Annotated in this window: 118 protein-coding genes, 2 tRNA genes, 1 other RNA gene, 1 pseudogene and 1 other annotated feature (1 of these 123 running past the window's edge); of the genes and pseudogenes, 68 read left to right on the top strand and 54 right to left on the bottom strand. The window is 37.1% G+C overall.

Features of this window, described 5'->3' with window-relative positions:
• Positions 1-233: the beginning of an MFS transporter gene (locus CIL05_RS16550; protein WP_165769149.1), read on the bottom strand. Its footprint begins 1,030 nt before the window's first position; 233 of the gene's 1,263 nt are visible here — the first part of the coding sequence; it begins with the start codon at positions 231-233; the stop codon falls past the left edge of the window.
• A 227-nt stretch (positions 234-460) separates the two neighbouring features.
• Positions 461-1,000 (bottom strand): hypothetical protein, encoded by a 540-nt coding sequence (locus CIL05_RS16545; RefSeq protein WP_095656650.1) that lies wholly within the window; start codon positions 998-1,000, stop codon positions 461-463.
• Positions 1,001-1,224: 224 nt separating this feature from the next.
• Here CIL05_RS16545 and CIL05_RS16540 point away from each other — a divergent pair, with 224 nt between their 5' ends.
• On the top strand, positions 1,225-1,542 hold the full coding sequence (locus tag CIL05_RS16540) for an acyl-CoA thioesterase/BAAT N-terminal domain-containing protein (protein WP_095656649.1): 318 nt from the start codon (positions 1,225-1,227) through the stop codon (positions 1,540-1,542).
• A gap of 44 nt (positions 1,543-1,586) precedes the next feature.
• Positions 1,587-2,486, top strand: a complete 900-nt coding sequence (locus tag CIL05_RS16535) for an acyl-CoA thioester hydrolase/BAAT C-terminal domain-containing protein (protein ID WP_095656648.1) — start codon at positions 1,587-1,589, stop codon at positions 2,484-2,486.
• Positions 2,487-2,585: 99 nt separating this feature from the next.
• Here the strand turns inward: CIL05_RS16535 and CIL05_RS16530 are convergent, their stop codons facing one another.
• The 6 genes from CIL05_RS16530 to dnaX form a co-directional block, all read right to left on the bottom strand.
• Positions 2,586-2,783: a hypothetical protein gene (locus tag CIL05_RS16530; RefSeq protein ID WP_095656647.1), complete on the bottom strand. Its 198-nt coding sequence runs from the start codon at positions 2,781-2,783 to the stop codon at positions 2,586-2,588.
• Positions 2,784-3,009: 226 nt separating this feature from the next.
• Positions 3,010-3,234, bottom strand: coding sequence for a hypothetical protein (locus CIL05_RS16525; protein ID WP_133065305.1), 225 nt, complete (start codon positions 3,232-3,234; stop codon positions 3,010-3,012).
• A 434-nt stretch (positions 3,235-3,668) separates the two neighbouring features.
• Positions 3,669-3,884 carry a YaaL family protein gene (locus CIL05_RS16520; protein WP_095656645.1) on the bottom strand — a complete coding sequence of 72 codons (216 nt, stop codon included), beginning with the start codon at positions 3,882-3,884 and terminating at the stop codon, positions 3,669-3,671.
• Between the two features lie 15 nt (positions 3,885-3,899).
• Positions 3,900-4,496 (bottom strand): recombination mediator RecR, encoded by a 597-nt coding sequence (gene recR, locus CIL05_RS16515; RefSeq protein WP_095656644.1) that lies wholly within the window; start codon positions 4,494-4,496, stop codon positions 3,900-3,902.
• Positions 4,497-4,514: 18 nt separating this feature from the next.
• The gene (locus CIL05_RS16510; protein ID WP_095656643.1) at positions 4,515-4,835 is read right to left on the bottom strand and encodes a YbaB/EbfC family nucleoid-associated protein; all 321 of its coding nucleotides are present in this window, start codon (positions 4,833-4,835) and stop codon (positions 4,515-4,517) included.
• Between the two features lie 76 nt (positions 4,836-4,911).
• Positions 4,912-6,600: a DNA polymerase III subunit gamma/tau gene (gene dnaX, locus CIL05_RS16505; RefSeq protein WP_095656642.1), complete on the bottom strand. Its 1,689-nt coding sequence runs from the start codon at positions 6,598-6,600 to the stop codon at positions 4,912-4,914.
• A gap of 495 nt (positions 6,601-7,095) precedes the next feature.
• On the opposite strand from dnaX, the gene CIL05_RS16500 reads away from it, so the two are divergent.
• The 3 genes from CIL05_RS16500 (at position 7,096) to CIL05_RS16490 (ending at position 8,736) form a co-directional block, all read left to right on the top strand.
• Positions 7,096-7,803 carry a hypothetical protein gene (locus tag CIL05_RS16500; protein WP_095656641.1) on the top strand — a complete coding sequence of 236 codons (708 nt, stop codon included), beginning with the start codon at positions 7,096-7,098 and terminating at the stop codon, positions 7,801-7,803.
• Between the two features lie 511 nt (positions 7,804-8,314).
• Entirely contained in the window at positions 8,315-8,443 is a 129-nt protein-coding gene (locus CIL05_RS22825; RefSeq protein ID WP_276245350.1) for a hypothetical protein, read from the top strand.
• Between the two features lie 65 nt (positions 8,444-8,508).
• Entirely contained in the window at positions 8,509-8,736 is a 228-nt protein-coding gene (locus tag CIL05_RS16490) for a hypothetical protein (protein WP_095656639.1), read from the top strand.
• 41 nt (positions 8,737-8,777) lie between these two features.
• Here the strand turns inward: CIL05_RS16490 and CIL05_RS16485 are convergent, their stop codons facing one another.
• A complete protein-coding gene (locus CIL05_RS16485; protein WP_095656638.1) occupies positions 8,778-9,317 on the bottom strand; it encodes a hypothetical protein in 540 nt (179 codons plus the stop codon).
• Positions 9,318-10,193: 876 nt separating this feature from the next.
• On the opposite strand from CIL05_RS16485, the gene CIL05_RS16480 reads away from it, so the two are divergent.
• Both CIL05_RS16480 and CIL05_RS16475 read left to right on the top strand, forming a co-directional pair.
• The gene (locus CIL05_RS16480; protein ID WP_095656637.1) at positions 10,194-10,418 is read left to right on the top strand and encodes a helix-turn-helix transcriptional regulator; all 225 of its coding nucleotides are present in this window, start codon (positions 10,194-10,196) and stop codon (positions 10,416-10,418) included.
• Positions 10,411-10,638, top strand: a complete 228-nt coding sequence (locus CIL05_RS16475) for a hypothetical protein (protein WP_095656636.1) — start codon at positions 10,411-10,413, stop codon at positions 10,636-10,638. Before CIL05_RS16480 ends, CIL05_RS16475 begins: the two co-directional genes overlap by 8 nt.
• Here CIL05_RS16475 and istB read toward each other — a convergent pair whose 3' ends face one another.
• The 4 genes from istB to tadA form a co-directional block, all read right to left on the bottom strand.
• Positions 10,639-11,409 carry an IS21-like element helper ATPase IstB gene (gene istB, locus CIL05_RS16470; protein ID WP_095656635.1) on the bottom strand — a complete coding sequence of 257 codons (771 nt, stop codon included), beginning with the start codon at positions 11,407-11,409 and terminating at the stop codon, positions 10,639-10,641. It lies immediately after the preceding gene.
• Entirely contained in the window at positions 11,406-12,956 is a 1,551-nt protein-coding gene (istA, locus tag CIL05_RS16465) for an IS21 family transposase (protein WP_095656634.1), read from the bottom strand. Before istA ends, istB begins: the two co-directional genes overlap by 4 nt.
• A gap of 669 nt (positions 12,957-13,625) precedes the next feature.
• An RNA gene (gene ffs / locus CIL05_RS16460) (signal recognition particle sRNA large type) lies at positions 13,626-13,891 on the bottom strand.
• A 49-nt stretch (positions 13,892-13,940) separates the two neighbouring features.
• Positions 13,941-14,399 carry a tRNA adenosine(34) deaminase TadA gene (tadA, locus tag CIL05_RS16455; protein ID WP_095656633.1) on the bottom strand — a complete coding sequence of 153 codons (459 nt, stop codon included), beginning with the start codon at positions 14,397-14,399 and terminating at the stop codon, positions 13,941-13,943.
• A gap of 545 nt (positions 14,400-14,944) precedes the next feature.
• Between tadA and CIL05_RS16450 the strand changes: the two genes are divergently transcribed.
• Both CIL05_RS16450 and CIL05_RS16445 read left to right on the top strand, forming a co-directional pair.
• A complete protein-coding gene (locus tag CIL05_RS16450) occupies positions 14,945-15,478 on the top strand; it encodes a cysteine hydrolase family protein (protein ID WP_095656632.1) in 534 nt (177 codons plus the stop codon).
• A 65-nt stretch (positions 15,479-15,543) separates the two neighbouring features.
• Positions 15,544-16,833 (top strand): glycoside hydrolase family 18 protein, encoded by a 1,290-nt coding sequence (locus CIL05_RS16445; RefSeq protein WP_095656631.1) that lies wholly within the window; start codon positions 15,544-15,546, stop codon positions 16,831-16,833.
• A 59-nt stretch (positions 16,834-16,892) separates the two neighbouring features.
• On the opposite strand, the gene CIL05_RS16440 is transcribed toward CIL05_RS16445, so the two are convergent.
• Positions 16,893-17,408 (bottom strand): type 1 glutamine amidotransferase domain-containing protein, encoded by a 516-nt coding sequence (locus CIL05_RS16440; protein ID WP_095656630.1) that lies wholly within the window; start codon positions 17,406-17,408, stop codon positions 16,893-16,895.
• A 226-nt stretch (positions 17,409-17,634) separates the two neighbouring features.
• On the opposite strand from CIL05_RS16440, the gene hmpA reads away from it, so the two are divergent.
• The gene (gene hmpA / locus CIL05_RS16435; protein WP_095656629.1) at positions 17,635-18,861 is read left to right on the top strand and encodes an NO-inducible flavohemoprotein; all 1,227 of its coding nucleotides are present in this window, start codon (positions 17,635-17,637) and stop codon (positions 18,859-18,861) included.
• A gap of 38 nt (positions 18,862-18,899) precedes the next feature.
• Here hmpA and CIL05_RS16430 read toward each other — a convergent pair whose 3' ends face one another.
• The 4 genes from CIL05_RS16430 to CIL05_RS16415 all read right to left on the bottom strand — a co-directional run bounded on the left by CIL05_RS16430 (position 18,900) and on the right by CIL05_RS16415 (position 22,818).
• Positions 18,900-19,421: a hypothetical protein gene (locus CIL05_RS16430; RefSeq protein WP_095656628.1), complete on the bottom strand. Its 522-nt coding sequence runs from the start codon at positions 19,419-19,421 to the stop codon at positions 18,900-18,902.
• Positions 19,422-19,505: 84 nt separating this feature from the next.
• Entirely contained in the window at positions 19,506-21,239 is a 1,734-nt protein-coding gene (acsA, locus tag CIL05_RS16425) for an acetate--CoA ligase (protein ID WP_439144845.1), read from the bottom strand.
• A gap of 182 nt (positions 21,240-21,421) precedes the next feature.
• Positions 21,422-22,645, bottom strand: coding sequence for a dicarboxylate/amino acid:cation symporter (locus CIL05_RS16420; protein ID WP_095656626.1), 1,224 nt, complete (start codon positions 22,643-22,645; stop codon positions 21,422-21,424).
• A gap of 100 nt (positions 22,646-22,745) precedes the next feature.
• Positions 22,746-22,818, bottom strand: a tRNA-Arg gene (locus CIL05_RS16415).
• A 175-nt stretch (positions 22,819-22,993) separates the two neighbouring features.
• Here CIL05_RS16415 and CIL05_RS16410 point away from each other — a divergent pair.
• Together CIL05_RS16410 and CIL05_RS16405 are read left to right on the top strand one after the other, a co-directional pair.
• Positions 22,994-23,638: a deoxynucleoside kinase gene (locus CIL05_RS16410; protein WP_095656625.1), complete on the top strand. Its 645-nt coding sequence runs from the start codon at positions 22,994-22,996 to the stop codon at positions 23,636-23,638.
• 29 nt (positions 23,639-23,667) lie between these two features.
• The gene (locus tag CIL05_RS16405) at positions 23,668-24,351 is read left to right on the top strand and encodes a deoxynucleoside kinase (protein WP_095656624.1); all 684 of its coding nucleotides are present in this window, start codon (positions 23,668-23,670) and stop codon (positions 24,349-24,351) included.
• Positions 24,352-24,548: 197 nt separating this feature from the next.
• On the opposite strand, the gene CIL05_RS16400 is transcribed toward CIL05_RS16405, so the two are convergent.
• Positions 24,549-24,845, bottom strand: coding sequence for a TIGR04104 family putative zinc finger protein (locus CIL05_RS16400; protein ID WP_095656623.1), 297 nt, complete (start codon positions 24,843-24,845; stop codon positions 24,549-24,551).
• Between the two features lie 14 nt (positions 24,846-24,859).
• Positions 24,860-25,681 (bottom strand): pyrroline-5-carboxylate reductase, encoded by an 822-nt coding sequence (gene proC / locus CIL05_RS16395; RefSeq protein WP_439144844.1) that lies wholly within the window; start codon positions 25,679-25,681, stop codon positions 24,860-24,862.
• A 447-nt stretch (positions 25,682-26,128) separates the two neighbouring features.
• On the opposite strand from proC, the gene CIL05_RS16390 reads away from it, so the two are divergent.
• A complete protein-coding gene (locus CIL05_RS16390) occupies positions 26,129-26,449 on the top strand; it encodes a hypothetical protein (RefSeq protein WP_095656621.1) in 321 nt (106 codons plus the stop codon).
• Between the two features lie 75 nt (positions 26,450-26,524).
• Here the strand turns inward: CIL05_RS16390 and CIL05_RS16385 are convergent.
• From CIL05_RS16385 to guaB, 4 genes are all read right to left on the bottom strand, one after another.
• Positions 26,525-26,617: transfer RNA gene (locus tag CIL05_RS16385), tRNA-Ser, on the bottom strand.
• A gap of 324 nt (positions 26,618-26,941) precedes the next feature.
• On the bottom strand, positions 26,942-28,216 hold the full coding sequence (gene serS / locus CIL05_RS16380) for a serine--tRNA ligase (RefSeq protein WP_095656620.1): 1,275 nt from the start codon (positions 28,214-28,216) through the stop codon (positions 26,942-26,944).
• Positions 28,217-28,269: 53 nt separating this feature from the next.
• Positions 28,270-28,507 (bottom strand) — a binding site (T-box leader).
• A 205-nt stretch (positions 28,508-28,712) separates the two neighbouring features.
• Positions 28,713-30,050, bottom strand: a complete 1,338-nt coding sequence (locus CIL05_RS16375) for a serine hydrolase (RefSeq protein WP_095656619.1) — start codon at positions 30,048-30,050, stop codon at positions 28,713-28,715.
• 276 nt (positions 30,051-30,326) lie between these two features.
• On the bottom strand, positions 30,327-31,799 hold the full coding sequence (guaB, locus tag CIL05_RS16370; protein ID WP_095656618.1) for an IMP dehydrogenase: 1,473 nt from the start codon (positions 31,797-31,799) through the stop codon (positions 30,327-30,329).
• Positions 31,800-32,095: 296 nt separating this feature from the next.
• On the opposite strand from guaB, the gene CIL05_RS16365 reads away from it, so the two are divergent.
• A complete protein-coding gene (locus CIL05_RS16365) occupies positions 32,096-33,052 on the top strand; it encodes a YaaC family protein (RefSeq protein WP_095656617.1) in 957 nt (318 codons plus the stop codon).
• 7 nt (positions 33,053-33,059) lie between these two features.
• Here the strand turns inward: CIL05_RS16365 and CIL05_RS16360 are convergent, their stop codons facing one another.
• From CIL05_RS16360 to dnaA, 8 genes are all read right to left on the bottom strand, one after another.
• The gene (locus CIL05_RS16360) at positions 33,060-34,163 is read right to left on the bottom strand and encodes an HD-GYP domain-containing protein (RefSeq protein ID WP_095656616.1); all 1,104 of its coding nucleotides are present in this window, start codon (positions 34,161-34,163) and stop codon (positions 33,060-33,062) included.
• Positions 34,164-34,238: 75 nt separating this feature from the next.
• Entirely contained in the window at positions 34,239-36,779 is a 2,541-nt protein-coding gene (gyrA, locus tag CIL05_RS16355) for a DNA gyrase subunit A (RefSeq protein ID WP_095656615.1), read from the bottom strand.
• Positions 36,780-36,903: 124 nt separating this feature from the next.
• Positions 36,904-38,829, bottom strand: a complete 1,926-nt coding sequence (gene gyrB / locus CIL05_RS16350; protein WP_095656614.1) for a DNA topoisomerase (ATP-hydrolyzing) subunit B — start codon at positions 38,827-38,829, stop codon at positions 36,904-36,906.
• A 17-nt stretch (positions 38,830-38,846) separates the two neighbouring features.
• Positions 38,847-39,122, bottom strand: a complete 276-nt coding sequence (gene remB, locus CIL05_RS16345) for an extracellular matrix regulator RemB (protein WP_095656613.1) — start codon at positions 39,120-39,122, stop codon at positions 38,847-38,849.
• 16 nt (positions 39,123-39,138) lie between these two features.
• Entirely contained in the window at positions 39,139-40,251 is a 1,113-nt protein-coding gene (recF, locus tag CIL05_RS16340) for a DNA replication/repair protein RecF (protein WP_095656612.1), read from the bottom strand.
• 2 nt (positions 40,252-40,253) lie between these two features.
• Entirely contained in the window at positions 40,254-40,475 is a 222-nt protein-coding gene (yaaA, locus tag CIL05_RS16335; RefSeq protein ID WP_095656611.1) for a S4 domain-containing protein YaaA, read from the bottom strand.
• A 228-nt stretch (positions 40,476-40,703) separates the two neighbouring features.
• Complete coding sequence (dnaN, locus tag CIL05_RS16330; RefSeq protein ID WP_095656610.1) at positions 40,704-41,840, bottom strand: DNA polymerase III subunit beta; 1,137 nt, start codon at positions 41,838-41,840, stop codon at positions 40,704-40,706.
• Between the two features lie 185 nt (positions 41,841-42,025).
• Complete coding sequence (gene dnaA, locus CIL05_RS16325; RefSeq protein WP_095656609.1) at positions 42,026-43,369, bottom strand: chromosomal replication initiator protein DnaA; 1,344 nt, start codon at positions 43,367-43,369, stop codon at positions 42,026-42,028.
• 678 nt (positions 43,370-44,047) lie between these two features.
• On the opposite strand from dnaA, the gene rpmH reads away from it, so the two are divergent.
• The 13 genes from rpmH (at position 44,048) to CIL05_RS16260 (ending at position 56,576) form a co-directional block, all read left to right on the top strand.
• On the top strand, positions 44,048-44,182 hold the full coding sequence (gene rpmH / locus CIL05_RS16320; protein ID WP_019377820.1) for a 50S ribosomal protein L34: 135 nt from the start codon (positions 44,048-44,050) through the stop codon (positions 44,180-44,182).
• Positions 44,183-44,307: 125 nt separating this feature from the next.
• Positions 44,308-44,649 (top strand): ribonuclease P protein component, encoded by a 342-nt coding sequence (gene rnpA / locus CIL05_RS16315; protein ID WP_095656608.1) that lies wholly within the window; start codon positions 44,308-44,310, stop codon positions 44,647-44,649.
• Positions 44,650-44,772: 123 nt separating this feature from the next.
• Positions 44,773-45,543, top strand: a complete 771-nt coding sequence (spoIIIJ, locus tag CIL05_RS16310; RefSeq protein ID WP_095656607.1) for a YidC family membrane integrase SpoIIIJ — start codon at positions 44,773-44,775, stop codon at positions 45,541-45,543.
• A complete protein-coding gene (gene jag / locus CIL05_RS16305; RefSeq protein WP_095656606.1) occupies positions 45,540-46,154 on the top strand; it encodes an RNA-binding cell elongation regulator Jag/EloR in 615 nt (204 codons plus the stop codon). Before spoIIIJ ends, jag begins: the two co-directional genes overlap by 4 nt.
• Before the next feature lie 492 nt (positions 46,155-46,646).
• On the top strand, positions 46,647-48,023 hold the full coding sequence (mnmE, locus tag CIL05_RS16300) for a tRNA uridine-5-carboxymethylaminomethyl(34) synthesis GTPase MnmE (protein WP_095656605.1): 1,377 nt from the start codon (positions 46,647-46,649) through the stop codon (positions 48,021-48,023).
• Between the two features lie 81 nt (positions 48,024-48,104).
• Positions 48,105-49,991, top strand: a complete 1,887-nt coding sequence (gene mnmG / locus CIL05_RS16295; protein WP_095656604.1) for a tRNA uridine-5-carboxymethylaminomethyl(34) synthesis enzyme MnmG — start codon at positions 48,105-48,107, stop codon at positions 49,989-49,991.
• Positions 49,992-50,162: 171 nt separating this feature from the next.
• A complete protein-coding gene (rsmG, locus tag CIL05_RS16290; protein ID WP_095656603.1) occupies positions 50,163-50,879 on the top strand; it encodes a 16S rRNA (guanine(527)-N(7))-methyltransferase RsmG in 717 nt (238 codons plus the stop codon).
• A 317-nt stretch (positions 50,880-51,196) separates the two neighbouring features.
• A complete protein-coding gene (gene noc, locus CIL05_RS16285) occupies positions 51,197-52,060 on the top strand; it encodes a nucleoid occlusion protein (protein ID WP_095656602.1) in 864 nt (287 codons plus the stop codon).
• A 290-nt stretch (positions 52,061-52,350) separates the two neighbouring features.
• Positions 52,351-53,124, top strand: a complete 774-nt coding sequence (locus CIL05_RS16280) for a ParA family protein (protein ID WP_095656601.1) — start codon at positions 52,351-52,353, stop codon at positions 53,122-53,124.
• Positions 53,105-53,941: a ParB/RepB/Spo0J family partition protein gene (locus CIL05_RS16275; RefSeq protein WP_095656600.1), complete on the top strand. Its 837-nt coding sequence runs from the start codon at positions 53,105-53,107 to the stop codon at positions 53,939-53,941. The genes CIL05_RS16280 and CIL05_RS16275 overlap by 20 nt, the downstream gene beginning before the upstream one ends.
• 87 nt (positions 53,942-54,028) lie before the next feature.
• On the top strand, positions 54,029-55,183 hold the full coding sequence (locus CIL05_RS16270; protein ID WP_095656599.1) for an aminotransferase class V-fold PLP-dependent enzyme: 1,155 nt from the start codon (positions 54,029-54,031) through the stop codon (positions 55,181-55,183).
• Between the two features lie 18 nt (positions 55,184-55,201).
• Positions 55,202-55,906, top strand: coding sequence for a DUF554 domain-containing protein (locus tag CIL05_RS16265; RefSeq protein WP_095656598.1), 705 nt, complete (start codon positions 55,202-55,204; stop codon positions 55,904-55,906).
• 37 nt (positions 55,907-55,943) lie between these two features.
• A complete protein-coding gene (locus CIL05_RS16260; RefSeq protein WP_095656597.1) occupies positions 55,944-56,576 on the top strand; it encodes a transporter in 633 nt (210 codons plus the stop codon).
• Between the two features lie 569 nt (positions 56,577-57,145).
• Here the strand turns inward: CIL05_RS16260 and yyaC are convergent.
• On the bottom strand, positions 57,146-57,763 hold the full coding sequence (gene yyaC, locus CIL05_RS16255; RefSeq protein WP_095656596.1) for a spore protease YyaC: 618 nt from the start codon (positions 57,761-57,763) through the stop codon (positions 57,146-57,148).
• An 87-nt stretch (positions 57,764-57,850) separates the two neighbouring features.
• Here yyaC and CIL05_RS16250 point away from each other — a divergent pair, with 87 nt between their 5' ends.
• The 7 genes from CIL05_RS16250 to rpsR all read left to right on the top strand — a co-directional run bounded on the left by CIL05_RS16250 (position 57,851) and on the right by rpsR (position 62,696).
• Positions 57,851-58,870, top strand: a complete 1,020-nt coding sequence (locus tag CIL05_RS16250; protein WP_095656595.1) for a hypothetical protein — start codon at positions 57,851-57,853, stop codon at positions 58,868-58,870.
• 93 nt (positions 58,871-58,963) lie between these two features.
• Positions 58,964-59,866: a mechanosensitive ion channel family protein gene (locus CIL05_RS16245; RefSeq protein ID WP_095656594.1), complete on the top strand. Its 903-nt coding sequence runs from the start codon at positions 58,964-58,966 to the stop codon at positions 59,864-59,866.
• Between the two features lie 37 nt (positions 59,867-59,903).
• Positions 59,904-60,101 (top strand): DUF951 domain-containing protein, encoded by a 198-nt coding sequence (locus CIL05_RS16240; protein ID WP_095656593.1) that lies wholly within the window; start codon positions 59,904-59,906, stop codon positions 60,099-60,101.
• A 219-nt stretch (positions 60,102-60,320) separates the two neighbouring features.
• The gene (ychF, locus tag CIL05_RS16235) at positions 60,321-61,421 is read left to right on the top strand and encodes a redox-regulated ATPase YchF (protein WP_095656592.1); all 1,101 of its coding nucleotides are present in this window, start codon (positions 60,321-60,323) and stop codon (positions 61,419-61,421) included.
• Positions 61,422-61,589: 168 nt separating this feature from the next.
• Positions 61,590-61,880, top strand: a complete 291-nt coding sequence (gene rpsF, locus CIL05_RS16230; protein WP_095656591.1) for a 30S ribosomal protein S6 — start codon at positions 61,590-61,592, stop codon at positions 61,878-61,880.
• Between the two features lie 24 nt (positions 61,881-61,904).
• Positions 61,905-62,444, top strand: a complete 540-nt coding sequence (ssb, locus tag CIL05_RS16225; protein ID WP_095656590.1) for a single-stranded DNA-binding protein — start codon at positions 61,905-61,907, stop codon at positions 62,442-62,444.
• Between the two features lie 21 nt (positions 62,445-62,465).
• Positions 62,466-62,696 carry a 30S ribosomal protein S18 gene (gene rpsR / locus CIL05_RS16220; RefSeq protein WP_095656589.1) on the top strand — a complete coding sequence of 77 codons (231 nt, stop codon included), beginning with the start codon at positions 62,466-62,468 and terminating at the stop codon, positions 62,694-62,696.
• Between the two features lie 278 nt (positions 62,697-62,974).
• Here rpsR and CIL05_RS16215 read toward each other — a convergent pair whose 3' ends face one another.
• The 4 genes from CIL05_RS16215 to CIL05_RS16200 are packed head-to-tail and all read right to left on the bottom strand — an operon-like array spanning position 62,975 to position 65,617.
• Positions 62,975-63,595, bottom strand: coding sequence for an ATP-binding cassette domain-containing protein (locus CIL05_RS16215; protein WP_095656588.1), 621 nt, complete (start codon positions 63,593-63,595; stop codon positions 62,975-62,977).
• A gap of 15 nt (positions 63,596-63,610) precedes the next feature.
• Positions 63,611-64,288 carry a molybdate ABC transporter permease subunit gene (gene modB / locus CIL05_RS16210; protein ID WP_095656587.1) on the bottom strand — a complete coding sequence of 226 codons (678 nt, stop codon included), beginning with the start codon at positions 64,286-64,288 and terminating at the stop codon, positions 63,611-63,613.
• Between the two features lie 18 nt (positions 64,289-64,306).
• A complete protein-coding gene (modA, locus tag CIL05_RS16205; protein WP_095656586.1) occupies positions 64,307-65,074 on the bottom strand; it encodes a molybdate ABC transporter substrate-binding protein in 768 nt (255 codons plus the stop codon).
• A gap of 54 nt (positions 65,075-65,128) precedes the next feature.
• On the bottom strand, positions 65,129-65,617 hold the full coding sequence (locus tag CIL05_RS16200; RefSeq protein ID WP_095656585.1) for a DUF1189 family protein: 489 nt from the start codon (positions 65,615-65,617) through the stop codon (positions 65,129-65,131).
• A 440-nt stretch (positions 65,618-66,057) separates the two neighbouring features.
• On the opposite strand from CIL05_RS16200, the gene CIL05_RS16195 reads away from it, so the two are divergent.
• The 11 genes from CIL05_RS16195 (at position 66,058) to CIL05_RS16145 (ending at position 80,292) form a co-directional block, all read left to right on the top strand.
• Positions 66,058-66,993, top strand: coding sequence for a YybS family protein (locus tag CIL05_RS16195; RefSeq protein ID WP_095656584.1), 936 nt, complete (start codon positions 66,058-66,060; stop codon positions 66,991-66,993).
• Positions 66,994-67,025: 32 nt separating this feature from the next.
• On the top strand, positions 67,026-69,002 hold the full coding sequence (locus CIL05_RS16190) for a DHH family phosphoesterase (RefSeq protein ID WP_095656583.1): 1,977 nt from the start codon (positions 67,026-67,028) through the stop codon (positions 69,000-69,002).
• Positions 68,999-69,445, top strand: a complete 447-nt coding sequence (rplI, locus tag CIL05_RS16185; RefSeq protein ID WP_095656582.1) for a 50S ribosomal protein L9 — start codon at positions 68,999-69,001, stop codon at positions 69,443-69,445. The genes CIL05_RS16190 and rplI overlap by 4 nt, the downstream gene beginning before the upstream one ends.
• A 50-nt stretch (positions 69,446-69,495) precedes the next feature.
• Complete coding sequence (gene dnaB / locus CIL05_RS16180; protein ID WP_095656581.1) at positions 69,496-70,863, top strand: replicative DNA helicase; 1,368 nt, start codon at positions 69,496-69,498, stop codon at positions 70,861-70,863.
• Between the two features lie 351 nt (positions 70,864-71,214).
• Positions 71,215-72,690, top strand: coding sequence for a M23 family metallopeptidase (locus tag CIL05_RS16175; RefSeq protein WP_240510222.1), 1,476 nt, complete (start codon positions 71,215-71,217; stop codon positions 72,688-72,690).
• A 198-nt stretch (positions 72,691-72,888) separates the two neighbouring features.
• Positions 72,889-73,590, top strand: coding sequence for a response regulator YycF (gene yycF, locus CIL05_RS16170; RefSeq protein ID WP_095656707.1), 702 nt, complete (start codon positions 72,889-72,891; stop codon positions 73,588-73,590).
• A 5-nt stretch (positions 73,591-73,595) separates the two neighbouring features.
• Complete coding sequence (gene walK, locus CIL05_RS16165; RefSeq protein ID WP_095656580.1) at positions 73,596-75,416, top strand: cell wall metabolism sensor histidine kinase WalK; 1,821 nt, start codon at positions 73,596-73,598, stop codon at positions 75,414-75,416.
• Positions 75,416-76,726: a YycH family regulatory protein gene (locus tag CIL05_RS16160; protein ID WP_095656579.1), complete on the top strand. Its 1,311-nt coding sequence runs from the start codon at positions 75,416-75,418 to the stop codon at positions 76,724-76,726. Before walK ends, CIL05_RS16160 begins: the two co-directional genes overlap by 1 nt.
• Before the next feature lie 2 nt (positions 76,727-76,728).
• Complete coding sequence (locus CIL05_RS16155) at positions 76,729-77,658, top strand: two-component system regulatory protein YycI (protein ID WP_095656578.1); 930 nt, start codon at positions 76,729-76,731, stop codon at positions 77,656-77,658.
• On the top strand, positions 77,655-78,440 hold the full coding sequence (locus CIL05_RS16150) for an MBL fold metallo-hydrolase (RefSeq protein WP_095656577.1): 786 nt from the start codon (positions 77,655-77,657) through the stop codon (positions 78,438-78,440). The genes CIL05_RS16155 and CIL05_RS16150 overlap by 4 nt, the downstream gene beginning before the upstream one ends.
• A gap of 628 nt (positions 78,441-79,068) precedes the next feature.
• Positions 79,069-80,292, top strand: a complete 1,224-nt coding sequence (locus tag CIL05_RS16145) for a S1C family serine protease (protein ID WP_095656576.1) — start codon at positions 79,069-79,071, stop codon at positions 80,290-80,292.
• A 248-nt stretch (positions 80,293-80,540) separates the two neighbouring features.
• Here the strand turns inward: CIL05_RS16145 and CIL05_RS16140 are convergent, their stop codons facing one another.
• Complete coding sequence (locus CIL05_RS16140; RefSeq protein WP_095656706.1) at positions 80,541-80,921, bottom strand: DoxX family protein; 381 nt, start codon at positions 80,919-80,921, stop codon at positions 80,541-80,543.
• Positions 80,922-81,244: 323 nt separating this feature from the next.
• Between CIL05_RS16140 and CIL05_RS16135 the strand changes: the two genes are divergently transcribed.
• Positions 81,245-82,960, top strand: coding sequence for an ABC transporter ATP-binding protein (locus CIL05_RS16135; protein ID WP_095656575.1), 1,716 nt, complete (start codon positions 81,245-81,247; stop codon positions 82,958-82,960).
• A gap of 78 nt (positions 82,961-83,038) precedes the next feature.
• On the opposite strand, the gene CIL05_RS16130 is transcribed toward CIL05_RS16135, so the two are convergent.
• Positions 83,039-83,860 (bottom strand): formate/nitrite transporter family protein, encoded by an 822-nt coding sequence (locus CIL05_RS16130; RefSeq protein WP_095656574.1) that lies wholly within the window; start codon positions 83,858-83,860, stop codon positions 83,039-83,041.
• Between the two features lie 277 nt (positions 83,861-84,137).
• Here CIL05_RS16130 and CIL05_RS16125 point away from each other — a divergent pair, with 277 nt between their 5' ends.
• Entirely contained in the window at positions 84,138-84,434 is a 297-nt protein-coding gene (locus CIL05_RS16125; RefSeq protein WP_095656573.1) for a 4a-hydroxytetrahydrobiopterin dehydratase, read from the top strand.
• Between the two features lie 118 nt (positions 84,435-84,552).
• Here CIL05_RS16125 and CIL05_RS16120 read toward each other — a convergent pair whose 3' ends face one another.
• Both CIL05_RS16120 and CIL05_RS22305 read right to left on the bottom strand, forming a co-directional pair.
• A complete protein-coding gene (locus CIL05_RS16120) occupies positions 84,553-85,071 on the bottom strand; it encodes a hypothetical protein (protein WP_095656572.1) in 519 nt (172 codons plus the stop codon).
• Positions 85,072-85,103: 32 nt separating this feature from the next.
• On the bottom strand, positions 85,104-85,259 hold the full coding sequence (locus CIL05_RS22305) for a hypothetical protein (RefSeq protein ID WP_165769148.1): 156 nt from the start codon (positions 85,257-85,259) through the stop codon (positions 85,104-85,106).
• Positions 85,260-85,292: 33 nt separating this feature from the next.
• Between CIL05_RS22305 and CIL05_RS16115 the strand changes: the two genes are divergently transcribed.
• Positions 85,293-85,634, top strand: a complete 342-nt coding sequence (locus CIL05_RS16115; protein WP_095656571.1) for a DUF3889 domain-containing protein — start codon at positions 85,293-85,295, stop codon at positions 85,632-85,634.
• 91 nt (positions 85,635-85,725) lie between these two features.
• Here CIL05_RS16115 and CIL05_RS16110 read toward each other — a convergent pair whose 3' ends face one another.
• A complete protein-coding gene (locus CIL05_RS16110) occupies positions 85,726-85,893 on the bottom strand; it encodes an aspartyl-phosphate phosphatase Spo0E family protein (RefSeq protein WP_095656570.1) in 168 nt (55 codons plus the stop codon).
• Positions 85,894-86,319: 426 nt separating this feature from the next.
• Here CIL05_RS16110 and CIL05_RS16105 point away from each other — a divergent pair, with 426 nt between their 5' ends.
• The 8 genes from CIL05_RS16105 to CIL05_RS16070 all read left to right on the top strand — a co-directional run bounded on the left by CIL05_RS16105 (position 86,320) and on the right by CIL05_RS16070 (position 94,044).
• A complete protein-coding gene (locus CIL05_RS16105; RefSeq protein ID WP_095656569.1) occupies positions 86,320-87,213 on the top strand; it encodes a hypothetical protein in 894 nt (297 codons plus the stop codon).
• A gap of 14 nt (positions 87,214-87,227) precedes the next feature.
• Entirely contained in the window at positions 87,228-87,875 is a 648-nt protein-coding gene (locus tag CIL05_RS16100; RefSeq protein ID WP_095656568.1) for a DUF4129 domain-containing protein, read from the top strand.
• A gap of 18 nt (positions 87,876-87,893) precedes the next feature.
• Positions 87,894-89,033, top strand: coding sequence for a DUF4350 domain-containing protein (locus CIL05_RS16095; RefSeq protein ID WP_095656567.1), 1,140 nt, complete (start codon positions 87,894-87,896; stop codon positions 89,031-89,033).
• The gene (locus CIL05_RS16090) at positions 89,030-89,959 is read left to right on the top strand and encodes an AAA family ATPase (protein ID WP_095656566.1); all 930 of its coding nucleotides are present in this window, start codon (positions 89,030-89,032) and stop codon (positions 89,957-89,959) included. The genes CIL05_RS16095 and CIL05_RS16090 overlap by 4 nt, the downstream gene beginning before the upstream one ends.
• Positions 89,910-91,268, top strand: a complete 1,359-nt coding sequence (locus CIL05_RS16085) for a DUF58 domain-containing protein (RefSeq protein ID WP_240510221.1) — start codon at positions 89,910-89,912, stop codon at positions 91,266-91,268. The genes CIL05_RS16090 and CIL05_RS16085 overlap by 50 nt, the downstream gene beginning before the upstream one ends.
• A gap of 28 nt (positions 91,269-91,296) precedes the next feature.
• Complete coding sequence (locus CIL05_RS16080; protein WP_095656565.1) at positions 91,297-92,268, top strand: stage II sporulation protein M; 972 nt, start codon at positions 91,297-91,299, stop codon at positions 92,266-92,268.
• A gap of 12 nt (positions 92,269-92,280) precedes the next feature.
• Positions 92,281-93,072: an RDD family protein gene (locus tag CIL05_RS16075; RefSeq protein WP_095656564.1), complete on the top strand. Its 792-nt coding sequence runs from the start codon at positions 92,281-92,283 to the stop codon at positions 93,070-93,072.
• 180 nt (positions 93,073-93,252) lie between these two features.
• Positions 93,253-94,044, top strand: coding sequence for a helix-turn-helix domain-containing protein (locus CIL05_RS16070; RefSeq protein ID WP_095656563.1), 792 nt, complete (start codon positions 93,253-93,255; stop codon positions 94,042-94,044).
• 65 nt (positions 94,045-94,109) lie between these two features.
• On the opposite strand, the gene CIL05_RS16065 is transcribed toward CIL05_RS16070, so the two are convergent.
• From CIL05_RS16065 to CIL05_RS16055, 4 genes are all read right to left on the bottom strand, one after another.
• Complete coding sequence (locus CIL05_RS16065) at positions 94,110-94,688, bottom strand: histidine phosphatase family protein (RefSeq protein ID WP_095656562.1); 579 nt, start codon at positions 94,686-94,688, stop codon at positions 94,110-94,112.
• 267 nt (positions 94,689-94,955) lie between these two features.
• Positions 94,956-95,105 carry a putative holin-like toxin gene (locus tag CIL05_RS22955; RefSeq protein WP_369126512.1) on the bottom strand — a complete coding sequence of 50 codons (150 nt, stop codon included), beginning with the start codon at positions 95,103-95,105 and terminating at the stop codon, positions 94,956-94,958.
• Positions 95,106-95,377: 272 nt separating this feature from the next.
• Positions 95,378-95,923, bottom strand: coding sequence for a GNAT family N-acetyltransferase (locus CIL05_RS16060; protein ID WP_095656561.1), 546 nt, complete (start codon positions 95,921-95,923; stop codon positions 95,378-95,380).
• A 201-nt stretch (positions 95,924-96,124) separates the two neighbouring features.
• Complete coding sequence (locus tag CIL05_RS16055) at positions 96,125-96,484, bottom strand: Lin0512 family protein (RefSeq protein WP_095656560.1); 360 nt, start codon at positions 96,482-96,484, stop codon at positions 96,125-96,127.
• Between the two features lie 189 nt (positions 96,485-96,673).
• On the opposite strand from CIL05_RS16055, the gene dacB reads away from it, so the two are divergent.
• Positions 96,674-98,194 (top strand): D-alanyl-D-alanine carboxypeptidase/D-alanyl-D-alanine endopeptidase, encoded by a 1,521-nt coding sequence (dacB, locus tag CIL05_RS16050; protein ID WP_095656559.1) that lies wholly within the window; start codon positions 96,674-96,676, stop codon positions 98,192-98,194.
• A gap of 17 nt (positions 98,195-98,211) precedes the next feature.
• On the opposite strand, the gene CIL05_RS16045 is transcribed toward dacB, so the two are convergent.
• A complete protein-coding gene (locus CIL05_RS16045) occupies positions 98,212-98,406 on the bottom strand; it encodes an aspartyl-phosphate phosphatase Spo0E family protein (protein ID WP_095656558.1) in 195 nt (64 codons plus the stop codon).
• 239 nt (positions 98,407-98,645) lie between these two features.
• Here CIL05_RS16045 and CIL05_RS16040 point away from each other — a divergent pair, with 239 nt between their 5' ends.
• Positions 98,646-98,981, top strand: a complete 336-nt coding sequence (locus CIL05_RS16040) for a hypothetical protein (RefSeq protein WP_095656557.1) — start codon at positions 98,646-98,648, stop codon at positions 98,979-98,981.
• Positions 98,982-98,996: 15 nt separating this feature from the next.
• Positions 98,997-99,476: a 23S rRNA (pseudouridine(1915)-N(3))-methyltransferase RlmH gene (rlmH, locus tag CIL05_RS16035; RefSeq protein ID WP_095656556.1), complete on the top strand. Its 480-nt coding sequence runs from the start codon at positions 98,997-98,999 to the stop codon at positions 99,474-99,476.
• Between the two features lie 354 nt (positions 99,477-99,830).
• Here the strand turns inward: rlmH and CIL05_RS16030 are convergent, their stop codons facing one another.
• From CIL05_RS16030 to CIL05_RS16020, 3 genes are all read right to left on the bottom strand, one after another.
• Positions 99,831-100,772 (bottom strand): FAD:protein FMN transferase, encoded by a 942-nt coding sequence (locus tag CIL05_RS16030; RefSeq protein ID WP_095656555.1) that lies wholly within the window; start codon positions 100,770-100,772, stop codon positions 99,831-99,833.
• A gap of 184 nt (positions 100,773-100,956) precedes the next feature.
• On the bottom strand, positions 100,957-102,144 hold the full coding sequence (locus CIL05_RS16025; RefSeq protein ID WP_095656554.1) for an NAD(P)H-dependent oxidoreductase: 1,188 nt from the start codon (positions 102,142-102,144) through the stop codon (positions 100,957-100,959).
• A gap of 24 nt (positions 102,145-102,168) precedes the next feature.
• Positions 102,169-102,777 (bottom strand): NADPH-dependent FMN reductase, encoded by a 609-nt coding sequence (locus CIL05_RS16020; RefSeq protein ID WP_095656553.1) that lies wholly within the window; start codon positions 102,775-102,777, stop codon positions 102,169-102,171.
• A gap of 566 nt (positions 102,778-103,343) precedes the next feature.
• Here CIL05_RS16020 and CIL05_RS16015 point away from each other — a divergent pair.
• The 4 genes from CIL05_RS16015 to CIL05_RS16000 all read left to right on the top strand — a co-directional run bounded on the left by CIL05_RS16015 (position 103,344) and on the right by CIL05_RS16000 (position 106,175).
• A complete protein-coding gene (locus tag CIL05_RS16015; RefSeq protein ID WP_095656552.1) occupies positions 103,344-104,138 on the top strand; it encodes a transporter substrate-binding domain-containing protein in 795 nt (264 codons plus the stop codon).
• A gap of 79 nt (positions 104,139-104,217) precedes the next feature.
• On the top strand, positions 104,218-104,874 hold the full coding sequence (locus tag CIL05_RS16010; RefSeq protein WP_095656551.1) for an amino acid ABC transporter permease: 657 nt from the start codon (positions 104,218-104,220) through the stop codon (positions 104,872-104,874).
• Between the two features lie 2 nt (positions 104,875-104,876).
• Positions 104,877-105,599, top strand: coding sequence for an amino acid ABC transporter ATP-binding protein (locus tag CIL05_RS16005; protein ID WP_095656704.1), 723 nt, complete (start codon positions 104,877-104,879; stop codon positions 105,597-105,599).
• A 174-nt stretch (positions 105,600-105,773) separates the two neighbouring features.
• Complete coding sequence (locus tag CIL05_RS16000; protein ID WP_095656550.1) at positions 105,774-106,175, top strand: cytidine deaminase; 402 nt, start codon at positions 105,774-105,776, stop codon at positions 106,173-106,175.
• 364 nt (positions 106,176-106,539) lie between these two features.
• Here the strand turns inward: CIL05_RS16000 and CIL05_RS15995 are convergent, their stop codons facing one another.
• Positions 106,540-107,262: a MurR/RpiR family transcriptional regulator gene (locus CIL05_RS15995; RefSeq protein ID WP_095656549.1), complete on the bottom strand. Its 723-nt coding sequence runs from the start codon at positions 107,260-107,262 to the stop codon at positions 106,540-106,542.
• Positions 107,263-107,503: 241 nt separating this feature from the next.
• Here CIL05_RS15995 and CIL05_RS15990 point away from each other — a divergent pair, with 241 nt between their 5' ends.
• The 4 genes from CIL05_RS15990 to CIL05_RS15970 all read left to right on the top strand — a co-directional run bounded on the left by CIL05_RS15990 (position 107,504) and on the right by CIL05_RS15970 (position 111,284).
• Positions 107,504-108,835, top strand: coding sequence for a 6-phospho-beta-glucosidase (locus CIL05_RS15990; RefSeq protein WP_095656548.1), 1,332 nt, complete (start codon positions 107,504-107,506; stop codon positions 108,833-108,835).
• Between the two features lie 258 nt (positions 108,836-109,093).
• Positions 109,094-109,378: a hypothetical protein gene (locus CIL05_RS15980; RefSeq protein WP_095656547.1), complete on the top strand. Its 285-nt coding sequence runs from the start codon at positions 109,094-109,096 to the stop codon at positions 109,376-109,378.
• 89 nt (positions 109,379-109,467) lie between these two features.
• On the top strand, positions 109,468-109,848 hold the full coding sequence (locus tag CIL05_RS15975; protein WP_095656546.1) for a VOC family protein: 381 nt from the start codon (positions 109,468-109,470) through the stop codon (positions 109,846-109,848).
• A gap of 212 nt (positions 109,849-110,060) precedes the next feature.
• Positions 110,061-111,284 (top strand): MFS transporter, encoded by a 1,224-nt coding sequence (locus CIL05_RS15970; protein ID WP_095656545.1) that lies wholly within the window; start codon positions 110,061-110,063, stop codon positions 111,282-111,284.
• Between the two features lie 167 nt (positions 111,285-111,451).
• On the opposite strand, the gene CIL05_RS15965 is transcribed toward CIL05_RS15970, so the two are convergent.
• A complete protein-coding gene (locus CIL05_RS15965; protein WP_095656544.1) occupies positions 111,452-112,438 on the bottom strand; it encodes an aldo/keto reductase in 987 nt (328 codons plus the stop codon).
• Positions 112,439-112,626: 188 nt separating this feature from the next.
• On the opposite strand from CIL05_RS15965, the pseudogene CIL05_RS15960 reads away from it, so the two are divergent.
• Positions 112,627-113,731 (top strand): annotated as a pseudogene (locus CIL05_RS15960) (family 1 glycosylhydrolase); the annotation flags it as partial.
• A 91-nt stretch (positions 113,732-113,822) separates the two neighbouring features.
• On the opposite strand, the gene CIL05_RS15955 reads toward CIL05_RS15960, so the two are convergent.
• Positions 113,823-114,134 (bottom strand): hypothetical protein, encoded by a 312-nt coding sequence (locus CIL05_RS15955; protein WP_095656543.1) that lies wholly within the window; start codon positions 114,132-114,134, stop codon positions 113,823-113,825.
• Positions 114,135-114,299: 165 nt separating this feature from the next.
• Positions 114,300-115,217, bottom strand: coding sequence for a GMC oxidoreductase (locus CIL05_RS15950; protein WP_095656542.1), 918 nt, complete (start codon positions 115,215-115,217; stop codon positions 114,300-114,302).
• Between the last annotated feature and the right edge of the window lie 126 nt (positions 115,218-115,343).

The following is a 115,343-nucleotide window of genomic DNA, read 5'->3' as shown; positions in this document are numbered from 1 at the left end:
TGTGTCCACACAAGGATGGATTTGGTTGCCCATTTATCAACAAGTGGTCCAGTGAGGAACTGCAATGCCCAGGGAACCGAAGTTAAAAAGCCTGCAAGTCCCGTATAAAATGCATTTCCAGTTAAATCATATACAATCCACATCGCTGCAATATAGTAAATGCTATCCGCTATATTTGTTAAAATACGTCCTGCAAATAACGCAAAAAATTGTTTATTTTTAAGTAATCTCATCATATCCCTCACATTTTTTAGTGTATTGGTTCATACAACAATGAAAAATGCAGGGGTCTATTCAACAAGTTTATATTAAATAATCCACCACAGCTTTTTTTTCAGTGTTATATGCTGCTTCGTTATTTACTAAAGACACCATCAATTCATCCACTCCTTAAGTTAATTAGTTCTATTTAATCACAATGAGTTAATTAAGAATAGATTAATTTTTATTTTTAGGAAATTCAATATTTAATAATTAATTTTTTGTCTTCTTTATACTCTTCAAATAAGTTATTTATATGTTCATCCACTTCTTGTCCCCATGTTTCAAAATCATCGGATGGCTCCCCAATTATTTCATCGATATATTTCTCAACGTATAATTGCTTTGTATATGTATTATCTTCCCAAATTTCATAGTATTCTTCAGGCGACACATCAAATAAAGATGCTTGTTTTTCATAAAATTCCTGTTCTTCAATAACTTCAAATCTTTCAACTGGATCAGAATTAGGGTACACCAATTGTTTTTTTTCTTCGATTTCTTCCTTAGACACAGTAATCCCACTATCTTCCGCTTCCAAAATTACGATCTCTTGCTTCAAGTAGTTATAAATAGAATTTTCCGGGTCTTCATCTAAAGAATATTGCCAAAGTATTTCCTTAATCTTAATCTCGTCTCCGTTTAAGATTGCCACAACATCTTCTTTTTCATATTCTTGGTCAGTACAGGCTGCTAATAAAATTGTACAAAATAATAATATATTTAATTTCCATCTCATTTGCTGTCACTCCCAAAAATAAGCTTATCTACACTATATGGTTAATTGAATATTTACACAATAGTAAGTTTTGTTTGCGCCCCTACCACCTCATCGTAGTATACACTTCCCATTCCGATCTTTTGCATTAAATTTCACATGAAATATTTAAAGGAAATAATTCATGCATCACGAAATAGTAGTTAAGAAGAGAAAATTTAACTTGGTAGAAAGGCGTGTAAATAATGGACAAAAAACTTCACTTTCATTCAAATCATTCTTTCAGAGATGCTCCAATTGATATTCGAATAAGAAATTTATCTTCATTTAATGAAGTGACTCTTTTTGCTGAAATGCGAGATAACTTTGGATCCCTTTGGAAGTCTAACGCAAAGTTTAAGGCTAACAGTAAAGGAGAAATTGATCTAGCAATCGCAATGCCACTAGCTGGCACATATTCTGACCGGGATAGTACAGGTTTATTTTGGTCGATGTTGCCTGTTTTGGATGATGCTCCGAAAATTAGAACCCCTTTGCAGCCGTTAATAACCAAATTACATTAAAACAAAAGGGAAAAGTAATTGAGGAGGAGAGTATAGTTCGTCTTTTGACAAATCCTGAAGTGGAAAGACTTCCAATTAGAGATGAAGGGTTAGTTGGAACAATGTTTCTTCAAAAGAAATCAAATAAATATCCGACAATTATTGTTTTAGGAGGATCTGAAGAAGGTTTGCGCGAGGGAGATTCTGCTTTATTAGCGTCTCATGGATTTAATACTTTTTCCTTAGCTTATTTTGGAATTGAAAAACTGCCAAGCGAGTTAGTACATATTCCCATTGATTATGTTGAAAAAGCTCTGAATTGGTTAATGAACCAAAGGGACATAGACCCGAACAGAATTGGTGTTATGGGAACATCAAAAGGTGGGGAACTAGCTCTCTTAAGTGCTTCTATGCTTCCAAGCATAAAAGCTGTCGCAGGCTATGTACCAAGCTCTGTTGTTTATCCTGGAATTGGAAAGAGAGGATCAGAACTTTCTTCATGGACTTATCAAGGTGATGAAATCCCCTTTGCAACTGGTAAAGTATCGGAAGCTGAACTACAGCAGGACAAAAGGGAAGCGAAAACAGGGCTTCAGTTTACTTATAAAAATATATATTTACAGATGGCTAAAGGACAGGAAAAAGCTGAAATACCTGTAGAAAAAATTAATGGGCCAATTTTGTTAATATCAGGTGGAGATGATCAATTATGGCCTTCAGAAGAGCTTTCCGACAGAGCTATCCGTCGTTTAAAGAAATACGGACATCGTTTTACTTATGAACATATTACTTTTCCTCTTGCTGGTCATTCAATTGGTTCTCCAAATCTACCAACGACAATGTCAATGGAAGCTCCATTCGGTCAAGGTGTGAAATTACTACTTGGAGGAACGCCAAAGGATAATGCACACGCTCAGACAGATGCGTGGGAGAAAGTGAAAAGATTTTTTAAAGAAAACCTTTAGTTAGTTATCTCAAGTTTCTCAGACAAAGGGACTGAATCACAGTAAATTCAATCCAAGTAAAATTGATGTCAGTCCCAATGGTTTGGTTCCAAACCTGTTTTAAAAACGGTTGTTATCCATATGATTTTTGATATCATGCATAATTTTTTCTTTATATATTCTTTCCGATTCGCTCATGTTTTTCTCCTTCTCTTCAATGGATATCTTTTTCCCCTTTAATTTCGCTAAAAGGTCTACAATGACACCTATTAATAGTATTCCTCCGAATAAAATCAATATAAAACCCCATAAAGGCATACCATGACCCTCCTCAATGTTGAAATTAACTTTCCAGCACTAATTGTCAATGTCACTTGTTATTGTATCAATGTTATCAAATGCCTTTTCTATTAAAATCGCCCGAAAATGAAACACTTTAAAAGAGCCCCCAGCTTCCTACGTTAAATACATCTTATATTATTTATACGATTACAGTTATATATAGTTTCATTATTCCTAAAATTCCATGTGCAGCAGCACCCTTTCATACAATAAATGATAATGTAAACCACAAACCTGCAAATCCAAGATCCAAAAGATATCTTTTATCATTTTTCAGTTGAAAAAATGTTTCAAAACTATCAAGAATCGAACCTATCCCTGCCAATATGAAAATTAATCTTAGATAGATGAAGTCAGAATTAATGATTACACCAAAAATCAGTAAAATCACCATTAATATTGCAATGGATATTCTTATTATAATCATTGGTTTAGTACTTTTGACCTTACTTTCTTGAAAAAATAATCCCACTCAATAACAGCTCCTCATTCATTAAACAATGATATTATTCCTTACCACAAGAATAACAACGCTTATCCCTATCGTTCTCACCGTACATGCGTAGCTCCCTTTTTAACCCATGATAAAATATGTCCTTTAGTACTTTTATCGACAACCTTATCACCTCAAAAAAATTCGCTTTCTCAATACATACCATTTATAAAATATTTCATCATAGATATTCAGTTAATTACTCTGTTATATATGCCAATTTAGAGATCCCTCTTTTTCCAGCAATAATAAAACGACCACCAAATTGAACGATACAAATTGGTGGTCTTCTATAAATGGTCGTCATAGGCAAGATAAAGGAAATTCCCTTATATCCTCTTTTTAACAGTGGTATTTCCTCTAAAAATTCAGATCCGTCTTATCGCACTTAATTTCCGCTGTCTTGCTTCACGCAGCAAAAATAAATACTTCGCTTTCGCTAAAGCTTCTGAATTACTGCCAGCAAAGGTTGGCTCCATGCTTTTCTCCATTAATGATTCGATCTGCTTCCATTCTCTTTCTAATTCAAAAATCGCATCTAACAGTTCTTCATCAACAACACGTTTTATTCGTTTCTTCCCCATGTGCTCACCTAACTTTTACAAATCTCTTCTACCCTCTAATGCTTTTGACAATGTCACTTCGTCTGCATATTCTAAGTCACCGCCAACAGGCAAGCCATGTGCAATTCGTGTTGTTTTAATTCCTGATGGCCTAACGAGACGTGAAATATACATAGCTGTTGCTTCTCCTTCGATGTTTGGGTTTGTTGCAAGGATGATTTCTTCAACTTCTTCATCCTTCAAACGATTTAGCAAATCAGGTACATTAATATCCTCTGGCCCGATGCCATCCATTGGGGAGATTGCACCATGAAGAACATGGTATTTCCCGTGATATTCCTTCATTTTTTCCATTGCAATAACATCTTTTGGATCCTGCACTACACAAATTATTGATGAATCCCTTGATGTATCCTGACATATCGCACATGGATCCTGATCTGTGATATGTCCGCAGATGGAGCAATGCGACAGCTCCCGCTTCGCATTAACCAGTGAATTTGCAAATTCCAGCACATCATCATCTTTCATATTCAAAACAAAAAAAGCCAGTCGGACTGCCGTTTTCGGTCCAATCCCCGGCAATTTTGTAAAACTGTCAATCAGTTTTGATATCGGTTCTGGATAATACATTAGAATTCCTCCTAGAATTTAGAACATTCCAGGCATATTCATCCCTTTCGTGAATTGGCCCATTGTATCATTTGTTTTATCATCAATTTGTTTAATAACGTCATTTGTTGCTGCAAGAATAAGATCCTGAAGCATTTCGATATCATCCGGATCTACTACCTCTTCTTTAATTTGCACATCTGTAATTACCTTTTGCCCATTTGCAACAACAGTAACCATACCGCCGCCTGCAGATGCTTCAAAAGTCATTTCATGCAGCTCATCCTGTGCCTTCATCATTTTCTTTTGCATTTTTTGCATTTGCTTCATCATACCGTTCATATTTCCCATACCTTTCATGGAAAACGCCTCCTTCTAATTTTCATTATTTTTTATCATTTTTTCCAGTGTGCTATACCCGCTACACTTTTCTATTTTAATCATGAATTTCCAGCAGGTCATCTCCAACAAGCTTCCTTGCTTCTTCCACGAATGGATCGGGTTCCTGTTCCTCATGATCTGTTGTTTTTTCTTGGTTTTTTATATAGTCCGCACGTAGTTCCGTCCAATTATTTTCCGGAATTGGTATAATGGTTAAATTTTTCCCCATCACACTTGCCAGTACGGATTCAACTACCTCCCGATTATCGAGAAATAGGGAACAATGGATTTCATATTTAAACGCCACAACCAGTGCCTCTTCTGACGCAGCTGCAGGCTTACTATCCTGAATAGTTGCATGTGCAGGCGCATTTGTACCTTTTAGTTTTGATAAAAAGTTAGCCCATTGTGACTGGACATTTTTCAATGCCTGTTTTTCTGCCTGTCTCAATACATCACGAATTCTTTCATTTGGAACTTTATAGCTGTTTTTTGAACCTCTTGACTGCGGCCTTCTCGCCTCACGCTGTGGTGTGGGCTGGGCACTGACTACCGGGTTTTGTTTTAGCATATTTAGTTCTTTTTCCAATTGTGCCATTTTGCCCGTAAGATTTGCAACTGCCTCGGAGTCCTCTGCTTTGCCTGAATGCTCTTCCTTCAGGTAACGGTTCGTAATTGTTAATATGGCTATCTCAATAAATACTTTCGGGCTGTTCGTCCATTTTATTTCCTGCTGACATTGATTTAACTGCATAATTGCATCTTGGATCCAGTTAATCGATACAGCATCTGTTAATGCGTGAAAGCTCTCATCCACTCTGGCACGTTCCAATAATTCTTCCAGCGATGGTGCACTTTTGAATAGTAATAAGTCGCGCATAAAATAGATTAAGTCATATACAAAACGTCCAGGGTCTTTTCCACCTTGAATTAATTGATCCAGAAGCTGTAATGCATGCAGTACATCTTTTTCATGCATTGCCTTTACTATATCTGTCAGGACGCTTTGCGAAACTCCACCGGTAACAGCTAGTACGTCTTCTAATTCAACACGTTCATCACTATACGAAATTGCCTGATCCAAAGTACTTAAAGCATCGCGCATGCCACCTTCTGCTGCCAGGGCAACTGTTTCCAGTGCTTCCTTTGAAACTGAAACATTTTCTTCCCCAATAATCGTCTGCATACGATCAACAATCGTCTGATTTGATATTGGTTTAAAGTCAAAACGCTGACATCTTGAAAGTATCGTTAATGGAATCTTATGCGGTTCTGTTGTAGCCAAAATAAATACCACATGCTTTGGTGGCTCTTCCAATGTTTTTAATAGTGCATTAAATGCATTAACAGAGATCATATGCACTTCATCAATAATATATACCTTGTAAGGCACAGAACTTGATGCATATTTTACTTTATCACGGATATCACGGATATCATCAACACTTGTATTTGATGCGGCATCAATTTCAATTACATCAGAAATTGAACCATCCTGAATTCCGCGGCATGCCGCACATTCATTACATGGCTCTTTAACAGGTGAACGTTCACAGTTGATTGTTTTCGCAAAAATCTTCGCAGCACTCGTTTTCCCTGTACCACGAGGGCCGGAAAAAAGGTAAGCATGTGAAAATTTCTCCTGAACAATCGCATTCTGCAATGTTCGGGTTATATGTGTTTGTCCAACAACGTCCTGGAATTCCCTAGGGCGCCAGACGCGATATAATGCTTGATAACTCATATTATTTACCCCTCTATGATCTCCTTTTAATTATACCCGATTTTGGGGGTGAATGTGAACCATTTAGTGAAACTCCATGATGATATTATAAAAAATGACATTAATAATTTATGAAATATTATTATTGAGAAATAATTAAAAATTTGTGTCATTAAATCATTTGTAATCTTCCATCACGGATAAATTCTCCAAAGGGTATAAGATTTTCATATAACTGGAAAAGTTGATAGTAATTCTTTAAATTATAGGGTGAAAATTTGTCGAAATAGTGGTTATTTTCCCAATATGCATTTCCTCGTTTTTGTGATACGATTACTTTACAAACTATTAAACTATTTGTATTGGAGGTGTGGATATGGATTAAGATTTTACAAGAAGGAAATCAAAATTTTAAAGATATTTAATAAAGCTACAAAGTAATACCGTTTTAAATGATTGGTAGAATTATCTAAATATTATATAAATGACAAAATAATTATATTAGGAGGTTTGTAAATGGTTAAAAGATTTTTTAGGGTCTTTCTGCTGGCTTTAATATCTATTGGTGTAGCTCCGGTTTTTGTTAATGCTCAGGAAAATATTGACTCACCGAGTGAAGAACTTACTTTAGAAGTAATAGAAAACAGCGCAGATAAGGTAGTAATTGACAGAGCAGACTATGATTCTGATATTGAATTTAATGAAAACGTTAATAAGTATATTAATGATTCAAATATTATGGGGGTTGCTGTAATTGATACAAGAGAATCAATTAGTTTAAAAGATAATGATTTGATAACCCCAAAAGGAATATTGCTGCCATATTTAAGTAATATACGAAACCTTGGACAATCAGCGTTCAGTAGTGAATTACTAAATACAATTTGGGCACAACCAGGAATACCTGCTACTTTAACAAATAGTTATTCTGTAACAACAAATTATTCAAATTCTACAAGTATAAGTTCACTTGTAGTTACAACGTCTCTAGGTTTTAATGTAAGTAAGAGTCACACTGTAACTTATACTGGCGGACCTTATACAGCCCCTAAAACTCATAACGGAAAAAAAGTAGACCATGTAAGAATATATGCAAATCCTGTTAAGGTTAAATATAGATACGATATATATAAACCACGACGGAATAAGTATTATAAAGCAGGAAATGGACAAGCAAATAAACCCGTTGGAGTATTTTATGGCAAAGAATTCCGTTATCAATAGAAGGTGTGAGTAATTGTTTGAAAAAGAAAAAAATCGATTTATTTTTTGTGTAATTACTATTGCCGTTATTTCAGCTGTCTTACCTGAGATTGTTAGATTTTTTATGGATTTTGGAAAAGGAAACTTTATTTTTACGACTGACTATTATATTCGATATATATTATTTTTAGTCAGTGCTCATTTAAGTTTACTATATTTATTCTTAGCTTCACTTATAATTTTTTTACAAAGTAAAAAAAAGTGAAAAGAATCTTTTCCTCTCCACTATTTAGTATTGGAGCAGATGCTAGAATAGGAGGTTTTACGTGGAGCGGCGGGCATGATAGCATTTCTATGCGTGAGCCAATATCCCTTTCATATTGGCGGCTTGGCTCGTAAATCATGCCCATGAGGCTCCATGTCAAACCGACTACGATTCTATCTTTTGGTTATGCTCCCAACATCAAATAGCGAGGAGCCGAATTAATATATATAGGATTTAAAATAATAAAATGAGAGAAGAGGTAAAAAGATGAAAAAATTGCTTTTTGGAGTGTTGTTATCTTTTAGTTTTCTATTTTTTATTTTATCCAACCCAATAGGGGCAGATGCTGCAAGTAAGTCAACTGTTCAGATTCATATGTCAGATGTCAGTCAGTAACTATTTTTAAGGGAGACAAATCGGCAAATACTAATGATATTTATGTACCAAAAGGTGGGAGAATTATGCTAGATGTATTAACTTGGGATGATAGCCTGTTCCAGGTTGGTGCATATTTATACGATGAAAATTTAAATCTTATAACCTCATTAGGCGCAGTAGGAAGTGGAGGTTCGAATTTCAAAAGTGTAAAAGCTCCCAGAAGTGGTTTCTATCATGTATTATTAAAAAGTGGTGATTCTTCTCAAGGAAGATCCCATGCTAAGGCTTCATTATCATATGCATTTCGATAGGAGAAAAGACATTACTAACATAATTGTTAGTAATGTCTTTTCTAATTTATTGACTCTGTTACATTGATTAAAGTTTCTTTATTATATTTTTCATTTATTTTCATACCCAAAATATATTCGAATTTTTCAATTTTAATATATAATTGCATTATTCCGGACATATTTGAAGGGTGTATCACTTCAAAATATACCTTTTTTCCATTATCTAAAGTATAGTTGGTTTCTTCTTCTAGAGGTTTGTTTGGATTAATTGTTATTTGAAAAAGGTCTTTTTGATCTTCCCCAATGAAATGTAACGATAATGTATCATCCTCAGCTATCCTTGCAAATTTTTTATTTACCTTAAATGGCATTTTTTCAGGAAGCTTAACAACTGCATCATATTTGTTTTCAAATTCTTTAACTTTTTTATCAATACCTTTTAGATACCCTTGTACTTCATATACCTCTTCAATGCTCATGGGAATCTTGGAATCAAAATCATGATCATCATCTGTTGCAAAGGTATATTGTTCTAAATTAAAGAATAAAATCAAATAAAATGTAGTAATTAAAATTATATTTTTCATTATTTTTATCATATGACACCTCCCTTTGTATAGTTTGCTTTTTAACTTTATTTTATACAGTATTTTAGTTAAAAAATGAATAGACGGTTACAGCAAAATAAAATTACATAACAAATTAGTCAAAATAAAATCAAAATTACAAAATAAAACATAAAGTTTATTTTATTTATTTTTCAATGCGAAAATAGAATATTTATTTGCCAGCATAAAATAAAATTAAAAAAAGTAATGACCATAGCAACATTACTCATTTCTGGGATAGCAATATGAATTTGTTGTCAGCAATTGCCTTATCTTTTATAAGAAGAGTCATATGGAATTATTAAAAGCCACCACATTTTTTTGGTGGCTTTTTTTATGCATGTAGAACTGTATCAGACCAAAAAAAATTTTAAAAATAAAGGATTGCTAATAAATAGCGATAAAACAACCGAATTCTACGAGAGTAGTTTTCTAAAAAATAAAATCATGTTGTGGACATTTGTTTCTGCAACATGAGTCCAGTTCTTGTTATTTTATTGTTCCACATAGTACGGGCGTTATTGACTTTCGATCTTAAGAATATTTAGTGTATAGCTATGGTATCTGCAATTTCTTTAAACAATCGTATCTGGCTTATAAAGTTTAAAGGTAATTCACAAATCCATGTTAGCACTGCCTTCCTATACATCGGGATAACGATAACCTTTCATTTTTTAATCCTTAAGAGAGGGGTTATACCCGATTTTGGGGGTGAATGTGAACCTTTTAGTGAAACTCCATACAGATATTCAAAAGTATATCTTGGTAATTATCTGAAAACACTTGCAATAAAGATTTAAATATTGTAATATATTTCATACATACTGTAAAAAATACATTACATTTTAACGAATAAGGTGAGCTGCAGTGAAAAAAGGTAATTTAGACAATAAAGTATATTTATTCAGAACCCAAGCAAGATTGTCACAGGAAAAATTGGCAAAGAAAGTGGGTGTTACCAGACAGACAATAAATGCACTTGAACATAATCGTTATAACCCATCATTGGTTCTTGCATTTGAAATTGCATATGTGTTTGATAAGTCCATTGAAGAAATATTTTCTTATTCAAAGGAGGTAAATCATGAATAGCCTTATTTTGATTGTTTTTCTTTTTGCATTTATTTATTGGGTCCATTTTTTATTTACACAAGGAAATGATGAACGTGGCCAAAAAATCAACTACTATACCAGTATCACCGCAGCTACGGGGTTGGTGCTTGGAATAATCATTCTCGACCTATATTCCGAAGTTAATGAAATGAGTTTGGAAAGCTGTGACCGTCAAGTAAAATTGAACACTTTTTGCTAATTAATTTTGGACACTTTTGTTCTCAAAAATGGAAGAACGATGTTTCATACGATAACTGTCATCGTTTCGAAAATGTATGACTTCAGCCCGATGTATTATCCGATCCAATATGGCTGTGGTTAAACCAGGATCTCCTAATAAATCACCCCATTCATTTGGTGCCTTATTTGATGTTAAAATGATGGAGGATTTGTCGTATAGGTCGTTTATCAAATGGAAGAATAAGTTCGCTTCACGGTTATCCATTGCCATAAACATAAGGTCATCAATAATCACTAAATTTGATTCCCTAATACGTTTCATTTTTGTCTGTGATTTCCTTATAATATCCTCCGTTTTTAATGTATGAATTAAATCTCCCATAGAGATAAAAGAAACTTTATACCCTTGATAAATGGCCTCTATCCCTAGCCCCGTTGCCAAGTGTGTTTTCCCCACACCTGGCGGTCCCAAAAGGATAAGACTGTATAATTGATCCAACCATGTAAACTCTTTTAGTTGGCTGATATGCTTCTTGCTTAATGATTGCTGTTCGTTAAGGTTAAACGCATCCAGTGTTTTATAAGAAGGGAATGCAGCCCATTTTAATCTTCTTTCAATCTGTTTTTCATCGCGACGTTTTTGTTCATATTCCGCCAAACGAGTTAGAAACATTTGATATGTCCATTCATCTGACTCAGCTTGTGTAATAAGCGTCGGCAGGTAATCGGCAGATTCCGATAACCTTAATGATCGCAATTGTTGTTGAATATGTTCCAGTGAATGATTCATACGGATGCTCCTTTCAATAATTCCAGATATTCACTTACCTCACGTGTTTGCGGTTTCACATTTATGATGGATTCATTTAAGCCATGCATTATAGGCTTCGGACTTTTTTTGAATTCATCCCGCTGCCCATTATTCAATGGGTGTTGTTGCTTGATGTATTGAACGACATCGCTAAATTCAGTTGCGCTGTATAAATTTCGGTGAATACATTCTTCTAAAGCTTTATTCACAATCGATTGATCAACGGATTTAAATGTGCCTGAAACAAGTTGAAGTTGGTCGCGAATATAACGAGGATACCTTTTACGGATTTCCTCCAGATAGGCGTAAGCCATCTCTACATTTTCAAACTGCTCTGAAACGCTTGTAATATATGCTGGTATTCCTTTGGAGCGATCACGCGTATGCTGGCTATGCTGAATCAATTTACCCTTTTCATGACTAATTTGATGATCCGCAATAATAGCTCCCTCTAAACTTTCCCGTATAATTAAATGGTTATCATCAGTAATTTCAATGTGTACCTCTTTACCCTTCTTATACGTCCCAAGAGGGACGGAATAGCGATTGGATTTGTAGATAATGGTGTTGTCCTTCCGAACCGTTCTTGATATACTTGAATCAATACTTGAAGTAGTAATTCTTGTAGTGACTGGTCTTAAGTGTTGTTTTTCAAGGGCAAACACTTCGACTGGTCTCTTTTTTGTTGTATTATGAACCTTGCCATTACCTGTTCTTTCAAGCCATGATTCACTTTGTTCATTCCATTTGTCTATCGTATGAAAGATACGGTTTTTTGCGAAGTTTTTCTTTACAAATCCAACCACATTTTCTATACGTCCTTTGCTTTCGGGATCTGCTCTTCGGCAAACCAAAAGGTTTAATTCCCTTTCGTCACGGTACGCTTGAAATTCACTCGTTAGAATCAAATCTCCTGCATTTTCACTGACTACAATTAATGAATCCTGATCATAAACAATTTCGTACGGAATTCCCCCAAAGAACTGAAACGCATCTTCATGTGATTGAATTACATCCTTTGTTAAGAACGGTCTATCCAACCACTTCATATATTTATATCTGGAATGCGAAAGCACAAAACAAATAAAGTTTAGTTTGACTTCTTTTCCTTCGATTGTTTTCTGTTTGGTGTGTCCAAAGTCAACCTGGATCTGCTGACCCATTGGTTGGTCTGGAATAGCTTGATAGACCCGTTTAGATGCTGTTTTAGGTATGGAATATTTTTCTCTTAACTCCATGACATACCCACGTACAGTGCTCTCACCAACTTTTATATCCTTATATCTTTCTTTCAACCAATCATAGATTTGTGCTCCCGATAGATCAGGATGTTCACTGAGCCATGTATGGATAAGCATTTCATACGGATCCAACTTTTTGGATCTTGTTTTAGTTGAGGCCATCCATTCACTCATTTCTTCCGGTGACTTATCAAGATATTTGTAAACCATTGTTCTCGATATCCCCAACTTTTTTGCTATTCTTCTTATCTTAAATCCACGCTGCTTTAATTGATAAATTTCCATGTACACTTGCCACTTTTCCACCTTTCAAGTTCCCTCCGTTGCTGATATGAATTCTAAAAATCTATCATAGTATACAACAAAGAGGGTCATTATTTAATGGGTATGGGAAAACAACCGCAAGACATTGAAATAGGTGCCGCCCCTCCGGGCCGACACCTATTTCAATGTCAAAACCCCATAGTATGCTGGTAAAAAAGTGTCCAATCTTATCTATCAAAAACTGTCTATTTTAGTTTAGCATTCACAAAAGCTTTAAGGTTGGACTAAATATGACCTACAGGGTTGTAATTATAGGCATTGCAGCACTTACGTTTATTTTGAATAAATACGTTAGACTATAATCTTCTACATTTTTCAGACATGAATTTAAATGAACCATTATCCTTAATTTGAATAGACAAAAAATAAATTATACCGGATTTGAGGGGTGAATGTGAACTAATTTAATGTTTTTTTGTCTGCGGGAGTAATAAGTTGAGAGACAGCCTTAGTAAGTTGAGAGAAAAGTGGTGGAAGTTGAAACACAACAGGTGAAAGTTGGGAGAAATCTGCTTTTTCCATTCGTATGTCTCAACTTTACCCGTGAGTCTCTCAACTTTATGCCTATATCTCTCAACTAACAGAAAAACCTTCTGCCAATACTGACAGAAGGTTTTTCTCATATGTACGCCGTGCACCCATCATCGATGTGACGTCCCTAAGCGTTACTTAAGTTCATGGCTCGGCCTAGGCTTCCCTGCGGCACACAGAAAACACCACTTACTGCTGCTTCCTTCCGGACCTGACAGAATTCATGGGTTTCTGTTGCGCAGGACCTGAGCGTCAACACCAATCCCTTAAGGCAGACCATAAAGTCGCCCCACCTAAGATGGGAATTCGACCTCGCTATAGCGGATTGCGAGTACAGGGCACCGCTACCTCCCCGCTTAGCACGACAATATCAATTATAACGATTCTGTTTGAATAATGCAATGGAAAATATCGTCATTTTTTTCTAAGTCTTAACGTTTTAAAAAAATCTGTTAACAACTGTGCGCATTCTTTTTCCAATATACCCTTTGTTAACTCTACTTGGTGATTAAATCTTTCATCGTTCAGCAAGTTCATTAATGTACCCCCACAGCCGGCTTTGGGATCAGCCGCACCATATACCACTCGTTTTATGCGTGATTGTACGATTGCACCTGCGCACATGGGACAAGGCTCAAGCGTTACATATAGCGTACAGTCTTCCAGACGCCAACTGCCAATTTTTCCATTGGCTTCCTGAATAGCAATAAGTTCCGCATGCGACAGGGTGGTCTGTGATGTTTCCCTGACATTATAGCCTGCTGCGATTATTTCATTCTCAAATATAATCACCGCACCAATAGGGACTTCATTAATATCACGGGCTTTTTCAGCTTCTCCTATTGCTGCCAGCATATATTTTTCATCGACCATTTATATCACAACATTTCTTTAAAGTTTGAAATTAATTAAACGGGAAATAAATAAAGATAAGCTTATAAATAGGTTATTTTCGACACAAAATCTATAAACTACGACGTAACTAAAGATGGTGGCAGGTGCGTTAATTACCGCTACGGAAACACACTACGCTTTCCGCAGGCGGCTGGTGAGTCTCCTCGTGCTACGCACTGCGGGGTCTCACCTATGCCTTTCCTCCTGCAGGAGTCTACGTGTGTTTCCTCCGCTGGGAGTATGCTTTCAACTTCGAAAATTGATCTGCCACTTAATTGAATCAAACAAGTGATATCCTCTTTTGTGGCGGTTGATTGGAGCGTAGGGCAGTCGACTCCTGCGGGAATAGCACGTGTCCGAAGACCCCGCAGAGTGGTTTTCTCGAGGAGGCTGAGGCCGTGCCCGCGGAAAGCGACTGTCCGAAGCGGAAATCAACATAGCAGTTACTTCGCATTTCACATCTACTGCGAACATTAAAAACAACAAAAATTTACGAGAAAAACCAAAAACAAAGGAGTTTCACAATGGAAAACGACTATAAAAAAACTGCCGTATTGTTTGTAGATATTATAAACCATTTTGACTTTGATGGAAGTCAAAAACTATTGAAACATACCAATGATATTTTACCCAACCTGAAAAAACTGAAAGCATTTGCGAAAGAAAATAAAATACCAACGATTTATATTAATGATCACTACGGTTTATGGCAAGCAGATTTTAATAAAATAATTGACCTTTGCCGAAATGAGAAAAGTGAGCATATCATTGATGCTATAAAGCCGGATGACAATGACTATTTCTTAATTAAACCACAGCACTCTGCCTTTTTTCAAACCCCGCTTCAATCCCTGTTGAATGAATTGGGAAAAACACATCTGATTATGGCTGGAGTTGCTGGAGACATCTGTATTTTATTTACAGCAAAAGATGCATATATGTACCAATTTGATATGTATATTCCAAAAAACTGTATGGCATCAGAGGAAAAAGAGACGAATGATTACGCCCTTTATTTGATGAATTCGGTAATGAAAGCAAAAATTGATGCCTTCTAAACTGGCATAACCTCTAGCCCTCCCTCATAAATTGTAGGAAGAGAATTATTTCGAGGAGGGATTTTTTGCAAATACATGTCGTTCAAAGTGGTGAGATTTTATCCGGAATTGCCAATACCTATAATACATCAGTCACTGCAATTATAAATGCAAATGAGCTGGATGCACCGAATAATCTTGTTATTGGGCAAGCACTTGTTATTCCGATTATAGGTCAATTTTATTTTGTTCAGTCTGGTGACAGTTTATATTCTATTGCTGAGGAATTCGGCATGTCCTATCAGCAGCTTGCACAGATTAATAATTTTCCAGTCCAGAATATGCTTACCATTGGATATCGCCTGTACATTCCACCCCAGGCTAAAAGACCAATCACAAGCAATGCATATATTGAACCATTAGGCGGATCCGTTTCAGAAACCCTGGAAAATGCTGCAGAAAAAACCACCCCAGTTCTAACTTATCTTGCACATTTCAGCTACAACGTTAATCGGGATGGCAGCCTTACAGAACCCCCAATGGGCAATCTACAGCAAATAGCTCAAAACAATAATACGGCATTAATGCTTGTTATAACAAATCTGGAGGAAGGTGCATTCAGTTCTGAACTAGCACATATCATATTAACCGTTCAAGCTGTACAAAACACATTACTTGATAACATCGTCAATATAGCTACAACAATAGGATATACAGATGTTCATTTTGATTTTGAATTTGTACCGCCTGCAGACAGGGAAGCGTATAATAATTTCCTTAGAACAGCCAAGGAACGTTTCTCTCAGGCCGGACTGCTAATGTCCACAGCACTTGCACCAAAAACGAGTGCGACACAAACAGGAACTTTATATGAAGCACATGATTATGCAGCACATGGGGAAATTGCTGACATGGTTGTATTAATGACATATGAATGGGGATATAGCGGGGGGCCCGCAATGGCAGTTTCACCGATTGATCAGGTAAGAAGGGTAGTGGAATACGCGCTGACGGAAATGCCTGCAGATAAAATTCTATTAGGGCAAAACCTGTATGGCTATGACTGGACACTACCTTTCGTTCCGGGAGGAGAACCAGCCCGTGCACTTAGTCCCCAGCAGGCAATAACGCTTGCAAGAGAAAATAATGCCGTTATCCAATACGATACGGTCGCACAAGCACCATTTTTTATGTATACAGATGCAGAAGGTAATCAGCATGAAGTCTGGTTTGAGGATGCACGATCCATTCAGGCAAAATTTGATTTGATAAAAGAATTAAATTTACTTGGTATTGCTTATTGGAAGCTTGGCCTGGCCTTTCCGCAAAACTGGCTGTTACTGGATGACAATTTTACGATTACTAAACTGGAATAGAAAAAGATTAGAGCCGCAAATCCAGTAAGGACTGGATTTGCGGCTCACTTTATTTTACCTTATTTCAAAAGATTCAATGCTTCCCGGTTAAATGCGGGAATATCATCAGGTGTGCGACTTGTTACAAGCTGATTTTGACAAACAACGACTTCCTCGTCTTTCACTTTTGCTCCTGCATATTCCATATCCACCTGGATCGATTTATACCCTGTGGCATCCCTGCCCTCGAGTGATTTTGCTGTGATTAATAGTTGTGGTCCGTGACAGATGGCAAATACAGGCTTATTATCATCCATGAATTTCTTTGCAAATTTTACATAGCGGTCATCTGCACGAAGCTGATCCGGTGAAAAACCACCTGGAATAAACAATGCATCAAAATCATTAGGGTTTGCATCATCAATCCCCTGATCAATTGTTAGGCTTGTTTCTTTATTTTTCCCTTGAACCTGATTGCCTTTTTCATTTTCAATCGTAATAACTTCATGTCCTGCATCTGTGAATGCCTTCAGTGGCTCTGTATATTCTACATCTTCAAACATATTTGTAATTACAGTTGCTATTTTCTTACCCATAAATTATCCGCTCCTTTTACTTTAGGTTACATAGAATGTTCTTCCCATTTGGGTGAAAATAAAACATACCTTCTAATATCAAATCCTGGTTTCGTGATATTGCTCACACTTTCACATAATTGTAAGATAAACCTGCTTTAACCCCATTGTCATAGTGTTAATAGTGGTTATACAATAAAGATACAAGCAACATACTTACTTATATTTCAAAAGGGAGTGCTTTATTATGACAACCACTGCAATGGGGTTAGACAAAGAAACTAGAGATATTATAAAGGCTACCGTACCAGTGTTACAAGAACATGGTGAGAAAATTACAGCACGTTTCTATCAATTAATGTTTGAAAATCATCCTGAATTAAAAAACATCTTTAACCAAACAAATCAGCGCAAAGGGAATCAATCAAAGGCTCTAGCAGGGGCTGTATATGCAGCGGCTGCTAATATTGACAACCTGGAAGCTATTTTACCAAATGTAAAATTAATCTCACATAAACATAAAAGTTTAAATATTAAACCGGAGCATTATCCAATTGTTGGAAAGTATTTATTACTGGCAATTAAGGATATTTTAGGTGAGGCAGCTACTGATGACATTGTGGTTGCATGGGAAAAAGCATATGGTGTCATTGCTGATGTTTTTATCTCTATTGAAAAAGAAATGTATGAGGAAACAAAAAATACAGTCGGCGGATGGGTTGATTTCCGTAACTTTAAAGTAACGAAAAAGGTTGTGGAAAGTGATGTTATTACATCATTTTATCTGGAGCCTGCTGATGGAAATCCATTTCCTGTATACCAGGCTGGGCAATACGTCACAGTAAAGGCTGAGATTGAGGGGGAAACCCATAATCACCTGCGTCAATACAGCTTATCCTGTGCCCCGGGTGAAGGTGTCTATCGTATTAGTGTAAAACGTGAGGATGCACTAGGTGATAATCCTGCTGGTGTTGTATCAAGCTTTTTACATGAAAATCTTGAGGAAGGCAGTATTTTACCAATCAGTGCACCATCTGGAGAATTTGTACTGGATCTGGAAGATTCTCGGGCCTTAATTTTAATGAGTGGTGGCGTTGGACTAACACCAATGATGAGTATGCTTGAAACAGTTATTAAAGAACAACCGGAACGTGAAGTGATTTTTATACATGCAGCTAGATCCGGCAGATTCCATGCCATGAAGACCAGAGTGCAGGAAATTGCTGAAACTAAAGAAAACGTAACAAGCTATACCGTATATGATAGTCCTGAAGCTGATGAACAATGTGATAAAGAAGGTTATATTGATTCTGAATGGCTTGAAAAGATTCTTCCAACAAATGATGCAGCATTTTATTTCTGTGGACCAAAAGGATTTATGCGTGCAGCTTATCAAAACTTGAAAAAAAGTCATGTAGCAGATGCAGATATCCATTTTGAAATCTTCGGGCCAGCTGAAGATATTACTGCATAAGTTAACAGGAGCTTCCGCATTGCCTGGGGGAGCTCCTATTATTTATTTACAAAGCTTCCTATTTTATCAAAGTTATTGTAAATCTGTGTAGGCGTCACGTATTTCTTTGATGTGGGATCAAACCCCCGCTCTGTAAGATCAACTTTACCTTCACTTCCAAAATAATAGGCCTGCCAAATATACTTGGAGCAATAATTTAATTCAAAATCAGCCAAATCTCTTGTGAAAGTGTATTTTTTAACTTTTTCTATATTCTGCTTCGCCCATTTTGCAGCTTCTTCTGCTATCTCTTCATAGTCATTTCTGAGTATTGTAAGCTTTTCACCCTTTTTATGTCTGCTCAGATATATTGGCATGCTGTCCGCATGTCCCTTACTGCCCCATCGATTTACATGATAGATTCGGTAATTTACTCCAACAATCCCTGCATGTCCAACCATAAATGATGATAAGGCTGTCTTATGTGAATAGATAACATCACCTGGCTTCATAAGGATTGCTGTATAAGGATAAATATGAACCGGATCATCCATCATGTCAGCCACATCACATTTTTTCATGTATATTTTCTCCTTTAAGAAAGAAAAACTTTAACCACCGCCAAAAAATGACGGGAAGTCAAAGTTTTCCCTACCCTTTATACCTTATTCCTCCAACGTGGATGTATCACCAGTTGGTAATCCCAGCTCCCAGGACTTCAACAGACGACGCATGATTTTACCACTGCGTGTTTTCGGAATGGAGTCACGGATTTCCATTTCGCGTGGTGCTGCATGACCTGCTAAGCCTGTTTTTACAAACTGACGAATATCTTCAAGCAGTTCATCAGATTTTTCATAACCGTCATTCAATGTAATAAATGCTTTAATAATTTCACCGCGCTCTGGATCTGGCTTACCGATAACACCAGCCTCAGCAACTGCTTCATGCTCAATTAATTTACTTTCTACTTCGAATGGCCCGACGCGTTCACCAGATGTATTGATAACATCATCCAGACGTCCCTGGAACCAGAAGTAGCCATCTTCATCTTTATAGGCACTGTCTCCGGAAACATACCAGCCATTAATAAAATAGCTTTCGAATTTTTCCGGTCTGTTCCAGATTGTACGCATCATTGCAGGCCAGCCTTCTTTAATGGCCAGATTTCCCATTTGATTTGGAGGAAGCTCATTTCCTTCATTATCGACAATGGATGCTTCAATACCCGGAATTGGTTTCCCCATCGACCCTGGGCGAATTTCCAGACTAGGTACGTTAACAATGAGCTGTGCACCCGTCTCCGTCATCCACCATGTATCATGGATCCGTAAATCAAATGCCTTTAATCCCCATGTAATAACCTCGGGATTTAGCGGTTCACCAACACTCATGAAATGTCTTAAAGCTGACAGATCATATTTTTTTACAGTTTCTTCACCGGCACTTAATAATTTTCGCAAAGCTGTAGGTGCAGTATACCAGACGGTTACTTTATATTTCTCCAATGTGCTATACCAGTCATCTGGTGTGAAACGTCCACCCCTAATCACATTGGTAACACCAAGCAGCCATGGGGCAAATATACCATAGCTTGTTCCCGTAACCCAGCCCGGGTCAGCCGTACACCAATACACATCATCCTCTTTTAAATCAAGCACCCATTCAGCTGTTGCATACTGCTGAATCATTGCATTATGAACATGATAGACTCCTTTTGGCTTCCCGGTGGAACCAGAAGTATAATGAATTACCATTCCATCTTCAAGGTCTACCCATTCAATTTCCAAATCAGCCGAGGCCTCAGCCATTGCCTTTTTATAATCAATATATTTATCTGAGTCTTCCTTATGATCGCCAACAAGGATAATTTTTTTCAAATCAGGCAGTTCTTCCTGTGGGACCCTATACAGGAGATCTGGAGTCGTAATTAGCACACTTGCTTCACTATCTTGTAGACGGTCACGCACTGCCTGCTCCATAAATGCTTCAAACAACGGGCCAGCAATCGCACCTAGCTTTAATATACCAAAGAAAGCATTGTAAAATTCTGGGCTTCTTTGCATGAATAAGAATACCCTGTCGCCTTTTTTAACATTATATTTTTTTAATACATTAGCGAATTTATTACTTCGTTCACTAAGCTGTTCAAAGGTTACCTCTTCTTCTCTGTCAGGAGAAGAGTAATATAATGCAACCTTATCCTTTTTATTCGGATCAGCGGCATGACGATCTACTGCTTCATGCGCCATGTTCACCTTTCCAGTTTCATTCCATGAAAAGTTCTTTTTCACATCATCCCATGAAAAATCCTGGTATGTTTTTTCATAGTCTTTCAGATTATGATTTCCCTCTCTTGCAGCTATGTGTTGCACTTTCACCTGAATCACCTCATTCATAAAATTGGAAAACGCTTGCAATAATTGTAACAAAAAATTAATTAGAAATTGTATAAACATTTTGGTAACTAATTTCTATTTTAGAACATTTTGTGACAATTTTAAAGTAAAATACTCAAAGCGACCATAAAAAGACACGCCAATCCATATTTAGAAGGCGTGTCAAATGAATATATAATACGTCAAGCTTCAGCATTTTCCTTGCGCTTTTCATTCTCCGAAATGATGTAGGCACATGCTGCATCCCCCGTAATATTTAATGATGTACGCAGCATATCCAATAATCGGTCAACACCGATAATAAGAGCAATTCCTTCAACAGGCAAATTAACCTGTTCCAGCACCATTGCCAGCATAATTAAACCTACACCTGGCACTCCTGCTGTTCCGACGCTTGCAAGTGTAGCGGTTAGGATAATCATGATAATAGCCGTAAACGTAAGTGGGACATCATAAACCTGGGCAATAAACACAGTAGCTACAGCCTGCATAATGCCTGTCCCATCCATGTTTATCGTTGCACCCAGCGGCTGGACAAAGCTGCTGATAGATTTTTTGACACCCAGATTTTCCTGAGCGGTTTTCATAGAAATAGGTAATGTTGCACTGGAACTGGATGTACTGAATGCTACTGACATGGCAGGGAAAAATTCTTTATAAAATTTTATTGGACTTCCCTTGCCAAGTCCCCGGATTGCCAGGCTATAAGTAACTGCACCATGGAGGATTAAAGCCAGGGTTACCGCAACCATATACATTGCCATTGAACCGACAGCATCAAGACCGGCATCCCCAATAGCCGATGCAATTAAAGCAAAAGCACCATATGGGGCTGTTTTCATAATTGCGTTAACCAGCCAGATTAAAATCTCATTTGCCTGCTCAAATAAACGTTGAATTCCTTTTGTTTTCTCCCCAAGTACGGCAAGTGCAATTCCTATAAATATAGCAAATGCAATGATTTGAAGCATATTCCCTGTAGACATTGCCTCTATTGGATTTTCCGGAATGATATTAATAATTGTTTCCATAATTGGCGGAGCAGATTCTGATTCATAATCAGCCATACTGACGTCAAAGACTCCTGCTTTACCAGGTTGCAGCACAAAAGCTACTGCCAAACCAATTGCCAGAGCAACTGCTGTTGTTACAAGATAAAAGGTAATTGTTTGTACACCAATTTTACCAAGCTTGGCAGGATCGCCCAAGCCTGAAGTACCGAGAACAATGGAAACAAACACAATTGGTACAACCATCATCATAATTAAATTTAAAAATATTTGACCAATTGGATTTAATATATATTTATCAGTTATTGAAAATACATCTCCCGGAGCAAAGGTAAAGCCAATACCGACAATAACCCCAAGGATGAGGGCAATAATAATCTTTTTTGTCAGACTCATATAGTTAATTCCTCTCTAGCTGTAAAATTCGATTGGTTAGTGAAGAGTTGCTTTTGGAAATGAAGGTAGGACGGCGAAAGTGAAAAAGGATATAAAAAAGCGACCCCGGCAGGATTCGAACCTGCGACACTAAGTTTAGGAAACTTATGCTCTATCCCCTGAGCTACGGAGCCATGAATTTTAGAGTAACATGTTTTATTATACAAAAATTATCCATGAATGAAAAGTATCAGTTTTTTCTAAATACCTTAATTAGGGGTGATGTCTAATTTTTTCGTATAGAACATCCATCTATTCTGTGATAAAATAAGCTACATATGTTTTGAATGATTGATTGGAGGAATAACTATGGCAGAAGTTCCTTTTATTGCAATAGAAGGGCCGATTGGGATTGGGAAAACATCCCTTGCAAAAAAACTATCTGTCCATTTTGATATTCATTTATTAAAAGAAATTGTCGAGGAAAATCCATTTCTCGGCAAATTTTATGATGATATTGAAGAGTGGAGTTTTCAAACGGAAATGTTCTTTTTATGTAATCGTTTCAAGCAATTGGAAGATATTGAAACGAAGTATTTAAACAATAATAAAGCAGTCATCGCTGATTATCATATATCAAAAAACATGATTTTTTCAAAGCGCACATTAAAGGCAGATAAATTTGTAAAGTATGAGAAAATTTATCAGATTTTAACAAGTGATATGCCAGTTCCTAATATGATGATCTATTTGCATGCAAGCCTTGATACGGTTTTAGAGCGTATTCAGAAGCGTGGCAGGGATATTGAACAAAATATCAAGCCTTCGTATCTAGCACAGCTCATGCAGGATTATGAGGATTATATGAATGAATTTGAAATACTTCATCCGGAAATTCCGGTAATTCGGATTAATGGAGATGAAACTGACTTTGTACGCCACCAGGATGATCTGGAGCGGATTATTGATCAGGTAGACAGAAAATTAAATGACGTTGTCGCAACAAAACAATAAAAAGGTCAATAGTAAAAGGGGAACAAAGAATGAATCTAAGAGAAAAATACCTTATCCCAAATGATAGTATTATTACGATTGCCGGTACGGTTGGGGTAGGTAAGTCAACAATGACAAATGCATTAGCAGATGCACTACAATTTAAAACATCCTTTGAAAAGGTGGACACCAATCCATATTTGGAAAATTTCTATGCTGACTTTGAACGCTGGAGCTTCCATTTACAGATTTATTTTTTGGCAGAACGTTTTAAAGAACAGAAGAAAATTTTTGAATATGGTGGCGGATTTATCCAGGATCGCTCCATTTATGAAGATACAGGTATTTTTGCAAAAATGCATTTTGAAAATGGAACCATGTCCAATACAGACTATGAAACATATACAAATTTATTCGAGGCAATGGTCATGACACCATACTTTCCACACCCGGATCTGCTCATTTATTTGGAAGGCAGCTTTGATGATGTATTGGAGCGTATTCAAGAACGCGGTCGGGAAATGGAAAAAAGCACCCCAATAGCATATTGGGAGGAAATGTATAACCGCTATGAAAACTGGATTAACAATTTCAATGCATGTCCAATTTTAAGAATTAATATTACTGATTATGATTTGATGAGGCAAGAAGATTCGGTCGAGCCCATTTTGGAGAAAATAGGACATTTCATTCAGCAATCAAGACGCTGGAAGTCAAGAGAGCTTATAAAATAATATTTGAGGGTGTTCCACTGAGTGTGGGGCACTTTTTTATTCGCTCACTGACTGGTGAAGCAGATTTTATCTGCGAAATTGTAAACTTCGGCATTTATTTTGTGAACTTCAGCATATTGACTGTGAATTTCAGCATTTCAACAATTTCTCCACAAAAGAGGAAATTCACAGCACAATCTGTACTGAAAAGTCCCCTTCTACCATAGCGATTCTTCTTCCACACTTAATTCAGTCAAAAATGGAGTTACAGCAAGAACCATCAGTCCTAATGCAAGCGCCACAGGAATAACTGCAAGCAATGAGAGATCCGTAAATGTTCCAAACAATATGATTGCAGGTGCCAATACAACACTAGTCATCATACTTTTTTTGCGGCTTTTTGCAGAATGATAATTTTCTCCCTTGCAGTACGGACAAACCATTTTCATTCGAAAAGATCTTTTTAATGTATCGCCATACGTCCATTTCCTCTCGCAATGTGAACAACTAGGCATTCCACAGCACCTCCTTATTCGCTTTTTCCAAGTTCCTCAGAGCGATTACTCGCACTTTTTACACATTTCATTACAATTTTTTCAAAATCATACTTATTTAGTGTTTCGATTCCCGCTTCTGTTGTTCCTTGTGGGCTGGTAATTTTTTTTCGTAAAACTGCTGCGGATTCTCCTGTTTCTTTTAGCATTTGTCCTGCTCCACGCACTGTCTGGGTTATTAATTCCATCGCTATCTCTTTATCAAATCCAGCTTCTGTTGCAGCTTTTTCCATCGCTTCAACTAAATAATAAATATATGCAGGCCCACTACCAGAAATACCTGTAACTGTATGCATATCATCTTCATTGACAATTACCGTTGTACCAATTGTCTCAAACAATTCCTCTGCCTGATTCAGGTGTACTTCATGTGCATATTTCCCTGCAGAAATGGCGGTTGCTGAGTATCCAATAGTTGCAGATGTGTTAGGCATTGCACGGACAACTGGATTATTTCCTCCAAATAAAGTGGTGATATAATCTGTTGAAATACCTGCAATAACGGAAAATATCAGCTGACCCGGTTGAATGAATTCTTTAATGGATTCAACAGATTCCTTGAGATCATATGGTTTTGTTGCAAGAATAACGATATCCGCTTCTGTGATAACTGTTTCCTTATCCAGAATGCACTGGACATCATATTTATTTTTAATATTCTCCAGTCTCTCACGATTGCTTTTATTTGTTACAAGTATTTGTTCCTTTTTCAAAATCCCTGATTTCACTATCCCTGAAATAATAGCTTCAGCCATGGATCCTGCTCCGACAAATGCAATTTTCTTATTCATTTTCATGCCTCCTATGATATATAAAAAACTCATTCCATCCTTATAATAAGGACGAAATGAGTTTCCGCGGTACCACCTAAATTGACATAGTTATATGCCCAACTTGAATTGATAACACAGTTCACTGTGGTTAGCTTTTATCTAACGGCTCCTAGATAGGTTCATACACGTCTCTTTCGATGGAATCTTTCAGCCGGTGAATTCCACTCTCTTTCGAAGGAACATTGTATTACTGGTCTGCTCTATGCCTTTGTTATTTTTAAGTATTGTTTAGTAATATATGCTGATTTATTGTAATTGTCAAGGGATATAATATTTCCCTTCTACCAGCCTAAAGGGAAAAAACTAGCGTGGGTTATTTGAAATTCTTCTTCATTTTGTGATACGAATCACCGAAATCATAAGAGAATTCCCATATAGTTAAGAGGGACGACAAATGAGAGGATGATTCAATTGGCAAATATTCGCATGGAAAATAAAGATTTGATTCTTGAAGTAGATTTATCAGACCTTCAGATATTCGTGGATGAGGCAACAGGGAATTTCGACAAATACAAAGATGAGATTGCAGTTATTTATGAAAAGATGCCAAAATTCGACTATATATATTTTTGTTTTTATGCTTATTCAACCTATCGTTTATTAGAAGCGACAATGGATTTTGATACAGCGGAAGTAGGACATTTCCGCCTGGAGGCACCAGAGGAATTCTATTACGCATTTTACGGTATGATCCAAACATTGCATACACAGGGAATAGCTCAGGCAAGTTAATTTAACTATAGAAAAAAACCGCTGCAAAGCAGGCGGTTTTTTTTATCTCCAATATTTATACGCTAGTTTTAAAAATGGAGGAGGTAGAGGGATTCGAACCCCCGCGCGGTTTGACCCGCCTGTTGGTTTTCAAGACCAATCCCTTCAGCCGGACTTGGGTATACCTCCATGATGACGACAAGATATAATATATCATGCGTGATTTTTGTTGTCAATAATTTTTGCTGAAAAAAATCAACATCCTCGATATGTTTAGGCAACCCGAAATAAACTGCTATTCATTAATAGTAAAGTTGAGAGAGAATACGGCAAGGTTGAGAGACAATGGCGCAAAGTTGAGAGACCATTGTAAAAGTTGAGAGAAAACAGAGAGATTTACAATTGTCTCTCAACTTTTATTAGTTTTCTCTCAACTTCAGGCAGGTTTCTCTCAACTAACTGCAACTTCCTCTCAACTTTACCTACTTTCGACAGCTTTTGCCGCCTCTACACTTACTTAATTACTTCCTTCCCACCCATATAAGAACGCAACACCTCAGGAACAACAACAGATCCATCTTCCTGCTGATAGTTTTCTAATATTGCTGCAACTGTTCGACCAATTGCCAGTCCTGATCCATTTAATGTATGAACGAATTCCGGTTTACTCTGTGCATCTCTTCTGAAACGAATTCCTGCACGTCTTGCCTGGAAATCTTCAAAATTAGAGCAGGAAGATATTTCCCGGTAAGTATCCTGACTTGGAATCCACACTTCAATATCATATTTTTTGGCAGCAGTAAAACCTAAGTCGGCCGTACACATGCTCATGACACGATAAGGCAACTCTAATAATTGCAATACCTTTTCCGCATGACCAGTGAGTGTCTCAAGTGTCTCATAAGAATCCTCTGGTTTTGTGAAATGAACTAGCTCCACTTTATTAAACTGATGCTGACGGATTAATCCACGGGTATCGCGTCCTGCAGATCCTGCTTCAGAGCGAAAATTAGCACTATATGCCGCATATTTCTTAGGCAAATCCTCAGCTGAGAGAATTTCATCACGGTGATAGTTTGTCACCGGTACCTCTGCTGTTGGAATTAAGAAGTAATCCGAGTCCTCAAGCTTAAATACATCTTCAGCAAATTTTGGCAGCTGGCCAGTTCCAGTTAAGCTTGCACGATTAACAATTTGTGGTGGCATCATTTCTGTATAACCATGTTTATCTGCATGTAGATCCATCATAAAGCTGATTAATGCACGTTCAAGCCTTGTACCAAGTCCCTTATAAAAAACAAAACGACTGCCAGTAACCTTTGCTGCACGCTCAAAGTCGATAATATCAACACTAGTGGCAATATCCCAATGTGGCTGCGCTTCATAGCTAAATTCAGGAATAGTACCCCAAGACCGGGCTACCACATTATCATCTTCATCCCCACCAATTGGTACACTTTCATGTGGAATATTCGGGATGGAAAGCATCATATGCTGCAGTTCTTCTTCGATTTCCTTTAATTCTTTATCAAGGACAGCTATTTCGTCACCAACCTGACGCATTTCTTTAATTGCAGGTTCTGCATCCTTCTTTTCCCTTTTTAAAGCGGAAATTTGTTTAGTTGCTTCATTACGTTTTGCTTTTAATTCCTCTGATTGGGTAATTAGCTTTCTGCGTTTCTCATCAATCTCACCAAACTTTTCCAAATCAGATAAGTCTTCTCCACGATGAGCGAGCTTTGCTTTAACTTCTTCAAAATTATTGCGTAAAAATTTCATATCCAACATAATTATTTTCCTCCTTTTTTAATGAAAACGCAAAAAAACCCTCGTCCCAATAAAATAGGGACGAGAGTATTATTCCCGCGTTGCCACCCTGATTGAAGAGAATAGTCTCTTCCGGCTCACAGTGATTAACGGTACTTAGCCGGGTTTACTTATGATCAGAATAAATAATATCTCCTGAGCTTTCGTAAACCAGTTCAAGGATGGATTCACAGCATTCCAACATCGATTCACACCAATCATCGACTCTCTAAAGAAAGATGTACTGTTACTGGTTCCTGTCTATACTTTTAAAAGGGTGTTCAATTAATAATATCATAGCCAATTTACTTTTAAGATGCAAGTATTTATAAAGATTCTTCCACTATTGCAGCAAAGTATACAATAACATTCCAAAAAAAGTCATATTACAGCATAAAATTACAGCGAAGGTTCAGTCATGTATCAGCTCAAATGCTGATTTAATCAGCGCTAAGCTGCATTCTATCAGCCCAGCAGACTAACTAAATAAACCTTTAATCCAATCGACTGAAGTAGTAAATAAGTTGGCAAAAAAGTCACCGATAGCTCCTAATGTAAGCATAAACCAGTTCGATTTTTCTACTACATCATTAGTAACCAAATCTACTGTTTGATTTTTATCAGAGAAAATATAACCATAATTATTTTCACCTTCGAAAATAAGTTCAGCGGTACCAATCTTTTCTCCTTTTTCAATCGGGGCTGTTAACTTTCCATCAGCATTTAGTTTTTCTTCATCAATTGAATATTTAATGCGATAAGCTTCAGCATCTTCCGGTTTAATCGGAATCGAAATTGCTTCTTTTAGTGATACATCGACGGTATCCTCTTTTCCTTTCGCAACATCAATGACAGATTCATCCTCTACTTGATGACCAGCAGGAAATAGCTCTTGTTTTTCAAAATTATTAAAACCATAATCCATTAATTTTTTGGTTTCCTGAAAACGTTCCTCTTTGCTTGCCGTTTTCATTACGACTGATATCAGTCGTTTTCCATCACGTTCTGCTGTCCCTGTAAACGTATAACCTGCAAGCTCGGTATTACCGGTCTTTAATCCATCCATACCTTCATAATGGAATTGTTGCAGGAATGTAGCTTCATGTGGAAGCATCCAGTTTAGATTTTCTATCGTATATCCTTCAAATTCCACTTCCGTTTGGCTAGAGATTTCCAATGCCTCAGGAAAATCATTTACTAAATGGTAGGCAAGTAAAGCAGCTGATTTTGCAGATAACAGGTTACTGCCAGTAGGATCTGTCCCTTCTGGGCGATTGTCACCTAGTGACTCGTTATCCAAACCAGTAGTATTCACAAATTTATATTCAGGGAGATTCATTTCCTCCGCTTTTTGATTCATTAATTTTACAAATTCACCTTCAGAACCTGCAATTAGTTCAGCTAATGCAATGGTTGTCGCATTATCTGAGAAAATTGCCATTGCTTCATATAACTCCCGAACAGTATATTCCTTATTTTGTGTTAATCCTACTCCTGAAAATGAAGGGTTTGCAGAAATACTAAAAGGATAATCACTGATTTGGGTTGTTGTATCCCAACTGATCTCCCCTGTATTAATTGCTTCCAGGACAAGATATTCAGTCATCATTTTAGTCATACTGGCTGGGGGCAAAGCAACATCCGGGTTTTTTGCATATAAAACCTTACCTGTTCCTCCATCAACTAAAATAGCTGATTCAGCATTTAAATCGAGTGACTCTGCAGCCTGTATGGAAAATGGCTGTGCAATTATCGACATCATTATTATTATACTTACCAGTAAAAGCGCAAAACTTTTCTTTATATAATGTTTCAACTTCCCGTACCTCCATTTTGTATTTTGACCCCTGTATGTTCTGCATTTTATTTGTTATTGTAATGCATCTTTATTATTTTACCATAGAAAAAAACAAAAAAATAGATGGAGAATAGACCCCCATCTATTTTTTCACTGATAGTATAAGTGTAACTAAGGCTTTCGCCACCTAAGGCTTGCACTCCAGAGTATAAGGGTTTCTAAAAAAGCAAAATACGCTTTTAAGAATCCCTTTAACGAACGCCAAGTTTTCTAAAAAAGATTAGTAAATAGGAACTATTGTACGGAATAATTTGGTGCTTCTTTTGTTATTTGCACATCATGTGGATGACTTTCGCGTAAACCGGCGTTCGTAATTCGAATAAAACGAGCATCATTTCGTAAGGCTTCTATTGTGCCGGTTCCGCAATAACCCATACCTGCACGCAACCCACCAGTTAACTGATGAACTGTATCAGCAAGCGGCCCTTTATAGGCAACCCTGCCTTCAATTCCCTCAGGAACTAGTTTTTTTGCATCTGCGGAATCCTGGAAGTAACGATCCTTTGAGCCAGCTTTCATAGCACCAACCGATCCCATTCCTCGATATACTTTATATTGTCTGCCTTGAAAAATCTCTGTTTCCCCAGGACTTTCTTTTACTCCTGCAAACATACTCCCTAACATAACTGCATGAGCACCTGCAGCAATTGCTTTCACAATATCACCAGAGTATTTTATTCCACCATCTGCAATAACCGGAACATCATATTCACTTGCAGCAACTGCACAATCATGGACTGCTGTTATTTGTGGAACACCAATGCCTGCAACTACCCTGGTTGTACAAATCGATCCAGGACCAATTCCAACCTTAACGATAGTGGCACCTGCTTCAATTAAAGCCTTGGTTGCTTCAGCTGTAGCAACATTCCCTGCAATAATATCCAGATCCGGATATGTTTTTCTAACTACTTTTATTTGTTCCAGCACACCTTTAGAATGGCCATGTGCTGTGTCAATAACAATTGTATCAACCCCGGCATCTACTAATTTTTCAATCCGATTCATTGCATCACCAGTTACCCCTACAGCTGCACCTACAAGTAATCTCCCTTGAGAATCTTTTGCTGCATTTGGAAATTCGATTACTTTTTCAATATCTTTTATTGTAATTAAACCTTTTAAAATATTGTTGTCATCGACAAGTGGTAATTTTTCAATTTTATATTTTTGCAGAAGTTGTTCAGCCTCTTCCAATGTTGTTCCTACCGAAGCTGTTACAAGATTTTCACTTGTCATCACTTCTGAAATCATAATGGAATAATCCTGAATAAAACGTAAATCACGATTTGTCAGAATACCTACCAGTTTCTGTTCTTCAATTGTATTAACGATAGGAACACCTGAAATGCGGAATTTCCCCATTAAATGTTCTGCATCATATACCTGATGCTCCGGTGTGAGGAAGAATGGATTTGTAATAACACCACTTTCCGAACGTTTTACGCGATCCACCAGTTCTGCCTGTTCCTGGATGGACATATTTTTATGAATAATCCCAATTCCACCCTGGCGAGCCATTGCAATCGCCATTTCTGCTTCTGTTACAGTATCCATACCAGCACTTATAAAAGGTGATTTCAATTTTAGCTTAGCTGATAGATCTGTACTAAGTTGAACATCGTTTGGCAATACCTCTGATTCAGCCGGCATTAACAATACATCATCAAACGTTAAACCTTCTTTAGTAAACTTATCTTCTCTCATCAATATTCCTCCTCCTATTTTATTACTGGTTCTGATTTGACATTACCTTAGTCTTTCTGAGCCGGGTGAGCCTACTAAACTTTCCCTCGTTCTCTTGCTAATGCGTTCGCCCCCGAACAGTCTGCCTCCACTTTTCTTACTTCCATGTATGCTAATTGTATTATTCGTTTAAACTATATAAGTAATTCTATTTTTATATACAATACGCCAACAATCGTGCTTTTTCAACCAGAGATTATTGTAAGCTTAAAAATAAATAGATTCAAAATATTTTAACAGTTATGAGGTGAATTTATATGAAAAAAATAGAAACATTTTATACGTACTTAAACTCCCAGCAAACTGCACAACAATACTTACTGCATTGTTATAAAAATATGGAAAATATTGATGCAGAAGCTAAAAGCTATGAAAACTGCAATGCTTTTATGTATTATCTTGACCATGGAAATAAATTTTATGAGGATGGAAAAAAACTTGATATGGCAGTACAGCCTGTTTTATTTTTCTATGGCATGGTGCATTTACTAAAAGCATGTTTATTAACAAAACGTCCCAACTATCCGGAATCGACCACTTTACTGGCACATGGAGCCACGTCACGCAAAAAGAAAAAGAAACAGTACTCCTTTTTAGATGATGAGGTAAAGGTACAGCATAATGGATTATTTCCTTACTCCATGGAATATCTGTTTTCTACAAAAAAATCCCCCTTTGAAAAGATAAAAATGGCAGATCTATTTGCATTAATACCTGAAATGGATGACTTATTTAAATTACATAATCAGGAAATGATGCTTAATGTTGGTCGAGTTGGTTCACCTCTTTTAGAATTTCCAGCCCTGCTTTTAGACAGCTATCATTTAACAGCTACGGCATTTATCCAACGAATGAAGGTACATCTTCCAACAATTAAATATACCGATAGTGACGAGGAAATGATACGAATGGAATTAAGTCATCCGCTTAACTATACAAACGGCCCATTTTTCATTCATCAATCCAGTCAAAAAATATATTTTCCCAAAAAAAGAAATCACTTTATACCAATTTCTGAAGTGATGGTACACTATTTGCTTTTATATAATTTAAGTATGCTATGTCGCTATGAAACAGAGTGGTGGGGAGACTTATTAGTTACGAAATCTGATCTGGATTATCCATTTATCCGATATTTTTTGCAGCTGACATCTGAAAAAATACCAATATTGCTTGGGAACAAATTGTATCATCAATATAGTGAGAGGAACTAGCTATAAGCTAGCCCCCTATTACTTCATCAATATGTAATGCAGAATTATTTTGCAGGGCAATAATCTCTCCACTATCTGCTATTCTAATCATTGGTTTTGTTGGTTTATTAGCATCGATAAATACAATTTCTCCAAATTGATTATTAGATAACCTTACTTTTGTACCAATAGAGAAATGAACCAAAGAATTAATAAATACATTCACAACCTTAGGGTCAAGCTTGGTAAATTGTTCTTTATTCAGTTCTTCTATGACCTTGAAAGGTGATTGCCTTTCACTATAAAAACGTTCACTTGTCATTGCATGATACATATCACATACAGCTACAATACGTGCATACATATGAATTTTGTTCTCTGAAAGCCCAAGTGGATAGCCGCTGCCATCTATTCGCTCATGGTGCTGGAGAACAGCTAGTTTAACTGCTTGTGTTACGGTTGAAATGTTTTCCACGAGACGATAGGTATAGGTTGGATGCTTCTTTATCTCGTCTTTTTCTTCTAAAGTTAAAGGGCTGCTTTTCCTAAAGATATTTGGGGCGATTTTTGCCATCCCACTATCACTTAAAAACCCAGCCAATCCAATCTGAAGCCATTCTCCTTTTGAATAACCCATTTGCTTTCCTATGTATGCACTAAGAAGGGCAACAGAAACACTATGATGGATAAAATACGCTTCTTTTGTTGTATTATAGTTCAATGAAAAAATCGCAGCACCTATCTCATTTATGCGCTCCAAAAGCGGAATTAGCACCTTGCGTACTTTTGGCATATCTATCGCCATACCATTTTGCCATTTTTCGAAGAATTCACCATAAGCCGTAACAACACTTTGATAATGATCTATAAATAATTCATTTGTGCTTTTCTCTTTTTTTTGTTTAACCCATTCCTGATTTTCCTTTGTTTTCTGAACGGATTTGGGTTTGAAAGGTTCACCTTCAGCCAGCTTTGATGATACATCTACTGACTCGATTAGAAACTTTTGCAAAATCGTAATATGTTCTTCTGTTAAAACAGTATTTTTAGGTATGATTGACCTGTTGCTTTTCCCTTTTACGTCATTTAATAATACACACCCTGGAATGACCTGTGATGGAGCTACCCGCATATGACTCCCCCCTTAGGCGAGTATAGTTAGAAATAAGGTGACTTTATTTAAGTCACCTTATCTGTTTATTTCTTATTATTCTTCACTTGTTTCGTCTGGATCATCTTCTTTTGTTTTATCCTCTGTCTGTGTTTCTGCTTCTTCTACAGACTCTTCATTTCCTTCTATTGCTTCAGCTTCTTCTTCATCCTGCTCAATTTTCGCAACGGTTGCAACTTCTTCTGCATCCTGTAGGCGAATGAGACGTACTCCCATAGTATTACGGCCAGTTTCCGAAATATCCCCTACCGGAATTCGAATCAATACTCCAGCTACTGTTATAAGCATTAAATCCTCAGTTCCTGAAACAGCTTTAACTGCAACAACATTGCCGGTTTTATCAGATAACTTACAGGTGAAAATACCTTTACCACCACGGTTAGTTATTCTGTATTCTGCTTCCGGTGTTTGTTTTCCATAGCCTTTATTTGTAACATGAAGGATATTGGAATCCTCTTCTAAAATTTCCATCGAAACAACTTCATCTTCACCGCGTAATGAAATCCCTTTTACTCCTGCAGCGGTTCTTCCCATTGATCTTATTTGGGTTTCTTCAAATCGAATGAGATATCCATTTTTCGTTGCAATCATCATATCCTTGGTACCATCGGTTAATCGAACAGATATGAGTTCATCCTCATCCCGAAGACCAACAGCAATTAATCCACCTTTACGGATGTTTGCATATTGCGATAATGTAGTTCGTTTGGTAATTCCAAATTTAGTTGTAAAGAATAAATATGCATCTTCTCTATATTCACTTACAGAAATAACCGCATTAACCCACTCGCCTTTTTCCACCTGCAATAGGTTAACAAGGGGAATTCCTTTTGCAGTTCGGCTAAATTCAGGTATTTCAAATCCTCTTGCTTTATATACCTTTCCTTTATTCGTAAAGAAAAGCACCGTATCATGTGTCGAGGTGGATACGAGATGCTCCACAAAGTCATCTTCATTTGTACCCATTCCCTGAATACCACGGCCACCTCGTTTTTGTGTACGATATGTCGATGACGGCAGACGTTTAATATAGCCTTGATGTGTAAGGGTAATGACAATATTTTCTACAGGAATTAAATCCTCATCCTCGAAAAAGTCCGCTCCACCAATAGCAATTTCTGTACGGCGTTCATCATTAAACTTAGCTTTAATTTCAGTAAGTTCCTCACGAATAATTTCCAATACTTTTTCTTCATCTGCTAAAATAGCTTTTAATTCAGCGATAAGCTCCATTAACTCATTATATTCGTTTTCAATCTTTTCACGTTCCAGGCCAGTTAATCGTTGCAGACGCATATCTAAAATAGCCTGTGCTTGTTTTTCAGAAAGGTTAAAACGCTCAATCAAACCATTACGTGCAATATCCGTTGTTTTCGAATTACGAATGAGCGAAATTACTTCATCTAAATGGTCCAAAGCGATACGCAAGCCCTCTAATATATGTGCACGTGCCTCTGCTTTACGTAATTCAAAGGCAGTACGGCGTTTTATAATTACTTTTTGATGTTCTAAGTAATGTTCCAAGCATTGTTTTATTGTTAAAACCTTTGGCTCACCATTAACAAGTGCTAACATATTCACACCAAAAGTGGTTTGTAATGCTGTATGTTTATACAAATTATTTAAAATAACGTTGGCATTCACATCACGACGTAGCTCCATAACGACACGCATACCGTCACGATCGGATTCATCACGTAAATCGGTGATTCCCTCAATTCGTTTATCACGGACAAGTTCAGCTATTTTCTCAACTAATTTAGCCTTATTCACCTGATACGGCAGTTCGGTAACAATGATAGTGGATTTACCATTTTCATGTTCCTCAATATTTACTTTCGCACGTATCGTAATGGAGCCTTTGCCCGTTTCATATGCTTTACGGATACCACTTCTGCCTAATATTATTCCTGACGTTGGGAAATCCGGGCCATGAATATATTCTTCCATCAACTCTTCAATAGTAATATCGGGATCCCTGCTGATAGCCAAAACAGCATCAATTGTTTCACCTAAATTATGTGGAGGGATATTTGTTGCCATCCCAACCGCAATCCCTGATGTTCCATTTACAATCAGGTTTGGAAAACGGGCAGGGAAAACTACCGGCTCGCGTTCAGACCCATCATAATTATCCGTAAAATCAACCGTGTCTTTATTAAGATCACGGACAACCTCCATTGAAATTTTGGACATTCTTGCTTCCGTATAACGCATAGCTGCTGCAGGGTCACCATCGACAGATCCAAAGTTACCATGACCATCTACAAGCATATAACGATAACTGAAGTTTTGAGCCATACGTACCATTGTCTCGTATACCGCTGAATCACCATGTGGATGATACTTACCGATAACTTCACCTACAATACGTGCTGATTTCTTATGTGCTTTATCTGAGTGCATCCCTAAATCATTCATTGCATACAGAATTCTCCGGTGTACTGGTTTCATACCATCACGTACATCCGGCAGTGCCCTTGAAACAATAACACTCATTGCATAGTCAAGGAATGATGTACGCATTTCATTACTTATATTTATTTCCTGAACATTTTTACGATTTTCCTCCGCCATACCATTCTTACCTCCCACTTAAGAAAACAAGTCTAATGTTTTCCCAGACGTCAGAAATCAGATCCCAGATTTTAATCAGTACAATTAGCTGATTTCAATCGTTTCCCTGACTTCCTGCTTCGTATTAAACATCTAAGTTTTGTACGTACTGTGCATTCTCTTCAATGTAGTTCCTTCTGGGTTCAACCTTATCTCCCATTAACATATCAAAGACCTGATCTGCATCAATTGCATCATTTAATTCTACTTGAAGCAATACACGCCCTTCCGGATCCATCGTAGTTTCCCATAATTGATCCGCATCCATTTCACCAAGACCTTTGTAACGCTGAATACTCGGTTTTGGTGTTGGTGGAATTTCCCCTAAAACTTTATCTAATTCTTTATCATTGTAGACATATTGCACTGTTTTACCCTGCTTAACTTGAAATAATGGTGGTTGTGCAATATAAATATAGCCATATTCAATTAATGGGCGCATATAACGGAAGAAAAATGTTAATAGTAATGTACGAATATGTGCACCATCAACATCTGCATCTGTCATAATTACAACTTTATGATAACGAGCTTTTGTAATATCGAAATCTTCGCCAATACCTGTACCAAGTGCGGTAATCATAGAACGTATTTCAGCATTGGATAAAATTCGATCAAGGCGTGCTTTTTCCACGTTTAATATTTTCCCCCGTAATGGAAGGATAGCCTGGAAATGACGATCACGTCCGGATTTTGCAGACCCACCTGCAGAGTTACCCTCAACGATATACAATTCACTGATTGATGCATCTTTAGATGAACAGTCAGCCAGTTTTCCTGGTAAACTTGAAATTTCCAGTGCACCTTTTCTTCGAGTCAGTTCACGGGCTTTTTTTGCTGCCATACGTGCACGTGACGCCATCAATCCCTTTTCAACAATTATTCTTGCAATTGTAGGATTTTCATATAGAAATTTGGAAAAAGTTTCACTAAAAACTGAATCGGTGACAGTACGTACCTCACTATTTCCAAGCTTCGTTTTCGTTTGACCTTCAAACTGTGGGTTCGGGTGCTTAATCGATACGATTGCCGTCATACCTTCGCGTACATCGTCTCCACTTAAGTTTGGATCATTTTCTTTGAATAGATTGTTTTTTCGTGCGTAATCATTAATCACCCGTGTCAACCCGGTTCTAAAACCAAACTCGTGTGTACCACCTTCATACGTATGAATATTATTCGCAAAGGAATAAAGATTGCTGGCAAATCCATCATTGTACTGAATCGCTACTTCAACAGATATACCTTGTTCTTCTCCTTCTGCATTAAAAGGTTCATGAAGAACTTCTCTTGATCGATTTATATATTCAACATACGAACTGATTCCGCCTTCGTAGTAGTAATTGACAGGCTCTTCATCCGTTCGCTTATCTTCAATGGTGATGGTAATTCCCTTATTTAAAAAAGCTAATTCACGCAGACGTTGAGCTAATATATCGAAATCAAATTCAATCGATTCCGTGAATATTTCTGTATCCGGGATAAAGTGTGTAACTGTTCCTGTTATTTCGGTTTCCCCAACGACCTCAATTTCACCTTGTGGGACACCCTTTTTGAAACCTAAAAAGTGAATTTTATTATCACGGTGAACATATACTTCAAGACCACTCGATAAAGCATTAACAACAGATGCGCCAACACCGTGTAATCCACCGGAAACCTTATAGCCTCCACCACCGAATTTACCACCGGCATGAAGCACAGTCATAATTACTTCCAATGCCGGTCTTCCTGTTTTCTTTTGTATATCAACCGGAATACCGCGGCCGTTATCCTTTACGGTTATACTATTATCTTTTTCAATAATAACTTGGATATGGTCACAATACCCTGCTAAAGCTTCATCAATACTATTATCAACTATTTCCCATACGAGATGGTGCAAACCCTTTTCACTCGTTGTTCCAATGTACATTCCAGGCCTTTTCCGAACAGCCTCGAGTCCCTCCAGTACTTGGATTTGATCTGCATCATATGCTTGATTATCAGTTACTTTGTCATCCATTGACATGTTTTCACATCCATTTCCTATACTTCATCTATAAAATCATCCAGTTTACTAATTGTAGAAATTAAGCCGGTACGTTTCTTTAAGGTTGAAACAGATAACGTACTGTAATAAATTGCTTCTGTTGTAATCATCACTGACTTTGCATCCATTTGTGATCCGAAAACCTTTTTTTGTTTATTGGATTCTATCATCATCTCATCCATAATCGTTGAGGATGAGATTAAGTTAAAATCAGTGATGGCTACAACATCCTTTGATCTGATCACATGATCATTCCCTATATGAATAAACATTGTATCCCCCCAAAAATTATGTATCTATATGACCATCTTTGACTTGAAACAGTTCAGCTTTTCTTAGTGTTTCATGATTAATTCCATCAACACTTGTGGTGGATACAAAGGTTTGTACTTTTCCCTGGATTGTATTTAATAAATGAGACTGCCTGAAATCATCTAGCTCACTTAATACATCATCAAGGAGTAAAATGGGATATTCACCTACCTCATTGAAAATAAGGTCTATTTCTGCCAGTTTTACAGACAAAGCAGTCGTTCGCTGCTGACCCTGTGATCCATAGGTCTGTACATCTTTATTATTTACATGGAAAATAAGATCATCACGATGTGGACCAATTAAAGTCGTTCCACGGTCAATTTCCTTTTCCCGTATTTCCTGAAATTTATTTAAATAGATTGTTTCTATTTTTTCCTTATTTGCCTCTTCTGATACTTCTATTGTTGGGCTATATCTTATTTCAAGTGTTTCCAGATTACGACTGATCTGGTGATGAATTGGACCTGCCCATTTCCGTAATAAATCTAAAAAAACAAACCGCCTTTCAAGTAAAGTTGCGGCATGTTCTACCAATTGATCCGTTAACACCTGCAACATCGTTTTATCACTGGTCTTTCCGCGTTGCATCAATTTCAATAAATGATTTCGTTGTTTCAGTACTTTTTGATACTGTCCCAGATGATAGATGTACCTAGGTTGGATTTGTCCCAGCTCCATATCGATAAAACGTCTGCGGATTTGTGGCGGCCCCTTTACCAAAGTTAAATCTTCAGGGGCAAACATTACGACATTCAATGCACCAATATAATCACTTAAACGTTTTTGCTCTAGTCGATTTAATTTTGCCTTTTTCCCTTTTGAAGAAATAATAATTTCAAGTGGAAAAGACTGCTTTCGTTTAGTAATCATACCTTCTATTTTAGCATATTCTTTCTCCCATTGTATAAGTTCTTTTTCCCTTGGCGTACGGTGGGACTTCGTAAATGCCAATACATAGATGGCTTCCATCAGATTTGTTTTTCCCTGGGCATTTTCTCCAATAATGACGTTCACTTTATCATCAAATGATATTTCCATATTTTGGTAATTACGATAATTTTTTAATTGCAATTGTTGAATATGCATGGTTATTCCTCTTTTGTAACTATAAACGATCCGGCGCCCTCAATTTCTACAACATCACCCTTGTAAAGCTTCCTTCCACGGCGATGGTCTTTTTCACCATTTACTAAAGCACCTTCATCCTGCAAAAATGCTTTTACCATACCACCGGACTCCAGGATGTTTGCAAGCTTAATAAATTGGCCTAATGTAATAAATTCCGTATTTATTTCAATTTGCTCATGCATTTTTATCACCGATTCCTATTTATTTACCTTTTAAACGTATTATCCATTAAAAGTCTTCTACACCTATCTTACTAAAGTTTTCCCTTTAAAGAAAGGTTTACCCTAAGGAACAGAAGAAATACGCCTATTTGCGCTTTAAATTGCTTTTTAAACGTATAAAAGCTCTTATCTTAATCTGACAAGAGCTTTATCCGTATTATTTATTTGTTTTTTGTTGTTATTTTTTATTTAGTAAGTCCTGACAGGAAGAATTAATTGTAAAATCGAATCATCTTCAACCGGTCGAATAATAAATGGGCGCATTGCACCGGTAAAATCTATTTTCACGTCATCATATTCAATTGCTTTTAATGCATCGATCATATATTTGGAGCTGAATGAAATTTTTAATTCTTCACCCTCCATTATTTGAACGGTAATATCCTCTGTAACAGTCCCAACTTCAGGAGAATTACTTGTTATTTCTACAACGTTATTTTCTTTTGTAGTTAAGCGGACAACATTATTACGTTCTTCCTTTGCAAGCAGGGATGCACGATCAATCGTACTTTGTAATTCTTTTGTTTTCACATGGAATGTCGTTTTGCTTTGATCAGGAATTAAACGGGACGTTTCCGGAAAATTTCCATCAAGCAGTCTGGATAGGAAATTCAGATGTTTTGTACGGAATAGAATCTGATTATTAGTCACATTAATTTCTACAGGTTCCTGTGTTTCACCTAGAATTTTATTTAATTCATTTAAGCTTTTTCCTGGAACAACAATCGTTGGAAATTCTATATCGGTATCATTTATAGGTATTTTTCTGGATGCCAATCGATGACTGTCTGTTGCTGTAAAAGTTAATGTATTATCTGCAAGCTTCAGGTTTACCCCTGTTAAAATAGGTCTTGTTTCCATTGTTGAAACAGCGAAAACAGTTTGTTTGATCAAGCTTTTTAATAAGTCTGTTGATATTTCAAAGCTATCATCGGTTTGTAGTTTAGGCAGCTGTGGATATTCTTCAGCATCTTGGCCATTTAAATTAAATTCCGCTTTTCCTGAACGAATAGTTACTTTTAAATTTTCATCTGACTCTATCTCTACTGTTTTTTCCGGTAATTTACGAACAATATCAGGGAAATATTTAGCCTGCAGTACGATGCTTCCTTCTTCTATTTGCTCTATATTAACATTACCATCTTCCTCAGCTGGGATATACGATTCAATGGAAATATCTGAATCACTTCCTGTTAATGTTATCCCATGTTGTTTTGCTTCGATTTTCATCCCGGTTAATATCGGAATAACTGTTCGAGAGGAGATTGCTTTCATTACATCTTGAACACTTGAGATTAGCTGATCACGCTGGATAATAAATTTCATTGAAATAATCCTCCTATTGGAAGTTCTTTTATATTTATTTTTATTTAAATATACAGTAATAATAGTACTAGGGCTTGTGATTATGTGGATAAGTGCAATTTCCTCAATTCACTTGAGTTTATACACATGTGCATAAACTGTACATAAGTTTGTACCGTCGTACACAGTATTCACATGTGTATAGGTTATATAGATTTCAGTTGTTCTTTAATTTCCTCAATTTCTCTATTTAAATTAGTGTCGTTTTCCAGCAGCTTGGCAATTTTATCGTGTGCATGAATAACCGTTGTATGATCACGACCACCAAATTCCTCACCAATTTTAGGCAGCGACAAATCAGTCATTTCTCTTGATAGATACATTGCAATTTGCCTTGGATAGGCGATTGACTTGGTTCGTTTTTTTGCAATGAAATCTTCAAGTCGAATATTATATTTTTCTCCAACTATTTCCTGAATACCCTGAATTGTAATGACCCTTGGCTTACTGCTTGGAATAATATCCTTTAAAGCATCAGCAGCAAGAGATGCATCTATATCCTGGTTTACCAGAGAAGAATATGCAACAACCCGTATCAATGCACCTTCCAGTTCCCTAATATTTGTATCGATTTGATTTGCAATGTAAAGCATAACTTCATTAGGAATATCCAGTCCTTCAGCTTTTGCTTTTTTCGTTAATATTGCAATTCTAGTTTCCAGATCCGGTGGTGTAATATCAGTAATCAAACCCCATTCAAATCGTGAACGCAATCGATCCTCGAGTGTTGGTATCTCCTTTGGTGGACGGTCACTTGAAATAATAATCTGCTTACTTTCTTCATGCAATGCATTAAAGGTATGGAAAAATTCTTCCTGGGTAGATTCTTTTCCAGCAATAAATTGAATATCATCTATTAATAAAACATCTATATTTCGATATTTATTACGAAAGTTAATTGTTTTATTATCCATGATTGCATTAATAAATTCATTCGTAAATTTTTCGGATGTTAGATAGACAACCTTTGCTTGTGGATCATGTTCACGAACATAATGACCGATTGCATGCATTAAGTGTGTTTTTCCAAGTCCAACTCCACCATAAATAAAAAGTGGATTATATGCTTTTGCAGGTGCTTCGGCAACGGCTAAGGATGCAGCATGTGCAAAACGGTTTCCAGCGCCAATCACGAATGTATCAAATGTATACTTTGAATTCAGCAATGATTTTGGTACAGCATTGTTGTCATGATTCGGCTTTGGTTTAGGTACAGGCTTAACGTCTTCTGCTTCCGTATTGGATTCAGGGATAACAAATTTCGTTGCCAGCTTTGTACCGGTAATTTCTTCAATAATAGTTGAAATTAGATTTGTATATTGATTTTCCAACCAGTCTCTTGCAAATTCATTTGGGGCAGAAATAACTAAAGTATCTTTATTCAATGATTCGGCTTTTGTATTTTTTAGCCAGGTTTCAAAACTTGGCTTGCTGATCTTTTCTTCGATTTTCTCTAGTGTTGCAACCCATAATTCATCGATGTTTTCCAATATTGAGTTCACTCCTTTCAAATATAATAAATGACAGAAATAGCCTTTCACGTTCTTTAATCAAGATGGAAAGGAATATGATTAAATACACTTAGGTAAGGTGAATGGAAATAGTAGAAACCAGTTAGCAGAGAAAAAAATTAAAGATTAATTGATGTGGATAGGAAAACATAATGATTATAACACTTTAATAGAGTTATGTACGTTATCCACACTTCTGTTGACAAGTTTATAAACTATACTGTAAATAAGTATCCACAGTTTATCCACAGATTGTGGGTAAGTGAAAAGGTCTGTTATTTATTTTATGAGTTAAACACAAATATGATATCAAATAAAAGGGGAGTGTGCAATGGTTTTTCGACCTTTATCCACAAAAACCACAGCTTGTACATAAAAAATATCCACACTACTATATTTTGTGATTAACCTGTCGATGTTTGATGTGGATAGAAAAAAATGTCGAATTTCTTTAAACATGGACCTGTGGATAGAAAGGAATAGCAGATAAAATTAAAAAAAGAATGGTATGGGTAAAATCCATTTAAAAGACGACTTAAGTAAAAAAAATAAAAATGAAGTTGACAGATGGTGCAAGTTTTACGTATAATTACAAAGACTGTCCATAGGATAGGTTTTAAATTGGATATTTCATCCTTTTCAGGAGGTGCAAGATACATGAAAAGAACGTTTCAACCAAATAATCGTAAACGCAAAAAAGTACACGGCTTTCGCACACGTATGAGTACTAAAAATGGACGTAAAGTTCTAGCTCGTCGTCGTCGTAAAGGAAGAAAAGTATTATCTGCATAGGCCACTGAAAAGTCAGTGGTCTTTTTTCCGATTTTAGAAGAATAAATATGAAAACAGCTGGAAATGCTGTTTTCATACATAGATCATGGATAAGTGTGTAGGTGATTGCTAGTAAAGGTGATAACATGAAAAAAGAATTTCGTATTAAAAAGAATGAAGAATTTCAGCATGCATTTAAACATGGGAAGTCTTTTGCAAATCGGCAGCTTGTCATATATTATGTACAGAAAACAAACCAGGAACACTTTCGTATTGGCCTTTCTGTAGGTAAGAAAATCGGAAATGCAGTTACAAGAAATCGAATTAAAAGATATTTGCGCGAGGCCTTTCACGAGTTGGAAAATAATATTTTGGAGTCTTACGATATTGTAATAATTGCTAGACAGCCGACAAAGCAGATGGGCTCCAAAGAAGTAAAGAAAAGTTTAACCCATTTATTATATAAAGAACGGTTACTAAAAAAATAATCGTAATATCTTACATTATAATAGATTCTTGCACTTATTTAAGATAAAATAGCATGTAGAAAAAATACATAGAAATTACCTATTGAAACAATCTTTATGTTTTGATAATTAGGAGGAAACACTTTGCGTAAAAAGTATTTAATGCTTGTCGTCCTCATTGGATTGCTTGCAATACTTTCAGGTTGTACAGAAATTAATCAACCAATCACTTCTGAGAGTGATGGTATTTGGAATAGCTATTTTGTGTATCCAGTATCATGGTTGATCACATATTTTGCTAATTTATTTGGTGAAAATTATGGGTTATCCATTGTAATAGTAACTATTATCTTCCGTTTGATACTTTTACCATTAAACGTAAAACAATTGAAAAGTTCTAAGGCAATGCAGGATATACAACCGGAACTTAAAGAAATTCAGAAAAAATATAGTTCTAAAGATGCGACAACACAGCAAAAACTGCAGCAGGAAACAATGTCTCTGTTCCAAAAGCATGGGGTAAATCCACTTGCAGGGTGTTTACCGATTTTTGTTCAAATGCCTATTTTAATTGCGATGTATCATGCAATTATGCGTACAGAAGCAGTTAGTTCACATAATTTCCTATGGTTTGAACTAGGGTCACCGGATTATATTTTACCAATAATAGCCGGTGCAGCTACATTCCTGCAGCAAAAATTAATGATGGCAGGAAGTCCTGCGGCACAAAATCCGCAAATGATGGTAATGCTTTATGTTATGCCGATCATGATTACTGTTTTTGCGTTCTTCTTCCCGGCAGCATTAGCACTTTACTGGGTAGTAGGTAATATCTTTATGGTTGCTCAAACTATTTTCATTCGTAAACCAATGATGAAGACTGCGAATACGGATACTGGAGGAGACAAAAAGTGAGAGAACTAACTGCCAGCGGACAAACAGTTGAAGAAGCGGTCCAATCAGCATTAGAGCAGTTAAACACAACCAGGGACCAGGTGGAAATCGATGTAATTGACGAAGGTAAAAAAGGATTACTAGGTTTATTTGGATCCAAGCGTGCCTTTGTTAAAGTAACAATCGCTAAAAATCAAATCCAAGAGACAGAGAAATTTATTAAAGAAGTTACAAGTAATATGAATATTGAAGTAGATATTACGACAACCGTTGATGGAAATCATGTTACATTTGAAATGAATGGTGAAAATATCGCTTTACTGATTGGTAAACGCGGGCAGACACTAAATGCCCTGCAATATTTGATTCATCTTGCACTAAATAAAGATGGGAAACAATTCTATACTGTCACATTGGATGCAGAGGGATATCGCGGTCGGAGAAAAGAAACACTGCAATCCCTGGCATTAAAAATGGCTGACAAAGCAAAACGACTGAATAAAAAGGTAGCGCTCGAGCCAATGCCGGCATTTGAACGCAAAATTATTCATAGTGCTTTGCAGGAACGTGGTGAGGTTTCTACCTATTCTGATGGCGTAGAGCCACATCGTCATATTGTGATAAAACCATAAGGATTAAATGAAGTCCCGGGGAAACCCGGGACTTTTTATTTTAAAATGGTTAGAAAGTATAAAATTTACCAGTATTTTTGCCGAAAGCAGGCAAAGTTGAGAGAGAAGCTTATGGAGTTGAGAGATAAGCCTATAAAGTTGAGAGATAATTGTAAAATCCCTTGTTTTCTCTCAACTTTTACCAAGTGTCTCTCAAGTTTGCCGTCTGATCTCTCAACTATCATGCTTTGTCTCTCAACTTTCATTTCTAATTAGTATGGCCCAGTATTTTGATGGGGCGAACGAAGTGCAGTCCCACAACTTTAAAAATCTATAAAAAGGAAACCGTTTATCCACACTGTGTATAAACGGTTTTTAAATTACTTTAAATTATTTTTGTGGATAAGTTTATTTTTGAATAAATATGTGGTATTCTATTTTGTTAGTGACGTAAAAAATATATTTCGTTATTGACATAGATAAAGTAAGAAAAAGTGTTGGAGGTGAAAGCAAATGGAGACTGATACAATTACTGCAATATCAACCCCGATTGGAGAAGGTGCCATTGCAATTGTGAGGTTGAGTGGTCCGAAGGCAATTTCAATTACCATGAATTTATTTAGTGGTAAAAATTTAAATGAAGCAGATTCCCATACAATTCATTATGGTAAGATTATTGATCCAGGAACAAAAGAAGTTGCTGAGGAAGTAATGGTTTCCGTCATGCGTGCACCAAAGACATTTACACGTGAAGATGTAGTTGAAATAAATTGTCATGGTGGAATGGTAGCTGTCAATCGGGTACTGGAAATCATTTTAAATAGTGGTGCTAGATTAGCTGAGCCTGGGGAATTTACAAAGCGTGCTTTTCTGCATGGCAGGATTGACTTATCACAGGCAGAAGCGGTAATGGATCTAATTCGTGCCAAAACAGATAAGGCAATGTCTGTGGCCCTAAAACAGATGGATGGTCGGTTATCCGGGTTAATTCGGCGGCTGCGGCAGGATTTATTAGAAACTGTTGCACATGTTGAGGTTAATATTGATTACCCAGAGTATGATGATGTGGAAGAAATGTCACATGAAATGATGCAAAAGAAGACGAAAGAGGTTCTAATGGAAATTGAATCACTTTTGGAAGTAGCAAAACAAGGGAAGATTTTACGTGAAGGACTTGCAACAGCAATTATTGGACGTCCCAACGTAGGGAAATCTTCGTTAATGAATACACTTGTCCAGGAAAATAAGGCAATTGTAACCGAAGTACCTGGAACAACAAGGGATATCATTGAGGAATATGTAAATGTACGTGGTGTTCCACTACGCCTGGTAGATACAGCAGGTATTCGTGAAACCGAGGATATTGTCGAAAAGATTGGTGTGGAACGATCCAGACAGGTATTGAAGGAATCTGATCTTATCTTATTTGTGTTAAACTATAATGATGAGCTAACAGATGAAGATGTTAAGCTTTTTGAAGCAATACATGGACTTGAATATATTGTAATCATAAATAAGACCGATCTCGAGCAAAAACTCGATTTAAATAGGGTCAATGAAATGGCTGAAGGTAATCCCATTGTTACGACTTCTCTGATTGAAGAAGAAGGGGTGGACGAGCTCGAAGCAGCCATCGCAAAAACATTCTTTGCAGGAGAAATTGACTCAGGTGATTTAACCTACGTATCCAATGTAAGGCATATTCAATTACTGAAGCAGTCTAAAAATGCATTGGAAGAAGCTATGGAAGGCATTGAACTTGGGATGCCAATGGACATTGTTCAAATCGATGTAACGCGAACATGGGAGTTTTTAGGAGAAATAATAGGTGATACAGCAAGTGACGGCCTAATCGATCAGCTATTCTCACAATTTTGTTTAGGGAAATAATTTTAGTTAGCTATTTATAAAATAAAGTATACTTTTAAAATATAGAACGTCTATCATTTAAATCAGGAAGGATGAAGAACAATGACATACAATGCTGGCCATTATGATGTAATCGTTATTGGTGCCGGTCATGCTGGCGTAGAAGCCGGTGTAGCCGCAGCAAAAATGGGTGCAAAAACGTTAATGCTCACATTAAATCTGGATATGATCGCTTTTATGCCATGTAATCCTTCACTAGGTGGCCCTGCTAAAGGAATCGTAGTGCGTGAAGTTGATGCACTAGGTGGAGTTATGGCAAAAGTTATTGATAAAACGCATATTCAAATGCGTATGCTAAATACTGGAAAAGGACCTGCTGTACAAGCATTACGTGCACAGGCAGATAAACCTTTATATATAAAAGAAATGAAAAGTATTATCGAAAACCAAGAAAACCTGACACTTCGCCAAGGAATGGTTGATCAACTAATCGTTGAAGACGGCGTATGTAAAGGTGTTATTACAGAATCGAAAGCAGCTTATAGTGCGGAAACAGTTATTATAACGACAGGAACATTTATGCGCGGAAAAATATTGATGGGTGACCTGGAATATGAAAGTGGCCCAAATAACCAGCGTGTATCTGTAAAACTTTCTGAGCACTTGGAAGAGCTTGGCTTTGAACTAACAAGATTTAAAACAGGAACACCACCACGTGTGAACAGTCATACGATTGATTATTCTAAAACAGAAATTCAACCAGGGGATGAGAAGCCACAGAGCTTTTCCTATGAAACAACAGAATTCATTACGGATCAAATTCCTTGCTGGTTAACATATACAAACGAATTTACCCATCAAGTTATTAATGAAAATCTAAAACTTTCAGCGATGTATTCAGGTATGAAACGTGGCACAGGTCCGCGTTATTGCCCATCGATTGAAGATAAAATTGTTCGCTTTAATGACAAACCTCGTCATCAAATTTTCCTTGAACCAGAGGGAAGGGATACTGAAGAGGTATATGTACAGGGGCTATCAACATCTTTGCCTGAATCTGTTCAGCATGAAATGGTAAGAAGTGTAAAGGGTCTGGAAAATGCTGAAATAATGCGTGCAGGCTATGCAATTGAATATGATGCAGTTGTTCCAACACAGCTATGGCCCACACTGGAAACAAAGAATATTCCTGGACTGTTTACAGCTGGACAAATTAATGGAACTTCCGGATACGAGGAAGCTGCAGCACAAGGAATTATGTCAGGAATTAATGCAGCAGCAAAAGTATTAGGCAAAGAGTCTGTAATTTTGGATCGTTCACAAGCTTATATCGGTGTGTTAATTGATGATCTTGTAACAAAAGGAACAAATGAACCATATCGTCTGTTAACATCACGTGCGGAATACCGTTTATTATTACGTCATGATAATGCAGATCTGCGTTTAACTGAAATTGGACATGACATTGGTTTAATAACAGAGGAACGTTACGAGAAATTTGCTGCGAAAAAGAATTTAGTAGAAGCAGAGAAAAAACGTTTAAGTAAGATAACCATAAAACCAAATGAAGAAGTTAATAAAGTGATGACAGAAGCTGGTGCCACTCCTTTAAAAGAAGCAATAAAAGCATATGATTTACTGAAACGACCTGAACTTTCTTATGATTTGGTCGATCAAATGATTGAAACAAATCCTGAAATTTCTACAGAAGTAAAAGAACAGGTAGGAATTCAAATTAAGTATGAAGGTTATATTAAGAAAGCAAATGAACAAGTTGCACGTATGTTAAAAATGGAAGATAAAAAGATACCTGATGATATTGATTATGATGATATTAGTGGAATTGCTACAGAGGCGAAGCAAAGGCTGAAAAAAGTGCGACCATTATCAGTTGGTCAAGCATCGAGAATATCCGGCGTAAACCCAGCGGATGTATCTATTTTGCTTATATATATTGAACAGGGAAATATAGCACGAATTGCAAATTAATTAACATTGTTGCAGAAGATCACCGACAAGGATTGGTGGTCTTTTGTACCACTGATAGGAAAATATAACTTTTTTCAGGAAATCAGTATAAGTGCAACTAAGGCTTTCGCCATTAAGGCTTGGCGATAAGCCAAGTTTTCTAAAATTTAAAAGGAAGGAACTGTCATATTTATGAATCCAGAACAGTTTACAAAAGCGCTAATCGAACAGGGAATTGAATTAAGTGATTATCAACTGGAACAATTTTCCATTTATTATGAAACATTGGTGGAGTGGAATGAGAAGATAAACCTTACAGCATTAACAGACAAAGAAGATGTGTATTTAAAACACTTTTATGATTCCATCTCAGCAGCATTTTATTATGATTTTACAAATGATATACATATATGTGATGTAGGTGCAGGTGCTGGATTTCCAAGTATTCCACTTAAAATATGCTTTCCACAATTAAAGGTAACAATTGTTGATTCATTACAAAAGCGAATAGGTTTTTTAAATCAGTTAGCTAATAAACTAAGCTTAAGCAATGTTGCATTTTATCATGATCGTGCTGAAAACTTTGGGAAAAACAGTGAATTCAGGGAAACCTTCGATATTGTTACAGCCAGAGCGGTTGCACGTATGTCCGTATTAAGCGAATTATGTTTACCATTAGTGAAAAAGAATGGGGTATTCATAGCGATGAAAGGTGCACAAGCAAACGAGGAATTAGGTAATGCTCAAGCTGCAGTTGAAATATTAGGTGGGGAAGTAGTTGATACGTTTACTTTTACATTGCCAAAGGAAGATAGTGAACGTTCGATTGTAGTGATAAACAAAAATAGAAAAACACCTAAAAAGTATCCTAGAAAAGCTGGTACACCAAATAAAGAACCAATAGAGTGAAAATTCTACATGTTTAATTACTAAATAAAATATATCTGATTGTACAATGATATATTTTTGCTATTTCATTCTTTTGTTGTAAAAATTATGGTAATATAGGATTACAAACTGAAATTGCCAATTAAATTCGCACAGCAGTTTTATGTTGTCGCGTTTTTTCTTTTTGTTCCTTTTTCATGTTATACTAGTCTTAATAGTTCTAATAGTTTCATAAACTTATAAATCCAATTGTTTCACGTGAAACAATTTTAATATACATAGAGATAATCCTGATAATCTTACTTAATTAAGATAGAATATAAAGGTGGTGTCTGTTGATGGTAAAGCCTTTTAATCGAATATTTGGTTTGGGGGATAAATCAGCTTCTGAACCAGAAGAAGAAAGCTATCATCCAGATGAAGTAATTCAGCTTCCTGTTCATAAAATTTCACCAAATCGATTTCAGCCGAGATCAATTTTTAGTGAAGAAAAAATTAAAGAACTGGCTCAAACGATAAACACACATGGTATGATCCAACCAATTGTCGTCCGGAAAATAAATTCAGAAGACGATAAGTATGAGCTTATTGCAGGGGAACGAAGATGGCGTGCTGTTCAAACACTGGAATGGGAAAATATTTCAGCGATCATACGTGAGATGTCTGATGCAGAAACTGCTTCAGTTGCTCTAATAGAGAACCTTCAACGTGAAGAATTGACTGTAATTGAAGAGGCAACAGCTTATGCCAAGCTATTGGAACTTCATTCATTAACACAGGAGGCGTTAGCTCAAAGACTGGGTAAAAGCCAATCTTCCATTGCAAATAAGCTGCGATTATTGAAGTTGCCTGAAGAAGTTCAGCAAGCATTATTAAATAAGTTAATTACAGAAAGGCATGCCAGAGCTTTAATAAAATTAAACGATCCTGAGAAGCAGCATAAACTTTTACAGGATATTATAGAAAATGAGCTCAATGTAAAACAGACAGAAGAGCGGATTACCAAAATGGAAAACCCGCAGAATGACTCAAAGAAAAAGCGTACAAAATTAAAAGGATTTAACAAAGATATTCGAATAGCTATGAATACGATTCGCCAATCATTAAATATGGTATCAGATACTGGAGTTAAAGTAGAATCTGATGAAAAAGAACTTGATGATTATTATCAAATTACTATAAAGATACCAAAAAAGAAATAATTCATTTATTATATGTGTTAGATAATACCCATCTATTCCCGAACAGATGGGTATTTCCTACAGTTTAAGATTAAAAAACGATTTCCTTCTTATAACAACATAATTTCTTCAAGTATATAGTAAAAACCCATCATAAATTACGATTTTATAACAAAAGTAATATTAATAGTTGTTTTCATAGAAATAGTGATAAAATAAGAAATATATGTATTTATACATTTAAAGTCAACTAATAAATTCGTCATAATTAATAGTCGAAAATGCAAGTTTTATAATAGGTAGGTGTCAACATGGGAAAAATAATGTCCATCGCAAATCAAAAAGGTGGTGTAGGAAAAACAACTTCGTCGGTTAACTTAAGCGCATGTCTTGCGCAATTGGGTAATAAAATATTGCTTGTAGATACAGACCCTCAGGGTAATGCTACAAGTGGGGTAGGAATTAACAAAGCAGATGTTAATAATTGTATCTATAATGTACTGGTAGAAGATTTACCTGCTGAAGAGGTTGTTATACCTACAAATGTAAACAACTTGGATATAATACCTGCAACTATTCAACTTGCTGGTGCAGAAATTGAATTAGTCCCAACTATTTCACGGGAAATTCGCTTGAAAAAATCATTGGAAAAACTGAAAGAGCATTATGATTATATTATTATCGATTGTCCGCCTTCATTAGGTTTGCTTACAATAAATGCATTAACATCCTCAGATACTGTTTTGATACCAGTTCAATGTGAATACTATGCACTGGAAGGTCTCAGTCAATTATTAAATACGATAAGACTGGTGCAAAAACATCTGAATAAGGAATTAATGATAGAAGGCGTATTACTTACAATGCTTGATGCACGAACAAATTTAGGTTTACAGGTGATTGAAGAGGTAAAAAAATACTTTCAAGATAAAGTCTATAAATCTATTATTCCCCGAAATGTACGCCTGGGTGAAGCGCCTAGTCATGGTCAACCAATTATTACGTATGATCCAAGGTCCAAAGGGGCAGAGGTTTATCTTGAATTAGCTAAGGAAGTGATGGCCAATGGCGAAAGGGTTAGGTAAAGGTATTAATGCTTTTTTTCCCGAGATTGATAGTCAGGATGATGAAGCAATCCAAGAAATTTCTATTGCTGAATGTAGGCCAAATCCTTATCAACCAAGAAAAACATTTCACGCTGATGCAATAGAGGAATTAAAGGATTCTATTCTAGAATATGGTATTATTCAACCATTAATTGTCCGAAAAAGTATTAAAGGGTATGAAATTGTTGTTGGTGAAAGACGCTTTCGTGCAGCAAAAGAAGCTGGATTTGAAAAGGTTCCTGTCGTTATAAAAGAATTAACTGATGGAAAAATGATGGAGCTTGCATTGCTTGAAAATCTCCAGCGTGAAGATTTAACGCCGATTGAAGAAGCCCATGCTTATGCAAATCTAATGAGTGAATTAAAGATTACACAAGAAGAATTATCAAAACGTTTAGGGAAAAGTCGTTCCCATATTGCTAATATAGTTCGATTGCTTTCTTTACCTGACCAGGTTATTGCATATATTAACAATGGTGAACTTTCTATGGGTCATGGACGTGCATTATTGGGTTTAAAGGATAAAGACAAACTACTTCCATTTGTAAATAAGATACGTCAAGATAAATTAAATGTAAGACAAGTGGAGCAGTTAATCATTGAATTAAATGAAAAACCGAAAACCAAAAAAGACAAGCCCAAAAAGGATGTTTTCCTTCTAGAAAGAGAGTCTGTATTAAGAGAACGTTTAGGTACAGGGGTAAGTATTCATCGTGGAAAACGAAAAGGGAAAATTGAAATTGAATTTTATACCGATGATGATCTGGAACGAATCATTGAGGTATTAGAAAAATAATAGAATCACATTAATTACAAAGACTGACGACCATATTTCGTCAGTCTTTTGCTATAATAAGAGGAAAGATCTAAGGGGGATAATCAAATGATATATTTTGATCAGGCTGCATCTTCTTTTCCTAAACCTCCTGAGGTTAGCGAAGCAATGGTTAATTTTATGAATAATATTGGTGCAAATCCGGGTAGGGGAGGACATTCGCCGGCCAGGGAGGCTGCTATTATTATAAATAAAACTAGGGAAAAAGCAGCTGAATTATTTGGCTGTAGTGATCCAAAGAAGGCATTGTTTTATTCGAATGCCACCATCGCACTAAATCAAGCCATTAAAGGCCTAACCTGGCAAAAGGGTGACCATATTATAGCTACATCTTTTGAGCATAATTCAATTAGACGTCCTTTGGAATTTTTAAAAAAGAAGTATGGGGTGGAAGTTTCCTTTATTCAATGGAATGATGATAGTGATCATTTTATTGATGCTGTGAGAAAAGAAATTAGAAATGAAACCAAATTAATTGCTATGACACATGCTTCCAATGTTACTGGTGCAATCCTTCCGATTGATCAAATAATGAAAATAGCAAAAAGCAATAATGTATTAACATTAATAGATGCATCACAAACTGCAGGATATGAAAATATACATATGAAAGAACTTGGAATTGATATGCTAGCTTTTCCTGGCCATAAGGGTTTGTTGGGACCACAGGGTACTGGCATGCTTTTATTAGAAGGGGAAATTGATTTATCACCATTACATCATGGAGGAACGGGCAGCTTTTCAGAGGATCCTGTTCAACCTGATCAATATCCTGAAAAACTGGAAAGTGGTACATTAAATACACCAGGTATTGCCGGGTTATATGCTGCTTTATTAGCCTATGAACATAGAAAAGATGAAAATGTTCCACGTGAAACAATGCTAACGAAAAAAATGTTAAGAGAGCTAAAAACCATTCCTGGTGTTACATGCTATGGCCCAGATGAAAAAGTATATCGAATGCCAATTGTTGCGTTTAATATTGATGGAGTAGACTCTCAGGAAATAGCCCTGGTACTGGACTCGCACTATAATATAGCTGTTCGTGCAGGATTGCATTGTAGTCCATTGACACATTATACTTTAAAAACAAAGGAACAAGGAATTGTAAGAGTTAGTTTAGGTATATATAACACTGAAAAAGAAATAGAAGTGTTTTTACAGGCTATCAAGGAAATAGCTGCTGCATACAATGAACTTTAACATATTGGAGATGGGGCAATGGTATTATATGGAACATTAGTAAATGGAGCATTAATTGTAGTAGGAAGTCTACTTGGATTATTTTTCACTAAAATACCTGAACGTTATAAAGAAACAATAATGCATGGAATTGGTCTTTCAGTTCTATTGATAGGATTACAAATGGCCTTTTCTACGGAAATAATCATCGTTGTTTTATTAAGTTTATTAACGGGGGCAATAATTGGTGAATTTATTCATCTTGAAGAAGGATTAAATCGTTTAGGGGCATGGATAGGCAGTAAAATTACAACGAAGAATGAAAATTTCAGCGTTGCTCAGGGTTTTGTAACTGCATCGTTAATTTTTGTTATTGGAGCACTGTCTATCATAGGAGCTTTAGATAGTGGAATTCGTGGTGATCATGAAATATTAATTACCAAAGGGGTTATTGATGGATTCGTTGCACTCGTATTAACAACAACTTTAGGTTTTGGAGTTATTCTTTCCGTAGTTCCAGTCGTATTATATCAGGGAGCTATAGCATTACTTGCTACACAAATTGAAAAGTGGATACCGGAAACATTTTTAAATGGGATGATTGTGGAATTAACTGCAGTAGGAGGACTTCTAATACTGGCAATTGGTCTTAATCTATTAAAAGTAGTGCAGATTCGTGTGGGAAATCTATTGCCTTCGATTGTGACTGTTGGTTTTATCTATTATATCTATCAATTATTTTAGAAACTGAATTATCCTGTTAATAGGGGAGAGCAGCATCATGCAACAAGTAATGAAAATAATATATGAAGGACTAATGATTCTCCTTGTAATGCTTACAATTATTACAATTTGGGCGGAAAACACATATAATTCAACTATAAATTGGGTTGTTTGGGCAGTGTTTTTTATCGACTTTATTATCCGATTTATCATGTCGAAGGAAAAGTGGAACTTTATTAAACAAAATCCATTTCTTTTAATCGCTATTATTCCATTTGATCAATTTTTCCAAATGGCTAGAGTTGTAAGGATCATTTATTTCTTTCGGATTAAAACAATAACCAAATACTATGTAACACCATTTATAGAAAAGTTAACCTATAGGTCATTGATTATCGCTTTATCATTGTTGTTCTTCGTATTATTAGCCGCGTCCCTTGTTGTTTGGAATGTGGAAAGCACTGTAAACACCTTTTTCCATGCGCTTTTTGCAGTGTTTAGTCATTTATTATTTTTTGGCCATCGAATATTTGCGATAGAGGATTCAATCACGATATGGGTTCTAACAGGAACCTCTATAATAGGTGTTGTATTACAAGGATTAGCATTACAGTGGGCTTTCAACAAGGCAGATAAAATACTTAAAGGAAGAAAGAAGAAATCTACACCAAGGGATGTTGGATCAGGATAACCGGATATACTAAAACACCGTGCGCTATTTACAGGCACGGTGTTTTTTATATAAAGCTATTTTGTTATTTCTCCGTAGTCGATGTAAAATGCGACACAGTGAAAATTATCTCATGACGCTTTCTCTTATTCTAATGATGGTTGACCGCTAAATCTCGCTCCGGCAGAATACTTCGCTTTCCACGCGCACGGCCTCAGCCTCCTCGAGAAAACCACTCTGCGGGGTCTTCGGACACGTGCTGTTCCCGTTGGAGTCTTCGTATTCTGCCTACGCTAGTAAGGATTATCTTAATAGTTTGATGTAATCAAATGTTAAATCATCCTTTGAAAGTGAAAGCACCATCCCAGCGGAGGAAACACATTGAAGACTCCTGCGGGAGGAAAGGCATAGGTGAGACCCCGCAGTGCGTAGCACGAGGAGGCTCACCAGCCGCCCGCGGAAAGCGAAATGTGTTTCCAGAGCGGTAATAAGGACTAGTGATCATCTATTACTTCGCAGTTTATATTAACTACGAAGTTTTAAAAGAAAATTACAAAAAGAGCCTTTATATAAAAGGGGGATTAACAAACTCATATTTTTTGTTGTTTCTCCTGCTTTAATAAAATTGCGGGAGAAGAATAATTATATTTTAAGCGCTGATCAATGATATCGAGTAATTCTGCAATTTTTTGTGCCATGTCCACTACAACGGACAATCTTGTGTTTTGTAAAACAGAATATTCCATAAACCCGCTTATATTTACAACCCCCGTAATATGGATGTTTCCAATGGATGGCAGGGGCTTGTTTAAGGCTGCCCCAGGCTTTAATGGACCTGCGCCTGCAATCAGGTGTCCAACCGAAGTGGTTTTGCCCAGACAGGCATCTATTGCGATAATAAAGGGGTTACTATGATTTGATTTAATGATATCTGTATATTCGTTTAGATTTGTGGCATGTACCGGTTTGTGTAAGGTGCCATAAACAGTCATATGCTTTGGTTTCATTTCAGAAAACAGTGTTCCTGTTAAGGGACCAAGTGCATCTCCCGTTGAGCGATCCGTACCGATACAGACAATTACATATTCCCGTGGGAAATCCGGAAGCCATGAAATAACTTTTTCACTCATTACAGGGATTAATGTATCATCTGTATGTAACATGCGGAAATTTTCATTTATTGAACTAAATCGTTTCTTTAGATTCATAGCTTATCCTCCACAAACATATTGGTATAGTATACGGATGTTTTTATCGTTCTATACATAGATTCTAAAAATATTGGGGGAAATGCGATGCGTGCAGGTCTGAAATGGATGTTTTTAATTATTGGGACAACAATTGGAGCAGGTTATGCTTCCGGTAGGGAACTATGGCAGTTTTTTGGGCATGAAAGTGGACTGGCTATTGTATTGTTTGTCATATTTTTTACTATATCCTGTTTTGTTATTATGAACGTTAGCTATCAAAGAAAATCAACACATTATCTCCCTGTATTACGTGATATTGTGGGAGCCAGACTTACAAAAATTTATGATGTCATGATTTTTTTATATTTGTTTACCACTACTGTCGTCATGATTGCAGGGAGCGGGGCAACTGGACAGGCGTTTAACTTCTCCTATTGGTGGGGAATAGTAATTATAGTCATCGCACTCATCGTTTTATTCATGAAAGATATAAACGGCCTTTTATCTATGAATCAATTCGTTTTGCCGCTTTTATTGGGTGGACTTTTGTATATTTTATTATTATTTACGTTTGATCAGGATCTGGCATTGTTTTCACATTGGCATGAACAAAGAAACTGGACTGCCGCATTTCCGTTTACAGCATTAAATATATTGCCATTAATCGCTGTTTTAGGAGCGATTGGTAATAAAGTCACCTCCAAACAGGAAATATGGATTGCTTGTATTGGCAGTGGGGCTACACTAGGTGTCATCTCCTATGTATATAACAATAGTTTAATTCAAATTGCGGACGAGATACTATTATATGAGATCCCATTATTTGCAATTTTAAAAGGTTATCCATTTGAAATACTCATATTTATGAGTATTTTACTTTGGTTTGCAATTTTTACAACAGCCGCCGCAGGGGTGTTGGGACTTGTAACAAGAATACAGGACTTTTTAAATCTCCCGTTAAGCTTGCTAGTTATTTTAATCTTAGTTACAATGATACCCTTAACCACGCTTGGATTTTCTACACTAATTAGCTACATATATCCAGTTTATGGGATATTAAATTTGTATGTATTAACAAGATTACTACTATTCCCCATTTGGAATAAAATGGAAAGAACGAAGTAAATACTTGAAAACTTTAAAAGGAAAAGTTAATATTGTAAACTATTTATATTACGAACACACAATTATCACAGCATACGACACGGAGGTTTTGAAATGGACACATTCAATAAACAATTCGAATCACTTTGGAATTATATTACTGGGCCAGAGCTTTGGATAACAATTGGAACAGGGATTTTACAAATAATTATTATAGCAGTTTTAGCAATTACGATCGTAAAAGTTAGCAGGAATCTAATAGATCGACTATTTAAAAGCAGATCAAAGGGTCCTATTCGGATTACGGAACGACGGGAAAACACGCTAAAAAAATTAATCAAAAGTGTGATCGCATATGTTGTTTACTTTATAGCTTTTATAATGATTTTAGACAATGTATTAGGTTTTGAAATTGGACCCCTGTTAGCTGGTGCTGGTGTTGCTGGTCTTGCTATTGGTTTTGGTGCACAAAACTTAGTCCGGGATATTATTTCAGGGTTCTTTATCATTTTTGAAGATCAATTTTCTGTAGGTGATTATGTACTGGTATCAGGGGTTGAAGGGACAGTAGAAGAGATTGGTCTTCGTACAACCAAAGTCCAAAGCTGGACAGGAGAAATGAATGTATTGCCTAATGGGAATGTGACACAGGTGACAAATTACTCTGTTACTAATGGTTTATCAGTAGTAGATATTAATATTCCATATGAAAGTGATATTACGGATGCCGAAAAGATTATCGAAGAAGTAGTTGTTGGTCTACCGGAAAAATATGATTTCTTTGTGAGTACACCAACCATTCATGGGGTGCAAGTTCTAGACGTTTCACATTATGTAATCCGTGTAATTGCGGAAACACAACCAGTCTTCCAGTGGGCAGGGGAGCGTGCGATCCGCAAAGAAACCCAGGATAAATTATATAAATCAGGAATTGAAATCCCATCACCACGCCTCGTAATGTATTCAAGTGATCAGAAAGAGGAACTCCTGCAGCGTGGGGTAGAGCGTAATCAATAATTTTTAGGTATAATGGATGAAAAAAGGAGCACACCAAATGGCAGAAAAAGAGTTTGGATTGAATGATGTAGTGCAGATGAAAAAGCCACATCCATGTGGGGAAAACCGCTGGAAGATTATACGTATGGGAATGGATATCCGAATAAAGTGCTTAGGTTGTGATCACAGTGTCATGATCCCCCGCAGAGATTTCACAAAAAAGATGAAAAAGGTCCTGGAAAAAGGGGAAGCATAAAAAAGATTTAAAATTAGTTAAAATTGACTATACTGCTATTAAAATAGTAAAATAGAGACAGTATTAAATAGAAAAAGATAAAATAATAGGGTGAGAAGCAAAAATAGGTATACTTCGGTTGCCTATTTTTGCTTTTTACCTGCTTGTGTTTTTATTTTTATGTATCTATAATTAGATTACGCGTTCATGAATGGAAATCCTTAAGGAGTTGAAAGTTGTATGGCCTTGACAGCAGGAATTGTCGGACTTCCCAATGTAGGAAAATCTACGCTTTTTAATGCAATCACACAAGCAGGAGCAGAAGCAGCAAATTACCCATTTGCTACGATTGACCCCAATGTAGGGATTGTGGAAGTACCCGATAATCGCTTAAATAAATTAACAGAATTAGTAAAACCGAAAAAAACAGTGCCGACAGCATTTGAGTTTACAGATATTGCAGGTATTGTGAAAGGTGCAAGTAAAGGAGAGGGGCTTGGTAATCAATTCCTATCTCACATTCGCCAGGTAGATGCAATTTGTCAGGTTGTTCGTTGTTTTGTTGATGAAAACATCACACATGTATCCGGCAAAATCGATCCAATTGATGATATAGAAATCATTAATCTTGAGCTGATTTTAGCTGATTTGGAAACAGTTGAAAAACGTTTCACACGGGTTGAAAAACTGGTAAAACAAAAAGATAAAGCAGCTATCGCCGAATACGATGTACTGGCAAAAATAAAGAATGGCCTTGAAGAAGAAAAACCGGCACGAGCTTTAGACTATACAGAAGAGCAATTGAAAATAGTTAAAGGCCTTCATTTATTGACAAGCAAGCCAACATTATATGTAGCTAATGTGAGTGAAGAAGAAATAGCGGACCCTGATTCGAATGAAAATGTACTAAAGGTAAGAGAGTATGCAGCAAATGAAAATGCAGAAGTTATTGTAGTTTGTGCAAAAATTGAAGAAGAAATAGCTGAGCTGGATCAAGAGGAAAAGGAAATGTTCCTCGAAGAGCTTAGTATCAATGAATCAGGTCTTGATAAGCTTATAAAGGCGTCTTATAACTTACTGGGCCTGGCAACTTATTTCACAGCAGGTGAACAGGAAGTGCGTGCATGGACATTCCGTAAAGGGATAAAGGCACCACAGGCAGCAGGAATTATTCATACAGATTTTGAAAGAGGCTTTATCCGTGCAGAAACTGTTTCCTATGACGATCTCGTAGAAGCAGGAGCAATGGCAGGGGCAAGAGAAAAAGGCAGAGTTCGTTTGGAAGGTAAGGAATATATTGTAAAAGACGGTGATGTTATACATTTCCGGTTTAATGTTTAAGAATTAAGCTGTACCCATTTAGCAAAAGAACGTAAAAAAGGATCTCTCGAAGGCTTGTTATTTAAAATAAGATTTGGTATAATACACTATTGTGAGTAATGTAACTTTAGATTACTCCTTGCTCTATTAACCAAATAGAGCCGCTAAGACCAAAAGGAGGTGTAACGGATGAGAAAATACGAAATCATGTATATCATCCGCCCGGACATTGAAGATGAAGCTCAAACAGCTTTAGTTGAGCGTTTCAACAAAATTTTAACTGATAACGGGGCGGAGATTGAAAAAGTTGATGAAAAAGGCAAGAAACGTCTTGCTTATGAAATCAATGACTATCGTGATGGATATTATGTACTGATTAACTTCAGCGGTGATGAAAATTCAGTAAATGAATTTGACCGCCTTGCTAAGTTCTCAGATGATATTATTCGTCATATGGCTGTTCGAGAAGATGATCAATAAGATCTATTATAAGGAGTGGTTCTGATGTTAAATCGTGTCGTACTTGTAGGCAGGTTAACGAAGGATCCTGATTTACGTTATACAGCAAATGGGACAGCAGTAGCTAATTTTACAATTGCGGTTAATCGCCCTTTTTCTAATCAGCAGGGTGAACGTGAAGCTGATTTTATTAACTGTGTTGTTTGGCGCAGACCGGCTGAAAACCTTGCAAACTACATGAAAAAAGGTAGTATGATCGGTGTTGACGGCCGTGTGCAAACTCGTACATTTGAAGGTCAGGATGGCAAAACTGTTTTTGTTACAGAAGTCGTTGCAGACAGTGTACAATTTTTAGAATCAAAAGGATCCTCTCAGGGAGGACAACAGTCATCAGGATTCCAGCAAAACAGAAATCAGAACCAAAATCAAAACCAAAATCAAAATCAAAATCAAAATCAAAATCAAAATCAGTTTCAGCAAAATCCGAACCAACAAAATCAACAAAACCCGAATCAAAATCAAGAGGATCCATTTAAAAATAATGGAGAGCCTATCGATATATCAGACGATGATTTACCATTCTAGAATTTAAAAGGAGGGTTATTAATGGCAGCTCGTCGCGGACGCGCTAAGCGTCGTAAAGTGTGTTACTTCACAGCGAACGGAATTACACACATTGACTATAAAGATGTTGATTTGCTAAGACGTTTCATTTCAGAACGCGGAAAAATTCTTCCACGTCGTGTAACAGGAACTTCTGCAAAATACCAACGTAAACTAACAAGAGCAATCAAACGCTCACGTACAATGGCATTATTGCCGTTCGTATCAGAATAATAAGAGAGCCTCTAAATCAAGCATCGTGCTGGATTTAGAGGCTTTTTTTGCACTGATAGGCAGGTATAGCTTTTTAGGATATCAGTATAAGTGCAGGCTTTGTGCTTTCGCCATTAAGGCTTGCACTCCAGAGTATAAGGGTTTCTAAAAAAAGCAAAATACGCTTTTAAGAATCCCTTTAACGAACGCCAAGTTTTCTAATATCTCTCGTTAATTCATTAATGATTTATCCTTACTAATGCATGGGAATTGGCTGACAATTCCCTTCCAAATAATAATTAATTTTCCAGCAATTTTCCTTTTTCTATCCTTATAATTCTATCCCCAACTTTTTCTGCTTCCTTATAGTCATGAGTAACCATAATTACGGGTATTTTCCACAGCTTATGTAATCTTAGTAATTCATTCTGACATTCTTTACGTGTTTCTTCATCTAATGCAGAAAAGGGCTCATCAAGTAGTAGGGCCCCCGGACGCGTTGCCAGCGCGCGGACAAGTGCAACACGTTGTTTTTCCCCTCCTGAAATTTGATGGGGGTAGCTATCCAGTATATGTCCGATGCCAACAACGCTAACCAATTCATTAACCAAAGATTCATCCTTCATCCCATAATTAATGTTTTTTTTAACCGTCATATGTGGGAATAATGCATAGTCCTGAAATAAATAGCCGATATTTCTTTTTTGAATAGGAAGCGGCTTTTCATTAATTTGAAAAAGAGAATGATTGTTTAGCTTGATATAGCCATTATCCGGATGTGTTAGTCCTGCAATGCTATTTAAAATGGTTGTTTTACCAGCACCAGATGGGCCGAACAATACGATAATTTCGTTACTGACATCAAACGTTGCTTCAAGTGAAAAGTTTTTTAGCTTTTTCTTCAAATCTACTGATAGCATTTGTCATTGCCCCAATCATTTGTCACTAGTAAACTTCAAAATATTCTTTCCGCTCCACCAGTTAAGCCAGAGAATCGCACTAAATCCAATTGCAATAATACTTACAACCCAAAACACTGCTGCATCCGTATTCCCTGATTCCACAGCAAAATAAATTGCCAGGGGAATAGTCTCTGTTTGGTTCGGTATGTAACCGGCTATCATTAAAGTTGCACCAAATTCACCTAAAGCACGGGCAAAGGTTAAGACTAAACCAGCTAACAAACCCGGCCATGCAAGTGGGAAGGAGATTGTCCAAAATACCTTAAATTTGGAAGCACCCATCGTAAATGCTGCATTTTCAATATTGCGATCATAATTTTGAAAGGATGCTTGAGCACTTTGGTACATTAATGGAAAAGAAACAACAATTGCAGCAATAACTGCGCCTACCCATGTAAAAATAACCTGGTAATCAAACCAATTCAGCAAAAGACTTCCGATCGGTCCATTTTTTCCAAACAAATATAACAGTCCGAATCCAACGACAGTTGGCGGCAATACAAGAGGCAGTAATAGAATTGCTTCCAATATACGTTTTCCCGGGAAATTATTACGTGCGATCAGCCTGGCAAAGATTACTCCAAGTACAAAAACAATACATGTGGCAATCCCAGCTATTTTCAATGATAAGAATAAAGGAGTATAGTTCATCACCAGTCCCGCCTTTTCTTAATTAAATCCATAAGATTCGAATATGGACTTTGCTGTTTTACTTTGCAGAAAGTCAACGAATTTTTCAGCACTTACAGGGTTGTCACTGCTTGAGGTAACTGCTGCTGGATATACAATAGGTTTATGCAGCTTTTCATCGATTTCAGCTAACTGCTCAACCTTGTTACCCATGAGAATATCTGTTGCATAAACAAAACCAATAGCAGTGTTGCCTGATTCGACATAGGTAAGTACCTGACGCACGTCCTTTGCATAGACAAATTGGTCTGTCAGGCCTTCCCAAAGATTACTATGCTGTAGAGCTTCTTTCGCATAGTTTCCGGCTGGGACGCTATCCGGATTACCAATTGCAATTTGGCCGATCTCCTTGTGTTGTAAATCCTCAAGTGTTTTAATTGAAATGAGACTGTCTTTTTGACTGATGATCACCAGCTTGTTTTTTGCAAAGTTACTTCTTGTGTCAGCTGCTAATAATTCCTGGTTTTCGAGTGTGTCCATCCATTTTTGATCTGCAGATAGAAATATATCGACTGGTGCTCCCTGCTGAATTTGTTGTGCAAGCTTTCCGGATCCACCAAAATTTAAAGTGACCTGAGTATTGGGATTATCTTCTTTATATGTATCAACAATGTCTGTCATTACATCAGTCAAACTGGTTGCTGCTGAAATGAATAGTTCTTCTTTTTCCTCAGATTTTTCAATAGGTTCATTTGAACAACCTACTGTAAAAAGTAAAATCATAAGAAATGGCAGGATAAATCTCATAAAAAATCTCCTTGTATTGTGTTATCAAAGTATATTCATTAATGCGCAGTAGCACTATGAACGTATTTTACGTTTTGGATAGATGGATATGACCCATACTAATAATACAAATGTATAAATCAGGAATATCCATAGCAATGTATCACTTACAGGGAAAAGCAAAGCGATCACCGTATATAACAAACATGGGATGGTGGTCGTATATGCACACATTTTCCAAAGGATGGAATAGCGTAATTTTCGACGCATTAGCCGTGCAATCCCTGAACCAATATAGGCAATGATGGAAAGCACTATAAATACAATAATATTTAATGGTAAATAATAAAATATAAAGAAATAAATAATTAGGAAAAATAAACTCATTTCAGTTCCCGGCCCATTGGTAGCCGTTAATCTGTCAATCAATGATGGAATAGAAACGAGAAATAGAAGAATAAACATGTAGATTACCGTAATATCCATCCCGATCCGATTAAGCTGGAACATTGCCTTTTTATTGGGTAATTTGATACTATGTACAAATGCTTGCAGGAAAATCATTTTTTTCATCCTTATATAACTATAGTCTATCTAATTAATTATAATGGAAAAACCAAAAAAAAGCTTATAAGAGGTTGTTCAAAAAGTCCGGTAAAAATGACACTTCGAATTTCTTCGTTAGCTTGCTTTTCCGCTACTCACGTATTAATTGCATACGTTCCGTTGCTCAAAGCTACGCTGCCTCGAACTTCTCGGTCCTTTTTATCCTCCTTTTTGAACACGTACTATAATGGGATGAGGAAATAATGACATTTTGATTGCCAAATTTTAAAATCAGATATTTAGAGGTGCTTTTACGCAAAACTTACAAAATATTCCCCGGGAAATATTTTTTTCTACTTATTTCGACAACCATTTCATTAAAAGTCATGTTATCATATTATAATGGATATAAAAATAACAGCATATAAAGCTGGTTTTATTCAGATGGGGTGCAAGAGATGAATCAATCAAGAAAATTAACAGATGGAGCACTATTAACTGCGATATTTATGATGCTGTTAATCGTTAGTATTTACATTCCTGTATTTGTAATTGTACTACCGCTCCCATTTATTATATTTGCTTCAAGGCATAATTGGAAGCCATCATTATTAATGTTTGCTGTTGTATTAGTATTAACGGCAATTTTCACTAATGTTTTATCCATTTCATTGCCAATACTGATGGGTGTTGGTGGAATAATGATCGGAAGTGCAATGTTTCAAAAGTCATCTGCCTATGAAACCTGGGCAAGAGGAACATTAGGGTTTATAGCAGGTTTATTATTTGTCTTCGTATTCAGTCAGATTATGTTTGACATAAACTGGGTAGATGAATTTGAACAAACGGTAACAGAGTCAATGGAAATGAGTTCATCTATTTTGGAAGAAATAGGTGTGGGGGAACAAACAGATGAATTGAAGGAAGCCTGGCAGGGGCAGATAGCAGTATTTAAAGATTTATTTCCTGCTGGTCTGGTAATGATTGCTCTTGTGATGGCTTTTATTAGTCAATGGATTGGTTATAAAGTTGTAAACCGTTTGGAAAAGAAGAAATATCGATTTCCGCCTTTTCGCACACTTCGTTTCCCTACGTCGATTGTTTGGGTATATTTTTTCGCACTGGTTTTTTCGTTTTTCGATATAGATCAATCCAGTATTTTTTACACAGGAATAAATAACCTTCTTGTCTTAACAGGGCTACTTATGACTATTCAGGGCTTTTCCTTTATATTCTTTTACGCCCATCATAAAAAAATGTCGAAAGTATTTCCTATCATTATTGTGATAGTAACATTAATTTTCCCAATGCTACTACTTTATTTAGTACGGATATTAGGTATAATTGATATAGGTTTTGGAATAAGGGACCGCATGACCAAGAAGGAAAAATAAACTGGTGTTAGGTAAATTAGGAGCTGAATGTTATGCCAGATTTACAAAAAAAGCCAACACTTAGCAGTCATTTATGGGTTATTTATCTGTTATCCATTATTTTGCTTGGTGTAACATGGTATTTCCAATGGGTGTTGGGACTCATTATGACATTATTTTTAGCTGCTTCTTTTTACTATAGTGTACGAACGGAAAGAACACTACTTAATAAAGCAGAGGAATATATATCTACGCTATCTCATCGGATTAAAAAGGTGGGAGAAGAGGCGTTATTGGAAATGCCATTTGGTATTGTCTTATATAATGAGGATTATAAGATTGAGTGGGCAAATCCATATATGAATAGATTTAGTAAAGAAGATGATCCAATTGTAGGGGATTCACTGAATATATTATCTGAGGAACTAATTCCGATGATTAAAGAAAACAAAAGTGACGTTTGGTACGAAATTGATGGATATAAATTTCAGACAACAATAAAAAAGGAAGAGCGTCTGCTTTACTTTTTCGATCGAACACAGCAAGCGGAACTACAGACCCTTTATCATAATGAACAAACTGTTTTAGCTATTATCTTTTTAGATAACTATGAGGAAATCACTCAAAACATGGACGATACGCTGAAGAGTCAATTAAATTCCCAGGTGACCTCTTTGTTAAATAATTGGGCACATAATAATGGTCTTTACTTGAAACGAACCTCACAGGAGCGGTTTTTAGCAGTTGGGACAAAGGAAATTTTGCAACAGCTGGAAAAAGTTAAATTTGATATTTTGGATGAAGTCCGTGAATTAAACGGGGAGCAGAGTAACCCCCTGACCCTTAGTATTGGGATCGGACTTGGTAATGTGGACCTGCCTGTGCTTGGCGAGCTTGCTCAATCGAGTCTGGATTTGGCGCTTGGACGTGGAGGTGATCAGGTAGCCATTAAAGATGAAGAAGGTAAAGTCCGTTTTTACGGTGGAAAAACAAACCCGATGGAAAAACGAACAAGAGTAAGAGCACGGGTAATCTCACACGCTTTAAAAGAACTTGTAATGGTAAGTGATAATGTTATTATCATGGGACATAAATCACCAGATATGGATTCCCTTGGTGCGGCAATAGGTATTTTAAATATTGCTAAATCAAACAATGTTGAAGGTCATATTGTATTTGATCCGGACGATATGGATACTGGTGTTTACCGTCTGGTTGAGGCAATTAGGGAAGATGAAGAATTGTGGCAGCATTTTATTGATCCGGAGGAAGCGAAAGCAATTACTGGAGACAGAAGCCTGGTAGTTGTTGTTGATACACATCGCCCTTCCATGGTTGCAAGTGAGAGTCTGCTCAAGCAAACAGAATATAAGGTTGTCATTGACCACCATAGACGTGGTGAAGAATTTATCGACAATCCAACATTGGTATATATGGAACCATATGCTTCCTCGACAGCGGAACTGGTTACAGAGCTGCTGGAATATCAGCCAAAAGGACTTAAATTAAAAATGCTCGAGGCAACTGCATTGCTGTCAGGCATCATTGTCGATACGAAAAGCTTCACATTACGAACAGGATCAAGAACTTTTGATGCAGCTTCCTATTTACGATCCAAGGGTGCTGATACCGTGTTGGTTCAGCAATTTATGAAAGAAGATATTGATCTTTATGTGAAACGAAGTAAATTAATTGAACGAACCAGGATTTATAATGACAACATCGCCATATCCAAGGCTGAGCCTGGTCAAACCTATGGGCCTGTATTGATTGCGCAAGCTGCAGACACACTCCTTACCCTAACAGGGATTAGAGCTTCATTTGTTATTTCTGAACGTGAGGATGGCAGAATTGGAATCAGCGCACGCTCTCTAGGGGAAGTCAATGTACAGGTTATTATGGAAAAGATGAATGGTGGGGGTCATTTAACAAATGCAGCCACACAAATTGAAGATACTACAATAGATGATGCAGAAGGTTTATTAAAAGATATTCTAGATGATTATTATGAGGGGAGAGAATCGGAATGAAAGTAATTTTTCTAAAAGACGTAAAAGGTAAGGGTAAAAAAGGGGAAGTAAAAAATGTGTCAGATGGGTATGCACGCAACTATTTATTAAAAAATAAAATTGCGGAAGAAGCGACACAAGGAAATCTGAAAGCATTGGATGCCCAAAAGCGAAAACATGACCAATTGGAACAAAAAGAAAAAGAAGAAGCAATCGATTTAAAGGATACCTTAGCAGATCTTACTGTCGAATTAAAAGCAAAATCTGGTGATGGTGGACGCCTGTTTGGCTCTATTACAAGTAAACAAATTGCTGAAGCACTAGAAAAAGAATATGGCCATAAAATTGATAAACGAAAAATTGAACTCGATCAGCCAATTCGTGCATTGGGATATACAACTGTACCTGTTAAGCTGCACCCGGAAGTTTCCGGTTCAATTAAAGTACATGTTGCTGAGAAGTAAAATGATTTTAGCGAGAAATGCTTTTTTGGTAAAGGAGGGGCCTCAGGACGATGAGTGAATCATGGACTGATCGTAGACCGCCACATAATATTGAAGCAGAGCAATCTGTGATAGGTGCCATATTTCTAGAACCGGAAGCCTTTTCGACTGCCTCTGAATTATTGGTGGCAGAGGACTTTTACCGGGCAAGTCACCAGCGTATTTTTTCAAGCATGATGAAGCTTGCTGATAAGGGTGAGCCGATAGATGTTGTTACCGTAACTTCTTATTTACACAATTTGAAGCAGATCGATGAAGTCGGCGGGGTTGCTTATCTTTCTGAATTAGCTGAAAGTGTGCCTACCGCCGCTAATATTGAATACTACAGTAAAATAGTGGAAGAAAAGGCTTTGCTTCGCCGTTTGATACGTTCTGCGACAGATATTGTTACATCTAGCTTTGAAAGAGAAGATGAAGTTGAGGATGTATTAAATGAAGCAGAGAAGAATATTCTTGAAGTCTCCGGGCGTAAAAACTCCGGAGCATTTAAATCGATTAAAGATGTGTTAATCGATGTTTATGATAAAATTGAGCAGCTTCATCATCTGGACGGGGATGTTACTGGTATTCCGTCAGGTTTTCGCGATTTGGACCGGATTACGTCAGGTTTTCAGAGGAATGATTTAATTATTATCGCTGCACGTCCGTCTGTAGGTAAAACAGCGTTTGCTTTAAATGTTGCTCAAAGTGTCGCAGTTAATACAGATGAAAATGTTGCGATTTTCAGTCTGGAAATGGGAGCAGATCAGCTTGTCCAACGTATGCTTTGTGCTGAAGGAAATATCGATTCGCAGCGCTTGCGAAGTGGTCAGCTGCTGGCAGATGACTGGAGTAAACTAACGATGGCAATGGGCAGCCTTTCCAATGCAGGTATTTACATTGACGATTCCCCTGGCGTTCGGGTCAGCGAAATTCGCTCAAAATGCCGTCGATTAAAACAGGAAAACGGTCTTGGAATGATTTTAATTGATTACCTGCAGCTTATCCAAGGTAGTGCGAACTCCGGTGAAAATAGACAACAGGAAGTTTCGGAAATCTCACGTTCATTAAAGGGGTTGGCACGTGAACTGAACGTACCATTAATTGCTTTATCACAGCTATCCCGTGGAGTTGAATCCAGACAGGACAAGCGTCCAATGATGTCCGACTTACGTGAATCCGGAAGTATTGAGCAGGATGCTGATATTGTTGGATTCTTATATCGTGATGATTATTATGATTCAGAATCAGAAAAACAGAACATTATAGAAATCATTATTTCCAAACAGCGTAATGGTCCAGTTGGTAATGTGGAGTTGGCATTTGTGAAGGAATATAATAAATTCGTAGACCTGGATCATCGTTATCAGGAAAGTGATATACCACCAGTTCCAGTTTAAAAATACAAAAGCAGCCTTTTAGTTTAGGGGCTGTTTTTTTGTTTCTAAAGGTTTCTTTGTGTTTTGCACCCAAGCGGTATAACTTTCCTCATTCAAAGAAATTACCTCCCTAAAATTCAATAATATCCGTCAGTTCGACATAGTTTTTTCCTAGCCTATGATGTATGTAGAAAAAAGTAAAAAAATGTTAGTTTTTATACAATTTCTTTACAGTACTCGAAATACTATTCCATAAGATAAATTACTATGGTAAATTATTAGAGGATCATGAGAAAGTCTTTGTTATTTTACAAAAAACTACTATAAATTTACATAGAATGATAGGTAACAGAACTGGGAGGAACGAAGAAATTGAATACAGGGTGGAAAAAACGAGAAAGAAATACGAGAAAGAAAAATAATCTATTTATAAAGATAGTAATTACAACTTGTCTGGCAATGTCACTTACATTTACAACCGTATATGCAGAGGAAGGCAAGCTTGAAACCGTTTATCATGTATATATAGATGGCGAGCATGTTGGTAAGATTGATAATAAAGAAGTTGGACAACAGGTCATTGATGCCAAAGTTGTTGAGGGTGAAGAAAACCATGAAAACTTATCGATAACTATTGGCGAAGAAGTAAGCTATGTTTCTGAGAAAGTTTTCAATCCTAAATTCAATAATACGAAGGTAGCAGATCTATTGAAAGAAGAGCTATCTGTTATGGTAAATGCTGTCGAACTGACCATTGCCGGAAATACGGTTGGCTTTTTTGACAGTCAGGAAACAGCTGATAAAGTACTGAAAGCATACAAAGCAAACTATGTGGATGAGAAAATAATAGAACATCTAAATGAAGCAAAGAATAAACAAAACAGTTCAAAAGAGCTTTCAGCAGAAGATAAGTCTAAAGATAAAGCACCAGAGGTTGGAAAAACAATTATACAAGATGTAGTCCTATCTGAAGATGTATCTATTTCCGAAGTAAAAGCAGAGCCAAAGCATGTTTTAACCGTGAAACAGGGTGTTAAAATGCTCAAAAAAGGTACGTTGGAGGAAAAAGTACATAAAGTAAAAAAAGGGGAAGTATTAGGGAATATTGCCAGCAAGTATGATTTATCAACAAAGAAGTTATTGGAATTAAACCCATCCCTAAATGAAGATTCTCTATTACAAATCGACCAGGAAATTAATATCACGGAATACAAGCCATTTGTTGATGTTATTGTAAAAGAAGAAAAAATGGTGGAAGAAACCATTGAATATGAAACAGAAGTAATTGAATCAGATGACCTGTATAAAGGTGACGAAAAGATAAAACAAGAAGGACACGACGGTAAAAAAGAAGTACATTATGCTATAGAAAAAATAAACGGAAAACAAACTGCGAAAGAAACCCTGAATGAAAATATTACAAAAGAAGTGGTTGATAAAGTTGTAATAAAGGGTACAAAAGTAGTTTCTTCCCGTGGTACAGGTGACTTGTCCTGGCCAGCTGTTGGTGGTTACATTTCCAGCCATGTCGGTCAACGCTGGGGAAGAATGCATAAAGGTATTGATATTGCCCGTCCAAGCGACCGTACGATAAAGGCTGCGGATAATGGAGTAGTTGTATCTGCAGGACGTGATGGCAGTTTTGGAAATAAAGTAGTAATCAACCATAACAATGGAATGAAAACAATTTATGCTCATTTATCATCCATTAGTGTAAAGGTTGGACAAACAGTTGAAAAAGGCAGCAAATTAGGAGTGATGGGTTCGACTGGTAACTCAACAGGAATTCATTTACATTTTGAAGTTTATAAAAATGGTGCATTGAAAAATCCTATGGACTATTTATAATAGGGGGAAAAGACTGACTCGGCCGGGTTGGTCTTTTTTCATCTTAAAACTACAGGCTTTTCCGGTAAAATGAAGGAAAAAGCTGGTGATCCAAGACATTTCATGTAAAATACGATAAAATAGACAAGAGGTATTTTAAATAACGAAAACCGTTCAACTATAGATATGCTTTTAATTATGAAAAAGGATGTGGCAATGATGAGTCAGAAGATTTTAGTAGTGGATGATGAACAGCCAATTGCAGATATATTGAAATTCAACTTAGAAAAAGAAGGTTATCAGGTGGTTGTAGCGAACGATGGTGATGAAGCTATTGAGCTTGCCGAAAGTGAAAACCCTGATTTAATTTTATTGGATATTATGTTACCAAACAAAGACGGAAATGAAGTGTGTCGTGAGGTAAGGAAAACACAAACAATGCCAATTATCATGCTGACAGCAAAGGATACGGAAATTGATAAGGTATTGGGACTTGAACTTGGTGCGGATGACTATGTTACGAAACCTTTTAGTAATCGGGAATTGATTGCAAGGGTAAAGGCTAATTTGCGCAGACAGCAGGTACCTGACGATACGGTTAAGACAACAAAAGATATTGTCATCGGTTCACTTACTGTACACCCGGATGCTTATGTTGTATCAAGAAATGGTGTTCAAATTGAATTAACCCATCGTGAATTTGAATTATTGCATTATCTGGCACGTCATATTGGACAAGTAATGACACGGGAACATTTACTTGAAACCGTTTGGGGCTATGATTATTTTGGAGACGTACGTACCGTTGATGTAACAGTACGAAGACTTCGTGAAAAAATTGAGGAGAGTCCAAGTAATCCAATGTGGATTGTAACCCGACGTGGTGTAGGCTATTATTTACGCAATCCTGATCAGGAGTAGTTGCAATGAATAAAGTTGGTTTTTTCCGATCAATACAATTAAAATTTATTATCATTTTTATTTTATTATTGCTTTTAGCGATGCAAATTATTGGATCCTTTTTTACTGAAAAACTGGAAGAAAATCTTCGCAATAACTTTAATGACACAATTGATCAGAATGTGCAGTTATTGAGCTATAATCTCGAGCAGGCATTTAATAAGGACAGGGAAGATGAAGAGGTACCGAGTCTTCCTAGTGAGGTGCAGGATATATTAGATGACTTCAGGTCAAGTAATATTACTAATATAGAGGTTATTGATAACCAAAGTCGTGTCATTGCAGCCAGTGGCAATAGACAAAGTAATATTGGGGATAAAACTACACGGGAAATTGTACAGCAAGCAATTTTATTTGATACATTTGATGAAAGAACAATGAGAGATCAGGACAATAATCAGGTATTTGTAAAAGCTGATCCGGTATTTAATGATGAAGGAATACTTGAAGGTGTTATTTATCTGGAAGCATCCTATGATGAAGTAAATGATCAATTGCAGGATATAAATAAAATATTTTTGCAAGGGTCTATTTTAGCAATTGTTACTTCAGCTTTGATCGGGATCTTAGTAGCACGATCAATTACAAGACCAATTATAGAAATGCGGGAACAGGCTCGTACTATGTCAAAAGGGGATTTCAGCCAAAAGGTAAATGTTTATGGGAAAGATGAAATTAGTCAATTAGCTGAAACCTTCAATGATTTAAACAGTCGATTAAAGCATTCCTATGCAACAATCGAAGAAGAGCGGTGGAAGCTGAGCTCTGTTCTATTTAACATGTCTGATGGCGTTATAGCGACAGATAATGGCGGGGTCGTAACTTTAATGAATGAATCTGCCGGAAGATTAATGGGGCAAAACCCGGATGATATTATTGGTGATTTCTTACTGGATGTACTACAACTTGAAGAAAAGGTTGTTGATCTAACAGAATTACTGGAAAGCGGAACAATGATTATAGACTTCAGTAATGATGAACAGGACTTTTTAATTCGGGCTAACTTTTCAACTGTTTTGGATGATGAGGATGAGGTAACAGGATTTATTACTGTTATAAGTGATGTTACAGAACAAGAAAAGGTGGAACAGGAGCGTCGGGAATTCGTTTCAAATGTCTCCCATGAGTTAAGAACACCATTAACAACAATGAAAAGCTATGTTGAAGCATTGACAGAAGGTGCATGGCAGGATAAAGAAATTGCTCCTAAATTCCTTGGAGTAGCACAAAATGAAACAGAACGAATGATTCGAATGGTAAATGACCTGCTGCAGTTATCAAAAATGGATGTAAAAGAATATCCATTAAACAGGGAGCGAACGGAATTTGTTAATTACTTCCATCAGATTATTGACCGATTTGATATGAATTTGCCCGAACAAATTTCACTCCGAAGAGAATTACCTAAGGGACAATATTATGTTTGGCTTGATAAAGACAAAATGACACAGGTATTGGATAATATTATTTCCAATGCGATAAAATATTCCCCTGAGGGTGGCGAAATTCGCTTAAAAGTTGAAAATAAAAGATATCATCTTCTGGTAAGTATTCAGGACCCAGGCTTAGGAATTGCCTATGATAAGCTTGAGAAAATATTCGAACGTTTTTACAGAGCGGATAAAGCAAGGACGAGGAAGCTTGGCGGAACAGGCTTAGGTCTGGCAATTTCCAAGGAATTAATTGAAGCTCATCATGGACAGGTATGGGCAAAAAGCAAAGAAGGTAAAGGGACGACAGTTTTCTTTACGCTTCCGCTGATGAATCAGAAGCGGAGGGGAATTTAATGAAACTGGAAACAGCAAAATCTTTCATATTAGTCGTGTTAATTGGGATAAGTTTATTACTCACCTATGGCCTATGGAGCTATCAGCCAGAATATGCTCCATTGAAGGAATCTGCCGTAGAAAATGACGCAGTTTTGGGTGGGATAGAGGAATCGAAAAAAGGTGTAATTGAGCCAACTTCGATTATTTTTCATTCAGATGACAATCATTATGGATTTACAGATCCTATGGGAGCTAAAGCACTTTATAGTGATATGCAATCATGGGTATTGTATAATTTTGAAACAAAGCAGTCAGAGGGCATAGATTGGCAAAATGATGGTGTGGAGGTTATTTTCCCGGATGATCTGCCAATGAGTATTTTGCAAAGTCTTTTCGACTTTAATGAAACGGACATGGAATTTCCAAGCTGGTCTTTTAATCGAATTTATTTTACCTTTGTTCCGGAAAATTCATCTTTAACATTACAAATTTTATCAGCAAATGGTAATCAGCAGGCAACAGCAGTTATCAATGATGCAAGTAATTATGAGCAATTATGGTCCTATATTTCCAACATTGGCACAAACGAACTTAGAGAATATACGCTATTTAATGAAAATAATTCACCTATATACATTCCGGCTGATAAAACCACGCTTGGTATTCGCCGGGTAACGATTAATGATATTGATCCAAATCTGCTCGTTAACGCTTTATTCACGAGTCCATCAGCAGTAAGACCAATTTATAATGATGGTGATAGATTATATACCGATAGTCAACGTCAAATACGTGTTTATGAGAATGGAAGCAGTATGGAGTATTATTATCCATACTCTGAGGAGGATGACTCCTTCCAACCGGAAACAAAAAGTTTAATCGATCGAAGCATTAAAAACATCAATGATCATCTTGGTTGGACAGAGGAATACAATCTGCAGCAAGTGGAAGGAGATACAGTCCGTTTTCAAATGTTTTTTGAAGGATTGCCTGTTTATGATAATTCAAATCTGAATTTGCATCTGATTGAACAGAGATGGAAGAACCAGGAATTATCTTTATACCAACGTTCTCTATTCACATTGGAAAACTCGTTTTCTGATGGATCAAGAGAATTGCCTTCAGGCAGGGATATTGTTTACTATCTGGAAAATAACCAAAATGCTGATTATAATATGGAAAATATCGAAGACGTTCAAATAGGCTATCGATTGGATTTTCATGAGGATGAATCTATCACCCTTGTTCCGACATGGTATATGAATTACAACGGAAACTGGATTGAATTAATATTTGAGGAATTAACTCATTTCAAAGGAGGAAGTTGAGAATGCAATGGAGTAAAATTAAAACCCTGTTTATTCTCTGTTTCCTCGTTTTAAACGTCTTTTTAGTAAACCAATTTATGCAAAAGCTTGAAGCAGCAGATTTAGCAGTTTTAGATGAAGGCCAGGAAGAATCGATTGAAGAGAAATTAGAATCGGAAAATATATCCTATGGTAATCTGGAATCAGATATTAAGGAGGACTCTTATATTTCGGTAACACAAAAGAGTTACGCTGAAGAAGAAATTAATCAGCTAACTAATTTTGAGGATCAAACATCAGAAGTAATTAATGGTAACTTTATCCTTTCTCAATTTCAAGAGCCAATTCCAGTACCGGAAGATGCATCATCAAAAGAAATCAGTACACTTGTAAAAAATCATATACTGTATCCGGAGGAGTATACGTATTGGGGCTGGAATAAGGATATGAATGTGCTTATTTTCTTCCAGCTGAAGGATGATCGTCCATTTTATTATAATCAAAATGGACTGGTTCTCGTATTTCTAAATGAGGCCAATGAAATGATGTATTATACGCAAACCATGCTGGGCGATGTCGAGACCCAGGAGGAAAAGAAGACCATACAGCAGCCTATTCAGGCATTAGGGACATTGTATGACCGTAATGAATTATATTCAGAAGATGAAATTACAGACGTAAAAATTGGTTATTATGCAAGGATTATAACAGAGGGTATTCAAGTGTTTGCACCAACCTGGAGAGTTGAGGTCAATGACGAACGGAATCATTTCGTTAATGCCATCGAAGGTCAGGTGTTTACAAGTAATGATATTGAGTTTATAACAAAAACAGTGGAAACAGATATAGAAAAAATACGGGATTTGGATGAAGAGAATGAGTTAAAAGAACCCATCTTAACCCATCTAAATCAAAAAATTAACGAAACAGGTAATCGGAGTGGGACAGAATGACATTACGTTTTAGTGTACTGGCATCAGGAAGTACGGGAAATGCATTTTATATTGAATCAGAACAAGAGAAGTTTTTAGTAGACGCTGGTTTAAGTGGAAAACAGATGGATAAGTTATTTGCAGAAGTACATGTGGATCCATCACAGTTAACCGGTATTTTAGTAACACATGAGCATAGTGATCATATTAAAGGACTTGGTATTATTGCACGGAAATACAATTTACCAATATACGCAAATGAGAAGACATGGAAGGCAATGGAAAAATCAATCGGAAAAATTTCATTGGATCAAAAATTTCTTTTCGGAATGGAAGAAGTAAAAACATTTGGCGATCTGGATATTGAATCTTTTGGCGTTTCTCATGATGCTGCTGAGCCCATGTTTTACACGTTTCGTCATGATGGAAAAAAAGTAGCACTCGTGACGGATCTTGGCTATGTTTCAGAACGAATAAAAAAGACGGTGGAAGATGCCGATGCATATATATTCGAATCAAACCATGATGTAAGTATGCTGCGTATGGGGCGATATCCATGGAATGTGAAGCGGAGGATTTTAGGAGATTCCGGTCATGTTTCCAATGAAGATTGTGGAATTGCCCTTGCTGATATTATCAGTAACCGTACGAAGCGAATTTACTTAGCACATTTAAGCCTGGATAATAATATGAAAGATCTTGCCCGCATGTCAGTGGACAACGTTTTGCAGGAGCGAGGAATTAAGCTTGATTTATTTGATACAGATCCTAAAGCTCCCACGGCCTTATATGAAGTAGTGTAAATTTGTTTATTTTTAACTGGTTTGAGGTAATACTATAGCGAAACTGTTTTTACTACAGGCTGTATTCTAAAAGAATGGGACTGCGATTACTCGTCCCACTGAAGAAATTGTTGTTTTTGACACAAAAGATATAAAGTGCGACGTAACTACTGTTTGCTATAAGTATTTGCTATAAACGCCGTTCGGGATCGCTCTGGGCGGATGCTTTCCGCGGGCACGGCCTCAGCCTCCTCGAGAAAACCACTCTGCGGGGTCTTCGGACACGTGCTATTCCCGCAGGAGTCACCGCCCTTCGCTCACCCGAACTGGTGAGGTGGTTTGATGTTTTGAATATTAATTACTAATACAGTTCATCGGCAGTAACCGGAAGTCCAGCGGAGGAAACACATGGAGACTCCTGCGGGAGGAAAGGCATAGGTGAGACCCCTAAAGACGAGTAGCACACGGAGGCTCACCAGCCGCCCTAAGGTCCGCGAAATGTGTTTCCGTAGCGAATCCCTGCTCTCAACCAGCGTTTGCAAATGAATTTTCACTGTGTCGTCTTTTACATCAACTGTGAAGTTTAAAGAGCAACAAAATTTACGAAAACAGCCTTACTATAAGTGTGTCTCTATAAGGAGATAGATAAATGGGATATTATGATCAGAACTACCCACCAAATCCACATCGTAAAAAAAATCGTGGCTGGCTGGTTCCTATTTTACTGGGGATTATTATCGGTATATTATTAATCGTTGTAGCATTGCCTGCATTTACAAAATCAAATATCACACTTGGTAACTGGCCAGATGAAGATGGAAATAATGAATCAAATGTCGGCTCTATACAGAGTGGGGATTCGCCTTCAGCGAATACGTCCGTAAATGTGGATGTTTCCACACAGATAACAGAGATTGTTGAACAAATTACGCCTGCTGTTGTAGGTGTGACTAATATTCAGCGCCAAACTGATTTTTGGCAGCAGCAGGATGGCAGTGAAGCTGGAACTGGATCCGGAGTTATTTATAAAAATGAAGATGGAACTGCATTTGTTGTCACAAACCATCATGTAATTGAAGGTGCAGATACACTTGAAGTGGTTCTATCAAATGATACACATATTGAAGCAGAATTGATTGGCAGTGATCTATTTTCTGATTTAGCTGTACTCAGAATGGATGGATCAAATGTCCAAAAGGTAATCGAAATCGGTTCTTCGGGAAATATAAAAGTTGGTGAACCTGCTATAGCAATTGGTAATCCACTAGGTCTTATGTTCTCCAGTTCAGTTACACAAGGTGTTATAAGTGGGACAGAACGGACAATCCCTCAGGACTTTAACCAGGATGGACGGGCAGATTGGCAAGCAGAGGTTATTCAGACAGATGCTGCGATCAACCCGGGAAACAGTGGGGGTGCATTGATCAACATGTATGGACAGCTTGTTGGTATAAATTCGATGAAAATTAATCAGACTGCTGTTGAAGGAATTGGATTTGCCATTCCTATTGATTCTGCACTTCCAATCATTCAGGAATTGGAAACAACCGGTGAAGTAACACGCCCGTTCATTGGTGTGGAGATCTATTCCCTGGATGAAGTACCCCAGACAGAATGGGAAAACACTTTAAATCTGCCGAATGATATTGAAGGTGGTGTATATGTCTGGAGCGTTGAACCATTATCTCCAGCTGACCGCTCAGGACTACAGCGATTCGATGTCATCACCAGGCTTGATGGCGAGCCAATCATGAATATGATCGACTTACGAAAAATTCTATATTACGAGAAAGAAGTTGGTGACGAGGTAGTTGTTACTTACTATCGTGATGGAGAGCTTTTAGAAACGAAACTGCAACTGGGTACACAGTAATAATAAAGCTGAATGTTTAACTTATAAAAAGCTATCTTCCCTGGGAGATAGCTTTTTATAACAGCATTTATCCACCTTTATATAAAGTTATACACAAACAGTGGATAAAATGTTGATGAAATCCATATATGGTATAGAAAATTTGTTCTGCAACAAAATAACTGCGAACATTTGTGCATATGTGGATAATTTTGTGGATAAGCATGGTCTTTTATAAGGAAAATACAGTTATCCACTGAATTTGATCACTAAATTACTTTCTTCCCACGTATATGCTGCCAAATAAGTAACAATAAAATGAGCATCACAATATCGAGTCTCGCTTCAAATGCGAAAGAAAAGAATCCTTTATTTAATAGAACTGGAATTTTTGTTAAGTAGAGTGCACCAAACATAATTAGGATTAGTGGGGGAACCGCAAAATTAACGTACATCCTGCCTGCAATAAGCATGCCACACCCGATTTCAATAAGTGCTACCAAAAGTAATGTAGAAGTTGGAAATGGCAATCCTAAACTGATAAATAGTGCTTTAAAATCACTAACCAATAACTTTAGAATACCTGATGTTATAAAAACATATCCCACTGAATAGCAAATCCATTTAGATAAGTTCATATTCAACTGCATTTTCAATTAAAAAAACCCTCCTTCAAATTATCGTTACTACATACTTATGCAAGATTGAAGACAACCTTGACAAGCATTTTCTCCATAGAGTCAAACTTGTTGCCAAGCCTTGCGTTTAGCCGTATAATTTCCTTTAGAATAAAGAAAAGCGTAGGCGATTGTTCAGAGGCGAACGCATAAGTAAGAAACCGTAAGGCACGTGGTTTTCGTGCCTGAAGAGTTGATTGCTTATGACGGTAGCCTCTATGAGCCGAAGCTAGACAAAGAAAAGCGTAGGCGATCTATAAGAGCCTGAGCTAGATAAAGAAAAGGAAGTGCACCTCGTGATACGTCGTTTTTTTTCCTATTACAAGCCACATCGGCGTTTATTTATTATTGATTTTACCGCGGCAGTAATTGTTGCATTGCTTGAGCTTGCGTTTCCTGTAGCAGTACAATGGTTTATCGATTCACTACTGCCAGGGGATAACTGGAATCTAATTGTGACCGTAAGTATTTTACTATTGCTGATTTATTTGGTGAGTACAGTCCTGCAGTATATCGTTACATATCTCGGCCATAAACTTGGTGTAAACATTGAAACAGATATGCGTCAGGATCTGTTTCATCATGTACAGCGCCAGTCTTTTCGTTTTTTTGATAATACGAAAACGGGACATATTATGAGTCGGATAACGAATGATTTATTTGATATTGGTGAGCTTGCACACCATGGTCCGGAGGATTTTTTCATTGCAATTATGACCTTTGTCGGTGCATTTCTCATTATGTTTACAATCAATCTTGAGCTTGCTTTGATCATATTGTTCTCTGTACCAATTCTGATTTTCCTGATTGCCTTTAGTAATATTAAGATGAACAAAGCCTGGAAGAAGATGTATGAAGATATTGCCGGAGTAAATGCACGAGTGGAGGATGCAGTGTCAGGTGTCCGTGTTGTTCAATCATTTACAAATGAAAAATTTGAAATGCAACGCTTTACAAAGGATAACTACAGTTTTCGAAAAGCAAAAATAGGCGCTTATAAAGTAATGGCATTCGTCCATTCAAACATTTACATGATGATGCGTTTGATTACATTGATCGTGCTGGTTGTTGGGACATGGTTTACTTTCAGAGGTCAAATGCAAATGGGAGAGCTCGTCTTTTTTGTACTAATGGTAAACGTATTAATGAACCCAATTCAAAAGATAAGTGCATTACTCGAGTTGTATCCAAAAGGAATGGCGGGCTTCAAACGATTTACAGAGTTGTTGGATGTTATACCGGACGTCCAGGACCGCTCGGACGCTAGGAAGGTGGAATCCCTAAAAGGGGATATTGCATTTAACAATGTCACATTTACGTATGAAAAAACACAGCGACCTGTACTGAATTCACTCAGCTTTTCAATTCATGCGGGAGAAACGATTGCATTTGTCGGACCATCAGGAGCTGGGAAAACTACGATAAGCTCACTGATACCGCGGTTTTATGATGTTAATAGCGGAAGCATAACGATTGATGGAATAGATCTGCGTGATATGACGAAAGCATCACTGCGTCAGCAAATCGGTATTGTACAACAGGATGTATTTCTTTTCACAGGAACACTACGGGAAAATATTGCATATGGAAAGCTTGATGCTACTGATGAAGAAATTGAACATGCAGCACGTCAGGCACATATGGAAGAGTTTATAAAGGAATTACCAATGGGGTATGAAACGCAAGTGGGAGAGCGTGGATTGAAGCTCTCCGGTGGACAGAAACAGCGGATTGCAATAGCTCGTATGTTTTTAAAAAATCCACCAATATTGATCCTGGATGAGGCGACATCAGCACTCGATACAGAAACAGAAACAATTATTCAAAAAGCATTGGCTGAATTATCGAAGGATCGTACAACACTTGTAATTGCACATAGATTGGCAACAATTAAAAATGCCGACCGGATTATGGTAGTTACAAAAGATGGAATTGAAGAAGATGGTAGTCATGAGGAACTGTTAAAACGTGATGGTATATTTGCTCATTTGCACAAGGTGCAGATGCGCTAGACTTTTAGGGGACTCCCTGCTTTAAAAGCAGGGGGTTCTTTTATTCATAAAAAAGTGATTAATCGTACTAAAAATTGCTCAGGAAGCTTTCTGTTTTACTTTGCTGATGCTTACTGGATCTTCCTTTGTAACCATATGCAATGCCAACGCGGTAAACAGGAATCCACTAATAAAATTGCCAATCGTAACAGGAATCTGGTTCCACAACCACCAATCACCAAAACTAATATCTGCGCCGATCATCATTGCTGCAGGGATTACAAACATATTCACGACGGCATGCTCAAACCCTTGAGCGAAAAAAATAAATACAGGGAGCCACATGGCAACAATTTTTCCAATTGTGGCATGGGAGGTAAAGGCCATGATAGCACCCATTGTCACCATCCAATTACATAACAATGCTTTGACAAATAAAACGATCATTCCATCAGATCCGTAAGCTTGGTAATCCAATGTTTTACTTTCCGCAACAGTAATAATCTTTTGGATCATTACCGAATCTTCTACATGGCCAAACTTTGTAATATAAATACTGAACAATGCAGCGTAAAATAAACTACCAAGTAAATTCCCGATAAATGCCCAGGTAAAATTGCGGGCAATGAGTGGGGCAGTTGTTTTTTTGCGCATTTTTGCAATTGGCAGCATGGCAAATGAACCTGTTACAAGTTCTAAATTTAATAATAAAATAAGAACAAAGCCTACAGGGAAAATTGCTGCGCCAACTATATCAAGTCCGGTTTGTATCGATGCAGTAAAGGCCAAAGTTGTTGAATAGCCCAAAAAGGCACCGGATAATGCACCTTTAATTAAAATATGATTAATCGGCAGTTTTGCTTTATTGCCCCCGGCAACAGCAATAGAACGCACAACTTCTTGAGGTTTTATATAATCCATTTGTCGTCCTCCTTTTTTTTGTAAAACTTAATATTTCAAATAAGCTTACTTGAAAGGGATGGACATAACATATGAGGTAAATCACTAATTCGAATGATTCTAAGGATAAATATGGCAAGTTTGTGTATGTGCAACATAGCCACAGTGTTAATATGACATTACACGCATACTTATGCACAAAAATCTGTGGATAAGCTGTGAATATGTATTGGGAGTTTTGGGAAAAGTTAAATTGTATCTTTAATAGGGGAATAGTACATAAAAAGGAGGAGATCAAATGGAACGACTTACTGAAGAAGGAATTATTAAAGAATTGGAAAACCTTCCTGGCTGGAAGCGGTTGGATGAAAAGTGGATTGAACGCAAGTACCGTTTTAAAAACTTTCTCGCTGGAGTAAACTTTGTAGATCAAATTGCAGAATATGCAGAAGGTAAGAAACATCATCCATTCATTTCGATAGACTATAAAATGGTTACCCTGAAGATTTCATCCTGGCAGGCGAAGGGATTAACCGATTTGGATTTTGAAATGGTTAAGCATTTTGATGAGCTATATGAAGAGGCAGAAAAATAACCCTGCAATTCAGCTCATAATTTGTCGATATTTCCCGGGAAATGATGAAGGTTGTAAAGCCTTTATAAAAAAGGAATGGAGAATAATTTCTATTGTTAACTCCATTCCAAATAAAACTTTACCGAATAGAATTTGCTATTTCCATCAGTGTCTCTGGAGAAATTTCGTCAGCAGCTCTTTTATCCAAGCTAAGCATATATTGCCAGCTGCCCTTTTCAAAAATGAGTAAATTAAAACTATCCAAAGCTTTTGTGAAGTATAATGCTTCAGTGCCATCGTGTAAATTGAATTTTGTTTCCATTAATTCTTTTTTAAAAGAGATACCCTGCTCTTTTGGGCGAATGTTTATCTTGTAATGGTTACCAGGTATATCTTCATTGATAAGTTTCAGTTCAAAACTATCCAGTTTTTCGGAGCATTTACCTAATTCATGTGTAAATGGCAATGGTGGTTTTTTTTCTGGCAGTTTTAAAACTTCACCTAGGTGTGACTCGCAATCATTCAATGCTTCCTCGACAGACTTATAACCAACATCAGCAAATGGAGGAGGAATATCCTTTGCGAAAGCAACAGTAGTAAACGTAATTATTACTGTGACAAAACATACAACGGCTAACAAGCCAAATCTTCTAATCATAGGAACCTCCTTTTAGAATATTTGGTGGTAGTTTATCCCAAACAGGATAGATTTATCCTGATCAGAGATGGTTGGGTCAGTTTTATTTTTGTTTCGGCTTTTTTTGTGTTTTCTTCATGCATTCCAGTTCGTTTCTCTGTCTTAATTAAATATATTGTTGCTTGCCAATTGAATAATAGAAAATCCATTTACACATCCTATGTTAAAAGGAGGAAATGTAAATGAGACGATTATTCCTGGCTGCTAGTATTACCTTCCTGCTGACTTCAGGTTATATTACATCAAACCACTTACACCACCATACCGTAAGTGCAGAGAATGAAATCCCTCCATACGCCAAGTGGGGACAACTTGCTGTAAAGGAAACAAAATCAAAGTATCCAAATGCTCAGGTTATTGATTACCTGCACATAGGCAGAGAAACAAAAGATGACTCCATGGTAGAAAAGTTCAAGTTATGGTTAAAAGAGGAAAGCAAAGAATATGGCGTCTTTATAAATATAGAATTTAATAGTCAAACGGATGAGGTTATTGCTATTACATTTAGGGAAAGCCTTAATTAACCCTACCTGCACTCCAATTGCATATTAATTTGTAATTTCCAAATGTAAAAAACACTTTCTTTTATATCAGCCCAAAGAAAGTGTTTTTTTACTATACTTTATTTTTTTGGTTGTTAAGGTATTCCAGTTGATTTAGCAACCCATCTAACTTTTGGGAAATTTTGATAATGTCATCATAATCTCCTTTGTCTTCGAAGGCTTTATACATTTTATTTCTTAGCTGCTCTATCTGATTCTCTAGTGTGTTTTCCGGACCCATATGCTCCCCTCCAGTCTCAAATTTATTAGCATATATAACCGTTATTAATAGATAAGCATATATAAGGACTTACGATAATCAATTCACCCGCTTCTGTTGATTTTGAAAAATATCCTATAATTGTTTCAGTAACATGCCCATCAGCCTAATTATATTAATGGAACAAACGTTCCAATAAGTCAAATGTTTTGATGTTGCAAACAGCGTTTAATCTTTTTCCATATCATAAGCTTCTATTTTACATGCCTGTCACCGGTATTTTATATTCGTCTTTTCAAATTAGACTGTTGGAAAGGGGTTTAATAGAACAGTATCTCCATAGGTTCTGAATTTTATTATTTTTAACACTCTAAAACTAAAAAAGTCAGCCTAATAATGATAGAATGGCTATTATATCCATTGTTTTATTTAGAGGGGGAAATACGGATGAAAGATCAGTTCAGCAGAGCGAAGGGATTTAGTGAGATATTGGATCACACTTTCCAGCTTTGCAAGCGGCACTTTTCTACATTTTTTCTTATATTCTTAATCATTCTGGGACCGGTCTTTCTGCTGGAGGCATTGTTTTTGATGGCTTCTGGAACAAGCTTCTTCAGGCAGATGGGAAGTGGGAGTAATTGGTTTGAGCAAATTCTTTCCGGGTATGATGAATCGTTGAGCAACAGTGCAGGATCAGACTATTTGATTGGGTTTGTAATGCTTGCCTTAACCCCAATCGGATATGCAGCAGTATTATTTGCCATTATAAAGATAAGAAATGATGAAAAATTCACAGCAGGTACTGTAATCAAAAAAGGTTTTTCCAGGTTTTGGCCATTGTTCGGGAGCAGTATCATTATTGCAGCGATTCTTATTGGAATAATTATTGTTGTAGCGCTTTTTATTACGATTCCCGGTGTAATTATGGGGATGGGTGATCCATTGTCTGGCATTATCCTCGGCATCGTTTTATTTTTAGTAATTGGTCTTGCAATTTCTTTGCTGTTTACCCGTTGGAGTTTTTATCTGGGAACCATTGTATTTGAGGAAGGATTTCCCGGGTTTGCAGAAAGCTGGCGTCTGACAAAAAAGCATACGTGGCGAATATTCTTTTTATTTCTAATTGTGATCCTGATTACGACTATTGTTGGGGGAGCTATTGAAGCGGTATTTACGCTAATTCTGGGAAACAGTGTGCTTCATATCATCATCGTTGATTTAGTTGCTATTCTGACCTCGATGATTACTGCGGTTGCCTATGCTGTGATCTATTTTGATCTGAAGCTCAGGCAGGACGGGGATGATCTCAGGGAAATGATAGATGATTATCAAAATAACTAATCGGGTGATAAAACATGGAAAATCCAGTTAAAGCAAAAGAAGATCTGCAGGAAATTTTAAATCAAAGAGAATACCAGATTTATTATGAGGATAATCGGAACTTCCTGGAAATCTGGTGGGACAATATTAAAGCATGGTTTAGGGATCTGCTGGCTGATTGGTTATCAGGATTCGAACCATCAAATGGTTTTGCTGATACCCTTCTGATTATTCTGATCGGTGTAGTCTTTTTACTGGCGATATTCGGTATATTTCTGGTACTTCGTTCGGTCAAAAGGAAAAAAGCACTTCAGGAGCATCAGCCATTTCAGTCATTAAACGAAATGGAATGGTCTGTGGAGCGGCATTTGAAAGAGGCAGAAAAACAAGAGCAAGCAGAAAATTACTCTCTTGCTACAAGACATCAATTTCTGGCGGTGCTGCTTTATTTCCATGAACGACAGTGGCTTCAAGCACATGTCTGGAAAACAAATTGGGATTATTTTGCGGAACTGCAACGAAAGGATAAGCAAAGGGCTGAAGCTTTTTATGAACTGGCCCGTATGTTTGATGAGGCCGTTTATGGCAAGCGTAAAATCGAACAAAAGGAATATCAGAACTACCGGGAGAAAGCCTTAAAATGGCTTGGTGAAACAGATGAAAAGGAAATTAAAGAAATCTAAAAGGGGGCTTGAGGACGATTGCAACAATCACAGACAGGTAGAAAAACTTGGGCTTGGCTTGGCGTCATCCTGCTGCTGTTTATTATTATCAGCTATTTCCTTGTTTCCAAACAGCCTAGTGAATATCCCGGCTATGTTTCCGAGTCTTCTGCTCCAACAGGTACCAAAGCGTTTTATACCTATTTAGAGAATGAAAATAAAGCCGCAAACAAATGGGAACATGCCCCGGCGCTTTTAGCTGGTGAAGACAAAAATCAAATCCTTTTCATGATCGAGCCCTTTTTTGTACCGGAGCGAGCGCAGTTGGAGGAATACATGGATTACATGGAAGCTGGAAATACAGTTTTACTTTGGAAAAACAACCCAGAAGGCATGTTTGATGTAACAACAAATCCCGGGATGGCAACGATAGAGGAAGCAATAACTGTAACGGATCAGCAAGGGGAGGAATACAAAGCATTCGTCCATTCCTATGTGCGGATCCAAGAAAAAGAAGCGGATGAAGTCTTACTGAAGGATGATGCAGGGGTTATTGCACTAAAGCGTACCTTTGGTGAAGGCAGTCTGATTGTGGTGAATTCACCAAACTGGCTGACAAATGATTACATAACTGATAAAGACCATGTGGAGCTTATTTCTGGGCTTCTGCAGTCGGAAGGACAATACAGCAGTTTACTGGTTGATGAATATATTCATGGTTCTGGTAATAAGCCTTCAACAGTTGCTCTGTATCCGAAATGGCTGCTTGTCTTCGCATTGCAGTTAATTGTGCTGACATTGCTATGGTTGTGGTATCAGGGAAAACGATTTGGACCCATTCGTGTTCCAAGAGAGGCAACTGTCCGTTTCAGCAATGAACAGACCACAGCACTTGCGGCATGGTATCAGCGGGGCCGGCGCTATCAGGATTCCCTGAAGCTACAGGCAAATTATTTAAAATTACTACTGCAGGAAAAATGGGGTATCCCGTATCGTAGAACCTGGCAGGAATGCACTGAACTGATTACCAAAAGAGGGAGTCAACTATCAGGAGAAGAGGCTCGGGCATTCACACAGGGTCTGGAAAGTCTATTAAACAAGGAATCTGTCAATAAACAGGAATATTTGGCCTGGTCCGGGAAAATGGACCAGCTGAGGCGAGAGGTGGAAGAGGAATGAATAGTCAGCTCAAAACTTTAATCAATGCATATGAAGAACGGATTCTTGGCCAGACAACGAATCTGAGATTGTTATTATCAGCCATTCTATCAGGTGGACACGTATTACTTGAAGGAGTTCCAGGAACCGGAAAAACACAAATGGTACGGACATTGTCGAATTTAATTGGTGGTGAATTCAGGCGGATTCAGTTTACACCGGATCTACTGCCATCTGATATTACAGGAAGTACAATTTTTAATATGAAGGAAAATAGCTTTCAAACATTGAAAGGGCCGATCTTTGCCAATATCATTTTAGCTGATGAAATTAACCGGACTCCTGCTAAGACGCAGGCAGCCTTGCTTGAGGCGATGGAAGAAGGACAGGTTACGATTCAGGGGGAGACTTATCCGCTTCCAGAGGTTTTTTTCGTTGTGGCAACACAGAACCCAATCGAATTTGAAGGTACTTATCCACTTCCGGAAGCCCAGCAGGATCGTTTTTTATTTAAATTAACGATTGACTTCCCTGAGCTTGAGGAAGAGATGAATGTTTTGAAACAGGTACTGGATCGCCGTTATCTGGATGAATCCATTGATGCGATTCTCGATATTGCGTCATTTCAGGCGATACAAAGAGAAATGGAAGCCGTTACGATCAGTGATGATGTTTTAAGTTATATTATGCAGATGGTAAGAAAAACAAGGGAAACGGAGTCGATCCGATTTGGGGCAAGTACAAGAGCTGCCATCTCAATTGCCAAAGCAGCAAAGGCCTGGGCATATTTATCCGACAGGGATTACGTTACACCGGATGATATAAAAATCGTGGCTAAGCCGGCGTTACGGCACCGTATTCAAATTTCTCCACAAATGGAATTGGAGGGAGTGGGCCTTGACCAGATCATCGAAGAGCTTGTGGGCGCGGTTCCTGTTCCAAGATAAGGGTATATTGCCTGCAAGAAGGCTTTTAATTATTTATTTGCTATTATCAGTAGCATTATTACTATTGTCTCTGGCGGATATTTCCTGGGTGTTTCTGATTTCAGTAAATGTTTTATTTATCCTAGCGTCCCTATTCGACCTGTTATTTTTGCCGAAACGAAGCCAGATAAAAACGATACGGCATGTAGCGGATGAAATGGAACGGGGGCTTGGTTATCAGACTGAGATTGAATTCAGCAATACATCTGCATATCCAATCACATTTAGAATCATTGATGATTTGCCACAGTCTTTTCACCAGAATTTCCCGATCATGGGATTCGCTAAAGCAAATTCGGTTAGCCGCTTAAACTATGAAACAACAGCAACAGTCAGAGGGAAGTATGAACTGCAGAAGCTATATATCCGTTACGCAAGCAGGTTTGGACTATGGGAGAAGCAGATGGCTGTGAGGCAAGCCGATACGGTAAAGGTCATCCCTGATTTATCAGAAACAAGGCGCTATCTGGAAAATGCTCAGGCATTTTTACTGTACGAAGGTGCAAAAATCCGCAAGTATCAAAGTGGCACAGGAGAATTTTCACGAATCAGAAATTATGTGGTTGGGGACGATCCCCGAAAAATTAACTGGCGGCAAACGGCAAAGCTGCAGGAAGTCATGACAAATGAATATGAACCAGAACATGGAAAATATATAACCATTTTAATTGATTGTGGAAGAATGATGGGGGCAGAACTGAAAAAGGGAAATCGTCTGGAAAAAACATTGGAAGCCTCGATAACTGTTGTCACGGCAGCACTTAAAAATGGTGATTATGTGGGTGTATTGGCATTTTCCAATGATATTAAAGTATTTGTACCACCTGCTAAAGGAATGGATCAGCTGCAGAAAATCCTTCAGTCCATTTACCATCTGCAGGCAGATGCAAGGGAGTCCAATTATGCTGGTGTGATGAGCTATTTGCAGACCGTTCAGAAAAAGAGAAGTCTGATATTGCTGTTTAGTGATATCCACACATTTTTACATGAAGAGAGCACTTTACACTATATAAAACGACTAAGGCAAAAGCATTTGTTTCTTATGATCGGCATTGAAGACGAAGCACTGGCAAGAGAGACAAAGCAATATCCTGCAACCGTTAAGCAAGGCATGAGAAAGTCAATTGCCCAGCAGCAGATGCAGGTGAAAAGATTAGAGAAGGCAAAATGGGAAGCACAGGGCCTTGTTATGATCGAGGCAAAGAAAGAAAAGTTAGCAACAGAGGCGGTATCTCAGGTAATCCATTGGATGAATCAGGGATTACTGTAAAGCACTTGATGAGGAAGTTGGTGAATAGATGAACATCAGGCAGTTTGTTAAGCGGCACCGGGAAGATTGGAAGCGGCTGGAGGAATATACAAGTCATCTTCAGAAAAAAGGAAGACGGGTAACAGGTAGTGACATTTCCAAATTCCATCGGCTTTATCAAAAGACTGCACAGCATTTATCCTATAGTCAAACCTATTATCCCGATGAAGAGGTTACAGGTTATTTAAACGGGCTTGTTTCCAAATCACATAATCTATTATATAAAGATCAGGTTTCCAGCCCCCAGCAAGTCCGTTATTTTTTCAGTACAAAATTTATCGGACTACTGCTGGAACAATGGAAGTTTATCGTCATTGCCATGTTGCTATTTCTGTTCGGTGGGCTCGTGGCCTTCCTATCTGTCGTAGATGACCCACTCCATTTCTATTCCATCATGCCAAGCGATATGGCAGCAGGTATAAACCCCGACCAGCTTGGAGAAGGCCATGACGCCATTGATTCGTCCTTGATGTCAGCCGAAATAATGACCAATAACATACAGGTAGCCATATTGGCATTTGCCAGTGGCATCACGTTTGGATTATTAACCGTATTTGTACTCGCATATAATGGCTTGATTGTTGGTGCACTGGCTGCAGTTTACTGGCATGCGGGTATGTCCTATGAATTCTGGGCATACATTGTACCACATGGCATGATTGAGCTGACAGCGATATTTATCGCAGGTGGTGCAGGGCTTTTAATGGGATACAAACTATTTGTTCCAGGACGATATTCCAGGGGCTATCAATTGAAGGAAAATGCGAAACGGTCTATACAGCTCTTCCTTGGAACGATACCTTTGTTCATCATTGCAGGGATTATTGAAGGCTTTATTACGCCATCCTCACTTTCCCTGGAAATGAAATATGTGGTGGCATTTGTGACGGTTATCGGCTTACTTCTGTATATTATATGTGGTAGAATTTTACTGGAAAAGAGAAGAATGCGTGAAAGTTAGGGGAGAAGGGGCATGACACAGGAACACATACATATAAAAACACCGGAATTTGTTTCGCTTCAGTTCAGACTTGCCGGCCTTGGATCCAGAGCAGCGGCAATGATTATCGATCAGGTAATCCTGACCCTCACACAAATTGCACTTGTTTTATTGCTCATTTTTACGACGAGTGCAAATATGTGGCAGATGATGGAATATGGCTGGATGATAGCTATTGTGGTTATTGTTCTGTTTGCACTGAACTGGGGTTACTTTTTCGTTGGGGAATACTTTTTTAATGGAAAGACGATTGGTAAAAATATCATCGGAATTCGCGTTATTCAGGAAAATGGCCATAGTATAACTTTGCTGTCTGCAATTATTCGTAATCTATTACGCATTGTTGATATGCTCCCAACCAGTTATTTTCTCGGGATCATTCTGGTATTTCTTCATTCCAAACATAAAAGGCTCGGCGATATGGCAGCTGGAACAATCGTTGTCCATGAGCGGAAAGCGAAGCGGAAGAAGAAAACGCCACTGGAAAAAGAAATAGAAGCGCGTGGACTGAATAAAGAAAGTATTTCAATCGGGATTCTGGCAATGAACTCACTTGGTACAAAAGAGTTCAATTTACTGAAAACATACAGCTATAAGTTTATGGAAATGCGGGAAATACCAAGAAATCTGCTTACAAGAGAAATGGCAGCAATCCTTCTGCCGAAAGTTGGTTTGGAGCTAGGGACGAAGACAGTGCGAGAGCTGGAAAACATGTTGCTTGTTCTTTATTTAAAGATGAAAGAAGACTGGGAATTTGAATTATAGAGGCGGGAGATTGTTCAATAGGAGCAATCTTTTTCTGTGTTTAGAACGATGTTGTTTTAAGCGAGACTAACGATATAACATGGTTGCAACCGTAAGTTGACAAAGTGCATTTGTCAGGTGATAGAACTCACAACATTGATTTAATACAATTAAAGTATCAAAAGAGAGGAGTTCATTTATATGACATTTGGAGAAAAACTTTTTAAAATTAGAAAAGAAAAAGGACTTTCCCAGGAGGCATTGGCTGAGAAGTTAAATACGACAAGACAGGCAATCAGTAAATGGGAAAATGGCCAGGGGTATCCTGAAACGGAAAAATTATTAATGATTGGAAACATTTTTGAGATATCAATGGATTATTTACTAAAAGATACCGTTCGACTGAGCAATGATAGTGAAGAAGGGTATTATGTAAGTAAAGAGATGGGAGATGGGTATTTACTGAATCAACATAAAGTTGCTAAATATGTTGCTTTAGGACTTTTCCTTATTGCTTTATCCATTGTGCCTTATTTCTTTTTTAAACAGGATCCAGTAATGTATCTACTTCCAACTATTATTATTGCTACAATTGGATTTGGGGTATCTGTTTCAGCAGGATTTTTAGAAGAAGATCAATATAAAATACTGAAACAAGAACCTTTGCTGTTTGATGAAAATTACCTTAAAGAGTTGACGGTGAGATATGAAGTTATGAAAAAAAGATATGGAGCTGTACTGATTATTGGAATTTGTTTATTTGTTGCAGGTCTCCTGGGATTTGGATTAGATAGAAAGTACATTACTTCTTCAGAGTTTCTAGTGCCTTATTATCCGATTTTTGTGATTTTAATTGCAGTTGGTATATACATTTTAGTTCGTACTTCAACCGCAATAGATGGGTTGAAACTTCTTGCTAAAAATGAGGAGTATACTAATCGAATTAGTTTTAAACTGAGGAAAAAGGTAAGAAAGAAAGTGGATGGGTTTTAAATAAAAATGTTTCCTTTCTAATCAGACCACACATATAGCAAATGTGTGGTCCATTTAACGTCCATTTAGAATAGTTTATTCAAATGCTCTGTCCTGTTAAAATCTTTTACGTTCCATTTCTCATTTTCAAAATGAATATTACTGATACATCCATTCATCAGCCTGTTTTGTGGAATGAGCGTATCATCTTCAGAAAAAGCTGCCAAAATTGCTTTGATGACTGCACCGTGAGCGACCAGCAATACTTTTTGATCAGGATAGGATTGGTTGATTTTCTTAAGTCCTGTCATAATTCGATTGAGAAAGTCTTCCGTCTCCTCCTGTTTCGGATAGTTTTTATCTGGAAATGCCATTCGTCTTTCGTCGTATGTCATTCCTTCCCCATCTCCAAAATACCTTTCAGCAAAATCCTCCATTACAACAAAAGGAAGATGCAGCAGATTATTGATAATTTCCGCTGTTTGCCTTGCCCGTTTCAATGGACTTGTAATTAATACATCATAGCTTGAAGATGTCAGGTAAGTACTGCATGCCTCAGCCTGCTTCATTCCTGTAGTGTTTAGGGGAATATCTGTCTTTCCCTGGAGTCTGCCGGCAGCATTCCAGTCTGTTTCCCCATGCCGAATTAAACAAATGGTTGTCATGATGATCCCCCTCCCGTTAAAATAGCTTCACAGTCTATTTCTTTTTGTAAGTTAACTAATATTTTACATATTATTGTGCTTTGAGTACAGTTATGAGTGGATGTATGAAGGAGAAATAAGTTTTAATTATTAAAAACTATGGTATAATAAGATTAACAGTATATAATAATAAAAAGACCGCCAACGTTATAGCGCTGACGATCTAAGTACAATAGCATGGTTCCCTGCAAGAGGGATCGGCAGTTAGGTTAAAAATAAGCCCGTGAGCTACCAACTCAAAAGGGGCTTATTTTTTTGATCAAATAACAGCATGGCTACAATTAATAACCCGAAAGTTAAAGCGACCATCAATGCTTCGAATACTGTCAAGAGCACCACCTCCTCTCGTTTGAAGATGCATGCCAACCCGCATTTCATAACATCTAATCCCTCGTTATTAAATGCTCCATATATGTAGGAAAACACTTCAACCCAACTTGCAAAAATTCCGGATAAAATTCAATCCGATTTCGTGAAAAAGTTTTCAACTTTCCAGAGCAATCTGCCAGCATCAATTTCAACAGCAAGCTCTTCCTTGAATTCCCGTTTCAGCAGCGTATTGCGCAAATCCCAAACATCGCAGGCCTTCCGCCAGACAAATCCTGGTCTGTATCATTAATTAGAACCAAATTCATGTATGTACACCCTTCTTAATGGGTAATCCATTCTCTCACTAGCATCCCGTACACGATATGATCAACATAATGGTCATACAACCACTCTGCCTGACGAATCTTGCCTTCTTCTGTGAAGCCAAGTCTTTCAGGGATCGCACGGCTTTTCTTATTTTCATAAGCGGCCCGAATATCGACTTTATTCAGGCTAAGCTCACTAAAAGCATAATCTGTTAGTGCTGCTGATACCTTTGTCATAATACCAAGACCCTGATAATCCTCGGAAAGCCAATAGCCGATATAGCCTATTTTATTTGCCCAGTCAAAGCTATTAAAGCCTGCTGTACCAACAAGCTTCCTTTTATAAAATACACCACAGGTAATTCCCTTTTTTGCTTCAAAAGAACGTTGTGAATGCTCGATAAATCCCCTGGAATCTTCAACCGTGGTTGTCGTGTCTACCCAGGGGAGCCACTCACGCAAATATTCCCTGGAGCCATCTGTTATTTGAAACAACTCTTCCGCATCTGATATATGCAGCTGCCGTAATTCCAGCACTTCATCTATTTCACGTGAAAACATAATACCGCCCCCTTTTTTATTCGGATAGTAAAATAATCATATCATATAATTTACATTGAATTATGAACATTGTAATTTTATTTGTGAACTTTCAGCCAAACGAATGTGCACTACAGTATTTTTGCGCCCATCCGTATAAATCTACACAAAAAAAGGATGAAACAGCAGATGCTGTATCACCCTAACAGAAAACATCTCTTATCAATACCCAACTTCCACCGCGGCATTGACGATATACATTAAATCATTCTCATCATCTTTATCCTTTAAAATAATCCCACTGCTTGTGGCCATTCCTCCATCCGTCACTTCAACAGTTACAGTACCATAGGGAATGGCTTCCTTCAGTTTTTCCGTATCCAGCTTGTCACGATCAAGTGGTACGGCAACCCGTACATTTACCTTCATATTTTCAAGGCGTTGATCGGGAAGGCTTTTTTCAATGCCAGGCATCGAGTTATACCAGATGGCATTCTCTACAGCGCGGATCGCTGCCTTTGTGACATCCTGGCCATGTACGTCCACGCCCATGCCTGTCTGTATGAATAATACTTGGTTCATTGAGAAACACTCCTTTATTAAGGTTTGTCCTATTTTCCTAACCCTCAAGTCTACATAATTCCTGTTCCCACATGTCAAAAGCCTAAAACACGAACCTTTTTTTAAAAATAAGTTCATAAGCCTTACCCAGCACCCATAATCATGTATAATTAAAGGAACCACAGGAAAATCAAAGGATGTGATGATTGAATGAGTTCAAAACGGTATATCAAGCTTTCAGCTATCCTTTTGTTGCTTGCGGCAGCATTCTTTTTGTTTATTCCAGATGAAGAAGAGGAACCTTTATTTATCACTGCATCCGACGAAAAGGAAGATGGGTATGTCTCGTTAGATGATAAATTCGATCGCGTTCTTGATAAAGAGCTGCTTGATGGAACAGTCACAGGTATCAGCATCCGAAGCGCTGATTCGGGAGAAGAGCTTTATTCTAAAAACGGAGATATTCGCCTACATCCTGCTTCCAATATGAAGCTTTTAACAGCAGTCTCTGCACTGGCAACGCTTGGGCCGGAATACCGTTTTGCCACAGAGGTATGGACAGACGGAGAGATACGGGGAAATGTGCTCCACGGCAATTTGTACTTAAAAGGGAAAGGCGATCCGACATTAATGAAAAAGAACCTGGATCAATTTGCTGTTGATTTGCAAAATAAAGGGATTCAACGAATTACGGGAAACGTTATAGCAGATGATAGCTGGTATGATGATGTACGCTTGTCCCAGGATTTAAATTGGTCGGATGAATCGAACTATACGGGGGCTCAAGTGTCTGCATTAACCTTATCCCCCAATGGAGATTATGATGCGGGAACCGTGATTGTGGAGGTAAATCCGACAGAGGATATTGGCGGCCAGGCAGAGGTAACACTGACACCTGAGACGGATTATGTGACGATTATTAACGAAACAAAAATTGTGAATGGAAAAGAAAATAAAGACATAACGATTGAACGGGAGCATGGAACAAATAATATCATCATCAAAGGTAAAGTACCGGTAAATGCTGCTTCATCCAAATCGTGGGTCGCTGTATGGGAGCCGGCAGGATATGCTGTCAATGTATTTAAAAAATCAATGGAAGATAAAGGCATCAGCTTTGCCGGCCTTCCAGAAGTAACAAATGGAGTAACCCCAGAAAGTTCAACACTGTTAACCTCCAGGAAATCCATCGCACTGGAAGAGCTGTTTATCCCATTTATGAAGCTAAGCAATAATGGACATGCAGAAGTACTCGTGAAGGAAATGGGTAAAATTTTCAATGGAGAAGGCAGCTGGGAAAAGGGACTTGAGGTTATGGAACAGATTGCGGCGGATTTAGGTATGAATACAGACACGATGATGATTCGTGATGGTTCCGGAATGTCCCATAAAAATATGGTACCGGCAAATGAATGGACCCATTTACTTTACGATATTAAAAAAGCTGAATGGTTTAATGTATTTACAAATTCCCTGCCAGTTGCAGGGGAAGAGGAGCGGCTTATTGGTGGCACCTTACGCAACCGGATGATGGAGGAGCCTACAAAAGGGAATGTTATCGCAAAAACAGGTTCTATTACAGGTGTTTCAGGATTATCAGGTTATGTAACTTCAATAGATGGGAAAGAATTGATCTTTTCAATTTTAATTAATAATTATCTAGGAGATACGAAGGAAATAAGGAAAATTGAAGATAAGCTTGTGACAATACTTGCTGAGCATGAATTTTAATAAAAAGAAATAGGAGGCTATCTATAAAGACGGCCGCCTGATTTCTCGTTAAGTTTATGTGTTTTTTTGAGATTGTCCAGTTTGTTAAGTAAATCATCTAGTTTCTGAGAAATCTTAATGATATGGTCATAGCTTTCGTTATTCTCGTATGCATGATACATTTTCTTTCTCAGCTGCTCAATCTGGATCTCTAAAGAAGTTCCTGTTGTCAAGTAAGCTATTCACCCTATTCTATATCTTTTAATAATATATAACCATTTTTTAAACAATATAAACCATAAGACTTAATATAGTTGAATATATTTGGGTATTTGGTTGCGCTCACATACTTTGATATCGTGACATATATCATGTTTTTGATAATAATAAAATTTTGATGAAAAGGCAGCTTTTCTATATGGAAGACATAATAGATCTAGTTGTATATTGTAAAATCTAGGGAGATGATCAAATGCTGAGAATTTCCAGATGGTTGGGTATAGTAGCTGGTATCTCCAGTATCTTTCTATGGTTCATTCTCGTTTTTTTCAATCCGTATAACGGGACATTCGAGTTGGAACCTTTTCTGAACACACTTATTACACTTTTCTTGCCCGCCTGTCTAGCGATCGGGGCAGCAATTACGAACAGGAAATATTTCCTGTTAATCGCTTTTCTCTGGTCAGCTCCGATAAGCGCATATATGGCACTTACGCCAGGTATTTTTAAGTTCTTCGGGCTAACCAGCGCATTATACCTTGTTAGTTTTCTGACCAGACAATTAGCAGGCAAAGCAAAAGAGCAATAGAAAAGGATGAATACAATGAAGATTAGTCTGATAACAGTAGGAAAACTAAAAGAAAAATATCTAAAGCAGGGCATTCAGGAATATTTAAAACGCCTGAGTGCCTATGCAAAGGTTGAAGTGATCGAAGTAGCAGATGAAAAGGCTCCAGAAAATCTGAGCGATGCACAAATGCAGCAGGTTAAACAAAAAGAAGGCGAGCGGATCCTTTCCCATATTAATCAGGATACATATGTCATCACACTAGAAATCAATGGTAAGATGCTCAGCTCCGAACAGCTGGCTGCAAAGCTGGACGAGCTCGCAACCTATGGCAAAGGCAAGGTTACATTTGTTATTGGCGGATCACTTGGGATTAGTGAAGAAGTAGAGAGGCGCAGTGATTTGGCATTGTCCTTTTCGAAGATGACTTTTCCGCACCAGGTTATGCGATTGATATTGTTGGAACAGGTTTATCGGGGGTTTCGGATTAATCGGGGGGAACCGTATCATAAGTAGAAACAGTTTTTTGAAAAATTCCTTATGAGTAAACAACCGCAGAAGTTGCTACTATTACAGCAGAGGACCTTGATAAAAATATGTATCCTCTTGGTCGCATTGGCAAACCAAAAGATATTGCAAATGCCGTTTATTTTTATCATCCGAAAAGTCTGCTTTGACAAATACAATTAAACTACCATTTATGTGGCTTTGAAATAAAGTAAACTAATTTTCTCTCAAGCCAAACCAAAATCTGATAATGGTCAGTAATATGGACAATATGGTTAAACAAAATAATTAATGAATTAACTTTTGGTTTGGACAAAAGAGACAATTTTCGTACTTTGCGCCTTTTTCCACAAAGACTAAGAATTAAGAAATTGCTTCACTTATATATGGATTAAGAGATTCTGAATAACAAAGCTCACCATCCTTCGTAACTACAATTCCTGCTACATCTTTTAATTGATCTAAAGTGTTAATGATTTGGCGAGGTGACTTTCCGAATAAACGACCTGTCCATATTTCTCCATCGACTGATTCTTTTGATACAACGGTTAAGCCAGCAATTTCTGTTTTAACCGGATATCCAGTATTGGGGTCCAAAATATGATGGTATGTTTGGTTATTCATAGTAAAACTTCTTTCATAAATTCCAGAGGTAACAACGGATTGATTTAATGCTCTTAAAACTGCGATATAATTTCCTTGTTGAAGGAAAGGGTGTTGAATTCCTATTCGCCAATAACCATCCTCGTGTTTTGGAGAAATTCCATATGTCATTACATTTCCACCTAAATTAATTAAAGCTGCCGGGACATTCATAGATTGCAAATCATGAATAATAAGATCAGCAATAAATCCTTTTGCTAACGCGCCTAAATCAATAAACATAGCGGTGTGTTTCAAAAAAACTGTTTGATCCTGGTCATCAAGAATGATGTCACTGGCATTTGTTCTGCTAAGCAAAGATTGAATGGCCTTTTGTGAGGGAACATTAGCATCTTGAAATCCGATACGCCAAGCTTGAACAAGGGGACCAATTGCAATGTTTAAAGAACTACCCGCCTGAGTGCTATGTTTCTTTCCGATTTTGATTAATTTGTACAAACCTGGATTTACTTTTACCGGCATAATCCCTGCATTTTTGTTAACTTCCATTAATTCTGAATTAGAATCATTAGCACTAAAACGTTTCTCATATTCTTTCAATCGAATAATAACTTCATCCAAAACAAAATTTGCGTGAGTTTGTTGAACCGATAATTGGATAATCGTTCCCATCATATGTATTTCACGAGTTTGCATTGCCATATTTTCACCCTTTTGTATTATGATACTTTGAATAAACGAACTGATAACTGTTAGAAAACATCTCCGATTTTAAAGAAGAATCTTTCTGCTGCTTAATAATGTATTATTTCTTACAAAACAAATAGAAATAAACGGTTTGAACTAAATTCGAAAAAAGAGGCCATAGTGACCTCTTTTTTAACTATTACCCTTTAACAGTCGCTGAAGATACTGTATCTACTTTAGTAGTTGCTCCTGATGCTGCGTCAACGCCGCCACCCGTTAACAGTTGTCCTGTTTGTTCTAAATACCAATCGATAATTGGTTGAATATCTTGTACATATTCATTGATTCCAAGATAATTACCATCCGCGTCGCGTATTGCCTGATAGTTATGAACAACAAACTTATCTGGTCCATGTGTAGGCACCTTAGTTCGTACGACATCTTCTTTACCATTACGTAATTGTTGGATGACCCAAGCAACACTACTAAATGCCCTTTCCGGGTGACAATCTGCTAATGGACTACCTACTTGTGCCGGATTACGTGATGCTAACATCTCATCTTCCTCAAGCTTATAGTTATAGTACAAGAATTGATTATTGCTATCAGCATAAGTCAATTCAGCAGGCATTGAATTTAAGAAATGATTTATTTGATTAACGGTTAGAACACCGCGATTTAATTTAACGTAAGCATCGCCTTCAACAGCTCCAGTTGCTTTAGCTGCTTGTTCAACCCAGTCATCGGCTTTCATATCGATACCTTCAATCGTTGTATCAATTGTTCCAGTAGCATTTAAATCCTCTGTACTTGATACATCTTTCATACCTTCAGGTGATTCCACGATATTTACAACATTTATAAAGCGAATAAATTTCTTAATACAACCTTCTAGAAATTGGGTTGTTTGTGTATCTTTTAGATTTTCATTTTCATCAAATGCTTTATGCACTTCACCTAATAGAAACTCATTTCCCGGCATAACAACAGCATTCACACCAGGTGCATCTAATATTTGTCGTAAATGTAATTGGGACCGTGAAGATCCTTGGACATCATAAGAAGCTCCCACAATCATGACCGGTTTTCCATCGAGAGGATGTATTTTAAACGATAGCCATTCTAAGACACTTTGTAATGCTGAGGGAATAGAATGGTTATATTCCGGCGTGGCAATAATGACACCATCTGCTTCAACAATTTTTTTATTTAAATATTGAATCGCTTCACTATTCGTTTGATCATCAGATTGATTAAACATTGGAACATCTTTAATATCCAGAACTTCAACATCAATTAATTTCTTGAAATTTTTTGCGATAAAATTTAACAATATACGATTATATGAAAAATCAGCATTTGATCCAACTATTCCAACGATTTTCATCTATATACCTCCTGGTTATGTTATTTAATTTTCCTCCCATGAGAAGTTTGTTGCTTTTTTCTTATGAGAATCATTCGTGTTGACTAATTGATTTGTGATATCTACAAATTTTATAAAGTCATTAAAAATTTGCTCGAGTTCTTCTATTTTATATTGATCCGTTAAATTACCATTATCATCAAAGGCTTGTAAAGAATAACCTATTAAAAATTCTGAACTGGGCATAATGCGTGCTTTCAATTCAGGTGCATCAAGTATTTGACGCAAATGTGTTTGTGCACGGGAAGAACCTAATCTTCCATATGAAGCCCCGGTGAGCATTACCGGTTTATCAATTAATGCCTGATTTGTATAGGACAACCATTCTAACGTACTTTTTAATATCGCTGGTACGGAATGGTTATATTCCGGAGAACTGATGATCACTCCATCTGCTTTCCTAATTTTATCCGCAAGTTTTTGTACTTCATAAGGTGCTTTCTTGTCTTCCGGTTTATTAAAAGCAGGTAAGTTTTTTATTTCGCAAATTTCAATGTTAGCTTTATCTGCAAAATGTTTTTGAATAAATTGTAGCAAAAGACGATTAGTGGAATTATCTGAGTTTGTTCCTATTATACCTATAAAATTCTTCATTTTATTGCTCCTTTCTTATAGAAAAAAAGATTGTGAAACACTTCACAAATATATTATAATACGTTTTGGTAAAAAATACAAGTATGATGTGTTCGAAAATATTAAATTATAAGATTGCTTTCAGAAAAATAATGTGAGTTACCAAGTGCAGGTGCTGAAAGGATATCTTTTCAGGCGCTATCTACTGCATGAAATAGAGCTGCTTTCCCCTCTTCATCTTTTGCATTAATATTTGCCTCAGAATTTATTAGTAATTCTATAACATCTAGGGAACAGGTTTTGCTAGATGATGCTATAAGCTGGGAGGGAATAAACCGAACATGGAGACCTGCTTCTACTACTTTCTCTTAAACTCTACAAATACCAATCTTAGAGGATATGATAGTATATCTAACTCTTTAAAAGCATTTCTACAAAATCCACTACATTAATGGGAATAAACTGAAAATATATCGATATATCATCATAAACCAGCATTAATCTAATTTGGGTATGATTAAGGATATCGATATAATAGAAATTGTCGTTTTTAAAATAAATAAAATTTTGCAGGGGGCTTATTCTTAATGAATAAACAACAAAAGAAAGACACATTTTTTAATAGGTTTGTAATGTTTGCTTTGGTTGGTATCATTGCATTTGCATTAGCAGGATGTGGAACAGATGAAACTTCGGGTGAAACAAAAGAAGAAATCACAGTTGCAGCAGTGCAGGACTATCCACCATTTGAATATAAAGTAGATGAAGAACTAACTGGTTTCGATGTGGAATTGGTGGAAGCAGTTGCTGAGAAAGCAGACTTAACCGTGAATTGGAAAATCATGAAATTTGATGGTATTATCCCAGCACTTCAAGCTAATCAAGTGGATGCAGCTGTATCAGCAATTGGAATAAGAGAGGATCGTTTAGAAGTAGTCAACTTCTCAGATCCATATTTCGAATCTGGTCTATCCTTAATCGCATTAAAAGATAGTGCTATTGAAGGAGAAGCAGACCTGGAAGGAAAAACAATTGTTGCCAAACAAGGAACATCCAGTTTGAAACTAGCCAATGAACTTGCTGAAAAATACAATGGCGAGGTCACCAAACTACAGGATGATGCTACCATGTATATGGAGTTAGAAAATGGTAATGCAGATGTTGTCATCAATGATTATCCTAGTGTTGCCTATAAGATTAACCAGGATGGCGAAGATTCTCAACTTCGAATTGTTGGTGATATGTATCCAAGCGAAGACTATGGAATTGCTATTTCTAAAGGCAGTGAAGGACTAGTGGAAAAACTTAATACCGGACTCGGGGAGCTAAAAGATAGCGGTGAGTTTGACGAGATATATAACAAATATTTTTCAGAGGAGTAATCTGTATTAAAATCTGATCAATTAACAAGGTGTGACGCAGTTTGTCACACCTTTTCTAAAGGAAAGAGGAATGACAAGCATGATGGAGACTATAAATATTATTCTTGAAGGATTACCCACCTTATTAAAAGGAATGGGAATGACAATAGAAATAACTGTCATATCACTTATACTCGCAATGGTTATCGGACTGGTACTCGGTGTATTTAGTATAACAAAGAGTAAAATCTTGCGGATGATTTCAACTGCTTTTGTTGATATCATTCGAGGAACACCGTTGCTCGTTCAAATATTATTTATTTATTTCGGTTTACCTAGTGTGATTGATATTAGCCTAACAGCGTTTTCTGCAGGTGTGATTGCGATTACGGTCAATGCTGCAGCCTATTTAGTAGAAATTTTCCGTGCTGGAATAAACTCTATCGATAAAGGACAAATGGAAGCCGGAAGAACAATTGGTTTTTCATATGCTCAAACTATGCGTTTAATTATATTACCTCAAGCGATACGTCGTATGATTCCCGCATTCGTCAACCAATTTATTGTAAGCATTAAAGATACCTCACTTCTTTCCGCAATAGGATTAGCTGAGCTTACATTAGCTGGCCAATCTATCTATGCAGCTAATTTCCGTGCTTTTGAAATATTATTTGCTGTTGGTGTTCTTTATTTTATTATTATTTATTCATTAACCCTATTCTCACGTTGGCTTGAAAGGAGATTAGATGTAGCATGAAGATGATCGAAGTAAATAATCTTAAAAAATCATTTGGTAAATTAGAAGTACTAAAAGATATAAATATGGATGTTAACACACAAGAAGTGGTCTGTGTCATTGGCCCCTCAGGTTCGGGAAAAAGTACACTTTTACGTTGTATGAATCTATTAGAAGAACCAACTGGTGGAGAAATTTTGATTGAAGGAGATAATCTCACCGCTCCAAAAACTAATATTAATGAATTGCGCCAAAGACTGGGAATGGTGTTCCAACAATTTAATCTGTTTCCTCACAAGACAGTAATGGAAAACGTTACAATGGGACCTAAACGATTAAAAGGCAAATCACAATCAGAAGCAAAAGAATTAGGAACACAGCTGCTTGAGAAAGTTGGATTAGTAGACAAGGCAGATGTATATCCGGACAAATTATCTGGCGGACAAAAACAACGGGTAGCCATGGCTCGTGCTTTAGCCATGGAACCACACATTATGTTGTTTGACGAGCCTACCTCTGCCCTGGATCCAGAAATGGTCGGCGAAGTACTACAGGTCATGAAAAATTTGGCTGAAGAAGGAATGACAATGACAATCGTGACACATGAAATGGGCTTCGCCAAAGAAGTCGCTGATCGAGTTATCTTTATGGATGAAGGCTTTATAGTAGAACAAGGTACACCAGATGAACTGTTTGACAATCCACAAAACGAAAGAACTAAAAGCTTTTTATCAAAAGTATTGTAGAAGCATAGGGACGGTTGATTCATTCTTTTTAAAGAAAGCGGATGAACTGTCCTCGAGCTTCAACCTGAAGAAATAAATATACATATGTATCCAAAGAACGTACCTAGAGTATTGGTAAATTAAGAAAATTAATACGCATTTAAGTGTATTTTCAATGGAAAAAAGGAGGTAAATATGAACATAGAACAAAAACTTTACCAATCAGCAATTGAATTGATAGAAAAAAGGTACCCTTCTGGATGGGGAGGTGCTGCTGCGATGGTTACTGAAAACGGGCAAATTCTAACCAGTGTTTCACCAGATATTATTAATGCCTCAACAGAATTATGTATAGAAACCGGTGGTATCCTTGAAGCACATAAACTTAATACTAAGATTACACATACAATTTGTGTTGTAAGAGAAGATGAAAATGCCGAATTTACAATTTTAACTCCTTGTGGCGTATGTCAAGAACGACTTTTCTACTGGGGAGAAGATGTAAAGGCGGCTGTAACTAATCCACATGGTAGAATTGAATATAAAACATTAAAGGAAATTCAACCATATCATTGGTATAAAGCCTATGATAATTAAGTGTCTATATAAAGAAAGATATCTGATCTTCCGGGACGAGGACTAAAAAACCCCTCCTAATTATTTTAGAAAATTAAAATGGTATTAAGTGTGTAAACAGGACTCGAATCAGAATGGGATAAGGACACAGGTAAACTGCCCCAATTCTACTTTCAGGGACAACAAACCTCCGTTCATTTCGGTAAGATTATTCGTGGATTGATGGCTCTTACTGATGGTGGATCGCTATTATTAGTCACTAGTTTACTGGGTGATATCGTTACTGCTATTTTCACTGTGTCTTGCTCAAGTGTACACCCCCACAACTTTAAAGTGATAAAGGAGGGACTGACCTTAAAGTTTATAACACTTTGTTAATTTCTTATTACCTAAGTTTATATATTTCTTGTGCCAATGATTCCAGTATATAAAGGGCGGGTACTTGTGTCGTAATATTAGCGTTTTCAAACCACTCCTCCGTTACATAATACGGGATGTTTATATCAGAAATTTTTGCAATAGTTGAGTGTTTATTGTTTGTAATACTAATAATTTTGCTTCCTTCTTGTTTAAGTTGATTAAGATGGGTGACTGTAAAATTATTTTCTCCCGAGACAGATAAAGCTATTGTTACGCTATTATGACGTAAGTTGGAGTGAATTGGAAAGTAAGGGTCTTTAATATACATCGAAAATTTACCTAAGCTTGAGAAATATCTTGCTCCATATTCAGCGAGAATACCTGAGCTTCCTATTCCAATAAAAATGACACTATCTGCTTTGTTAACCAGACTTGCAGCCTTCTTAATATTTTCTTCGATATCCCCTGTTAACGTCCGCTCAAAAAATTCCATTACTGAATGTTGAGAGCCTTTTAAAATAGTCTTTTTGTTTTCTGCTAAATGCATTTTAAGCTTTACCTTAAATTCTGAAAAACCCTCACAATTTATTTTTCTGCAAAAACGTAAAATCGTAGCTGTTGATACATGGGTTTCATCTGCCAGTTCGCGGATTCGCATATAAGCGACCTTTTCACTATTTTGACTAATATAGTTGTATAAAGAAGTTTCTAACTCATTGAATGAAGCGATCATGTCGTGTGTAAACATTTATGCAGCATTCCCCTTTTATAAGAAATCATATAGCTTAATTTTAACACAGTTTCTTACTAAGATACATGTTGTAACATTTAAGTAAGAAATGACTTTCCTTGTTATTAAAAACTAAATGCGCTTCATTTATTAATCCCTTACAAAATACTGATACAATTGATTCATAAGTTCTTTTTGATAGTTTCTTTATATCGCAATCAACGATTTGGTTGCTAAATTATCTGGAGGTGTATAGTTTATGACAAAAGGTATTAAAATTGCAACAATTGGTGGGGGATCTAGTTATACCCCTGAATTAGTAGAAGGATTCATAAAACGATATGATGAATTTCCGGTTAGTGAGTTATGGTTAGTAGATATTGAAGCAGGAAAAGAAAAGCTGGAGATCGTTGGGAACTTCGCGAAAAGAATGATTGAAAAAGCGGGTCTTCCAATCGAGGTTCATTTAACACTTGATAGAAGAGCAGCTTTAAAAGATGCTGATTTTGTTACGACTCAATTTCGTGTAGGATTACTGGATGCTCGTGCAACGGATGAAAGTATTCCATTAAAATATGGTGTTCTTGGTCAGGAGACAAATGGACCAGGCGGTTTATTTAAAGGCTTACGTACAATCCCTGTTATTTTAGATATCTGTAAGGATATGGAAGAGCTATGTCCAAATGCGTGGTTAATCAACTTTACGAATCCTGCTGGTATGGTAACAGAAGCCGTGTTACGCTACTCTAACATTAAAAAAGTTGTCGGATTGTGTAATGTACCGATCGGAATGGAAATGGGTATTGCCAAATTATTAGATGTAGACCATTCTCGAATCCGCATTGATTTTGCAGGACTAAATCATATGGTTTATGGGCTGGATGTATATGTGGATGGCGAAAGTGTAAAAGAAGAAGTGATAGAAAAATTATCTGATCCGGAAAATAGTAGTTTCGTTAAAAATATAGATGGAATGGGTTGGGAACCTGAGTTTATCCAATCATTGTATGCTATAACGTGCCCGTACCATATGTATTACTATAAATCGAAGGAAATGTTGGATAAGGCTATTGAAAGCTCTAAGACAGAGGGTACTCGTGCCGAGGTTGTTCAACAATTGGAAAATGACCTATTCGAACTTTATAAAGATGAAAACCTTAATATCAAACCACCTCAATTAGAAGAACGAGGCGGAGCATATTATTCTGATGCAGCGGTTCGTTTGATTACGTCTATCTACAATGACAAACGTGACATTCAGCCAGTAAACACAATGAATCGTGGAGCAATTGCCAGTATTCCGGACGAATCAGCAGTTGAAATCAGTTGTGTTATTACAAAAGATGGTCCTATCCCATTGGTGATGGGAGATCTACCAGTTGCTGCCCGTGGACTTGTCCAGCAAATTAAGTCATTTGAACGCATTGCGGCAGAAGCAGCTGTAACCGGTGATTATAATAAAGCAGTACTTGCTTTAACGATTAATCCATTGACACCAAGTGACGCGATTGCTAAACAAATTGTCGATGAAATGATGGAGGCACATAAAGACTACCTTCCTCAATTTTTTGAAAAAGAAGTAATTATATGATCAAATTAGTTTTAACGGATATGGATGGAATATTCTTGAATAACAGCGGCGATTTTAACAGAGAACTGTACAAGGATACAAAAAAGATGATGAAATAAAAACTATATTGCACCAACTAATAATGACAGTGGTGTATTAGAAATAATTGATCAATATTTTGTAAACCATGGTCCGTTATAAGATTAGAAAAAGTATGTTTATGGGTCTAATGGAACAACATCCATTAGACCTTAATTCACTTTACAAGGAGATTTAAAAGTGAATAAAGATGATTGTCTAACGGGCGATAAGGAAGTTATTTCCGAGGATTATCAGATTGATGCAATCAGTAGGTTAGTGACATCTTTTGTAGCTATCATTAACCCTCATACCATCATTTTTTGTAGTGATGAAATCGAAAAAGAGATATTAAATAAATTTGCAATAGCCAGCTTAAAATATATCCCGTCGGAACATCTTCCAGAACTTACTATGAGTGATTGGAAACAAGATTATTTATACGGATTACAAAGGCTGTGCCTTGATCTCATGATTAATGAATAAATAGGAATAATGTCATATAAGTTGGGTGTTTATCCAACAATATCAAAGCTTAGAAGTAATCTTTAAAATTTGAATGGAGTGAAAAAGAATTGAAAATTGAACATGTGGCTATCTGGGTCAATGATTTGGAAGGTATGAAGGAGTTTTATGAAACTTATTTTAATTGTAAATCAAACATTAAATATTACAATAGTGAAAAGAAGTTTGAATCTTATTTTCTAACTTTTGATTCAGGTGCAAGATTGGAGATTATGCGTAAGGAAGATATGAACCAGCAAAATCGGGGTGCTCAAATGGGGTGGGCTCATATTGCGATCTCCTTAGGAAGCAAACAATCTGTTAATCAAATGACAGCCAGATTTAAAAATGATGGTTACCCTGCTATCAGCGGTCCCCGTGTGACTGGAGATGGGTATTATGAAAGTGTTATAGAAGACCCTGAAGGAAATCTGATAGAATTGACTGAATAATGAGGTTGGTAATATGATGAATCTTGTCAGTACATCATTTTATATGGATACTTATTAAATTAATTTAATAAGTTTTCCCTCCCTTTTAAATATGTTTGATAAACGTGGGTCAAGATGGATAATGAAGTCTTAGACTAGATTTCATATGAATGTTTCAAGTAAGTTAAACAAACGAAAGAGCAATTATAAATAATTATAGGCGAGGTTTAAAAATGACAACATTTCTTTTAGTCATTATTTATTTGGCTTTTATTAGCTTAGGTTTACCTGATTCATTGTTGGGAGCAGCGTGGCCAGTGATGCAATTGGACTTAGAGGCTCCACTTGAGACTGCTGGAATCCTGTTTATGACGATTTCAGGTGGAACAATTATCTCCAGTTTGCTTAGCGGAAAGCTACTTAAACGGTTCGGGACTGGCAAGGTCGCATTTGTCAGCGTTTTAATGACTGCTGGTGCTTTGCTGGGATTTAATTTTGCTCCATCGGTTGTTTGGTTAATTGTATGTGCCATCCCACTTGGATTAGGAGCAGGAGCTGTTGATGCAGGATTAAATGATTATGTTGCTACAAATTATAAGGCACATCATATGAGTTGGTTACATAGTTTTTGGGGAGTCGGAGCTACTCTTGGCCCTATCATTATGGCTCAGTTTATTTTGGAGGACAATTCCTGGAGAAATGGATATTTTGTTATTTCATGTCTTCAGTTTGCGTTAGTTATAATCCTTCTCTTCACTTTACCTTTATGGAGCAAGGTAAAAAAACCAGCTTTAAATGAAGAGACCGGGTATTCAAAAGATGTAATTAATGATGAAGAAGCCAAAGATGTTAAACCTTTACAAATTAAAGGAGTTAATCTGGCTCTGGTATCTTTCTTGTTTTATTGTGGAGTCGAAGCAATAATAGTTCTTTGGGGAAGCAGTTTCCTGGTAAATGTCAAAGGGTTAAGTGCGGCAACTGCTGCCGGGTGTGTTTCCTTTTATTATGCGGGAATAACAATTGGTAGATTTATAACAGGCTTTATAACCTTTAAAACTACTAATCGTACGCTTATTAGGGTTGGACAAATAATAGCATTAACTGGTGCCGTTATTTTGATTTTACCATTGCCATCCATTTTCTCACTTGCAGGTTTTATTATTGTTGGACTGGGGTTAGCACCGATATTTCCGTGTATGTTGCATGAAACGCCAACACGTTTTGGGAAAAAACATTCTCAGACAATTATGGGGTATCAAATGGCTATTGCTTATTCCGGCACTACATTCATGCCACCTCTTCTTGGTTTCATTGCGTCTTTTTCAACAATAGGGATCCTTCCAATTTGTATTGTTATTTTTGTTGCAATAATGCTTATAAGTTCTGAGAAGTTAAATAGCTTAATGAAAAAGAAGGATTTACTAAAGAGTCGAGATACAAGTTCGTCAGTAATGTAATCATCAGTTTGATGAGATGCTCAAGGGTCAGTCCTCGCGACTTGATGAAGAGGTGAAGGACTAACGCAAAAGCTTAAAACAAAAAAGGCTAACGGTATTTAATTTATCTCTGACTTTTTCTTATATCTCTAACCGATTCCATCTCTTCTTCGTATAAGTAATCAATATTATTTCAAACCAAAACCACTAATTGGGTGCGGTACATATGGCTCTTCCAATGAATGAATTTCTTCGGCCGTCAATTTAATTGAAAGAGATTCCACAGAAGAATCGAGATGGGACGTCTTCGTAGCACCAATAATTGGAGCTGTTACTGGTTTTTTCTGCAATAACCATGTAAGTGCGACTTGTACGCGCGGAATACCGCGTTCTTCTGCAATCTTTGCAACCTGTTCAACAACCAATCGGTCTGCATCTGAAGTACCATCGTATTTTGACTTTGCAACTTTATCAGTCTCAGAACGATGTGTTGTTTCTGACCAATCGCGGGTAAGTCTTCCGGATGCTAACGGGCTATATGGAGTTACACCAATATTATCTTCCTTGCATAATTCCATCATTTCCCTCTCTTCTTCTCTGTATAAGAGGTTGTAATGATTTTGCATGGAAGCAAATTTGGTCCAACCATTTTTTTCTGCTACATGATTCGCTTTTTGAAACTGCCAAGCCATCATGGAAGAAGCGCCAATATATCTTACCTTCCCTGCTTTTATAATATCATGTAGTGCTTCCATCGTTTCTTCGATTGGTGTGTTATAATCCCAACGATGAATAACATAAAGGTCTATATAATCGGTGCCTAGTCTTCTAAGGCTGTGATCGACTTCACTCATGATTGCCTTTCTGGAAAGACCCCCGATGTTTGGGCCTTCATGTGTTGGAAAAAATACTTTAGTAGAAATGACAACTTCATCACGATTTGCATAATCTTTTAAAGCGCGTCCAATTATTTCCTCGCTTTTTCCTCCAGAATAGGAATTCGCAGTGTCGAAAAAGTTAATTCCCAAGTCAAGTGCCTTTTTAATAATAGGACGACTTTCTTCTTCATTCAATAGCCATGGATGAATCCACTTTTCCGCATCGCCAAAGCTCATACCACCTAAGCAAAGTCTTGAAACATCTAATCCCGTATTACCAAGTTTTATATATTCCATATTAGAGAACCTCGCTTTTAAATGTTTTATATTTTAAATTCCTGAGTTCATTATATTATTGATTTAATGCTTATTTTATAACTCGGATCAAATTACTTCAAATATTTTAATTATTAATTCCATATCTCTTTTGAACCTGGTTGTCGTAATAATTGCATCCTCATGCTGGGGGACAAATTTTCCTTGTTGCGGGACTACAGTTTTATGATGATTTGTTTGATGAATTAATAAAAAATAATATTGAGCCTGTGGTTACAATGGCATACTTTGATGTACCAGTTCACTTAGTTGAAGAATATGGTAGTTGGAGAAATCGAGAGCTTGTTGGCTTTTTTGAAACCTATGCAAAAACGATTTTCACAAGGTATAAGGACAAAGTGAAATATTGGATGACATTTAATGAAATCAATATGCTGCTTCATTTGCCGTTTGTCGGTGCAGGGCTTGTCTTTAAAGAAGGGGAAAATGAAACGCAAATTAAATATCAGGCAGCACATCATCAGCTAGTTGCTAGTGCTCTTGCTGTGAAAGCATGTCATGAAATTATTCCAGATGCAAAAATTGGCTGTATGCTTGCAGCAGGAGAAACTTATCCGTATACAAGTAATCCGGATGATATTTTCAAAGCAATGGAAAAGGACCGTGAATCATTCTTCTTCATTGATGTACAGTCCAGAGGCGAATATCCAGGCTATGCGAAACGTTTCTTCAAAGATAATAATCTGACAATAGAGATGGAAGAAGAAGACGCAGCATTATTGAAAAATCACACGGTTGACTATCTCGGATTTAGCTATTATTCCAGCAGAACAACGAGTACGGATCCGGAAATTTTAAAGGATAAAACAAGTGGAAACGTATTTGGTTCGGTAACAAACCCATACCTGGAAACATCAGAGTGGGGCTGGACAATTGATCCGAAAGGCTTCCGCATTACTGCAAACCAGCTTTATGACCGCTATCAAAAGCCATTATTTGTTGTGGAAAATGGTCTAGGTGCGATTGATGAAATTAGTGCTGACGGTACAATCTACGATGATTACCGAATCGATTATCTGAAAAAACATATTGCCGAAATGGGTGAAGAAATCGAGGATGGAGTGGACATCATTGGTTATACAAGCTGGGGGGCCGATTGACATTGTCAGTGCGTCCACTGGTGAAATGAAGAAACGATATGGTTATATTTATGTTGATAGAGATAATGAAGGAAACGGATCTCTAAAACGTACGAAAAAGAAAAGCTTTGATTGGTATAAAAATGTCATTGCGACAAATGGTGAAAATTTATAATAAAGAGGAAAAACCCCGGAATGTTTTGATTCGGGGTTTTTCTATGCTTGAAGTATTATTCCAGAATTATGAATATACCGTTCACCTGATCTTATTCAGCGCCTCGGTCTTTATCAAACTCCCGGTCACTGCCTTTTTGAAGCTCCATGTCTGTTTCTTGTGGATCTTCTTCATGTCTACCTGTTTTTTTATCCCTTATATTATCCTCATCAATTTCTTTGGTGTTGGTCTCATCATCATATTTCTTTGTGGGTTGATCATTAACATCTTCCGGTGCATTCATCTCATTCTCATTCGTATCATTATTGTCGTTATCACTTTCCCCGTCGTTCATATTACAGCCTGCCAGAAAGCCTGCAGAAAGAACAGTTGTCATCAGAAGGGGTTTCCATATACTTTTCATGTCTTCATCTCCTTTTTAAAAAAATAATTACTGCTAACCTTAATATGCACTGGAATTAAAACTTTAGTCTGTAAGGAATCACTACAATTGATCTTTATAAAAGAAAAACCTGCTTCTATAGCAAGCAGGTATTGTACAACGTCCTGGGATACGGAAAAGAATACATTACGCGAGCAAACCGCCCTCTTTAAGGTATTTTTCAATCCCTTCAGATGCCCGGTAGGACAAGGCGCCAATCGTACCTGTTGGATTGAAGCAGCTATTATGCGGGAAAGCACTGGCACCGATAACAAAAACGTTATCAGCATCCCACATTTGCAGGTAATTGTTAACGGCTGACGTTTTCGGATCATCCCCCATAATCACGCCGCCTGTGTTATGGGTATTCGTATCAACATTGACATTAAATGGTGCTTGCTCCCCAACAGTATCAATATGATCCGGCCCCATTTCTTCGGCAATTGCACGTGTGACTTTGGATATGTATTTTACCAATTCTCTGTCCTGTTCGGTATAATCATACGTCAAACGTAATAAAGGCATGCCGTAAGCATCTTTATAAGTAGGGTCGATATCAATATAGTTTTCACGGTGTGGCAGACTTGCCCCTTGTGATTTGACCTGCAGAATGCTGTTGGTATATTTAATGGATTGTTTTTTAAATTCCGGCCCCCATGAAGGTGTTCCGATTGGTGCATTATTATTGGCAATTGGCCTGTTTCCATATTGTGTGGAACGGATGCCTGCACCATGCAGGAAGTTTAAGTCAGAGTGATCAAAATTATCACCGGTATATTCTGGAATCTCAATTCCCAAAGCACCGGCCCCAGCATAAAGATTCCATAAGCGATCTTCATAGAAAAGCGTGGAATACCCGGAGCTTACCTGGTAACAATAATTTTTACCGATAACCCCTTCTCCAGTGTCCGGGTTATATGGTGTTCCAAGATTAGAGTTAAGCAGTAGCCTTGCATTATTAAAGACATAGCTTGTGACAACGACTACTTCCGCAGGCTGTTCAAACTCTTCACCTGTAAAAGTGTCCACATAAACGACACCTGAAGCCTTTTCACCATCGTTCAAGTCAAGTCCTTAATTCTGTGTAATTTCCTAATACAAGTTTTCAACTATTTATTTGGCTTTTATATTGAATTTTATTTGGTAGGGAGGGGCCCCTCCCTACCAAATAAAATTTTCGCGTCAAAATTC

This window comes from Virgibacillus profundi (assembly GCF_002287375.1).
Classification (GTDB): domain Bacteria; phylum Bacillota; class Bacilli; order Bacillales; family Amphibacillaceae; genus Virgibacillus_K; species Virgibacillus_K profundi.
This window is presented reverse-complemented; position numbering and strand designations above follow the sequence as displayed.

Coding starts and splice junctions, on each gene's coding strand:
- CIL05_RS16265 (WP_095656598.1), top strand. CDS start 55,202: ATGGTATTATATGGAACATTAGTAAATGGAGCATTAATTGTAGTAGGA.
- CIL05_RS16360 (WP_095656616.1), bottom strand. CDS start 34,163: ATGCGGGTAGCTCCATCACAGGTCATTCCAGGGTGTGTATTATTAAAT.
- yaaA (WP_095656611.1), bottom strand. CDS start 40,475: ATGCATGAGCAAATTGAAATAAATACGGAATTTATTACATTAGGCCAA.
- CIL05_RS15965 (WP_095656544.1), bottom strand. CDS start 112,438: ATGGAATATATAAAACTTGGTAATACGGGATTAGATGTTTCAAGACTT.
- rsmG (WP_095656603.1), top strand. CDS start 50,163: ATGAATCCAGAACAGTTTACAAAAGCGCTAATCGAACAGGGAATTGAA.
- CIL05_RS16160 (WP_095656579.1), top strand. CDS start 75,416: ATGAAACTGGAAACAGCAAAATCTTTCATATTAGTCGTGTTAATTGGG.
- CIL05_RS16545 (WP_095656650.1), bottom strand. CDS start 1,000: ATGAGATGGAAATTAAATATATTATTATTTTGTACAATTTTATTAGCA.
- CIL05_RS16400 (WP_095656623.1), bottom strand. CDS start 24,845: ATGCCTAGTTGTTCACATTGCGAGAGGAAATGGACGTATGGCGATACA.
- guaB (WP_095656618.1), bottom strand. CDS start 31,799: ATGAGAGAAGATAAGTTTACTAAAGAAGGTTTAACGTTTGATGATGTA.
- CIL05_RS15970 (WP_095656545.1), top strand. CDS start 110,061: ATGACAACATTTCTTTTAGTCATTATTTATTTGGCTTTTATTAGCTTA.
- CIL05_RS16490 (WP_095656639.1), top strand. CDS start 8,509: ATGCTAGATGTATTAACTTGGGATGATAGCCTGTTCCAGGTTGGTGCA.
- CIL05_RS15995 (WP_095656549.1), bottom strand. CDS start 107,262: ATGTTTACACACGACATGATCGCTTCATTCAATGAGTTAGAAACTTCT.
- CIL05_RS16280 (WP_095656601.1), top strand. CDS start 52,351: ATGGGAAAAATAATGTCCATCGCAAATCAAAAAGGTGGTGTAGGAAAA.
- CIL05_RS16530 (WP_095656647.1), bottom strand. CDS start 2,783: ATGCCTTTATGGGGTTTTATATTGATTTTATTCGGAGGAATACTATTA.
- CIL05_RS16105 (WP_095656569.1), top strand. CDS start 86,320: ATGAAAGATCAGTTCAGCAGAGCGAAGGGATTTAGTGAGATATTGGAT.
- yyaC (WP_095656596.1), bottom strand. CDS start 57,763: ATGAATCTAAAGAAACGATTTAGTTCAATAAATGAAAATTTCCGCATG.
- noc (WP_095656602.1), top strand. CDS start 51,197: ATGGTAAAGCCTTTTAATCGAATATTTGGTTTGGGGGATAAATCAGCT.
- remB (WP_095656613.1), bottom strand. CDS start 39,122: ATGTTTATTCATATAGGGAATGATCATGTGATCAGATCAAAGGATGTT.
- walK (WP_095656580.1), top strand. CDS start 73,596: ATGAATAAAGTTGGTTTTTTCCGATCAATACAATTAAAATTTATTATC.
- CIL05_RS16155 (WP_095656578.1), top strand. CDS start 76,729: ATGCAATGGAGTAAAATTAAAACCCTGTTTATTCTCTGTTTCCTCGTT.
- CIL05_RS16215 (WP_095656588.1), bottom strand. CDS start 63,595: ATGCTATCAGTAGATTTGAAGAAAAAGCTAAAAAACTTTTCACTTGAA.
- gyrB (WP_095656614.1), bottom strand. CDS start 38,829: ATGTCAATGGATGACAAAGTAACTGATAATCAAGCATATGATGCAGAT.
- CIL05_RS16130 (WP_095656574.1), bottom strand. CDS start 83,860: ATGGATTATATAAAACCTCAAGAAGTTGTGCGTTCTATTGCTGTTGCC.
- modB (WP_095656587.1), bottom strand. CDS start 64,288: ATGAACTATACTCCTTTATTCTTATCATTGAAAATAGCTGGGATTGCC.
- CIL05_RS16065 (WP_095656562.1), bottom strand. CDS start 94,688: ATGACAACCATTTGTTTAATTCGGCATGGGGAAACAGACTGGAATGCT.
- rnpA (WP_095656608.1), top strand. CDS start 44,308: ATGAAAAAAGAATTTCGTATTAAAAAGAATGAAGAATTTCAGCATGCA.
- acsA (WP_439144845.1), bottom strand. CDS start 21,239: ATGAATGAGGTGATTCAGGTGAAAGTGCAACACATAGCTGCAAGAGAG.
- CIL05_RS16365 (WP_095656617.1), top strand. CDS start 32,096: ATGAAAAAAATAGAAACATTTTATACGTACTTAAACTCCCAGCAAACT.
- CIL05_RS16145 (WP_095656576.1), top strand. CDS start 79,069: ATGGGATATTATGATCAGAACTACCCACCAAATCCACATCGTAAAAAA.
- CIL05_RS16420 (WP_095656626.1), bottom strand. CDS start 22,645: ATGAGTCTGACAAAAAAGATTATTATTGCCCTCATCCTTGGGGTTATT.
- CIL05_RS16245 (WP_095656594.1), top strand. CDS start 58,964: ATGGACACATTCAATAAACAATTCGAATCACTTTGGAATTATATTACT.
- rpsF (WP_095656591.1), top strand. CDS start 61,590: ATGAGAAAATACGAAATCATGTATATCATCCGCCCGGACATTGAAGAT.
- CIL05_RS16090 (WP_095656566.1), top strand. CDS start 89,030: ATGAATAGTCAGCTCAAAACTTTAATCAATGCATATGAAGAACGGATT.
- CIL05_RS16485 (WP_095656638.1), bottom strand. CDS start 9,317: ATGATAAAAATAATGAAAAATATAATTTTAATTACTACATTTTATTTG.
- CIL05_RS16510 (WP_095656643.1), bottom strand. CDS start 4,835: ATGAAAGGTATGGGAAATATGAACGGTATGATGAAGCAAATGCAAAAA.
- recF (WP_095656612.1), bottom strand. CDS start 40,251: ATGCATATTCAACAATTGCAATTAAAAAATTATCGTAATTACCAAAAT.
- gyrA (WP_095656615.1), bottom strand. CDS start 36,779: ATGGCGGAGGAAAATCGTAAAAATGTTCAGGAAATAAATATAAGTAAT.
- CIL05_RS16015 (WP_095656552.1), top strand. CDS start 103,344: ATGAATAAACAACAAAAGAAAGACACATTTTTTAATAGGTTTGTAATG.
- rlmH (WP_095656556.1), top strand. CDS start 98,997: ATGAAGATTAGTCTGATAACAGTAGGAAAACTAAAAGAAAAATATCTA.
- ssb (WP_095656590.1), top strand. CDS start 61,905: ATGTTAAATCGTGTCGTACTTGTAGGCAGGTTAACGAAGGATCCTGAT.
- istB (WP_095656635.1), bottom strand. CDS start 11,409: ATGAATCATTCACTGGAACATATTCAACAACAATTGCGATCATTAAGG.
- CIL05_RS16200 (WP_095656585.1), bottom strand. CDS start 65,617: ATGATTTTCCTGCAAGCATTTGTACATAGTATCAAATTACCCAATAAA.
- serS (WP_095656620.1), bottom strand. CDS start 28,216: ATGTTGGATATGAAATTTTTACGCAATAATTTTGAAGAAGTTAAAGCA.
- CIL05_RS16270 (WP_095656599.1), top strand. CDS start 54,029: ATGATATATTTTGATCAGGCTGCATCTTCTTTTCCTAAACCTCCTGAG.
- CIL05_RS16240 (WP_095656593.1), top strand. CDS start 59,904: ATGGCAGAAAAAGAGTTTGGATTGAATGATGTAGTGCAGATGAAAAAG.
- CIL05_RS16405 (WP_095656624.1), top strand. CDS start 23,668: ATGAATCTAAGAGAAAAATACCTTATCCCAAATGATAGTATTATTACG.
- CIL05_RS16115 (WP_095656571.1), top strand. CDS start 85,293: ATGAGACGATTATTCCTGGCTGCTAGTATTACCTTCCTGCTGACTTCA.
- CIL05_RS16520 (WP_095656645.1), bottom strand. CDS start 3,884: ATGGGGAAGAAACGAATAAAACGTGTTGTTGATGAAGAACTGTTAGAT.
- CIL05_RS16040 (WP_095656557.1), top strand. CDS start 98,646: ATGCTGAGAATTTCCAGATGGTTGGGTATAGTAGCTGGTATCTCCAGT.
- tadA (WP_095656633.1), bottom strand. CDS start 14,399: ATGGTCGATGAAAAATATATGCTGGCAGCAATAGGAGAAGCTGAAAAA.
- CIL05_RS16025 (WP_095656554.1), bottom strand. CDS start 102,144: ATGAAAATCGTTGGAATAGTTGGATCAAATGCTGATTTTTCATATAAT.
- CIL05_RS16140 (WP_095656706.1), bottom strand. CDS start 80,921: ATGCAGTTGAATATGAACTTATCTAAATGGATTTGCTATTCAGTGGGA.
- CIL05_RS16500 (WP_095656641.1), top strand. CDS start 7,096: ATGGTTAAAAGATTTTTTAGGGTCTTTCTGCTGGCTTTAATATCTATT.
- CIL05_RS16475 (WP_095656636.1), top strand. CDS start 10,411: ATGAATAGCCTTATTTTGATTGTTTTTCTTTTTGCATTTATTTATTGG.
- rpmH (WP_019377820.1), top strand. CDS start 44,048: ATGAAAAGAACGTTTCAACCAAATAATCGTAAACGCAAAAAAGTACAC.
- CIL05_RS16000 (WP_095656550.1), top strand. CDS start 105,774: ATGAACATAGAACAAAAACTTTACCAATCAGCAATTGAATTGATAGAA.
- CIL05_RS16070 (WP_095656563.1), top strand. CDS start 93,253: ATGACATTTGGAGAAAAACTTTTTAAAATTAGAAAAGAAAAAGGACTT.
- CIL05_RS16525 (WP_133065305.1), bottom strand. CDS start 3,234: ATGATTATAATAAGAATATCCATTGCAATATTAATGGTGATTTTACTG.
- CIL05_RS16075 (WP_095656564.1), top strand. CDS start 92,281: ATGACACAGGAACACATACATATAAAAACACCGGAATTTGTTTCGCTT.
- CIL05_RS16110 (WP_095656570.1), bottom strand. CDS start 85,893: ATGGGTCCGGAAAACACACTAGAGAATCAGATAGAGCAGCTAAGAAAT.
- CIL05_RS16120 (WP_095656572.1), bottom strand. CDS start 85,071: ATGATTAGAAGATTTGGCTTGTTAGCCGTTGTATGTTTTGTCACAGTA.
- CIL05_RS22825 (WP_276245350.1), top strand. CDS start 8,315: ATGAAAAAATTGCTTTTTGGAGTGTTGTTATCTTTTAGTTTTCTATTT.
- CIL05_RS16080 (WP_095656565.1), top strand. CDS start 91,297: ATGAACATCAGGCAGTTTGTTAAGCGGCACCGGGAAGATTGGAAGCGG.
- CIL05_RS16060 (WP_095656561.1), bottom strand. CDS start 95,923: ATGTTTTCACGTGAAATAGATGAAGTGCTGGAATTACGGCAGCTGCAT.
- CIL05_RS16100 (WP_095656568.1), top strand. CDS start 87,228: ATGGAAAATCCAGTTAAAGCAAAAGAAGATCTGCAGGAAATTTTAAAT.
- CIL05_RS16450 (WP_095656632.1), top strand. CDS start 14,945: ATGGAAAACGACTATAAAAAAACTGCCGTATTGTTTGTAGATATTATA.
- hmpA (WP_095656629.1), top strand. CDS start 17,635: ATGACAACCACTGCAATGGGGTTAGACAAAGAAACTAGAGATATTATA.
- rplI (WP_095656582.1), top strand. CDS start 68,999: ATGAAAGTAATTTTTCTAAAAGACGTAAAAGGTAAGGGTAAAAAAGGG.
- CIL05_RS16125 (WP_095656573.1), top strand. CDS start 84,138: ATGGAACGACTTACTGAAGAAGGAATTATTAAAGAATTGGAAAACCTT.
- modA (WP_095656586.1), bottom strand. CDS start 65,074: ATGAGATTTATCCTGCCATTTCTTATGATTTTACTTTTTACAGTAGGT.
- CIL05_RS22955 (WP_369126512.1), bottom strand. CDS start 95,105: ATGAAATGCGGGTTGGCATGCATCTTCAAACGAGAGGAGGTGGTGCTC.
- CIL05_RS16020 (WP_095656553.1), bottom strand. CDS start 102,777: ATGAAGAATTTTATAGGTATAATAGGAACAAACTCAGATAATTCCACT.
- CIL05_RS16190 (WP_095656583.1), top strand. CDS start 67,026: ATGCCAGATTTACAAAAAAAGCCAACACTTAGCAGTCATTTATGGGTT.
- CIL05_RS16055 (WP_095656560.1), bottom strand. CDS start 96,484: ATGAACCAAGTATTATTCATACAGACAGGCATGGGCGTGGACGTACAT.
- CIL05_RS16005 (WP_095656704.1), top strand. CDS start 104,877: ATGATCGAAGTAAATAATCTTAAAAAATCATTTGGTAAATTAGAAGTA.
- dnaN (WP_095656610.1), bottom strand. CDS start 41,840: ATGAAATTTATTATCCAGCGTGATCAGCTAATCTCAAGTGTTCAAGAT.
- dacB (WP_095656559.1), top strand. CDS start 96,674: ATGAGTTCAAAACGGTATATCAAGCTTTCAGCTATCCTTTTGTTGCTT.
- rpsR (WP_095656589.1), top strand. CDS start 62,466: ATGGCAGCTCGTCGCGGACGCGCTAAGCGTCGTAAAGTGTGTTACTTC.
- recR (WP_095656644.1), bottom strand. CDS start 4,496: ATGTATTATCCAGAACCGATATCAAAACTGATTGACAGTTTTACAAAA.
- CIL05_RS16540 (WP_095656649.1), top strand. CDS start 1,225: ATGGACAAAAAACTTCACTTTCATTCAAATCATTCTTTCAGAGATGCT.
- CIL05_RS15990 (WP_095656548.1), top strand. CDS start 107,504: ATGACAAAAGGTATTAAAATTGCAACAATTGGTGGGGGATCTAGTTAT.
- CIL05_RS16250 (WP_095656595.1), top strand. CDS start 57,851: ATGCGTGCAGGTCTGAAATGGATGTTTTTAATTATTGGGACAACAATT.
- CIL05_RS16430 (WP_095656628.1), bottom strand. CDS start 19,421: ATGAAAAAATGTGATGTGGCTGACATGATGGATGATCCGGTTCATATT.
- dnaX (WP_095656642.1), bottom strand. CDS start 6,600: ATGAGTTATCAAGCATTATATCGCGTCTGGCGCCCTAGGGAATTCCAG.
- CIL05_RS15955 (WP_095656543.1), bottom strand. CDS start 114,134: ATGAAAAGTATATGGAAACCCCTTCTGATGACAACTGTTCTTTCTGCA.
- CIL05_RS16275 (WP_095656600.1), top strand. CDS start 53,105: ATGGCGAAAGGGTTAGGTAAAGGTATTAATGCTTTTTTTCCCGAGATT.
- dnaB (WP_095656581.1), top strand. CDS start 69,496: ATGAGTGAATCATGGACTGATCGTAGACCGCCACATAATATTGAAGCA.
- istA (WP_095656634.1), bottom strand. CDS start 12,956: ATGGAAATTTATCAATTAAAGCAGCGTGGATTTAAGATAAGAAGAATA.
- mnmG (WP_095656604.1), top strand. CDS start 48,105: ATGACATACAATGCTGGCCATTATGATGTAATCGTTATTGGTGCCGGT.
- CIL05_RS16030 (WP_095656555.1), bottom strand. CDS start 100,772: ATGGCAATGCAAACTCGTGAAATACATATGATGGGAACGATTATCCAA.
- ychF (WP_095656592.1), top strand. CDS start 60,321: ATGGCCTTGACAGCAGGAATTGTCGGACTTCCCAATGTAGGAAAATCT.
- CIL05_RS16440 (WP_095656630.1), bottom strand. CDS start 17,408: ATGGGTAAGAAAATAGCAACTGTAATTACAAATATGTTTGAAGATGTA.
- yycF (WP_095656707.1), top strand. CDS start 72,889: ATGAGTCAGAAGATTTTAGTAGTGGATGATGAACAGCCAATTGCAGAT.
- proC (WP_439144844.1), bottom strand. CDS start 25,681: ATGAAAATGAATAAGAAAATTGCATTTGTCGGAGCAGGATCCATGGCT.
- CIL05_RS16410 (WP_095656625.1), top strand. CDS start 22,994: ATGGCAGAAGTTCCTTTTATTGCAATAGAAGGGCCGATTGGGATTGGG.
- mnmE (WP_095656605.1), top strand. CDS start 46,647: ATGGAGACTGATACAATTACTGCAATATCAACCCCGATTGGAGAAGGT.
- CIL05_RS16260 (WP_095656597.1), top strand. CDS start 55,944: ATGCAACAAGTAATGAAAATAATATATGAAGGACTAATGATTCTCCTT.
- CIL05_RS16010 (WP_095656551.1), top strand. CDS start 104,218: ATGATGGAGACTATAAATATTATTCTTGAAGGATTACCCACCTTATTA.
- CIL05_RS16195 (WP_095656584.1), top strand. CDS start 66,058: ATGAATCAATCAAGAAAATTAACAGATGGAGCACTATTAACTGCGATA.
- CIL05_RS22305 (WP_165769148.1), bottom strand. CDS start 85,259: ATGGATTTTCTATTATTCAATTGGCAAGCAACAATATATTTAATTAAG.
- CIL05_RS16150 (WP_095656577.1), top strand. CDS start 77,655: ATGACATTACGTTTTAGTGTACTGGCATCAGGAAGTACGGGAAATGCA.